The 88001-nt window shown below is 71.7% G+C and carries 81 protein-coding genes and 3 pseudogenes; 51 read left to right on the forward strand and 33 right to left on the reverse strand.

Annotation, left to right across the window (positions count from 1 at the left end):
* Window positions 1-118: 118 nt before the first annotated feature.
* Together ACIQVL_RS02600 and ACIQVL_RS02605 are read right to left on the reverse strand one after the other, a co-directional pair.
* Window positions 119-1708: an amidohydrolase gene (locus ACIQVL_RS02600; protein WP_403474063.1), complete on the reverse strand. Its 1590-nt coding sequence runs from the start codon at window positions 1706-1708 to the stop codon at window positions 119-121.
* A 29-nt stretch (window positions 1709-1737) separates the two neighbouring features.
* Window positions 1738-3189 carry an APC family permease gene (locus tag ACIQVL_RS02605; RefSeq protein ID WP_403474064.1) on the reverse strand — a complete coding sequence of 484 codons (1452 nt, stop codon included), beginning with the start codon at window positions 3187-3189 and terminating at the stop codon, window positions 1738-1740.
* 178 nt (window positions 3190-3367) lie between these two features.
* On the opposite strand from ACIQVL_RS02605, the gene ACIQVL_RS02610 reads away from it, so the two are divergent.
* From ACIQVL_RS02610 to ACIQVL_RS02620, 3 genes are all read left to right on the forward strand, one after another.
* On the forward strand, window positions 3368-3973 hold the full coding sequence (locus ACIQVL_RS02610) for a TetR/AcrR family transcriptional regulator (protein WP_403431000.1): 606 nt from the start codon (window positions 3368-3370) through the stop codon (window positions 3971-3973).
* 146 nt (window positions 3974-4119) lie between these two features.
* A complete protein-coding gene (locus ACIQVL_RS02615) occupies window positions 4120-4782 on the forward strand; it encodes a VanZ family protein (RefSeq protein WP_403474066.1) in 663 nt (220 codons plus the stop codon).
* 44 nt (window positions 4783-4826) lie between these two features.
* On the forward strand, window positions 4827-5960 hold the full coding sequence (locus tag ACIQVL_RS02620) for a sensor histidine kinase (protein WP_403474067.1): 1134 nt from the start codon (window positions 4827-4829) through the stop codon (window positions 5958-5960).
* Here the strand turns inward: ACIQVL_RS02620 and ACIQVL_RS02625 are convergent.
* On the reverse strand, window positions 5948-8941 hold the full coding sequence (locus ACIQVL_RS02625) for a bifunctional [glutamine synthetase] adenylyltransferase/[glutamine synthetase]-adenylyl-L-tyrosine phosphorylase (RefSeq protein ID WP_403474069.1): 2994 nt from the start codon (window positions 8939-8941) through the stop codon (window positions 5948-5950). The genes ACIQVL_RS02620 and ACIQVL_RS02625 overlap by 13 nt on opposite strands.
* A 126-nt stretch (window positions 8942-9067) precedes the next feature.
* On the opposite strand from ACIQVL_RS02625, the gene ACIQVL_RS02630 reads away from it, so the two are divergent.
* From ACIQVL_RS02630 to ACIQVL_RS02650, 5 genes are all read left to right on the forward strand, one after another.
* Complete coding sequence (locus ACIQVL_RS02630) at window positions 9068-9568, forward strand: pyridoxamine 5'-phosphate oxidase family protein (protein ID WP_403430990.1); 501 nt, start codon at window positions 9068-9070, stop codon at window positions 9566-9568.
* Window positions 9569-9759: 191 nt separating this feature from the next.
* Window positions 9760-10632: an alkaline phosphatase family protein gene (locus ACIQVL_RS02635; protein WP_403431433.1), complete on the forward strand. Its 873-nt coding sequence runs from the start codon at window positions 9760-9762 to the stop codon at window positions 10630-10632.
* Between the two features lies 1 nt (window position 10633).
* Window positions 10634-11908 carry an MFS transporter gene (locus tag ACIQVL_RS02640; protein WP_403474070.1) on the forward strand — a complete coding sequence of 425 codons (1275 nt, stop codon included), beginning with the start codon at window positions 10634-10636 and terminating at the stop codon, window positions 11906-11908.
* Window positions 11905-12924: a TolB family protein gene (locus ACIQVL_RS02645; protein ID WP_403474071.1), complete on the forward strand. Its 1020-nt coding sequence runs from the start codon at window positions 11905-11907 to the stop codon at window positions 12922-12924. The genes ACIQVL_RS02640 and ACIQVL_RS02645 overlap by 4 nt, the downstream gene beginning before the upstream one ends.
* A 94-nt stretch (window positions 12925-13018) precedes the next feature.
* The gene (locus ACIQVL_RS02650; RefSeq protein WP_403474072.1) at window positions 13019-14185 is read left to right on the forward strand and encodes a PP2C family protein-serine/threonine phosphatase; all 1167 of its coding nucleotides are present in this window, start codon (window positions 13019-13021) and stop codon (window positions 14183-14185) included.
* Between the two features lie 36 nt (window positions 14186-14221).
* Here the strand turns inward: ACIQVL_RS02650 and ACIQVL_RS02655 are convergent.
* Window positions 14222-14308: pseudogene (locus tag ACIQVL_RS02655) on the reverse strand (glutamine synthetase); the annotation flags it as partial.
* 797 nt (window positions 14309-15105) lie between these two features.
* Here ACIQVL_RS02655 and ACIQVL_RS02660 point away from each other — a divergent pair.
* Window positions 15106-16155 carry a Shedu anti-phage system protein SduA domain-containing protein gene (locus ACIQVL_RS02660; RefSeq protein WP_362600039.1) on the forward strand — a complete coding sequence of 350 codons (1050 nt, stop codon included), beginning with the start codon at window positions 15106-15108 and terminating at the stop codon, window positions 16153-16155.
* 99 nt (window positions 16156-16254) lie between these two features.
* The gene (locus tag ACIQVL_RS02665) at window positions 16255-17043 is read left to right on the forward strand and encodes an NUDIX domain-containing protein (RefSeq protein ID WP_362600038.1); all 789 of its coding nucleotides are present in this window, start codon (window positions 16255-16257) and stop codon (window positions 17041-17043) included.
* Here the strand turns inward: ACIQVL_RS02665 and ACIQVL_RS02670 are convergent.
* Window positions 17027-18034, reverse strand: coding sequence for an XRE family transcriptional regulator (locus ACIQVL_RS02670; protein ID WP_403474781.1), 1008 nt, complete (start codon window positions 18032-18034; stop codon window positions 17027-17029). The two genes, ACIQVL_RS02665 and ACIQVL_RS02670, sit on opposite strands and share 17 nt — an antisense overlap.
* Before the next feature lie 802 nt (window positions 18035-18836).
* Between ACIQVL_RS02670 and ACIQVL_RS02675 the strand changes: the two genes are divergently transcribed.
* The 15 genes from ACIQVL_RS02675 to ACIQVL_RS02745 all read left to right on the forward strand — a co-directional run bounded on the left by ACIQVL_RS02675 (window position 18837) and on the right by ACIQVL_RS02745 (window position 30000).
* On the forward strand, window positions 18837-19106 hold the full coding sequence (locus ACIQVL_RS02675) for a DUF6284 family protein (protein WP_403474074.1): 270 nt from the start codon (window positions 18837-18839) through the stop codon (window positions 19104-19106).
* Complete coding sequence (locus ACIQVL_RS02680) at window positions 19103-19369, forward strand: hypothetical protein (RefSeq protein WP_403474075.1); 267 nt, start codon at window positions 19103-19105, stop codon at window positions 19367-19369. The genes ACIQVL_RS02675 and ACIQVL_RS02680 overlap by 4 nt, the downstream gene beginning before the upstream one ends.
* Before the next feature lie 68 nt (window positions 19370-19437).
* The gene (locus tag ACIQVL_RS02685) at window positions 19438-20031 is read left to right on the forward strand and encodes a GGDEF domain-containing protein (protein ID WP_403474076.1); all 594 of its coding nucleotides are present in this window, start codon (window positions 19438-19440) and stop codon (window positions 20029-20031) included.
* On the forward strand, window positions 20028-20903 hold the full coding sequence (locus ACIQVL_RS02690; RefSeq protein WP_403474077.1) for a protein spdB: 876 nt from the start codon (window positions 20028-20030) through the stop codon (window positions 20901-20903). The genes ACIQVL_RS02685 and ACIQVL_RS02690 overlap by 4 nt, the downstream gene beginning before the upstream one ends.
* On the forward strand, window positions 20903-21250 hold the full coding sequence (locus tag ACIQVL_RS02695; protein WP_403474078.1) for an RRQRL motif-containing zinc-binding protein: 348 nt from the start codon (window positions 20903-20905) through the stop codon (window positions 21248-21250). Before ACIQVL_RS02690 ends, ACIQVL_RS02695 begins: the two co-directional genes overlap by 1 nt.
* A complete protein-coding gene (locus tag ACIQVL_RS02700) occupies window positions 21234-21611 on the forward strand; it encodes a DUF6251 family protein (protein WP_403474080.1) in 378 nt (125 codons plus the stop codon). The genes ACIQVL_RS02695 and ACIQVL_RS02700 overlap by 17 nt, the downstream gene beginning before the upstream one ends.
* An 86-nt stretch (window positions 21612-21697) precedes the next feature.
* On the forward strand, window positions 21698-21907 hold the full coding sequence (locus tag ACIQVL_RS02705) for a DUF6257 family protein (RefSeq protein WP_403474081.1): 210 nt from the start codon (window positions 21698-21700) through the stop codon (window positions 21905-21907).
* A gap of 90 nt (window positions 21908-21997) precedes the next feature.
* The gene (locus tag ACIQVL_RS02710) at window positions 21998-24073 is read left to right on the forward strand and encodes a cell division protein FtsK (RefSeq protein ID WP_403474082.1); all 2076 of its coding nucleotides are present in this window, start codon (window positions 21998-22000) and stop codon (window positions 24071-24073) included.
* A 196-nt stretch (window positions 24074-24269) separates the two neighbouring features.
* Window positions 24270-24494 (forward strand): hypothetical protein, encoded by a 225-nt coding sequence (locus ACIQVL_RS02715; protein WP_403474083.1) that lies wholly within the window; start codon window positions 24270-24272, stop codon window positions 24492-24494.
* Window positions 24485-24673 carry a hypothetical protein gene (locus ACIQVL_RS02720; RefSeq protein ID WP_362564555.1) on the forward strand — a complete coding sequence of 63 codons (189 nt, stop codon included), beginning with the start codon at window positions 24485-24487 and terminating at the stop codon, window positions 24671-24673. The genes ACIQVL_RS02715 and ACIQVL_RS02720 overlap by 10 nt, the downstream gene beginning before the upstream one ends.
* A 161-nt stretch (window positions 24674-24834) precedes the next feature.
* Entirely contained in the window at window positions 24835-25638 is an 804-nt protein-coding gene (locus ACIQVL_RS02725) for a hypothetical protein (RefSeq protein ID WP_403474084.1), read from the forward strand.
* Window positions 25635-26474: a bifunctional DNA primase/polymerase gene (locus ACIQVL_RS02730; protein WP_403474085.1), complete on the forward strand. Its 840-nt coding sequence runs from the start codon at window positions 25635-25637 to the stop codon at window positions 26472-26474. The genes ACIQVL_RS02725 and ACIQVL_RS02730 overlap by 4 nt, the downstream gene beginning before the upstream one ends.
* Before the next feature lie 2 nt (window positions 26475-26476).
* Window positions 26477-27952: an ATP-binding protein gene (locus ACIQVL_RS02735; protein WP_403474782.1), complete on the forward strand. Its 1476-nt coding sequence runs from the start codon at window positions 26477-26479 to the stop codon at window positions 27950-27952.
* Window positions 27953-28393: 441 nt separating this feature from the next.
* Complete coding sequence (locus tag ACIQVL_RS02740) at window positions 28394-28651, forward strand: helix-turn-helix domain-containing protein (RefSeq protein WP_351935319.1); 258 nt, start codon at window positions 28394-28396, stop codon at window positions 28649-28651.
* 80 nt (window positions 28652-28731) lie between these two features.
* Window positions 28732-30000 (forward strand): tyrosine-type recombinase/integrase, encoded by a 1269-nt coding sequence (locus tag ACIQVL_RS02745; RefSeq protein WP_403474087.1) that lies wholly within the window; start codon window positions 28732-28734, stop codon window positions 29998-30000.
* 74 nt (window positions 30001-30074) lie between these two features.
* Here ACIQVL_RS02745 and glnA read toward each other — a convergent pair whose 3' ends face one another.
* Complete coding sequence (glnA, locus tag ACIQVL_RS02750) at window positions 30075-31436, reverse strand: type I glutamate--ammonia ligase (protein ID WP_393807925.1); 1362 nt, start codon at window positions 31434-31436, stop codon at window positions 30075-30077.
* Window positions 31437-31785: 349 nt separating this feature from the next.
* Between glnA and ACIQVL_RS02755 the strand changes: the two genes are divergently transcribed.
* On the forward strand, window positions 31786-32991 hold the full coding sequence (locus tag ACIQVL_RS02755) for a globin domain-containing protein (RefSeq protein ID WP_403430981.1): 1206 nt from the start codon (window positions 31786-31788) through the stop codon (window positions 32989-32991).
* A gap of 108 nt (window positions 32992-33099) precedes the next feature.
* Here the strand turns inward: ACIQVL_RS02755 and ACIQVL_RS02760 are convergent, their stop codons facing one another.
* Window positions 33100-33624 (reverse strand): hypothetical protein, encoded by a 525-nt coding sequence (locus ACIQVL_RS02760; protein ID WP_181804886.1) that lies wholly within the window; start codon window positions 33622-33624, stop codon window positions 33100-33102.
* Between the two features lie 190 nt (window positions 33625-33814).
* Window positions 33815-34258, reverse strand: coding sequence for an Rrf2 family transcriptional regulator (locus tag ACIQVL_RS02765; RefSeq protein WP_403430978.1), 444 nt, complete (start codon window positions 34256-34258; stop codon window positions 33815-33817).
* A 169-nt stretch (window positions 34259-34427) separates the two neighbouring features.
* Here ACIQVL_RS02765 and ACIQVL_RS02770 point away from each other — a divergent pair, with 169 nt between their 5' ends.
* The 3 genes from ACIQVL_RS02770 to ACIQVL_RS02780 all read left to right on the forward strand — a co-directional run bounded on the left by ACIQVL_RS02770 (window position 34428) and on the right by ACIQVL_RS02780 (window position 37986).
* Window positions 34428-35099 carry a DUF3105 domain-containing protein gene (locus tag ACIQVL_RS02770; RefSeq protein WP_403430977.1) on the forward strand — a complete coding sequence of 224 codons (672 nt, stop codon included), beginning with the start codon at window positions 34428-34430 and terminating at the stop codon, window positions 35097-35099.
* Window position 35100: 1 nt separating this feature from the next.
* Window positions 35101-35736, forward strand: a complete 636-nt coding sequence (locus ACIQVL_RS02775) for a DUF305 domain-containing protein (RefSeq protein WP_403474088.1) — start codon at window positions 35101-35103, stop codon at window positions 35734-35736.
* Window positions 35737-36060: 324 nt separating this feature from the next.
* Entirely contained in the window at window positions 36061-37986 is a 1926-nt protein-coding gene (locus ACIQVL_RS02780; RefSeq protein ID WP_403431431.1) for a protease pro-enzyme activation domain-containing protein, read from the forward strand.
* 127 nt (window positions 37987-38113) lie between these two features.
* Here ACIQVL_RS02780 and ACIQVL_RS02785 read toward each other — a convergent pair whose 3' ends face one another.
* The 6 genes and pseudogenes from ACIQVL_RS02785 to ACIQVL_RS02810 form a co-directional block, all read right to left on the reverse strand.
* Window positions 38114-38857, reverse strand: a complete 744-nt coding sequence (locus ACIQVL_RS02785; protein ID WP_403474090.1) for a hypothetical protein — start codon at window positions 38855-38857, stop codon at window positions 38114-38116.
* Window positions 38858-38956: 99 nt separating this feature from the next.
* Window positions 38957-39585 (reverse strand): annotated as a pseudogene (locus ACIQVL_RS02790) (Uma2 family endonuclease).
* A gap of 187 nt (window positions 39586-39772) precedes the next feature.
* Window positions 39773-40996 (reverse strand): MFS transporter, encoded by a 1224-nt coding sequence (locus tag ACIQVL_RS02795; protein ID WP_403474091.1) that lies wholly within the window; start codon window positions 40994-40996, stop codon window positions 39773-39775.
* Window positions 40997-41144: 148 nt separating this feature from the next.
* Window positions 41145-42197: an endonuclease/exonuclease/phosphatase family protein gene (locus ACIQVL_RS02800; RefSeq protein ID WP_403430947.1), complete on the reverse strand. Its 1053-nt coding sequence runs from the start codon at window positions 42195-42197 to the stop codon at window positions 41145-41147.
* A 180-nt stretch (window positions 42198-42377) separates the two neighbouring features.
* A complete protein-coding gene (locus tag ACIQVL_RS02805; protein ID WP_403430945.1) occupies window positions 42378-43001 on the reverse strand; it encodes a TetR/AcrR family transcriptional regulator in 624 nt (207 codons plus the stop codon).
* 269 nt (window positions 43002-43270) lie between these two features.
* Window positions 43271-44869, reverse strand: coding sequence for an MFS transporter (locus ACIQVL_RS02810; RefSeq protein WP_403430942.1), 1599 nt, complete (start codon window positions 44867-44869; stop codon window positions 43271-43273).
* Between the two features lie 213 nt (window positions 44870-45082).
* Between ACIQVL_RS02810 and panB the strand changes: the two genes are divergently transcribed.
* Window positions 45083-45958 carry a 3-methyl-2-oxobutanoate hydroxymethyltransferase gene (panB, locus tag ACIQVL_RS02815; RefSeq protein WP_403430939.1) on the forward strand — a complete coding sequence of 292 codons (876 nt, stop codon included), beginning with the start codon at window positions 45083-45085 and terminating at the stop codon, window positions 45956-45958.
* Between the two features lie 273 nt (window positions 45959-46231).
* Here the strand turns inward: panB and ACIQVL_RS02820 are convergent, their stop codons facing one another.
* Window positions 46232-47575: an alpha/beta fold hydrolase gene (locus tag ACIQVL_RS02820; protein WP_403474092.1), complete on the reverse strand. Its 1344-nt coding sequence runs from the start codon at window positions 47573-47575 to the stop codon at window positions 46232-46234.
* Window positions 47576-47643: 68 nt separating this feature from the next.
* On the opposite strand from ACIQVL_RS02820, the gene ACIQVL_RS02825 reads away from it, so the two are divergent.
* The 3 genes from ACIQVL_RS02825 to ACIQVL_RS02835 all read left to right on the forward strand — a co-directional run bounded on the left by ACIQVL_RS02825 (window position 47644) and on the right by ACIQVL_RS02835 (window position 50282).
* Window positions 47644-48261: a TetR/AcrR family transcriptional regulator gene (locus ACIQVL_RS02825; RefSeq protein WP_403430934.1), complete on the forward strand. Its 618-nt coding sequence runs from the start codon at window positions 47644-47646 to the stop codon at window positions 48259-48261.
* Between the two features lie 192 nt (window positions 48262-48453).
* The gene (locus ACIQVL_RS02830; protein WP_403430931.1) at window positions 48454-49461 is read left to right on the forward strand and encodes an ATP-binding cassette domain-containing protein; all 1008 of its coding nucleotides are present in this window, start codon (window positions 48454-48456) and stop codon (window positions 49459-49461) included.
* A complete protein-coding gene (locus ACIQVL_RS02835; RefSeq protein ID WP_403474093.1) occupies window positions 49458-50282 on the forward strand; it encodes an ABC transporter permease in 825 nt (274 codons plus the stop codon). The genes ACIQVL_RS02830 and ACIQVL_RS02835 overlap by 4 nt, the downstream gene beginning before the upstream one ends.
* A gap of 16 nt (window positions 50283-50298) precedes the next feature.
* On the opposite strand, the gene ACIQVL_RS02840 is transcribed toward ACIQVL_RS02835, so the two are convergent.
* Window positions 50299-53574, reverse strand: coding sequence for a BTAD domain-containing putative transcriptional regulator (locus tag ACIQVL_RS02840; protein ID WP_403474094.1), 3276 nt, complete (start codon window positions 53572-53574; stop codon window positions 50299-50301).
* A gap of 35 nt (window positions 53575-53609) precedes the next feature.
* Complete coding sequence (locus ACIQVL_RS02845) at window positions 53610-54155, reverse strand: Uma2 family endonuclease (RefSeq protein ID WP_403430925.1); 546 nt, start codon at window positions 54153-54155, stop codon at window positions 53610-53612.
* A gap of 139 nt (window positions 54156-54294) precedes the next feature.
* Between ACIQVL_RS02845 and ACIQVL_RS02850 the strand changes: the two genes are divergently transcribed.
* Entirely contained in the window at window positions 54295-55095 is an 801-nt protein-coding gene (locus ACIQVL_RS02850; RefSeq protein WP_403474096.1) for a site-2 protease family protein, read from the forward strand.
* A gap of 12 nt (window positions 55096-55107) precedes the next feature.
* Here the strand turns inward: ACIQVL_RS02850 and ACIQVL_RS02855 are convergent, their stop codons facing one another.
* Both ACIQVL_RS02855 and map read right to left on the reverse strand, forming a co-directional pair.
* Complete coding sequence (locus tag ACIQVL_RS02855) at window positions 55108-55758, reverse strand: heme oxygenase (biliverdin-producing) (protein WP_403474097.1); 651 nt, start codon at window positions 55756-55758, stop codon at window positions 55108-55110.
* A 142-nt stretch (window positions 55759-55900) separates the two neighbouring features.
* Complete coding sequence (gene map / locus ACIQVL_RS02860) at window positions 55901-56758, reverse strand: type I methionyl aminopeptidase (RefSeq protein ID WP_403474098.1); 858 nt, start codon at window positions 56756-56758, stop codon at window positions 55901-55903.
* 58 nt (window positions 56759-56816) lie between these two features.
* Between map and ACIQVL_RS02865 the strand changes: the two genes are divergently transcribed.
* Entirely contained in the window at window positions 56817-57050 is a 234-nt protein-coding gene (locus ACIQVL_RS02865; protein WP_403474099.1) for a hypothetical protein, read from the forward strand.
* Here ACIQVL_RS02865 and ACIQVL_RS02870 read toward each other — a convergent pair whose 3' ends face one another.
* Together ACIQVL_RS02870 and ACIQVL_RS02875 are read right to left on the reverse strand one after the other, a co-directional pair.
* Window positions 57051-58340 carry an MFS transporter gene (locus ACIQVL_RS02870; RefSeq protein WP_403430915.1) on the reverse strand — a complete coding sequence of 430 codons (1290 nt, stop codon included), beginning with the start codon at window positions 58338-58340 and terminating at the stop codon, window positions 57051-57053. It abuts the gene before it with no gap.
* 229 nt (window positions 58341-58569) lie between these two features.
* Window positions 58570-59169, reverse strand: coding sequence for a hypothetical protein (locus ACIQVL_RS02875; RefSeq protein WP_403474100.1), 600 nt, complete (start codon window positions 59167-59169; stop codon window positions 58570-58572).
* A gap of 80 nt (window positions 59170-59249) precedes the next feature.
* On the opposite strand from ACIQVL_RS02875, the gene ACIQVL_RS02880 reads away from it, so the two are divergent.
* The 3 genes from ACIQVL_RS02880 to ACIQVL_RS02890 are packed head-to-tail and all read left to right on the forward strand — an operon-like array spanning window position 59250 to window position 61345.
* Window positions 59250-60329 (forward strand): exo-alpha-sialidase, encoded by a 1080-nt coding sequence (locus tag ACIQVL_RS02880; RefSeq protein ID WP_403474101.1) that lies wholly within the window; start codon window positions 59250-59252, stop codon window positions 60327-60329.
* A gap of 47 nt (window positions 60330-60376) precedes the next feature.
* Complete coding sequence (gene npdG, locus ACIQVL_RS02885) at window positions 60377-61102, forward strand: NADPH-dependent F420 reductase (protein ID WP_403430909.1); 726 nt, start codon at window positions 60377-60379, stop codon at window positions 61100-61102.
* 60 nt (window positions 61103-61162) lie between these two features.
* Window positions 61163-61345 (forward strand): hypothetical protein, encoded by a 183-nt coding sequence (locus tag ACIQVL_RS02890; protein ID WP_403430906.1) that lies wholly within the window; start codon window positions 61163-61165, stop codon window positions 61343-61345.
* On the opposite strand, the gene ACIQVL_RS02895 is transcribed toward ACIQVL_RS02890, so the two are convergent.
* Together ACIQVL_RS02895 and ACIQVL_RS02900 are read right to left on the reverse strand one after the other, a co-directional pair.
* On the reverse strand, window positions 61346-62017 hold the full coding sequence (locus tag ACIQVL_RS02895) for a PhzF family phenazine biosynthesis protein (RefSeq protein ID WP_403430903.1): 672 nt from the start codon (window positions 62015-62017) through the stop codon (window positions 61346-61348).
* A gap of 24 nt (window positions 62018-62041) precedes the next feature.
* Window positions 62042-62572 (reverse strand): HtaA domain-containing protein, encoded by a 531-nt coding sequence (locus tag ACIQVL_RS02900; protein WP_403474102.1) that lies wholly within the window; start codon window positions 62570-62572, stop codon window positions 62042-62044.
* A gap of 207 nt (window positions 62573-62779) precedes the next feature.
* On the opposite strand from ACIQVL_RS02900, the gene efeO reads away from it, so the two are divergent.
* From efeO to ACIQVL_RS02920, 4 genes are read left to right on the forward strand one after another with little or no spacing between them, the layout of a single operon-like run.
* Window positions 62780-63913, forward strand: coding sequence for an iron uptake system protein EfeO (efeO, locus tag ACIQVL_RS02905; RefSeq protein ID WP_403430897.1), 1134 nt, complete (start codon window positions 62780-62782; stop codon window positions 63911-63913).
* Window positions 63914-63922: 9 nt separating this feature from the next.
* Window positions 63923-65158 carry an iron uptake transporter deferrochelatase/peroxidase subunit gene (efeB, locus tag ACIQVL_RS02910; RefSeq protein WP_403430894.1) on the forward strand — a complete coding sequence of 412 codons (1236 nt, stop codon included), beginning with the start codon at window positions 63923-63925 and terminating at the stop codon, window positions 65156-65158.
* A gap of 3 nt (window positions 65159-65161) precedes the next feature.
* Entirely contained in the window at window positions 65162-66079 is a 918-nt protein-coding gene (gene efeU / locus ACIQVL_RS02915) for an iron uptake transporter permease EfeU (RefSeq protein WP_403430891.1), read from the forward strand.
* Between the two features lie 13 nt (window positions 66080-66092).
* Window positions 66093-67028, forward strand: a complete 936-nt coding sequence (locus ACIQVL_RS02920; protein ID WP_403474103.1) for a hypothetical protein — start codon at window positions 66093-66095, stop codon at window positions 67026-67028.
* A gap of 130 nt (window positions 67029-67158) precedes the next feature.
* Here the strand turns inward: ACIQVL_RS02920 and ACIQVL_RS02925 are convergent, their stop codons facing one another.
* From ACIQVL_RS02925 to ACIQVL_RS02940, 4 genes are all read right to left on the reverse strand, one after another.
* Window positions 67159-67893, reverse strand: a complete 735-nt coding sequence (locus ACIQVL_RS02925) for a bifunctional DNA primase/polymerase (RefSeq protein WP_403430886.1) — start codon at window positions 67891-67893, stop codon at window positions 67159-67161.
* A gap of 82 nt (window positions 67894-67975) precedes the next feature.
* The gene (locus ACIQVL_RS02930) at window positions 67976-68971 is read right to left on the reverse strand and encodes a small ribosomal subunit Rsm22 family protein (RefSeq protein WP_403430883.1); all 996 of its coding nucleotides are present in this window, start codon (window positions 68969-68971) and stop codon (window positions 67976-67978) included.
* Window positions 68968-70161, reverse strand: coding sequence for a serine hydrolase domain-containing protein (locus ACIQVL_RS02935; RefSeq protein WP_403430880.1), 1194 nt, complete (start codon window positions 70159-70161; stop codon window positions 68968-68970). The genes ACIQVL_RS02930 and ACIQVL_RS02935 overlap by 4 nt, the downstream gene beginning before the upstream one ends.
* Window positions 70101-71438: a multidrug effflux MFS transporter gene (locus tag ACIQVL_RS02940; protein WP_403474105.1), complete on the reverse strand. Its 1338-nt coding sequence runs from the start codon at window positions 71436-71438 to the stop codon at window positions 70101-70103. Before ACIQVL_RS02940 ends, ACIQVL_RS02935 begins: the two co-directional genes overlap by 61 nt.
* Before the next feature lie 123 nt (window positions 71439-71561).
* Between ACIQVL_RS02940 and ACIQVL_RS02945 the strand changes: the two genes are divergently transcribed.
* Entirely contained in the window at window positions 71562-72560 is a 999-nt protein-coding gene (locus ACIQVL_RS02945; protein ID WP_403430875.1) for a Gfo/Idh/MocA family protein, read from the forward strand.
* 139 nt (window positions 72561-72699) lie between these two features.
* Window positions 72700-73458, forward strand: coding sequence for an SDR family oxidoreductase (locus ACIQVL_RS02950; protein WP_403430872.1), 759 nt, complete (start codon window positions 72700-72702; stop codon window positions 73456-73458).
* 245 nt (window positions 73459-73703) lie between these two features.
* Here the strand turns inward: ACIQVL_RS02950 and ACIQVL_RS02955 are convergent, their stop codons facing one another.
* Complete coding sequence (locus tag ACIQVL_RS02955) at window positions 73704-74921, reverse strand: D-alanyl-D-alanine carboxypeptidase family protein (RefSeq protein ID WP_403474106.1); 1218 nt, start codon at window positions 74919-74921, stop codon at window positions 73704-73706.
* Between the two features lie 200 nt (window positions 74922-75121).
* On the opposite strand from ACIQVL_RS02955, the gene ACIQVL_RS02960 reads away from it, so the two are divergent.
* Window positions 75122-76600, forward strand: a complete 1479-nt coding sequence (locus tag ACIQVL_RS02960; RefSeq protein ID WP_403430867.1) for an ABC transporter permease — start codon at window positions 75122-75124, stop codon at window positions 76598-76600.
* Window positions 76601-76712: 112 nt separating this feature from the next.
* Window positions 76713-77501: an ABC transporter ATP-binding protein gene (locus tag ACIQVL_RS02965; RefSeq protein ID WP_403430865.1), complete on the forward strand. Its 789-nt coding sequence runs from the start codon at window positions 76713-76715 to the stop codon at window positions 77499-77501.
* A 28-nt stretch (window positions 77502-77529) separates the two neighbouring features.
* On the opposite strand, the gene ACIQVL_RS02970 is transcribed toward ACIQVL_RS02965, so the two are convergent.
* The gene (locus tag ACIQVL_RS02970; protein WP_403430862.1) at window positions 77530-78516 is read right to left on the reverse strand and encodes an aldo/keto reductase; all 987 of its coding nucleotides are present in this window, start codon (window positions 78514-78516) and stop codon (window positions 77530-77532) included.
* A 68-nt stretch (window positions 78517-78584) separates the two neighbouring features.
* Window positions 78585-78911: a nuclear transport factor 2 family protein gene (locus ACIQVL_RS02975; RefSeq protein ID WP_403430859.1), complete on the reverse strand. Its 327-nt coding sequence runs from the start codon at window positions 78909-78911 to the stop codon at window positions 78585-78587.
* 134 nt (window positions 78912-79045) lie between these two features.
* Between ACIQVL_RS02975 and ACIQVL_RS02980 the strand changes: the two genes are divergently transcribed.
* Window positions 79046-79591, forward strand: coding sequence for a DoxX family membrane protein (locus tag ACIQVL_RS02980; protein ID WP_403431429.1), 546 nt, complete (start codon window positions 79046-79048; stop codon window positions 79589-79591).
* Between the two features lie 289 nt (window positions 79592-79880).
* On the opposite strand, the gene ACIQVL_RS02985 is transcribed toward ACIQVL_RS02980, so the two are convergent.
* Entirely contained in the window at window positions 79881-80759 is an 879-nt protein-coding gene (locus ACIQVL_RS02985) for an alpha/beta fold hydrolase (RefSeq protein ID WP_403474107.1), read from the reverse strand.
* A gap of 112 nt (window positions 80760-80871) precedes the next feature.
* On the opposite strand from ACIQVL_RS02985, the gene ACIQVL_RS02990 reads away from it, so the two are divergent.
* Window positions 80872-82818, forward strand: a complete 1947-nt coding sequence (locus tag ACIQVL_RS02990; RefSeq protein ID WP_403430855.1) for a BTAD domain-containing putative transcriptional regulator — start codon at window positions 80872-80874, stop codon at window positions 82816-82818.
* Between the two features lie 139 nt (window positions 82819-82957).
* On the opposite strand, the gene ACIQVL_RS02995 is transcribed toward ACIQVL_RS02990, so the two are convergent.
* Both ACIQVL_RS02995 and ACIQVL_RS03000 read right to left on the reverse strand, forming a co-directional pair.
* Window positions 82958-83629 carry a LuxR C-terminal-related transcriptional regulator gene (locus ACIQVL_RS02995; protein WP_403430853.1) on the reverse strand — a complete coding sequence of 224 codons (672 nt, stop codon included), beginning with the start codon at window positions 83627-83629 and terminating at the stop codon, window positions 82958-82960.
* A 249-nt stretch (window positions 83630-83878) separates the two neighbouring features.
* A complete protein-coding gene (locus tag ACIQVL_RS03000; RefSeq protein WP_403474109.1) occupies window positions 83879-84457 on the reverse strand; it encodes a hypothetical protein in 579 nt (192 codons plus the stop codon).
* 375 nt (window positions 84458-84832) lie between these two features.
* On the opposite strand from ACIQVL_RS03000, the gene ACIQVL_RS03005 reads away from it, so the two are divergent.
* The 3 genes and pseudogenes from ACIQVL_RS03005 to ACIQVL_RS03015 form a co-directional block, all read left to right on the forward strand.
* Window positions 84833-86992 (forward strand): AAA family ATPase, encoded by a 2160-nt coding sequence (locus tag ACIQVL_RS03005; protein WP_403474110.1) that lies wholly within the window; start codon window positions 84833-84835, stop codon window positions 86990-86992.
* A complete protein-coding gene (locus tag ACIQVL_RS03010) occupies window positions 86989-87675 on the forward strand; it encodes a LuxR C-terminal-related transcriptional regulator (protein ID WP_403474111.1) in 687 nt (228 codons plus the stop codon). Before ACIQVL_RS03005 ends, ACIQVL_RS03010 begins: the two co-directional genes overlap by 4 nt.
* A gap of 63 nt (window positions 87676-87738) precedes the next feature.
* A pseudogene (locus tag ACIQVL_RS03015) lies at window positions 87739-88001 on the forward strand (hypothetical protein); the annotation flags it as partial.

Here is an 88001-nt window from a genome sequence, read left to right on the forward strand (position 1 = left end):
CCCCACCGCCCCCGCCCCAGAACAACCACCGCCCCAGAACAACCACCGCCCGCCTCCATCACCCGCCGCAACGACGCCCCACCACGACGACGGTAGACCGGCGGTGCCGAAGGCACGCTCAGGTCGCCGGGTGCCTAGCGTTCCCCCGGTGGACCACGTACCCCCCGGTCACCGTCAGCCGTACCGGTGATTCGGTCAGTTCGTCCGTCGGGGAGTGGACGGGGTCGAGGGCGAAGGCCGTGAGGTCGGCGCGGTGGCCCACGGCGATGCGGCCCGCTGTCTCCGTCTCCCCCGCGGCCCGCGCCGCATGGCTCGTGCAGCCTTCCAGGGCCTCCAGGCCGGTCAGCCCCGGGCCCGACGCGGCGCCGCGTGGGGCGCGGGCCGTTGCCAGGACGGCGCGGACGTCGTAGGGGGCGATGGGCCAGTCGGAGCCGAGGGCGACGGTCGCGCCCGCGTCGCGGAGGTCGCGCAGGCGCCAGGCGTGTGCGGCGCGGTCGGCGCCCAGGCGGCGCGACCACTCGTCGGTGCCGTCGGCCCGGGTGTACGCCGTGTGCGGCGGCTGCATCGACGCGGCCACCCCCAGCTCCGCGAACCGCGGGAGCAGCGCGTCCGGCGCCGTCTCGATGTGCTCGACACGGTGCCGTCCGGCGGCGCCGGGCCCGAGCCCCGCCACCACGTCCAGGACGTGCCGTACCGCCGCGTCCCCGATCGCGTGCGTGGCGGTGCGCACCCCGGCCGCGTGCAGGTGCCGTACGGCGGCGGCGTAGGCGTCCGGGTCGGGCCAGAACGCCGCCGTGCCCTGCCCGTGGCAGTCCGCGTGCTCAAGCCAGGCGGTGCCCCCTTCCACCGTGCCGTCCATGAAGAACTTCACCCCGTCGACCGTCCAGTGCCGGCCGCCCCGCCCCTGGGCCGCGACCAGTTCCGCCAGCCCGGCCTCGTCCACCCCCGGCATGCACCAGGGCGCGAAGCGCAGCCGCAGCGGCAGCACGGTCTCCTCGGCCACCGCCCCGACCAGCTCGGCGTCCCCCGCGTCCATGACGTGCGCCCCGGTCAGCCCGGTGGCCGCCATCGCGGCGAGCAGCTCGACCAGGCGGGCCCGGCGGGCCGCGTACGAGGGGCGGGGCATCACCCGCTCGACCAGCTGCATCGCCGCGTGCTCGACGAGGTGCCCGGTGGGGCGGCCGGAGGGGTCGCAGACGACCTCCGACCGCTGGGCGAAGGGCCGGGGGCCGGTGACGCCCGCCGCGGCCAGTGCCGCGCCACTGGCCAGGGCGGAGTGACCGTCGTAGAGGCGGAGGAAGGCGGGCGCGCCGCCGAGGAGGTCCTCGACGAGTGCGCGGTCGACGGGCCGGCCCTCGAACGCGTTGTGGTCGAGGCCGAACCCGATCAGCCAGCCCTCGGTCCGTTCGGCGCCGGCCAGCGCCGCCCGCAGGCCCGCCAGGTCGCGGACGCCCGACAGGTCGGCGCCGGTCGCCATGTCCAGGCCCCACACCGGGTGGCTGTGCGCGTCCACCAGGCCGGGCACCAGGTGCGCGCCGTCCAGCGCCACGACCTCGGTGCCGGGCCCCCGCCAGTCCCGTACGTCCCGCTCGTCGCCGACGGCGGCGATCACCCCGTCCCGCACGGCGACGGCGGTGGCGTGCGGCCGGGCGGGGTCGAGGGTGCGGACCTCGGCGCCGGTCAGGATCAGGTCGGGGCTGACGGTCATGGTGCGGTTAACTCCCTTGCTGGATATGGCTATTCGGTGGGCTCTGCGGCGAAGTCCGCGTACACCGCGGGCCGTTGACGGCGCAGCCACCACGCGAGGCCGAGGCCCGCGGCGAAGACGGCCGGGGCGATGACGATCAGCAGGGTGTTGACCGTGCTGGACGCCCCGGTGAACAGGTCGATGTGGGTGATGACGAGCCCTATGGCGGTGGCGAGGAGGACCGCGGCGACGGTCGGGGCCACCACGGTGCGCAGGGTGCCCTCCTCGTGCCGTACCCGCCGGAAGTAGCAGGGCACCGCGATCGCGGCGAGCAGCTGGAGCGCGAACAGGCCGATCATTCCGGGGGTGTTGACCCACAGCAGCAGCTGGTTGTAGGGGTCGGCGCCCGCCGCCCAGAAGGCGAGCACGACGAGGGAGCCGAGGACGGTCTGGGCGACACCGGCCAGGTACGGGGAGCGGTGCCGCGGGTGGATCCTGCCCAGCGACCTGGGCAGCACGCCCTCCTCGGCGAGGGCGAGGGCGTAGCGGTTGATCGCGTTGTGGAAGGCGAGGAGGGAGGCGATGATGCTGGTCACGATGAAGACGTGCATCAGGTCGGCCGCCCAGCCGCCCACGTAGGTGGTGATGGCGGTGAAGAAGAGCCCGCCGGGGTCCTTGGCGGCGGCCGCGATGACGTCCTGGTTGCCGAAGGCCTGGATGATGATCCAGACCATGAAGGCGTAGAAGAGGCCGAGGAACGCGACGGCCACGTAGGTGGCGCGCGGGACCGTGCGGTTCGGGTCGCGGGCCTCGCGGCGGTAGATGACGGTCGACTCGAAGCCGGTGAAGGCGGCGAAGGCGAAGGCCAGGACGACGGCGGTGCCGGAGACGAACACGTGGTGCGGGGCGAAGGAGGCGCCGGACAGGCCGTGCGCGCCGCCCTTCACCAGCACTCCGCCGGCGAGCAGGACGAGGATGCCGGTCTCGGCGACCAGCAGCACGCCGAGCAGTTTGGCGCCGAACTCGATGGAGCGGTAGCCGCCGTAGCCGATGAGGAGGAGCCCGGCGAGGGCGATCGGCAGCCAGGGGACGTCGCTGCCGAAGAGGGCGTTGGCGGTGTCCCGGCCTGCGCTGCCGAGCAGGCCGTAGACGCCGATCTCCATGCCGTTGTAGCCGACGAGGGCGAGCAGGGCCGCGCCGATGCCGACGGGGCGGCCGAGGCCGCGGGTGATGTAGGCGTAGAAGGCGCCGCCGCTTCTGACGTGCCGGCTCATGGTGGTGAAGCCGACGGCGAAGACGGCGAGGGTGATGCCGGCGATGAGGTAGCCGGCGGGGGCGCCGATGCCGCCGAGCAGGACGGCGAGGGGGGCGACGCCGGCCATCACGGTGAGCGGGGCGGCGGCGGAGATGACGAAGAAGGCGATGTCGGCGGTGCCGAGCGAGCCGGAGCGGAGCGTGGCCACGGCGGGTGGCGTGCTCTCCTCGCGAGCGGTGACGGACATGGGGAGGAGCCCTTCGAGCGCGACGGACGGGAGGGTTCCGGGCGTGCGGGATGACCGGCGCTACCAGGGCAGGAGCTGCCCCGGACCCGTAAATCTAAAGCCTTTCGGTTTTGGCAATGTAGCCTCCTCCTGGACATCCGGGAAGACCCGTTTCACACCTCCGGGGGAGAACACACGCATGGGACGGCCGCGCACCCCGCTCCTCGACCGGGAGCGGATCACCACGACCGCGCTGCAACTCGTCGACGAGCAGGGCGACTTCAGCGTCCCGCAGATCGCGAAGCGGCTCGGCACCCAGGCCGGTTCGCTGTATCACCACGTGGACGGCCGGGACGGCATCGTCGAGCTGCTGCGCGAACGGGTCGCGGCCGCGATCGACCCCGCGACCCTGGACCTGTCCCCCTGGGACACCGCGGTGGAGTCCTGGGCCCGCTCCTACCGGGCCGCGTTCGCCGCCCACCCGCGGGCGATCCCGCTCCTGATGACCTCGCCGGTGCGGGCGCCCCGGGTCCTGGCGCAGTACGAGCGCGCGGTCACGGTGCTGCTGACGGCGGGCTTCGCCGCGGCGGACGTGATGCCGCTGCTGATCGCCCTGGAGAACCTGGTGCTCGGCTCGGCGCTGGACCTGGCGGCCCCGGAGACGATGTGGGAGCTGACCGACCGGACCCCGACCCCGCACCTGGCGCAGGCCCTGGCGGCGGTGGGGGACGGCCGGGCGGACCGCGCCTTCGAGGTGGGCCTGACGGGCCTCATGAACCACGCCCGGAGCCTGCTCCCCCGCTGACCCCCTGCCGGCCGACCCCCAGCCCCCTCGCCGGCAGACTCCGTCAGCGGACCCCGTCAGCGGACGCCGTCAGCGGACGCCGTGTATCGCGGGCGTATCGAAAACCGCATACACGGCCGCAACCGCCCGCCCTCTTCCATGGAGGCGTGAACCGAAACGCAACCTTCCTCGGCCTGGCGGTCGTCGGCGTGGCGAGCGCCGCGTTCGCCCTGCGGCGGCCGCTCATGATGTCCGCCCCGAGGTGCATGGCCGGGCAGTGGCACGGCTGCTTCGACACCTTCAACGGGGTGGTGCTCATGACGCTGGTCACGCTGCCGGTGGCCGCGCTGGTGGCGTGGGCGCTGGCGTACCGTCGGCGGGCCGCGGGGGTCGCCTCGGCGTGGCGGACGTCGCTGGCCGAGGTGGGCATGGTGCACGGGACGGTGCCGTTCGTGTGGCTGACGATGATGCCGGGCGGGCCGGTCGGCTCCGCCCCGGCCCGGGTGAGCCTCGTACCACTGCGGGACCTCGTCACCATGGGGGCGCTCGGGATCGTCGGCAACCTGCTGGTCTTCGCCTCGCTGGGGTTCTTCGCCCCGATGCGGTTCGCGGCACTGGCGTCCGCGCCGCGGATCCTGGCGCTCGGGGCGGGCTGCTCGGTGCTGGTGGAGACCTCGCAGTACGTCTTTCGCCTGGACCGGGTGTCCTCCGTGGACGACGTCCTGGTCAACGCCGTCGGCGCCCTGCTGGCCGGGCTGGCGTCGCGCCCCTGGTGGCGTACGGCGGCCCCGTCGGACCGGCCGGGCCGCGCGCTGACGCCGACGGGCTGAGCCGCCTGCCGCCCGTGTCCCGTCCTGCCTACGCTGGGGACACCGTGAACAGACGCCCGAACCTCAGCGCCCGGCTGAAGCTCACCCTCAGCTACGCCGGATTCCTCGTCGTCGCCGGCGTTCTCCTGCTGGCCGTGATGTGGGTGTTCGTGCTGCGGTGGCTGCCGAACGAGGACGCCAGGTCCATCCAGAAGAGGTTCGGCGCCGTCATCATCATCGGGCCCAAACGCACCGACCTCCTGAACGGCTTCGCCCCCGCCGCGGCCACGGCGCTGGCCTTCCTCCTCGTCTTCGGCCTGCTGGGCGGCTGGATCCTCGCGGGCCGGATGCTGGCGCCCCTCACCCGGATCGCGGCCGCGGCCCGGATGGCGTCGAGCGGGTCGCTCTCGCACCGGATCCGCATGACGGGCCCCAGGGACGAGTTCCACGAACTCGCCGACGTGTTTGACACCATGCTCGAACGGCTGGAATCGCACGTCGGCGAACAGCAGCGGTTCGCCGCGAACGCCTCCCACGAGCTGCGCACCCCGCTGGCCGTCTCCCGCGCGCTCCTCGACGCCGCCCGCGCGGACCCCACGCAGGACCGGGGCGAGCTCATCGAACGCCTGCGCACCGTCAACACGCGGGCGATCGACCTCACCGAGGCCCTCCTGCTGCTCAGCCGGGCCGACGGCAGGAGCTTCCGCCGCGAGCCCGTCGACCTCTCCCTCCTCGCCGAGGAGGCCGCCGAGACGCTGCTCCCCCTCGCCGAGAAGCGCGGGATCGCGCTCGCCGTCACCGGCGAACCGGCACCCGCGGTCGGCTCCGCGGCGCTCCTCCTGCGGATGGTGACGAACCTCGTCCAGAACGCCGTCGTCCACAACCTCCCCGCCGGCGGCACCGTGACGGTCCGCACCGGACGGCAGCACGGCACGAGCGTGCTGCGGGTCGAGAACACGGGCCGCCGGCTGCCGCCGGAACTGGTGCCGACCCTCACCGAACCCTTCCAGCGCGGCACGGAGCGCGTCCGCACCGACGAGCACGCGGGCGTCGGCCTCGGGCTGGCCATCGTGCACAGCGTCGTCCGGGCGCACGACGGCACCCTCGACCTGGCGCCCCGCCCCGCCGGCGGCCTCAGCGTCACCGTCCGGCTCCCCGGCTCCGGCGGAGCGGCCGCCGAGCCGCGTCAGGCCCCGTAGAAAAGCTCCTCCACGACGGCCCGCGCCCTGCGCGTGGTACGCCGGTACGCGTCGAGCATGTCCCCGGCGTGCCCGTCCCCGTACCCCAGGTACCGCCCCACCGCGGCCAGCTCCCGGCTCTCGGTGGGGAAGGTGTCGCCGGCCCGCCCGCGCACCAGCATCACGGCGTTGCGCACCCGTGTCGCCAGTACCCAGGCCTCGTCGAGTATCGCGGCCTCCTCGGCCCCCAGCAGTTCCGCCGCGCACGCCGCGGCCAGCGCCTGCCGGGTCCGGGTGGTGCGCAGCCCCGGCTCGGCCCAGCCGTGCCGCAGCTGCAGCAGCTGCACGGTCCACTCGACGTCGGACAGCCCGCCCGGCCCGAGCTTGGTGTGCAGCTTCGGGTCGGCGCCGCGCGGCAGCCGCTCGGACTCCATCCGGGCCTTCAGCCGCCGGATCTCGCGCACCGCGTCCTCGCCGAGCCCCTCCGCCGGGTACCGCAGCGGGTCGACCAGCTCGATGAACCTGCGGCCCAGGTCCTCGTCCCCGGCGACCGGTTCGGCGCGCAGCAGGGCCTGCGACTCCCACACCAGCGACCAGCGGCGGTAGTACGCCTCGTAGGACTTGAGGGTGCGCACCAGCGGCCCGGACTTGCCCTCGGGGCGCAGGTCCGCGTCGACGAGCAGCGGCGGGTCGGCGCTGGGGATCTGCAGCAGCCGGCGCATCTCGGCGACGACCTTGTTGGCCGCGTCGGCGGCTTCGCGCTCGGCCACGCCCTCCTGCGGCTCGTGCACGAACAGGACGTCGGCGTCGGAGCCGTAGCCCAGCTCGTGGCCGCCGAACCGGCCCATGCCGATCATGACGAACCGGGTCGGCAGGATGTCCCCCCAGCCGTCCCGGACCACCGCGCGCAGGGTTCCCGCGAGCGTCGCGGCCGTCAGGTCGGAGACGGCGCCGCCGACCCGGTCGACGAGCGCGCCCTGGTCGGCCTCGACGGGCTTGGTGTCGGTGCCGTAGGAGTCCACGATGTCGGCGGCGGCCGTCCGGAACAGCTCGCGGCGGCGCACGCCACGGGCCGCCCGTACCCCGTCCTCGGCGTTGTCGGCGCGGCCGACGGCGGCGAGGATCTCCTGCTCCAGCTGGGCGCGGCCGCGCGGCACCAGGTTGTCCCCGTCGCCGTCGCCGAGCAGGGCCACCGCCTCCGGGGCGCGCATCAGCAGGTCGGGGGCGAGGCGGCCGGCGGACAGCACGCGGGCGAGGTTCTCGGCGGCGGCGCCCTCGTCCCTGAGCAGCCGCAGGTACCAGGGGGTCTTGCCGAGGGCGTCGGAGACCTTGCGGAAGTTGAGCAGGCCCGCGTCCGGGTCGGCGGAGTCGGCGAACCAGCCCAGCAGGACGGGCAGCAGGGTGCGCTGGATGGCGGCCTTGCGGGTGACACCGGAGGCGAGGGCCTCCAGGTGGCGCAGGGCGGCGGCGGGGTCGGCGTAGCCGAGCGCCTCCAGGCGTTCCCGGGCCGCCTCGGCGCTCAGCCTGGCTTCCACGGGGGCGAGCTGGGCGACGGCGTCGAGCAGCGGGCGGTAGAAGAGCTTCTCGTGCAGGCGCCGTACGACGCCGGTGTGCTGCTTCCACTCGCGGATCAGCTCGGTCACCGGTTCGGTGCGCAGGCCGAGCGAGCGGCCGAGGCGGCGCAGGTCGGCCTCGTCCTCGGGGACCAGGTGGGTGCGGCGCAGCCGGTAGAGCTGGATGCGGTGCTCCATGGAGCGCAGGAAGCGGTAGGCGTCGTCGAGCTGGACGGCGTCGGCGCGGCCCACGTAGCCGCCGGCGGCGAGGGCCTGGAGGGCGTCGAGGGTGGTGCCGGAGCGCAGCGTGGCGTCGGTGCGGCCGTGCACCAGCTGGAGGAGCTGGACGGCGAACTCGACGTCCCTGAGGCCGCCGGGGCCGAGCTTCAGTTCGCGGTCGACCTCGGCGGCCGGGATGTTCTCGACGACCCTGCGCCGCATCTTCTGCACGTCGGCCACGAAGTTGTCGCGCTCGGCGGCCTTCCAGACCATGGGTTCGAGCGCGGCGACGTACTCCTGCCCGAGGTCGGGTTCGCCGGCGACCGGGCGGGCCTTGAGCAGGGCCTGGAACTCCCAGGTCTTGGCCCAGCGCTGGTAGTAGGCGAGGTGGCTGCTGAGGGTGCGCACGAGGGGGCCGTTGCGGCCCTCGGGGCGGAGGTTGGCGTCGACGGGCCAGATCGACCCCTCCACGGTGGTCTCGGAGCAGATCCGCATCATGTGCGAGGCGAGCTTGGTGGCGGAGCGCAGCGCCTTGCTCTCGTCCGCGTGGTCGGCCGCCTCGCCGACGAAGATGACGTCGACGTCGGAGACGTAGTTCAGTTCGTGGCCGCCGCACTTGCCCATGGCGATCACCGCGAGCCGGCAGGCGGCGGCGTCCTCGGGCGCGGCGGCCTCGGCGAGGGCGAGGGCGGCGCGCAGGGTGGCGGTGGCCAGGTCGGCGAGCTCGGCGGCGGTCTGGGCGACGTCCGTCGTGCCGCACACGTCCCGGGCGGCGATGGACAGCAGGCAGCGCCGGTAGGCGACGCGCATGGCGACCGGGTCGGCGGCCCCGGCGAGCCCGCGTTCGAACTCCGCGACGCCGGGGTGCAGGTCGCGGGGCTCGTAGGTGACCAGGGCCTCCCAGTCGCGCGGGTGCCGGGCGAGGTGGTCGGCGAGGGCCGCGGAGGCGCCGAGGACGCCCAGCAGGCGGTCCCGCAGCGGCTTGGCCGCTATCAGGGTGTCGAGCAGCTCCCGGCGGGCGGTGGGCCCTGGCTGGGCCTCCAGGAGCCGTACCAGGCCGTGCAGGGCGAGGTCGGGGTCGGCGGTGGCGCCGAGGGCTTCGAGGAGCACCGGGTCGTCGCGTACGGCGGCCAGCTCGGGGCTGTCCAGCAGCCGTTCGGCGGCGGAGGCATCGGTGAAGCCGTGCCGCAGCAGTCGCGTGAAGGTACTGCTCCTGCGCCCCGGCGTCATGTGCGGCCTCCCCTTGGGATCACGATCATGCTGGCCAGACGAGCCTAACCGCAGACCCCGGCACCGGCGCCGATGAGTTTCGCGCGGAATCGTGGTCTGTACGGGCGGACGACCACGGGAGGCATCATGCGTGAACCCCAGGGCGAGCTGGACGCCCGCTACAGCAGCGAGGGCACCGCGGCCCGCGACTGGCCGGAGGCGGAGAAGGTCCTGACGGACTCCGAGCTGTTCTGGATCTCGACGGTACGCCCGGACGGGCGCCCGCACGTCACCCCGCTGCTCGCCGTGTGGCACGACGGCGCCCTGCACTTCAGCACCGGCCCCGGCGAGCGCAAGGCGGCCAACCTCGCCGGGAACCCGCACGTCGTCCTGACCACCGGCACCAACAGCTGGACCAGCGGGTACGACGTGACGGTCGAGGGCGAGGCGGTACGCGTGGCCGACGACGGCCGGCTGCGCGAGCTGGCGGCGGCCTGGGAGGCGAAGTACGGCCCGTTCTGGCACTACGAGGTGGACGGTGGCTGCTTCCGCCACGGCCCAGGGCGTGCGCTGGTCTTCGCGGTGCGGCCGCGCAGGGTCCTCGGCTTCGGCAAGGGCGAGCCGTTCAGCCAGACGAAGTGGGAGTAGTCCACCGAGTCACCGAGTCAGCGGGCAACGGGCAACGGGCCCAGTAGTTCATCCGGTCTTCACCTCTCTGGCCGGACGCGGTGGGAGCGGGGATTATTGGCGTGTGCATGCTCAGTCCGCACCGCCACCCGACCCCCTCCCTTCCCCCAGTACCGGAGGTTGATGTGTCCGGCAGTTCCGCACGTCCCGGGATGCTGCGCCGCGCCCGTACGGCGGTGGCGTCCGCCACCGCCTTCACCGCGGCCGCGGTCGGCCTGTGGACCGGGCTCGGCGGCGGCTCCGCGCACGCCGCGAGTGCCGTACCGACCCCCGACCACGTGATCGTCGTGGTCTTCGAGAACCACGCCTACAGCCAGGTCATCGGCTCCTCCAGCGCCCCGTACATCAACTCGCTGAAGTCCGGCGGCGCCAACCTGACCCAGATGTACGCCGAGACCCACCCGAGCCAGCCCAACTACTTCGCCCTGTTCTCCGGCTCCACCCAGGGCATCACGAGCGACAGCTGCTACACCCCCGGCTTCTCCTCGGCGGCGAACCTGGCCTCCGAGCAGCTGGCGGCCGGCCGCACCTGGGCCAGCTACAACGAGACCCTGCCCAGCCAGGGCTCGACCACGTGCAGCAGCGGCAACTACGCGCGCAAGCACAACCCGTGGTTCGGCTTCAGCAACGTCCCGACCTCGACCGCAAAAACGTTCGCTCAGTTCCCGACCGACTACTCCACCCTCCCCCAGCTGTCCTTCGTGGTCCCCAACCTGTGCAGCGACATGCACGACTGCTCGGTGGCCACCGGTGACACCTGGCTGAAGAACAACCTGGGTGCGTACGCCACCTGGGCGAAGACCCACAACAGCCTCCTCGTCGTCACCATGGACGAGGACAACCTGCTGTCCGGCAACCGCATCCCGACCGTCCTGTACGGCCAGCCGGTCGCCGCGGGCTCGTCCTCGTCCACCACGTACGACCACTACGACCTGCTGCGCACCCTGGAGGACAGCCAGGGCCTGAGCGCGCACGCGGGCAACGCGGCGTCCTCGTCCGACATCACCGGGATCTGGGCGTCCTGACGTGTACGTAGCGGACAGCCGCGCGAGCACTCCGGCGACGGCGTCCGTGGAAGGTACCGCCCGGCCCCCGCGGGCCGGGCGGTACCGCTCCACGATCGCGCCCACCGTCCTCGCCCTCGGCACGGTCAGCCTGGTCACGGACGTGTCCTCCGAGATGGTCACGGCGGTCCTCCCGCTGTACCTGGTGGCGGGCCTCGGCCTGTCCCCGCTGGGCTTCGGCCTGCTCGACGGCGTCTACAACGGCTTCTCGGCGGTCGTACGCCTGGTCGGCGGCCACCTGGCCGACCGCGGCGGCGGGCGCCACAAGTGGGTGGCGGGCGCCGGCTACGCCCTGTCGGCGCTCTGCAAGCCCCTGCTGCTGGTGGCGCACTCGTTGACGCCCATCGGCCTGATCCTGGCGGCCGACCGCACCGGCAAGGGCCTGCGCACGGCGCCCCGGGACGCCCTGATCTCGCTCTCCAGCACCCCGGAGACCCGGGGCCGCGCCTTCGGCGTGCACCGCGCCATGGACACCGCGGGCGCGCTGCTCGGCCCGCTGGCCGCGTTCCTGATCCTGCGCGCGACCGTGGACGGCTACGACGCGGTCTTCACGGTCAGCTTCTGCGTGGCGGTCCTGGGCGTGCTGATCCTGGTCCTGTTCGTACCGGGCGGCGGCCGCACCGAGACGGCCACGTCCGCCGCCCGTCCCACCCTGCGCGCGGCCCTCGGCCTGCTGTCCCACCGCGACCTGCGCCGCATCACCGTCTGCGCCCTGCTCCTCGGCCTGGCGACGGTCAGCGACTCCTTCGTCTACCTGCTGTTGCAGCACCGGCTCGGCGTCCCGGACCGCTGGTTCGCCCTGCTCCCCCTCGGCACGGCCGCCGCGTTCCTCCTGCTGGCCGTCCCGCTGGGCCGCCTGGCGGACCGCTGGGGCCGCTGGCGCGTCTTCCTGGCCGGCCACGGCGCCCTGCTCCTGGCCTACGCCCTGCTGCTCACGTCCTGGCACGGCACCGCCCTGCCCTACGCGGTGCTGGCCCTGCACGGCACGTTCTACGCGGCGACCGACGGCGTCCTGATGGCGGCCGCCTCCGACAGCGTCCCCGAGGCGCTGCGCTCGTCGGGCCTGGCGCTGGTCCAGACGGGCCAGGCGGGGGCGCGGTTCGTCTGCTCACTGGGGTTCGGGGCGGCGTGGACGCTGTGGGGCGACCGTACGGCGCTGAGCGTGTCGGCGGTGGCCCTTGTGGTGTGCGCGGTGTACGCCCTCACCCTCCGCCCCGTCCGGAAGGCCGCCGCATGACCCTGCGCTCCCGCCTCCTGATCCTCCTCTCGGCGCTCGCGGTCCTCGCGGCCGTGGCCCTCGCCTCCGTCCTGCACGCCTCCGCCCGCGCCGAGCGCCGCGACCACACCCAGGCCGGCGGCCCGCAGGTCACCCCGGGAACGGTGACCCTCACGGCCCCCGGTCACCTGGTCTTCCGCAACATGGCCTGGGGCCCGCACCGCGACGAGCTGACCACGGTCCCCGCCACCGCCCCCGCCGGCCCGCGCACCTCCTCCGGCGTGAAATGCCTCCGCTTCTACGCCGCCGCGGGCACCGGCGTCTGCCTCCAGGCGGTCCACGGCCCGGTCTCGGACACCTACCGCGCCCTGATCCTGGACGCCGACCTCAGGCAACGGGCCCACTACGACGTCCCGGGCATCCCGTCCCGCGCCCGCGTCTCCCCCACCGGGCACTACGCGGCCTGGACGGCGTTCGTGGGCGGCGACTCCTACGCGGGCACGGACTTCTCGACCCGCACGGCGATCGTCGACACCCGCACCGGCGCCCTGATCCCCTCCCTGGAGGCGTTCCGCATCGTCAGGGACGGTCGTCCCTACCGGTCGGCGGACGTCAACTTCTGGGGCGTGACGTTCGCGTCCGACGACCACACCTTCTACGCGACCCTCGCGACAAAGGGCTCCACCTACCTGGTCCGGGGCGACCTGCGCACCCGCACGCTCACCACCCTCCACCCGAACGTGGAATGCCCGTCCCTCTCCCCCGACGGCACCCGCATCGCCTACAAGAAGCGCGTGCCGGGCCTCCCGAAGGACGCGCCCTGGCACCTCTACGTCCTCGACCTCCGCACGATGCGCGAGACCCCGCTCGCCGAGACCCGCAGCGTCGACGACCAGGCGGTGTGGAAGGACGCGCACACCGTCGTCTACGCCCTGCCCGGCGACTACGGGGCGGACCTGTACGAGGCCCCGGCGGACGGGACGGGGAAAGCGCGGCGGATCAGCGTCTCGGCGGTGTCACCGGCGTACGTGGGCTGACCGCCGTCCGGATTCCGGAACAACGGGAATGGGGGACATGCGACCATGGGTTGGTGGTTGCAGGAACAGCAGTGGACGAACACCGGAGCACGACGTGAGCGCAGCCACGATCACGGCATCCGTGGTAGGCACCCTGCGGGCATGGCGCCGTTACGCGCCGGGACCGCTGCGCCTCGTGGGACCGCTGCTGCTGATCGTCACGATCCCGGTGGCGGACTGGTTCCTGCCGCCGGACATCCATCTCGCCCACCTCCTCGTCGTCGCCGTGGCGGTCACCGCCGTCGGCAGCGGGCCGCGCGCCACCGCCCTGATCGGGGCGCTGGCGGTCCTCTCCCTGGTCTGCGCCGGCCTGGAACGGCGGACTCTGACCACGGAGAGCGTCCTCGTCGAACTCGCCGCCCTGCTCGCCGTCTGCGCCTTCCTCGTCCTCTTCACCCGGCTGCGGGACCGCCGCGAGCGCGAACTCGTCCGGGCCCGCTCGGTGTCCGACGCGGCACAGCGGGTCGTCCTGCGGCCGTTGCCCAAGCAGGCCGGACCCGTCTCTCTCGCCTCGCACTACCGCAGCGCCGAGGCGGACGCGGCCATCGGCGGCGACCTGTACGCCGCCGCCCGCATCCCCGGCTGCACGCGGCTGCTCATCGGGGACGTCCGGGGCAAGGGGCTCCCCTCGATCAGCGACACGGCGATCGTGCTGGGCGCCTTCCGCGCCGCCGCACACCGCCGGATCCCGCTGCCCGAGCTGGTCGCCTACATCGAGGACGCCGTCCGGTGGGGGCTCGCGGAGTTCTCGGAACCGAACGAGGAGGCCGCCGAGCGCTTCGTGACCGCCGCCGTCATGGACATCCCGGACGACGAGCCCGTGGTGCACCTGATCAGCTGCGGGCACCCGCCGCCCCTCCTGCTGCGGGGGCGCAGCAGGTCCGCGCTGGCGCTGGCGGTCCCGGAGCCGTCGCCCCCGCTCGGCCTCGGCGTGTGGCCGGCCGGCGTGGACTGCTCGGAGCACGCCGGCGGCTGCTACGCACCGGCGACCTTCCCGTTCGAGTACGGCCACCGGCTGGTCCTGTACACGGACGGCGTCAGCGAGGCCCGGAACACGGACGGCGACTTCTACCCGCTCGCCGAGCGCGCCACGGCCTGGGCGGACCAGGCACCCGGCCCGCTCGTCGAGCAGCTCGCGTCAGACGTCCGCGCGTACACGGGCGGCCGCCTCGACGACGACCTGGCCATGATCGTCCTCCAGCGCGACCGCACGACGCCCTGACGATCCAAAAAGCCCCGCCCCGCGGCCGCCCGCGTCCTACAGCACCGGCAGGTTCTTCCGCAGCTCGAAGGCCGTGACCTCGCTGCGGTACTCCTCCCACTCCTGGCGCTTGTTGCGCAGGAAGTGACGCCGCCAGCGGGCGACTTGACTCGTTCGACGTCAACGTAGCGCTGACCTGCCGCCAAGCGGTGGTCGTTGGTCGTCGTTGGTTGCCTCTGGCCGCCCTTTGACGGCCCAGAGACGGCCCCACAGGTATGAAGGCTGAGCAGTCAGAACGCCGTTGCGCCCTATCGCGCAGCGGGCTCTCAGGTCACGATGGACCGTGACCGGACCCGGGTCCGTCGGCAGCAGTCACTCGGAGGGGGCAGAGTGCGAAACCCGAACACTATCCAGTACGAGTGCGCTGATTGCGGCGCAAAGACCAAGGTCAACACCCAGACTGGTCGTCTCTACTCCCACCAACCGCCAGGGAAGCTCGTCGCTTGCGCCGCCTCCGGAGACGTCGTGACCCCACCGACAGGCGGTACACCGCTCTTGCTTCCACCACTGAGAGCTGCCCAACAGCCCCCGGCACCCGAGCCATCACGACGCATCACCGACGGACCTTCAAGCAGCGTTCGGGCCGTGCCCGGAGGGCTGCCTGGTCTTGGCAAGCGGCGCTGACCCACCGGTCCAAACCTCACCCGAGACCAGTCGACCACTGGCGAGACAGGCCGCGGGTGCGTCCGAACCACGTGAGAACCGCAATCGGAATCCCCTGCAAAGGGACGCGACGGTAAACCACTTCCACGCGACTCGAAACAGTCACCCAATTCACTCACCTGTTCGAATAATTCTGCCACTCTGGCATCTGGCGCCCCCCAACCGTGCGTGCCAACATACCGACAGGCGATCACGCACCTCCGGGGGGGAGAGTCGAGATGTCAGAAGAAATCAGAGCGTGGAACCTGGCCCCAAACGAAGAGGAAGGGCACTTCGGCACCAAAAGCGCCACCATTAAAAACGGGCCCCGCGTATTCAAGCGGGCAACCATCGCAAAGTATGGAAACCCTAGCACCGGCGAGATCAGACAAGAGCGACTGAGCCTTGAATCATTTAACCGCATAGCCGGTTCGACCGAATTCGACTTTGAGAAGCCGAAAGATCGATGGTCTTGCGAAAATTCGGAGATTGAAGCACTGACCGCCTTCCTTTCCGGAGCATTCAGCATCGCCGGTCGATACCGGCTCATTGACGCAGCATCCGCATCCGCCACCATCCTCGAACTACTTGACAGTGGAGACCTGGATCCGGCAACACTCGGTCAAGGCCTAGCGGAACACGAAGACCTGGCATCGGTCGTGAGCGCACTGACAGCATCAGCATCCGGCCTGAACGCGGTGGAAGCGGCCGTCATCTCTCGGCGCAGGGGGATCTTGGCGAACCTTAAGGTGAAATCCTCCTCTCAGGAAACCACAGAGCGTGACATGCAAAGCGCTCTGGAAGGTCACACTTGGATCTTTGGCGGCCAATACGTCGGCATCGCCCACCGTCGGAATCTCACAATGCTCGATGAGTACGACATTCCCTTGGTCGAGGCTAGTGGCGCCCTCCACATCGTGGAACTTAAAGGCCCCAATATCAAGGACCTGATCAAGAGGCACAGAAATCATGCTGTAGTCGGAAATGACGTTCACTTGGCAGTCGGGCAACTGATGAACTACATCAAGCAGCTCGATCAACAAGGCGCCGCGATGGAACAAGCTTTTCGGAACGAACACGGAGTCGAGTACGACATGAGCCGACTGTGCGGCACTGTCGTGATCGGGCACTCGCACCACGTTCCCGAATACAACCGAAAGCAGATTGATCAAACAATTCGCACTTTCAACTCCCACCTTAGTCGGGTTCAAGTGCTCACCTACGAGGATCTGTTGGATCGCGCAGAAATGACCCTCAGATTCGAGGAAGAGTCCTTGATTCAGGAATAGGCGGTGCGCAGGGGTTGTACGCGATCGGGCGTGTGCGGCCACCAACATGGCCCGCCGCTACCCTTGGACACATCACAGGCTAAGGAGAGCGTTCCACGCATGGGACCGAAAACGACCAAGGTCTACGAGACGCTTCGCGAACGACTCGCCTCGGGGCAGTACGCGCCGGGCGACAAGTTTCCGTCCGAGCGTTCCTTGACGGAAGAACTCGGCATCGGCCGCACCGCCCTCCGGCAGGTGCTGGCCCGCCTGGTCGCCGAAGGCGCGCTGGAAGTGCGGGGCCGTAGTTCGTACCGCGTGCCGGGTGCGGTGAGCGTGAGCACTCCCGAAGGGCTCAAACCCTGGCAGATCCACGGTGAGCGCGACGTCTACGACAACCGATGGGTCAAGCTCCAGCTCTGGGACGTGGAGCCCCCCGGCGTAGAACGCTTCGAACACCATGTGGTCAAGCTCCAGCACGTGGCAATCACGGCCGTCGTTGACGAACAAGACCGTGTCCTCATGATGTGGCGCTACCGGTTCGTCCCCGGCCGGTTCGGGTGGGAGCTTCCCGGAGGCATCGTTGACGGGGGGGAGGCGCCGGCTGACGCCGCACTTCGGGAAGTCGTTGAAGAGACGGGGTGGCGACCGTCCTCAGTGGAACACGTCGTCACCTATCAACCCATGGTCGGCATGGTCGACTCTCCTCACGAGATCTTCGTAGCCCATGGAGCGGTGAAGGTGGGCGAGCCGACGGACCTGGAAGAGGCCGGGCACATCGAGTGGGTACCGCTGTCCGACATCCCCGGGCTCATGGCGCGGGGCGAGCTGCTCGGCTCCGGGACCTTGGTCGCGCTGCTGCATATCCTGGCGACCCGAAGCCGACAGGGCACTACAGCCGATCACTGAGCAGATCCACACGCCGGCGCTGCCGCACCGATCCGGTGCGGCTCGCCAGCAAGCGTGCCTGCCTGAGGTGGGTCTGCGCATCGTCGTACTCGGCTCGGGCGAGGTGGGCATGGGCCAAGTCCGTGTGCAGCCCGGCGCGCGCTCGCACAAACGTGGGGTCCATCCCCTCCAGCGCGTCATAGAGGCTGCCCACCGCTTCCGCATCTCCCAGCAGACCGAGCACGTTGCCGCGCCAGCGCGTCAGGTGCGAGCTGTTCAGAAAGATGCTCAGCATGTCCGGGTCACGGTCGCTGGAGCCGTCCGGGATGCAGCCTGACGCCCTGTCCAGCGCGAGCCGGCAGTCATCGACCATGCCCGCGTGAGCGCACAGTTCCGCCTCGGTGGCGTGGAGCCAGGCCCGGAGTCGCGGTGAGCCTGACTGCCCGAGGGACCGCTGAGCGTCCCGAACCAGTTCGACCCCGAGAGCAGGCCGACCAGCCTCACAGAGCACGAACGCCTGCTCTCCCATGGCGTGCGCCAGATACATGGGCGCCTCAGCATCGCGAGCGGCGCTCTTCGCTGTCTCGTAGTGGCGCCAGGCCCGTTCGACCGCCCCTGAGTCGATGGCCTGCCACGCCGCGAGGGTCGAAGCCCCCGCGAGCGCGAGCGCGACCGGCTGGCGCGCGCTCGGCAATACCGCGAAGTTCAGAGCGTCTTCGAGAGCCGCGAGGTGCCCAGTCATCTGGTCGATGAGTCCGGCTGCGCCCATCTGGCGATCCATAGACCTCAGAAGCTCGGTCTGAGCGTTGAACGCTTCGACCATCGACGTGCCCACGCTACTGGCGGCATCGATCCTGCTCAACAGGTCGTCGTAGCCGTCGGCTGTGGTCACCGCGGGAAACGTTGGTACACCCTTCAGTTCCGCGTCGGTCATCCCGAGAAGCTGTCGCAGCATGCCGGCGTACCGATCTGAGATCGTCCGCTTGCCGTTCTCCCACTCGGACACGTACACCCGCAAACTCGCGGTCGACGCGACGTCCGTGAGGTGCTGCCGGGCGTGCCGCTCGATCTCGCGAACCAATCGCTCCTGTGACCAGCCGCGCGCGACGCGCGCCTTCCGAAGTCCTGCACTCACAGGCCACCGCCCGGTGTCGGTCCCGATCTATACCTCTCCAGGGTGCCGCATATCGGCGCAGGTCAACAGGGGTTAACAGGCCGAATGTTAAGGGCTGTTGGCTACCGGCATCCCCACCCCGAGCGGTCTCCTGAAGTGGCACCGCGATGCGGGATCAACCCCGAAGTCGGCGAACCAGTTGACATCTGGTGCGCACCAGATGCAACCTACTGGTGCGCACCAGTAATCGGGATTGCGCCCGACCCGCGGTGTGCAAGCGACAACTCCAAAGCGTGATCCGCCACGAGAACGACGGCCGTGACAGCACCAGCCGAGGTGAGCGGAGACCAGTCGGTCATCTCCCGTCAGGGACACGTGCCGACTCAAAAGACCGGATCTGCCCAAGGGCACTGACGCCGCGCGAAGAGACCGAGACGCGATTCCTCGGGAGAGCGGGACTGAGGCACAGATCCATATCGCGAAGTACGGGCCGTCACCTCCCGCAAAAGGTGTCCGCGCGGCTCAGGACCGCGCATCCGACCTTCGCCGCACCGAACGGCGGCCGGTTGCCTCCGCTGCACGTCTCGTACGTGCAGCGCTGAGGGGAGCCGGATCACCCGACTTCAACGGCGCGCGCCCCCGGAGGTGCAACTCCGGGGGCGCTGTTCGGGCCGTTCCTGACTGGAAGGAACCAGACCCAATGAACCACATCGTGACTGTTCAGGACGCTGTTACCGCGTTCGCCGATTTCATGGAGCCGACGAACGCGGAACTGGACGCGATCGAGCTGGAGATGCCGCTGATCCTGGCGGACGTTGACCTGTTGGACGCGTACATCACCACCCTGGACCGTGCCCCGTCCGAGCTGGACGAGCGGCGCATCCGCCGGGCCCGCCGCCGCGCGGTGGCGGCCCGGTTGGAGCTGGCCAACCGCACCGTCACCGCGAGCCGGCCCGGCGGTGTGGCGTGAACGACGACACCCGCGAGTTCCTGGCTGCCGTCCTGGACGCCATCAACCTCCCCCACCCGGCCACCGTGGGCGACTCCGAAGCGTTCGGGCGGCTGCTGGAAGACCGCGCGTTGGACGCGGTCGTGGCCTTGACCGGTGCCCTGGGTGAACCGCCCAACGCCGACTGGGGGCTCGGCTGGCACACCAGCTACCTGCGCGAGCAGCTCGCCAAGAAGCCGGCGACCACCTACCGCCACTACGACGCGGCCGGCGGTGCAGGGTGAACGGCCTGGTGAACATGGCTTCGGCCGCTGGTCCGTTAGTGGCCGGCTGGGGTGTCCACAGTGTGTGGATGCGTCGCCGCCTCGCGTCGGCCCGGCACGACCCGCTGTCTGGCCTGTGGACGCGGGACGCGTTCGAGCACCGCGCAGGCCGGCTGCTGGCCCGGCACCCGCACGTCGCCGTGGTCCTGGTCGACCTGGACGGGTTCAAGGCTCTCAACGACACCCGCGGCCATGCGGCCGGTGACGCCGCGATCCGTGCCACGGCCGCAAGCCTGACCGACGCGCTCACCGGTCACCGGCGGGCGGTCGCGGGACGGCTGGGAGGCGACGAGTTCGCCGCCGCCGTGGTCCTGCCGGACCCGGTGGCGTTGCCGTGGCTGCTGCGCGCTCTGCACGACGAGATCACCGCGCCGCTCTGGCACGACGGTCGTGAGCTGCGGGTGGGTGCCTCGATCGGTGGCGTGCTCTCCAGCGACGCCCCGGCCGGCACCGGCCGTGAGCTGCCGGCGCTGCTGCGGTGGGCGGATGAGGCCATGTACACGGCCAAGCGGGGCGGTGGCGGCTGGCAGAACGCCGCGTTCGCGCCCCGCTGCACCACGACCGCCGGGAGGCGCACCGGACGCCCCGGCACCCACACCACACCGCGAAAGGAGGCGTCATGACGCGCCTGAACGCAAAGTCCCTGCTGACCGTGCTTCCTGCCGTCGCGATGACGGCCGTGTCCATGGTCCTCACGCTGGCCGTGGTCGTGATGTGGCTGGGTGAGTCGGTGCCCAAGGGCGTCGCGCTGGTCGTCGGGTTGGGCATCGACGGCGGTTGGCTGGCCACCCTCGCCTATGAGCGCCGGCTGGCCGCGCAGGGCGACCACAGCAACGCCGTGACCGGCGTCGGCTGGGGCTTCGGCGCCGTTGCCTCCGGGGTCCTGGTCACTCACGCTCTGCTCGCCGACGCGACGTCGCGGGGCGCGTGGCTGGCGGTGGCGTGGCTGCCGATCGCCGCGAAGGCACTGTGGCTGGTCCACGGGCTGTGGGAGCGCACCGCCCTCACCCCGGCGGCGCTGGACATGATCCGGGGCATTCAGCAGGACGCCCGCGACGACGCGGCCGTAGCCCGCGCCCGGCTCCGGGCGGAAGCATCCACGGAGGAGACGCGGCTGACGGCCGTGACCGAGGCGGGGGCGCGCGTCGCCCGCGTCCAGGCCAAGACCGCCGACACGCTCGCCGACGCGTGGTCGAAGCTGGAGACGGCCCGCAAGGGCGAGAGCACCGGACGGGCCCTGACCAGCGTGACGGGCCGCGTCACACCCGACGTCGCACCCTCGTGGGAGCTCCCGATGTGGGGGCCGTTCGAACCGGTTGCGGCGCTGGAGTCCGGTCCCGCGCTCACCGATGACGCCCTGGACGTCGTGGTCGACGCGATCCGGCTCAGTGAGCAGCCGCCGCTGTCGTACCGGGAGATGGCCACCCGCTTCCGCGCCGCCGGCCACTCCGCATCCGAGGTCCGTCTTCGGGCCGCTTGGAAGCGCGTCGCCTGATGGCCGCGCTGCCGGTCTACCGGTGGCACCTCGCACCGGACGGCTACGCCACCCGCCGCCAACTGCGGGCCCGCAACCTGCGCCCCGGCGGTCAGGACGTTGCAGCGCAGCTCGAACGCCCGCGCCGCCGACGCGGTCCGCTGGTCGCCTACCTGTACCGGGTCGACCTGGCCAAGCCGGTCCGGCCCATGACCCCGGCCCGGTGGGCGGCACTCGACAAAGCGAACGCCGCCCGCCGCCGCTGCCCCGCCTGCCGGCGTGATGCCGGCTACGTCATCCCTACTTCGCTCGGCACGTGCGCGCCGTGCGCCTTCCCCGAAGGGTCCCGCGATGGAATCGCTGCCTGACGTGCCCCGGGTCGTGCAACTCCCGGACGGCACCTACACCTACGCCAGCAACCTGCCCGCCCCGCCGCAGCAGCCGTACAGCGGGCCGCAGGTCATCCACCAGCACGTTCACCAGGCGCCGCCGGACCGCACGGTGCAGCGCATCGCGCTCGGCTCCGGGATCGGCGCCGGGACCGTGGCGGCCGGCGTCTACTTCGGCCCGCTGCTGGTCGGCGTTCTGACCGCCATCGCCGCGAACCTCGCCCTGATCGCGTTCCTCGCTGCTGTCTGCGTGTGGGGCGTGGTCACCGTCGTCCGCTCCGTGGGCGGCGCGGACGGTAAGCGCGCCGCCGACTCCGTCCGCCGTTCCCGTCGGCGCTGAGCTGACGGTTGCCTGCAGTCCCCGGGGGCTCAACCCGCCGGGGGCCGTGGGGAGCCGGACAGTCCGGCCCGGAACGGGAGACATCCGTGAGCAGCAACGAGACGCTCCGCTTCACCACCGGCGAAAAGGCCCGCATCGCCCTGCTGGTCGCCCGGATGGCCAAGCGCGGACTCGCCGACGACCGCCAGTCCGGCGGCCGTGTCGACCAGAGCGACCTACAGCGCAGGGTCGAGCGGATCGAGAACCAGGCCCGCAAGCGCGCCACACAGGCCCGCACCAGCAAGAACGGCAAGTAGCTACACCCCGGGGGCGGTCGTCCCGGCCAAGGAAACCGGCCGCCCCCGGGTCACCCACCACCCATTTCTGTGCAGCAGGGAGTTCCCAGAATGACGGACAGCACCATGGGCCCGCACCTGCGCCCCGTGCCCGCCACCGACGACGACATACCGGCCGCCCCCGTGCCGGTCGACAACCCGGCGTTGCCGGACCCGAAGGTCACGATCGAGAAGCGCAAGCCGGTCCTTGCCGGCTGGCTCACTAACCGGCGTGACTTCCTCGCCACCACCCGCCACGCTGGCGCGAACCTGGGCTACGCCGCGCTCTACCACGGCGTTCGCGTCCCGGTGTATGCAGGACGCCTCGCCCTCATGTCCCCGCGCGGCACCTGCCGGTTCATCGCGTCCACCAACCGCTGGGTGTGGGACCGCGAAGCCGCACCCCTGCGGGACTTCGCGGTCCGCACGGAGGACGTCGAGGAGTACATGCGCCTCGCGAGGCTGCGGGCGGGCCGTATCCGGCTGCGCGGCCTGGTCACCCTGGTCGCCGCCGTGTTCGGTCTCGGCTTCGCCCTGTACCTGTACGTCCTCGCCCCCGCGTTCCTGTACGCGTTCGCGGCCGGCGGGGTGCTGCTGCTCGGCATCGGCGGACAGCAGCCGGATTCCCCCGTGGTCGGTCCGGCGGTGCTGAAGACCGAGGTGCAGAAGCTCACCGGCTCGATCGTGCTGCGCGGGCTCGACTCGATCGGTAACCCGAAGATCTCCGCCGCCATCAAGAAGGGCGGCGACATGAACGGGCTGCGGTTCGTCTCGGAGATCGTGCGGGACGGGCCCGGATACCGCGCCGACCTGGACCTTCCCTACGGCATCACGCCCGAGGACATCATGGACGCGCGCAAGCCGCTCGCCTCCGGGCTGCGCCGCAAGGTCGGATGCGTGTGGCCGTCCCCCGACCCCGACCAGCACGAAGGACGGCTGGTGCTGTGGGTCGGTGACCGGCCGATGAACGAGACGACGAAGCCGGCGTGGCCGCTGCTGAAGGACGGCAGCGTCGACCTGTTCAAGCCCATCGTCTTCGGCAACGACCAGCGCATGCGCTGGGTCGAGGTGACGCTGATGTTCGTCTCGATCGTCATCGCGTCCGTGCCCCGCATGGGAAAGACCTTCCTGATGCGGCTGCTGCTGCTCATCGCCGCTCTCGACCCCCGCGCGGAGATCCACGCGTTCGACTTCAAGGGCACCGGCGACTTCGGCGCCCTGGAACCGATCTGCCACCGCTACCGCGCCGGCGACGACGAGGACGACATCGAATACGTCGTCCAGTGCCTGCGGGAACTGCGCGAGGAACTGCGACGGCGGGCAAAGGTCATCAAGTCCCTGCCCCGCACCCGGTGCCCTGAGTCCAAGGTCACCCCGGAGCTGGCCAACGACAAGAGCCTCAGGCTGCACCCCATCGTGGTGGCCGCCGATGAGTGCCAAGTACCGTTCGAGCACCACAAGTACGGTGCGGAGATCGAGGAGATCTGCACCGACATCACCAAGCGCGGGCCCGCTCTCGGCATCATCGGCATCTTCGGCACCCAGCGCCCGGACGCGAAGTCCCTGCCGCCGGGCATCAGCAACAACGCCGTGCTCCGGTTCTGCCTGAAGGTCATGGGCCACACCGCCAACGACATGGTGCTCGGCACCGGTGCATACAAGGCCGGTATCCGCGCGACCATGTTCTCCCGCTCCGACCGGGGCATCTGCTGGATGTCCGGCGAGGGCGACGACCCCCGCATCGTCGCGTCCGCGTTCGTGGACGCAGTCGGCGCCGAACGCGTCGTCGCCCGCGCCCGCAAGATGCGCGAGGACTACGGCAACGTCACCGGCCACGCCATCGGCAAGGGCCCCGAGAACACGAACACCGGCTCCGACATCCTCGCCGACACCCTGAACGTCATCGCCGCCGACGAGAAGGCCGTGTGGTGCGAGCGGATCGCCGCCCGCCTTACCGCCGCCGACCCCGACACCTACGCCGGATGGCAGGGCGAGAACGTCACCGCCGCACTCAAGCCCTGGGGCATCAAGCCGGGGCAGGTCTGGGGCACCACCGACGACGGCGAAGGCGCCAACCGGCGCGGCATCAAGCGCGCCGACATCACCGCCGCGATTACTCGCCGTAACGCCGATCGAGCGGTCGCCTGACCGAGCACCACTGCTAGACCTAGCAGCCGCGATTGCTAGGTCTAGCAGCCGTACTAGCGCCCCGCAGGGGGGCTGATCAGCTCACTAGCGTCTAGCGGCCCACCTGCGAAAACACCCCGAAACAGCCCTGGAAGGGATGTGAGCCCTGGTGGCTCTCGCTAGCTGTGCCCTGCTGCTCACCCTCGCTGGTTACGCAGTGTTATGTGCGGTCAAGCCGTTCGCGCCGTGCCGGAAGTGCTCCGGGACCGGCGTCCGGCAGGCCCGCCGCAAGGTCAAGCTCTGCCGGCGCTGCCACGGCCGCCGCTACCGGCTGCGCGCCGGCCGCCGACTGCTGAACACCGGCCGCGCCGTCCACCGCGACGGCACCCGCAGTGTCCGCCCTCGCCGCCTCACCGATCGGGAGTTCTCCGAATGGCCGTGACCGTCTCCCTCGTCCTGCTCTTCGGGCTGGTCCTGTTCTTCCTGCTGCGGAGCAACAGCCTCAGCGCCGGCGCCGCGTTCGTCGCCGTCATGTTCGGGTTCTTCCTCGCCTCCACCGGCGCCGCCGGACCCATCACCAACATGACCACCGCCGTCGTCCAGTCCATCCCCAACCCGTAACAGCACCAAGGGCGACCCCCTCTCGCCAAAGTCCGGGGTCGCCCTTGCCCAACCAGGACCCAACCAAGGAACTGGAGACCTCCAGCATGACCCAACCCACCCCCATCCGGCGAGCCTTACCACCCGCCCAGCCCGCTCCCGTTTTGGGAGCTCCCGGCGCGATGCGGTTCTACCTCACCACCCACAAGCGCCATTGGATCAAGCTCACCGACAAGGCGCTGTTCCTGAAGTCCGAGCACTTCGCCGCCGCCGCCAACCTCTACCCCGCCCGCGGGCCGTACGCGGTCGACTCCGGCGGGTTCACGGAACTCCAGCGTCACGGCGTCTGGACGCGGCCCCCGCGCCAGTACGTCAGCGACCTGCGCCGCATCTGGGAACACGTCGGCCCCTACGACTGGGCCGCCCCGCAGGACTGGATGTGCGAGGACGTCATCATCAACGGCGGCTGGGTCGACGGGAAGCACTTCGCCGGCACCCACCTCAGCGTGGAAGAACACCAGCGCCGCACCGTCGCCAACTTCCTCGAACTGCGCTCCCTCGCCCCCGACCTGCGGATCGCCCCCGTCATCCAGGGCAACAGCGTGCCCGCCTACGAGCGGTGCGTCGAACTGTACGAGCGGGCCGGCGTCGACCTGCGGGCCGAACCCGTCGTCGGCTTGGGGTCGGTGTGCCGGTTGCAGTCCACCCGCCAGGGCGCAGCGATCGTCACCGCGATGGCCGCCCACGGCTTCAACCTGCACGGCTTCGGCTTCAAAATCCTCGGTCTGGAGCGCGTCGGCCACCTGCTGGCTTCCGCCGATTCCGCCGCCTGGAGTGCCCATGCGCGTCGCCGGCCGGCGCTGCCGGGTCACACGCACAAGAACTGCGCGAACTGCATCGACTACGCCCTGAACTGGCGCGAGCGCGTGATCCGCGCCATCCCCACCCAGCAACAGCTGATGATCACCGACCAGGAGGCGGCATGAGCGAGCACCTGCGCACCGCCCTGGGTCTGGCGGCCGACGGTCTGCCGGTGCTGCCACTGCGTCGGGGGAAGCTTCCGTTCGGGAACTGCCCCGCCTGCGCCCGGAACGCGTGCGGCGGGCGGCCGAACATGAAGGCGGTGGGCACCTGCGAGTGCGGGGCGCCGTGCCACGCGTGGGCCGCCGCGACCACCGACCCTGACGTCATCGCCTCGCCCTCGTGGGCGTCGGCGTGGCAGCACGCGGCGACCGTGGCCTACCATCCCGGCGGCGCCGGCCTCACCGTGGTCGACCTGGACGACCCCGCCGCCATCGCATGGGCGCGCGCCACGCTGCCCGCCACCCGCACCGTGCCCACGACGCGCGGAGAGCACTGGATCTACCAGGGCACGATGCCGTCCGCCAACGCGGTCCGGGCCGGCGTCGACCTCAAGTCCCTTATGGGGTACGCCCGTTGGCTCGGAAACGGCACGGGTGTCGCGGCGCCTCTGCCGGACTCTGTGCGCGCTCTGGCAGTGAAGGAGCCGTCCGCTCCCCGCAGGGCGGCACAGAGCCTCACAGGGTCTCTGGGGGCCCGTGGGGGCGTGTGCCCGCACCGCACGCCCACCTATTTGGACCGTGGCGTGTCCATGGCTGTGCAGCGGATCACGGAGGCGCGCAGCGCGGTCCACGCGACGGTGTACCGGACGTTCCTCGCGGTGCTGTCGACGCACGGCCGGTGCGGCTGCCTCACCGACGCCCACGTCGGCCGGCTGTTCACCGCGGCGCAGGCCAAGGGCGAGTCCCCGAGGCACTGCACCGACGCGTGGACCAACGCCCTGACCACGTTGGGACTGTGACCGTGTCCGACGACGAGAAGGACCCCGCCCGCAAGGTCATCACCGACTACGCGCAGTCCCACTTCCGGTACTTCCGCACCGTGGACGGGACCGTGTACGCGCAGCGCACCGGCCACCCCGTGGCCCGCCCGATCCGCTCCCAGGGAACGACCGGCAGCCACCGGCAGGAACTCATGGTCGGCCTCTTCCGCGACGGGGTCGGCGTCTTCAACGGAACCGCCCTCAAGGAGGCGTTGGACTTGATCGAGGCACTCGCCCTCACCGAACAGGTACAGCCCACCCACATCCGCGTGGCCCCCGGTTTCGACGGGGCCACCTGGTTCGACCTCGGTCGCGACGACGGCCGGTCCGTGCGTATCCACCCCGCCGGATGGGACGTCCGCGTCCCCGACCCCGAAGAGGTGTGCTGGCGGCGCACGCAGCTCACCGGGGAGCTCCCGATGCCCGCCAAGGACACCGACGGGAAGGGCATCGACCTGCTGATGCGGCTGTGCAACTTCGCCGACGCCAGGACCGAGGCCCTGGCCATCGCGTGGCTCATCGGCTGCCTGGAGCCGTCCGCACCCGTCCCCGCCCCGTTCCTCACCGGCCCGCAGGGCGCCGGCAAGTCCACCGGCGGCCGGATGCTCGTACGGATCATCGAGGGCATGAGCGGCGACCTGCGCAGGGCGCCCAAGGACGAAGAGAACATGATCACAGCGGTCGCGGCCGGATGGATCACCGCCCTGGACAACCTCTCCCACCTGCCCCCGGACCTGTCCGACCTCATGTGCTGCATCATCACCGGAGCCGAGAGCATCAAGCGCGCGCTGTTCACCGACGGCGACGTCGTCCGCTCCCGCTACCGCCGGCCCATGCTGCTGACCGGCATCGACGTCGGTGTCATCCGCCCCGACCTCGCCGAACGACTCCTCACCCTGCGCCTGGAACGCCCCCGCGTGCGGCGCACCGAAGCGGAACTGTGGACGGAGTACGCCGACATCCTGCCCGTCGTCCTCGGCTCCCTGCTGGACCTGACCGTCAAGGTCCGCGCCGTACAGGCCGAGACCCCGACCGATCTGCGCATGGCCGACTTCGCCCACCTGTGCGCCCAACTCGACACCGCCACCGGCTTCGGAACGCTGGAGGCATACCGGGCCAGCCTGGACGACCTCAACGACGACGTGATCGAGGGCGATCTACTGGCACAGACAGTCCTCAAGCACGCCGCCGAACTCGCCCCGGGCGAAGAGGTCCGGATGACGTCGGCAGAGTGGCTGCATGCCCTGACCGCCCTCTACAGCGGCGAGGAATGCCGCCCCCTGCCCAAGGGCTGGCCCACCACCGGCAAGGTGCTCTCCGACCGGCTGAGGCGCATCCAACCCACCCTGGCCGCCCGGGGCGTCCTGGTCGACTGGGGCCGCACCCGCGCCGCCCGCTACATCGAACTCAGCCGCCAGGCCCCGCCCCCGCCGCCCGAGCAGCAGACCGCGTTCTGACCCCGCCGCACAGACGGACAAGCAAGAGGAGCACGCCCCGCCCGGGGTGCTCCTCTTGCTGTTCGGCGGCGGTGCCGCCCTGCACAGGTCGCGCCGCGAAGCGGCCCGTTCTTCAAGCCCTGAGCAGCACGTAAGACCTACAGACACTCCCCTTTCTTTTTCCTAAGTAGGGAAGATCTGCGTCACCCCGTCACCGCGGGCCTGACAGAGGGCCGCTGACCTGCGGCGACAGCGGGTGACGCAGACGGCGAATCCTGCGTCACCCCGCGTCACCGGCGTCACCCCGTGACAAGCGCACGTGTCATCGGTGACGCACCACCCGCCGCGCTGCGTCACCAAAACCCGCAGGTCAGAAGCCTGATTGACGCAGGTGACGCGATGACGCAGAAATCCCAGCTTCGGACAGGCGCCGCCACCCCAGCCAAGCGCACTTCCAACTCGATGGAGGACCCCGTGAGCGCGTCCGCCCCCGCCAGAGACGACCCCCGCGCCATCCTCCGGGGCGGTCTCCCAGACCGGTACCTCACCGCCGACGACATCGCCGAGATCTTCGAGGTGCCCAAGGAAACCGTCTACCAGTGGCGTAAGAAGCGCATCGGTCCGCCCGGCTTCCGCATAGGCAAGTACATCCGTTACGACCCCGCCGACGTACACGCGTACGTCACCAGCCGCAAAGACGCCGACCGCAACGCCGCCTAACCGAATAGCCACGCCAGACAGCAGGGAGAGCCGCTATCAGCAGCTCTCCCTGCTGCTTGCCGAGAAGGGACCGCCGCCGCATGGCAGGCCACATCCAGGACCGCTGGTTCAAAACCGAGACCGGCGCCAATGGCAAGGACGTTCGTATCAAGACCAGCCGCTACGGCGCAGGCATGCGCTATCGAGCCCGCTACGTCGGGCCGGACGGCACCGAGAAGTCCAAGAGCTTCCCCGACGGCAAAAAGCGGCTCGCCGAGCAGTGGCTCTCCGCCATTGAGGCAGACATGTCCCGCGGTCAGTACATCGATCCTGCCGCGGGCCGCGTGACGTTCGGCCAGTACGCCGACAAGTGGCTGAAGACGCAGACCACGGGCATGACGACACGAGCGTCGGTGGAGTCGGCGATTCGCGGCCACGCGATTCCGTACATCGGGCCCCGGCCGCTCGGTTCGTTCAAGCCGGAGCACATCAGGGACTGGCTGAGTGAACTGGAGCGGGCCGTACCCGCAACGTCGTATCGGCGCGTGATCTACAACAGTGTCTCGACCATCCTGAACGCGGCCGTTGACGACGGCCACCTCTCGAAGAACCCCTGCCACGCGCAATCCGTGCGACCGCCGGCCGCGGGAACTGGTCGTGTCATGCCATGGAGCGCGGAACGGGTTTTCGCCGTTCGCGGCGCACTGCCTGAGCGCTATCACGCGACCGTGGATCTCGGAGGCGGATGCGGACTCCGGCAAGGGGAGATCTTCGGATTGTCTGCCGACGCGATCGATTTCGACTCCGGGTGGCTGCACGTGGTGAATCAGGTACAGGCGACAAAACAGGGCATGGTGTTCGCCCCGCCGAAGCGCGAGAAGCTGCGGGACGTTCCCTTGCCGGACCGTGTGGCGCAGATCCTCAAGCTCCATATGGAGGCCTTCCCGCCGGTGGAGATCACCTTGCCGTGGCTTCGGGTAGGTGGAGCCCCCGTCACGCGACGGCTGCTGTTCACTCGACTCGACGGCGCGGGGGCCGTTCGTCGCTCGGACTTCAACGATCGCGCGTGGAAGCCCGCTCTGGCCGCTGCCGGCGTGATTCCACAGCCGAAGCCGCGCGAGCGCTACCAGGCCGCTCGCGAGCACGGCATGCACGCACTCAGGCACTTCTACGCCTCGGTTCTGCTGGACGCCGGCGAGAACATCAAGGCACTCAGCAACTACCTCGGACACAACGACCCGGGGTTCACCCTTCGGGTCTACACGCACCTGATGCCGAGCAGCGACGCGCGGGCCCGGAAGGCGGTGGACGGCCTGTACGCGGGGGCCGATCCTGCGTCGGACGGCCCACAGACGGCCCAGGAAGGCTGAGACGCCGTGGGGCCGACGGTTCGCAACCGTCGGCCCCACGGGCGAGCGAGCTAGGGAACTGCTCTGACCTGCGGCTACAGCACCGGCAGGTTCTTCCGCAGCTCGAACGCGGTGACCTCGCTGCGGTACTCCTCCCATTCCTGGCGCTTGTTGCGCAGGAAGAAGTCGAAGACGTGTTCGCCGAGGGTGTCGGCGACCAGGTCGCTGTTCTCCATGAGGGTGAGGGCCTCGCCGAGGTTCTGCGGGAGCGGTTCGATGCCCATGGCGCGGCGCTCGGAGTTGGAGAGGGCCCAGACGTCGTCCTCGGCGCCCGGCGGGAGCTCGTAGCCCTCCTCGATGCCCTTGAGGCCGGCGGCGAGGAGGACGGCGTAGGCCAGGTACGGGTTGGCGCCGGAGTCGATGGAGCGGACCTCGACGCGCGCCGAACCGGTCTTGCCGGGCTTGTACATCGGGACGCGGACCAGGGCGCTGCGGTTGTTGTGGCCCCAGCAGATGTAGGAGGGGGCCTCGCCGCCCGCGCCGGCCGTGCGCTCGGAGCCGCCCCAGATGCGCTTGTAGGAGTTCACCCACTGGTTGGTGACCGCGGAGATCTCGGCGGCGTGCTTCAGCAGGCCGGCGATGAAGGAGCGGCCGACCTTGGAGAGCTGGAACTCCGCGCCCGACTCGTAGAACGCGTTGCGGTCGCCCTCGAAGAGGGAGAGGTGGGTGTGCATGCCGGAGCCGGGGTGCTCGGAGAACGGCTTCGGCATGAAGGTCGCCTGGACGCCCTGCTCCAGCGCGACCTGCTTCATGACGAGGCGGAACGTCATGATGTTGTCGGCCGTGGAGAGCGCGTCCGCGTAGCGCAGGTCGATCTCCTGCTGGCCGGGGGCGCCCTCGTGGTGGGAGAACTCGACCGAGATGCCCATCGACTCCAGCATGGTGATCGCCTGGCGGCGGAAGTCCATGCCGACGTTGGTCGGGGTGTGGTCGAAGTAGCCCGAGTTGTCGGCCGGGGTGGGGCGGGAGCCGTCCAGCGGCCGGTCCTTCAGGAGGAAGAACTCGATCTCGGGGTGGGTGTAGAAGGTGAAGCCGAGGTCGGAGGTGCGGGCCAGGGCGCGCTTCAGGACGTACCGGGGGTCCGCGAAGGACGGGGAGCCGTCCGGCATGAGGATGTCGCAGAACATGCGGGCCGTGCCGGGGGTCTCCGCGCGCCACGGGAGGACCTGGAAGGTGGACGGGTCCGGCTTGGCGATCATGTCGGACTCGTAGACGCGGGCGAAGCCCTCGATGGCCGAGCCGTCGAAGCCGATGCCCTCGTCGAAGGCCTGTTCAAGCTCGGCCGGGGCCACGGCGACGGACTTGAGGAAGCCCAGCACGTCCGTGAACCACAGGCGTACGAACCGGATGTCGCGCTCCTCCAAGGTCCGGAGCACGAACTCCTGCTGCTTGTCCATCTTCCGCTTCCCCATCCTTGCTGGTCAGGCCGCCTGTCTTCCTGTCGCGCAGGAGGCGGTCGGGCACCTGAGCATCACACCACAACAGCATTTCACGCGCGTTGCGCACCTTGATCGCCCCGGCGACCTCGGTCTGAACGGCTCTCGTCCGGCAGGTGTCCTGCCCTGCCGCCCATCTTGCCTGCTCGGACCGACATCCGTAATGGCCGATTCGGTTTCCCGGGCGTCAGGCACGTCAGGCAGGTGACCGACACCACGACCCTTAAATTTGAATCTCAGATGCAAGTTTTACTAGCGTGCGGGACAACGAGCCGTTCGGCCGAGCCACGCCGAGCCACAAGGAGCCCCGATGCTGTCCGAGCCCTCCGCCGCCACCGTCCGCGCCACCCTCCCCGCGGTCGGCGCCGCCATCGGCGAGATCACCGAGCGTTTCTACGCCCGCCTCTTCGCCGCCCACCCCGGGCTGCTGAGGAACCTCTTCAACCGCGGCAACCAGGCCGCCGGCACCCAGCGGCAGGCCCTCGCCGGCTCCATCGCCGCGTTCGCCACACACCTGCTGGACCACCCGGACCAGCGACCCGACGCCCTGCTGGGCCGCATCGCCCACAAGCACGCCTCCCTGGGCGTCACGCCCGAGCAGTACGACGTCGTCCACGAGCACCTCTTCGCCGCCATCGCCGAGGTGCTCGGCGAGGCCGTCACCCCGGAGGTCGCGGCCGCCTGGGACGAGGTCTACTGGCTGATGGCGAACGCGCTCCTCGCGATCGAGAAGCGGCTGTACGAGGAGAGCGGCGGCCGCGGGGGGCTGCGGCCCTGGCAGGTCGTCGAGCGGGTGGCGGAGACCGCCGACGTGGTGACGTTCCGGGTACGGCCGGTGGACGGCGGCGCGGCGGTGCGCGGCTTCCGGGCCGGGCAGTACGTCTCCGTGGGCGTCACCCTCCCCGACGGCGCCCGCCAGATACGCCAGTACAGCCTGTCCGGCGCGCCGGACGAGTCGGTCCGCCAGTTCAGCGTCAAGCGCGTGCCCGGCGACCCGGACGGCACGACGCCCGACGGCGAGGTCTCGCATCACCTGCACGCGCGCGTGCGCGAGGGCGACCTGCTCGAACTGTCGGAGCCGTACGGCGACCTCGTCCTGGGCGACGCCACCGACCGGCCGCTCCTCCTCGCCTCCGCCGGCATCGGCGTCACCCCGATGGTGGCGATGCTCGCCGCGCTCGCCGCCGAGGGCCACCGCGCCCCGGTCACCGTCGTGCACGGCGACCGCTCCCCCGCCGACCACGCCCTGCGCGCCGACCACACCAGGTACGCCGGGAAGCTGCCCGACGCCGCCGTCCACCTCTTCTACGAGCGCGACGCCGAGCCGGGCACCCGCACCGGCCTGGTGGACCTCACCGACGTCGACGTCGCGCCCGGCACGCGCGCGTACCTGTGCGGCCCCCTCCCCTTCATGCGTGCGGTCCGCGCCCAGCTCCTCGCCAGGGGCGTGGCCCCGGCCGACATCCACTACGAGGTCTTCGGCCCGGACCTGTGGCTGGCGGCGGCCGCGGCCTGATCCCCGCGACAGGAACCGACAAGGGCCGACCACGCTCCCGAAGGAGCCGGCCGGCCCCGGCGTCGGACGGGCTGGCGGGCTGGCGGGCTGGCGGGCTGGCGGGCTGAATCAGCTCAGGCCGAGGTTCGACAGCGCGGTCGTCCAGTCCGTGACGATCGCGTCCTGGGCGTCGGCGAGGGTGACGGTGCCGGCGCAGACGGCCTTCTTGAGCTTGTTCTCGACGGTGTCCTTGTTGGCGGCGGTCTTGGTGCCGTACTCCGGCTCGGGCCAGAGGTTGAGCTCACTCTTGGGGGCGCCGCCGAGTTCGAGGGGGACGAAGTGGTCCTCCTCGTAGTCGGAGGTGCTGGTGTCCGTGTAGCCGTACTCGACGATCTGCTTCTTCTTCAGCGCGGTGGTGTAGGAACTGGACGGGCGGACGGTCGCGGTCCACCCGGAGACGCAGATGGTGGAGTCGATGGTGGACTGGGTGACGTCCGGGTTGAAGTCACCGGGCTGGCAGCTGGGGTCGGGGAGCGGGAGGTAGTCCTGGCTGCAGCTCTGCGCGTGCGCGGTGCCGGCGGCGACCGTGAGGCCGGCGGCGGCCAGGGCGAGGGAGGAGAGGGCGGTGACCAGGGAGCGGGATATTCGGGGCATGGTGGGGGATCTCCCGGAGCGGTGCCCGGCAGGGATTCCGGGCGGTCGTGAGCATGACAGCACCGGGATCATCTATGCGGGTAGAGCCCTTTGTAGGTCGCGGAGATCCCTTTGTTGAATGTTTGAACACGATGGGGCTTACGGAGGACAAGCCATGGCCCGCGCTTGGTTGCGGCCCCCTAGGGCCGGCCTAGACCGCCCCCGGCCCCTTGGAGATGCCGAGCAGCAACGTCCCCGTCGGCTCCGCCACCATGTCCGCCACCGTCACCGGGTCCAGCGCCGCGAAGAACGCCTCCTGGGCCCGGCGCAGGGCGCCCCGCAGACGGCAGCCGGAGTTGAGGGGGCACGGGGTGGCGCCCTCGCAGTCCACCACGTCGCCGTCGCCCTCGAAGGCACGCACCAGCGCCCCCACCGAAGCGGTGCGGCCCTTCCCGGTCAGCGTCAGCCCGCCACCCCGGCCGCGCCGGGCGTCGACGAGCCCCATGTGCTGCAGTTCGGCGACCACCTTCGCGGCGTGCGTGTACGGCACGTCCATGTCACCGGCGACCTCGCGGGTGGTCGGGGTGGAGTCGCCCGCGACGGCGAGCCGCATCAGGAGGCGCAGAGCCAGGTCGGTGGAGCGCAGCAGCCGCATACCGGTCAGGGTAGGTAATGCGCATTCGGCATTCAAATTATCGGTTTCCTGTCGGACCCCGGTCTTTACAGGACTTTCCTGTGCCCTGCCTACGGCCGGCCCCGTCTCCCCCATTACGATCAGCAGGCCCCACCCTCCACGTCCCTTTCCCCCAAGAAGGACACGGCCCATGGCTACCGCCAAGAAGAGCACCAACGCCGCCCGCAAGGCACGTATAGAGGAGATGCGGCGGGCCGAGCAGGCTCGTGAGCGGCGCAACCGGTTCCTGACGATCGGCGCGAGCGTCGTGGTCGTCGCCGGTCTCGTCGTCGGCGCCGTGGTGCTCGTCGACTCGCAGTCGGCCAAGAGCGACAGCGCGAGCGACGCGAAGGGCGGCTCCGGGGACTCCGGGCACTTCGTCACCGGCAGCGACGGCGTGCGCACCTGGACGGGCAAGCTGTCCCGGACCCACGTCACGGGGACCGTGAAGTACCCGATGCACCCGCCGGTCGGCGGCAACCACAACCCGGTGTGGCTGAACTGCAACGGCAACGTCTACACCAAGGCCGTGCAGGACGAGAACGCCGTGCACGCCCTGGAGCACGGCGCGGTCTGGGTGACGTACACCGACAAGGCGAGCAAGTCCGACGTGGACAAGCTGGCGGCGAAGGTGAAGGCGACGCCGTACTCGCTGATGAGCCCGTACACGAACCAGACCTCGCCGATCGAGCTGTCGGCGTGGGGGCACCAGCTGAGCGTGACGAGCGCGGACGACCCGAAGGTCGGCAAGTTCTTCGAGACGTACGTGCAGGGCAAGCAGACCCCGGAGCCGGGGGCCTCCTGCACCGGCGGGACGATGTGACGTGAGGAGGCACATCGGCTGGGTCGCCGGGGCGACCGCGGCGGTGCTCGTCGCGGCCGGCGCGATCACCTACGCGGTCGCCGAGGACGGCGACGGCGGTGGCGGCGCCCTGAAGGTGCCGAGCGCGGACGGGGCGGACGCGGGGTTCGCGCGGGACATGGCGGTCCATCACCAGCAGGCCGTGGAGATGTCGTACATCATCCGCGACCGCACGAAGAACACCGAAGTGCGGCGGCTCGCCTACGACATCGCGCAGACGCAGGCCAACCAGCGCGGCATGCTGCTGGGCTGGCTGACCCTGTGGGACCTGCCGAAGGTGTCGGCGAAGCCGCCGATGTCGTGGATGGGCATGGGCGACATGCCCGAGCGCGGGGACGGTTCGCTGATGCCGGGCATGGCGACCGACACCGAGCTGAAGAAGCTGGGCACCCTGAACGGCAAGCAGGCGGAGATCTTCTACCTCCAGCTGATGACGGACCACCACAAGGGCGGCATCCACATGGCCGAGGGGTGCGTGGCCAAGTGCACCGTCGCGGTGGAGAAGAGCCTCGCCCAGGGCATGGTGGACGCGCAGCAGTCGGAGCTGGCGACGATGAAGCAGATGCTGACGGAACGGGGCGCGAAGCCGCGCGACTGAACTCCCTTGCACAGTGGGCGATTTGTCGACTTAACGGCACCGCAAGCATTCAACAACAATCGCAACCGATCTGTAATGTTCTGCGCGCCGCCGAAACACGACCAAAAGCCCCTAATCAACGCCCACTTGGGACTTCCTTGGGATTCTCATTCCCCTGGCATGAACAGTTCACCGAAAGAGTGACGTCGACCGTGTGATCCATTCACGGGCCGTTCCGCCGCAGGCCTCCTGGTGATCACGGATGACCGACCACTCCATGCGTCGAACCGCATAGCAGGGGGCAGTATGAGATCCAACCGTGCCAAGGTGCGGGCCAGCGTGAGCATGGCAGCGACACTGCCGATGATCGCCGGCGCGCTCGCACTCGGCATACCCGCGGCGCACGCCGCGGACAGCCCGGCCCGTGACAGCCTGAAGGGCACCAAGCCCACCTGGGCCACGGCCAAGGCGGACAAGGGCGCCACCTCGAACAGCGCGCAGGTCAAGGCCCGGGTCTACCTGGCCGGCCAGGACGCCAAGGGCCTCGCGGCCTACGCGAAGGCGGTGTCCGACCCCAGCTCGCCGCTCTACGGCAAGTACCTCAGCGCCAAGCAGGTCCAGGCCCGCTACGGCGCCACCAAGGCCCAGGTGAAGGCCGTCAGGACCTGGCTGACCGCGGCCGGCCTGAAGGTCACCGAGGTCACGCCGCACTACATCGCCGTCTCCGGCGACGTGTCGGCCGCCGAGAAGGCGTTCGGCACCCAGCTGCACAACTACGCCAAGGGCTCCAAGACCTACCGCGCCCCGGCTTCCACCGCGACCGTGCCGGCCTCCGTCAGCGACGCCGTCCTGACCGTCACCGGCCTGGACAACGCGCCGCACAAGGCGACCCACGACGACACGCTGCCGCCCCCGGCCACCGTGTTCAAGAACTCCGGGCCGTTCTCGTCGTACTACGGCTCGAACACCGCGAGCACGCTGCCGGACGCGTACGGCACGAAGATCCCGTACGCCGTCCAGGGCTACACCGGCAAGCAGCTGCGGGCCGCCTACGGCGCCGGCAAGTACACCGGCAAGCACGTGCGCGTCGCGATCACCGACGCGTTCGCCTCGCCGACCATCGCCTTCGACGCCGGCACCTACGCCAAGGCGCACGGCGACGCGGCCTGGAAGACCAGCCAGCTGCACCAGGTGCTGCCCTCGAACTACACCAACACCGGTGCCGACGAGTGCGACGCCTCCGGCTGGTACGGCGAGGAGACCCTCGACGTCGAGGCCGTGCACGCGGTCGCGCCGGACGCCGACGTCACCTACGTGGGCGCCGCGTCCTGCATGGACAACGACCTCCTCGACGCCCTCAGCAAGGTGGTCGACAACCACCTGGCCGACATCGTCTCCAACTCCTGGGGCGACATCGAGGCGAACGAGACCCCGGACGTCGCGGCCGCCTACGACCAGGTCTTCCAGCTGGGCGCGGTGCAGGGCATCGGCTTCTACTTCTCCTCCGGCGACAACGGCGACGAGGTCGCCAACACCGGTACGAAGCAGGTCGACACCCCCGCCAACTCCGCCTGGGTGACCGCGGTCGGCGGTACGTCCCTCGCCGTCGGCAAGGGCGACAAGTACCTGTGGGAGACCGGCTGGGGCACCGAGAAGGCGTCGCTGTCCACCGACGGCAAGAGCTGGACCGGCTTCCCGGGCGCGTTCACCTCGGGCGCGGGCGGCGGCACCAGCAAGACGGTCGGTGAGCCGTACTACCAGAAGAACGTGGTCCCGAAGGCGCTGGCCACGGCCAACAGCGCCGGCGGCAACCGGGTGGTGCCGGACATCTCGGCGATCGCCGACCCCAACACCGGTTTCAAGGTCGGCCAGACGCAGACCCAGGCGGACGGCACCGAGGCGTACAGCGAGTACCGCATCGGCGGCACCTCGCTGGCCGCGCCGGTCATCGCCGCGGTCCAGGCCCTCGCCCAGGAGGCGCGCGGCGGCAAGGCGATCGGCTTCGCCAACCCGCTGATCTACTCCAAGTACGGCACCAAGGCCTACCACGACGTCACCGACAACCCGACCGGCTCCGGCCTCGCCGTCGCCCGCGTCGACTTCGCCAACGGCTACGACGCCACCAACGGCCTGCTGACCTCGGTCCGCAGCCTCGGCAAGGACAGCTCCCTGTCCGCGGTCAAGGGCTACGACGACGTCACCGGCGTCGGCACCCCGGCCAACGGCTACGTCGACTCGTACAAGCCGGCGAAGGCCCACCGCAAGCACTGATCCGCTGCGCGGCTCGGCCGACTGGGGGCGTGGGGTCCGAACGGGCCTCACGCCCCTTCGCGTCGACCGATCGGTACGGCGTGGACCGGGGCCCGGTCCGCGAGCCGCTCCGGTGTGGCCCGCGCGGTCAGGAGCGGGGCAGCTGGTCGTATGTACGGAACGTGTAGGTCGCGTCGTAGGCCATCAGGTTGCCGCTTGCCGCCGGCAGGCCGAGCCGACGGTTCACAGGCGCCGTCAGGGGTCCGCAGTCCTCCGCGGCGGGGGCCGTGAAGGTGTCGTCGTACGCCGAGAACCTGATCAGCGGTGGGTCCTGTGAGATCCACTCCGAAGGTCCCGACCGCTTCAGCTGGAAGTCGACCGGCGTGCTCGCCCCGACGGTGCATGCCTTCGGCAGCAGCGGGCTCAGCAGCCGGAAGCGCAGGCTGAGCCGGCCGGTGTAGAAGTCGGACCGGCCACCGTACTCCGGCCTGATCGCCAGTCGGCGCCGCCCGTGGTCATCCGCCGCGCGGCCGGTCAGTCCGCCCGGCACTGCGGTCGGCGTGCTGTGCATCGCGCCCCATACCTGCCCGGCGGTGCCGTCCGGCATCGGGCCCTCGGCATGCGTCATGGTGATCGGGGCGAGCGTCACGGTGACCCTGCCGATCGTCAGCAGCGGTGCCGCGGTGTGCACTTCACATCTCCAGCGGGCCGGATCGACCCCGGCGGGAAGCGCCGGGCAGTCACTGAAGTCGGTCGCAGCGGCATGCGGCCCGGCGTACGCGGGACTCGGCGCGTACACGCCCGCGAGACCTGCCAGGGCAGCGGCGCCGGCGAGGGCGACCGCGGTGCGACGGACGGGAGACCGGCGAGGGCCATCGGTGGTGTTCGTCATGATCAGCAGTCTGCCGACCATGACCGCCCGACCACTATCGGTGACTTCCCTGCCCCACCCCTGAGCCGACCCTGATGACTCGTCAGGGACATCGCCCCATCAGCCGAGACCGCCGTCCCGGCCGCCGGGGCGGGCCGCCTTGAGGATCTGGTCGACGTCGAGGGTGACATCGGCGCCGATCGAGTCGGGCAGCGTGGCGGTCTCGCCGGGCGAGTACGGGCGGTGGTGCTCGTACTGCTCCCCGTGGGATCCGTAAGCACGTGGACGCGCTGGTGCTTGCGGTCGACGATGACGTAGACCGGGACCTTGGCCTGGGCGTAGGCGACAGCCTTGGTCTTCAGGTCGTCCTTCCGGTTGCTGGAGGTGACCTCCAGGACGAGACGGAAGCAGACGGGGTCGTAAGCGTTGTTCTCAACGAGGTGGTCGTCGATGTCGGCGTCCACGAGCGCGAGGTCGGGGATGGCGTAGTCCTCGGCTCCGGTGGGCAGCCAGAGGGCGACGTTCTGGAGGACCTCGGCGTCGCCGTCGTGCAGCCCCGCCTCGATGAAGAGGCACATGAGGTCTGTCAGGACACAGGCGTGCGGGGCATCCCGCAACGGGGTCACGAGGAGGTGGCCTCCGATGATCTCGACCCGGTAGCCCGGATGCCGTTCCATGATCTCGTCGGCGATGGCCATGAGCGAGAAGGACCGGTCGCCGGAGGGCTGCTCGATGGCTTCGGCCGGCATCGTGCGTCTCCCGGGGCGGACGTCGAGAGCATCATCGTGGGCTGATCGGATCGCCGGTGTCCCGTCCGAACGGCTTCACCCGAAGGTGAACATCGCGCCCGAGCCTTGACGACCAGGTCCGGCAACACGTGGCGCACAGCAGTGTCCCGGCCAGGGCGCATCGGCGGCCTCGCCGGGACAAGGCCGGTCAGGAGGAGTGCACCGTCTCCACGGCCCCCGGGACGTGCGAGGCGACCACCCGTACGTGAGCCGGGGCCGGAACCGCCCGGCGGCGGTCCACCGCGTACGCCACGCTCGCGACGCCCAGGCCGAGGACGGCGAGGGCCGCGCCCGCCAGGGACGGGGAGGTGACGCCGAAGCCCGCGGCCAGGGCGACGCCGCCGATCCAGGCGCCGCCGGCGTTGGCGAGGTTGAAGGCGGCCTGGTTGGCGGAGGAGGCGAGGGAGGGGCCGGCGACCGCGCGTTCCATGACCATCAGCTGGAGGGGGGAGCCGGTGACGAAGGCCGCGATGCCCAGCAGGACGACGGCCAGGGCCGCGCTCCACTCCGTGCGCATCAGGACCGGGAAGAGGAGCAGTACCGCGACCATCGACACCAGGCCGCCGAAGAGCGTGCCGCGCATCGCGTGGTCGGCGAGGCGGCCGCCGACGAGGTTGCCGATGGTGGCGCCGACGCCGAAGAGGGCGAGGAGCAGGGTGACGTCCGAGTCGGCGTAACCGGCGGCGTCCGTCAGCATCGGGGTGATGTAGCTGTACGCGGAGAAGAGGGCGCCGAAGCCGACGACCGTGGTGGCGAGGGCCAGCCAGACCGGGAGGGAGCGCAGGGCGGAGAGTTCGCCGCGCAGGCCGGCGGTGGGGGCGGGGGCGTGCGTGGGGTGGATCAGGAAGAACACCGCGGCCATCGCCGCGACGCCGATCAGGCTCACGCCCAGGAAGGTCGCCCGCCAGCCGAGGTGCTGGCCCATGAGGGTGGCCACCGGGACGCCCGCGATGTTGGCGACGGTCAGGCCCATGAACATCAGGGAGACCGAGCGGGCCTTGCGCTCCGGTGCCACCAGGCCGGTGGCGACGACCGCGCCGACGCCGAAGAAGGCGCCGTGCGGGAGGCCGCTGAGGAAGCGGGCGGCGAGCAGGGAGTCGTAGCCGGGGGCGAGGGCCGAGAGCGCGTTGCCCGCGACGAACAGGGCCATCAGGGAGATCAGGACCCTGCGGCGGGGCAGGCGCGCGGTGAGGGCGGCCAGCAGCGGGGCGCCGATGACGACGCCGAGGGCGTACGCCGAGACCAGGTGGCCGGCGGCGGGGATCGAGATGTGGAGGTCGTCGGCGACGTCGGGCAGCAGGCCCATCATGACGAATTCGGTGGTGCCGAGACCAAAGGCGCCGACGGCCAGGGCAAGCAGGGCCAGAGGCATGAAGGGCTTTGCCTTTCGGGGAGCAGGGTTCCGTGCGTTCTAAGTTCAGCTACGGAACAAAGTGTCCCAGCCCCAGTATTCCGCCAGGTTACGGTGCGGTGTCCGATTGTCCTTACAAAGATCGCAGGATGGTGCTGACCAGGGGTTTTTACGATCCCGATGTGGTCAGGTTCACACGTGCCGCGATCGGGAGGTGGTCGCTGCCGGTCCTCGCGAGGGTCCACGAGCTCTCCGGCTCCACGCCCTTGACCATGATCTGGTCGATGCGGGCCATCGGGAACGCGGCCGGCCAGCTGAACCCGAAGCCGCTGCCCGCCGCACCCTGCGTGGAGCGCATCTGCGAGGTGACGCCGTTGAGGGAGCGGTCGTTCATCGTGCCGTTGAGGTCGCCGAGGAGGATCACCCGGGGCAGGGCCTCGTCGGCGATGGCCTCGCCCAGCGCGTCCGCGCTCGTGTCACGCTGCCGGGCGGTGAAGCCGGCGTTCAGCTTGACGCGCACGGACGGGAGATGGGCCACGTAGACGGCGACCGGGCCGTGCGGGGTGGCGGCCGTGGCGCGCATCGCCCGCGTCCAGCCGAGCTTGATGTCGACGGCCTTCACACCGGTCAGCCGGTACTTGCTCCACAGGCCGACGGTGCCCTCGACCGCGTGGTACTTGTACGTCGAGGCCAGCGCTTTCTCGTAGGTCGGTACGGCCGTCGCCGTCAGCTCCTCCAGGGCCAGCACGTCGGCGCCCGAGGAGGCGAGCCGGGCGGCCGTACCGGTCGGGTCGGGGTTGTCGGCGTTGACGTTGTGCGTGGCCACCATGAAGTCGCCGCCGGTGCCCTGCTTGTCGGTGAGCAGTCCGCCGAACATGTTCAGCCAGACGATCGCCGGGAGGAGCACCGCGATCAGCGCGGTCGCCGACCTGCGCAGGATGCCGACCAGGAGCAGGACCGGGATCAGCAGCCCCAGCCAGGGCAGGAAGGTCTCGGTGAGACTGCCGAGGTTGCCGACGGCGTTGGGGATGCGGGAGTGCAGCAGCATCACGCCGGCGAGGAGCAGCGCCACCGCGGCGGTGACGATGCCCCGGCGCCAGATGCGCGGATCGTTTCGCCAGCCCTTCAGCAGCCGTTCCAGCAGGCGTCGGAACCGGTCTCCCCGCCGCTCGGGTCCCGAGCCGCCGTTGTCCGTCTCCGTCATGTACGCCTGCTGCGCCATACCGCCTGCCTCACAACCTGCCGTGCACACCGTCGTCCCCCGGTTACGACCCTAGGGGATGATCGGCTCCTCTCCCGCCGCCACATGGCGGCCGTACGGAAGAGGATGACGAACGAGCCGAGGAGCGGGGTTCCGGTTACCGGCGGGTCGGCGGGGTCTGTGACGAAACGCGAACACTGGCTAGGACGACGGGACCGGGCCCAGGCCCGCCAGCACCTCGTCGACGATCTGCTCGGCCAGGCCCTCGGGGAGTTCCGCGTCCGGGCGCAGGATGGCCCTGAGCAGCATCGGTCCGGTGAACATGTCGTTGGCCAGGTCGACGTCGATGTCGGCGCGGAGTTCGCCGTTGCGCTGGCCCCGGCGCAGCACTTCCTTGCCCAGTTCACGCCGGGGGTTGACGACGTTGGTGTGGTAGGCGTTCCAGATGCGGGGGCTGCTCTTCATCTGGGCGTACACGTTGTGCAGGATGGCCGACGAACGGTTCATCAGGCCGCGCTGCCGCAGCGATTCGAGCAGCACGACGAGGTCGTCGCGCATGGAGGTGCCGGGGAGTTCGGGGTCGGGGGGCTCGGCGGCGCGCATGACGTCGACGAAGAGCTCCTCCTTGCCGTTCCAGCGGCGGTAGATGGTGGCCTTGCCGACGCCGGCGGTCCGGGCGATCCGCTCGATGGAGAGCTCGGCGAGCGGGACGCCGTCCTCCAGGAGCTTCATCACTCCTTCCAGGATGGCGAACTCCACCGCCTCGCTGCGGGGGCGGCCGCGGGCCGGAGTGATGGACCGCGGTCCGCTGTCGGCAAGCGTCACGTCGTACCGTCCTCTCAGTGCACTGGCTGCGGGAATTCTCCCGCAGCCGAAGCGTCCCCCCGTGGTTGCCACGAGGTCTTCCCCGTGGCTCCGGGTGTCCCCCGGTCTCCCCCGTGGTTCTTGCCGGTGCCGGCCGGTCCGTTCGGTCGTTCAGTACTTCTGTCGTTCAGTACTTCCAGTACTTCTGCCGTTCAGTGGTTCTGTCGTTCTGCCGTTCAGTCGTTCTGCCGTTCAGTCGTTCAGTGGTTCTGTCGTTCAGTCGTTCATGTTCACTCCGCCGCCACGACCAACTCCTGCTCCCGTTCGCCCTGCTGACCGGCCGGCGGCTTGCCCGGCAGGAAGAGGGTCACGACCACGGCGCCGATCAGCGCGACGCCCGCGCCGCACAGGGCGGTGGTGTGCATGGCGTGCAGGAAGGCGTCGTTGGCGGGGGTGACCAGGGCCTTGCCCTGTGCACCGAGCTTCGAGGCGACGCCGAGCGTGGCCTCGATGGACTCACCGGCCGTCTCGCGCAGCCCCGGCGGCAGCGCGCCGAGCTTGCCCTCGATGCCGTTGCGGTACGACGCCGACAGCACCGAGCCGAGCACGGCGATGCCGAGGGCGCCGCCGACCTGGCGGAAGGTGTTGCTGAGCGCGGAGGCGGAACCGGCCTTCTCACGCGGCAGCGCCTGCATGATGACGACCGAGGTCGGGGTCATGATGTGCGCCATGCCGGTGCCCATCAGGAAGAAGACGACCTCCAGGATCCAGATCGGCGTGTCGGCCTCGAAGGTGGCGAAGGCGCCGAGGGTGGCGGCGATCAGCACCAGGCCGCCCGCGGTGGTGGCCTTGTTGCCGAACCGGTCCACCACCAGCCGGGCCCGCGGCGCGAAGATCATCTGGGCGGCGGCCAGCGGGAGCAGCAGCAGACCGGACTGCAGCGGCGAGTAGCCGCGCACGCTCTGGGTGTAGAAGACGGAGAAGAAGGTCACGCCCATCAGCGCGAAGAAGACCAGCGCGATGGCGGCCATGGCGGCCGAGAAGACCTTGTTCTTGAAGTAGGTGACGTCCAGGGACGGGTGGTCGCTGCGCTTCTCGAAGATCACGAAGCCGGCGAGGACCGCGACGCCGGCGAAGATGGTCGCGAGCACCTTGGCGTCGGTGAAGTCGGCGAGTTCGCCGCCCTTGATGATGCCGTAGACCAGCAGGACCAGGCCGACGACGGAGAGCACCACGCCGACGGGGTCGAGGCGGCCGGGCCGCGGGTCGCGGGAGTCGGGGACCAGCCAGAACATCAGGGCGAGCGCGATGATCACGATCGGCACGTTGATCAGGAAGACCGAGCCCCACCAGAAGTGGTCGAGCAGCACACCGCCGGTGATCGGGCCGATCGCGATGGCGAGGCCGACGCCGCCGGCCCAGATGCCGATCGCCTTCGGCTGCTCCTGGCGCTCGAAGACGTTCATCAGGACGGCGAGGGTGGCGGGCATCACGAAGGCCGCGCCGAGGGCCATCAGGGCGCGGAAGGCGATCAGCTGGTCCGCGGTGCCGGACTCGGCGGCGAGGGCCGAGCCGACGCCGAAGACCACGAGGCCGCCGATGAGCACCTTCTTGCGGCCGAGACGGTCGCCGACGAGGCCGGCGGTGAAGAGCAGGCCGGCGAAGACGAGGGTGTAGGCGTTGATCGCCCACTCCAGCTGGCTCTGGGTGGCGCCGAGGCCGACCGGGGCCGGAGTGGAGATGGTCTTGACGGCGACGTTCAGGATCGAGTTGTCGAGCACCACGATCAGCAGGCTCAACATGAGCACGCCGAGGATCGCCCAGCGGCGCCGGTGCACCGCCTCGGGTATGCGCGAACCGGGTGGAGCGTGGTCGGCAGGAGTTGTCATGCGGACGAGCCTATGACCATTTCAATACGGCACCGTCTCGTATCTGAATTCCTTTACCCGGGCTTTATGGAACGCGACAGAGCGGCGCGGGGCGGACGGTGACCGACGGATCACACGGGGGTCCTCTGGCCGTCGGCGGCACGAAGTGCCACCATGAGAGGGATCCGGGGACACCGTAAGGGTGCCTCGAGATGACTTGAAGGAGCCGTTGTCATGACGCAGCTTTCGGCTGCCCAGACTGTGCAGAACAGCCCCTCCGACGGCAGCAAGGCGCTGTACGGGGGGAAGGGCACCCGCCGCATCACGGTTCGCGACATCGCCCTCGCCAAGGAACGCGGCGAGAAGTGGCCCATGCTCACCGCGTACGACGCGATGACCGCCTCCGTCTTCGACGAGTCCGGCATCCCGGTGCTCCTGGTCGGCGACTCGGCCGGCAACTGCCACCTGGGGTACGAGTCGACGGTCCCGGTGACCCTCGACGAGATGACGATGCTGTCGGCGGCCGTGGTCCGCGGCACCCAGCGCGCCCTGATCGTCGGCGACCTCCCCTTCGGTTCCTACCAGGAGGGCCCGGTGCAGGCGCTGCGCTCGGCGACCCGGCTGGTGAAGGAGGCCGGTGTCGGCGCGGTCAAGCTGGAGGGCGGCGAGCGTTCGCACGACCAGATCCGGCTGCTCGTCGAGTCCGGCATCCCCGTGATGGCGCACATCGGCCTGACCCCGCAGTCCGTCAACGCGATGGGCTACCGCGTGCAGGGCCGCGGCGAGGAGGCGGCCCAGCAGCTGCTGCGCGACGCCAAGTCGGTCCAGGACGCGGGCGCGTTCGCGGTCGTGCTCGAACTGGTCCCGGCGGAGATCGCCGCCGAGGTGACCCGGGTGCTGCACATCCCGACCGTCGGCATCGGCGCCGGTCCCGACACCGACGCACAGGTCCTGGTCTGGACGGACATGCTCGGCCTGACCTCGGGCCGGGTCCCGAAGTTCGTGAAGAAGTACGCGGACCTGCGCGAGGTCATGGGCAACGCGGCCAAGGCGTACGCGGAGGACGTCGTCGGCGGAACGTTCCCGCTGGAGGAGCACTCCGTCCACTAGGACCACCGGAGAACCCAGAGCCACTGCGGCAACACCAAGGACAGCCCGCCGATCTTCCCCCGTCGGCGGGCTGTCCCGCGTCCTGGCGGACTCCGCCGGACCCGGCACAGTGGACTCCGCCGGACCCGGCGCGCAGAGTTGCGGCCTGCAACACGTCGGGGCTTCTACCGGGTGACGGAGTCGGTGCGGGGCGCGGGTCCCCTCCGCGCGCCGGCACCGGACGGTTCCGGACGAGACCACGGGTCGGTGCATCAGGGCACCGCCGAAGCGTCTTCATTTGTGATCGCGGAGGAAGACAGGGATCTCGTCGCGGGTCGGGTAGTTCGGCAAGGGGGCCGGCTTGCCCTGAAGGAACGCGGTGATGACGGCGACGGCCCGGTCGTTGTTGTCGTCGAGGCCGTTCCACATGTGGTGTCCGACTCCGGGCATGTACTGCGTGCGCAGGACGGCGGGGTCATCGGCGAGGACGGTGGTCTCCCATTGACGGACCTGGGAGGAGCACTCGGCGATCATCAGCATCGCGGGGGTCCGGGAGCGCCTCAGTTGCGGGGCGATGGAGGGCGAGTCCTTGACCGTCTGCTGGATGCGGAGGCTGGCGGCGGGGCTGAAGGAGAAGTTCCGTACGGTGTCCTCGGCGGGGATGCGGTGCGCGTCGCGCGCGCAGTACGCGGATGCGGTGTCGCTGCCGAGGTCCGCGGCGGTGAAGGCGTTGACGCCTTCGGCCTGTCCGACCAGTCCGGTGCCGGGGCTGAGGAGGCCGAGCCGCATGAGGCCGAAGGCCACGGCGTACCGGGGGACGTGCGTCGAACGCGGTCCGGTCGGGCCCGGCGCGAGGCCGCGTGCGGATTGTCGGCCCTTGTGCCCGGCGATGCGTGCGGTGGGGCCGTCCATGGGGCCGGGCTCGGCGATGACCGCCCGGTGCAGGCGGGCGGCGACGCCCGGGTCGGCCAGGGCGCGGGTGAGCACGGCCCCGCCCGAGGAGAACCCGAGGATGTCGACCTTGCCCTTGTCCAGGCGGTCGACGAAGGCGGCGAGGTCGCGGACCGACCTGGAGACCGTGTACTGCCTCATGGGGAGGAGGTCGCTCCGTCCGCCACCGGCCTGTTCGTAGGCGTAGACGTCGTAGCCCTGGCGTGCCAGGAGCCGCAGGAACGTGTGGTCGAGCACCGAGATGCCGCGGACCGGTCCGCCGTTGAGGTACACGAGCGGGACGGGGTGCCGGGTGCCGGGGTTCGCGGGCGGGTAGTGGTACACCGCCACCCGGCTGCCGGTGGCCAGGCTCCAGTGCTGCGTGGCCACGAAGGGCAGGGCGGGCGGGTACCGCCGGGACGTCGGCACGGTCGGGACGCAGACCGTCGCCGTCAGCGCCGCCGCGACGATCACCGGCAGGAACGGCACGAGCCGCGCCGGCCGGCCGCCGTGCGCGCGGTGCCGGCCCCGCCACAGCCCGAGGACGGTCCCGGTCCCGAGGGTGGCCGACCACGCGGCGAGCCCCGAACCCGCCCCGTCCGTGACGGCGACCAGGGCGAGAAAGACGACGACCAGCGTCGCGACGGCGGCCAGGGCGAGGAGTAAGCGTCCGCTGAAGCGGACGAGGCGTATCGCGGACGTGGGCACGGCGGACCTCCGACAATTTCAGAACGCTGTTTCAAAACGACGTTATCAGAAGCGGTAGGCTGCTGACCGTGGGCAGGCCCAGAACGAACGACGAGGCCGTCGGAGACCGGCTCGTGGAGTGCGCGACCGAGCTGCTCGCCACCCGTCCGCGGGAGTCGGTCACGGTCCGCGCCGTGGCCGCCGCCGCCGAGGCGTCGACGACGGCGGTGTACTCCTTGTTCGGCGGCAAGGACGGGCTGATCGGCGCGGTGCGCGACAGAGCCGTCGCCGGCCTGTTCCAGGACCTGTCGGCGGTGCAGACCTCCGCGGACCCACTCACCGACCTCTACGCGCTGGCCGTCGCCTACCGTCGCTGGGGATGCGGACACAGCCACCTGTACACGGTGCTGTTCGGTGGTGTGCAGGCCTTCGACCCGTCGGGCGAGGCCGGTACCGGTGACCCGGTCCGTCCGCTCCTCGCGGCGATCGACCGCGCCCTGACGGCGTCCGTCCTCGCCGGCGACGCGACGGCGATCGCCCTGTCGATCTGGGGAACCCTGCACGGGCTCGTGACTCTCGAACTGGCCGGGGCCCTCGACGCCGCCACGGCCGAGGTCGCGTTCCGCTCGGCGGTGCACGCCACGCTGCGCGGCTGGACGACCCCGGAGGTGTTCCGCACTCTTCGCCGGGTCGAACCCGCCCGGTGACAGGAGCGGTCCGCCCGACGCCTCCATGCCGTCCGCCCGCGATGCCGTCCGCCCGCGATGCCGTCCGTCGCCGATAGCTCGCCGGGCACTCGGCGAGCTATCGATGGTTTATCGGTGGGCTATCGGCAGACTGTCGGTCGGTGTCGGCGGCCTGTCGGTGGTTTGTCGGTGGGGCCTGGCACCGTACTTCCCATGACGCGAATCGACAACAACGCCGTGTCCGTACGGGGGCTGGTGAAGCACTACGGCGACACCAAGGCACTCGACGGAGTTGATCTGGACGTCCGCCAGGGCACCGTGATGGGTGTGCTCGGGCCGAACGGGGCCGGCAAGACCACCCTGGTGCGGATCCTGTCCACGCTGCTGCAGCCCGACGCGGGAGAGGCGACCGTCGCCGGGTACGACGTGCTGCGCCAGCCCCGCCAGCTGCGCCGGGTGATCGGGCTGACCGGGCAGTACGCCTCCGTGGACGAGAAGCTGCCGGGCTGGGAGAACCTGTACATGATCGGGCGCCTCCTCGACCTGCCGAGGAAGGACGCGCGGGCTCGGGCCGACGAGCTGCTTGAGCGGTTCTCGCTGACCGAGGCAGCCAAGCGCCCGGCGAGCACCTACTCCGGTGGTATGCGCCGCCGCCTCGACCTCGCCGCCTCGATGATCGGGCACCCCCAGGTGCTGTTCCTGGACGAGCCCACCACCGGACTCGACCCGCGCACCCGCAACGAGGTGTGGCAGGAGGTAAAGGCCATGGTCGGCGACGGGGTGACCGTGCTGCTGACCACCCAGTACATGGAGGAGGCCGAGTACCTCGCCTCCGAGCTGACCGTCGTGGACCGCGGGAAGGTCATCGCCGGCGGCAAGGTGGAGGAGCTGAAGGCGAAGGTCGGCGGGCGGACCCTGCGGGTGCGGCCCGTGGACCCGCTGCAGGTCCGGCCGCTCGCCGCCATGATCGACGAGCTGGGCATCACCGGGCTCGCCGGTACCACCGTGGACGCGGAGAACGGCACGCTGCTGGTGCCGATCCTCAGCGACGAGCAGCTGACCGCCGTGGTCGGCGCCGTCACCGCCCGCGGTATCACCATCAGCTCCATCGTCACCGAACTGCCCAGCCTGGACGAGGTGTTCCTGTCCCTCACCGGCCACCGCGCCAGTGCCCCGCAGGACGCCAAGACCGCCGACGACCGTCAGGAGGTCGCCGTATGAGCGCCACGACCGCCACCGCCACCACCGCCACCGCCTCCGACGTCCGGATCCCGCTGCGCGGGCACCTCCGGCACACCGGGGCCCTGATCCGCCGCAACCTGCTGTGGATCCGGCAGGACCCCGAGTCGATGTTCGACGCCCTGCTGATGCCGGTCGTCTTCACGCTGCTGTTCGTGTACGTCTTCGGCGGCTCGATCGGGCAGGCGCTCGGCGGCGGCCAGGACGGCTACGTCCAGTACGTCATCCCGGGCATGATCGCGATGATGAGCATGACGCTCTCGCAGGGCGTCGGCACCGGGTTCAGCCAGGACTTCAACTCCGGTGTGATGGACCGGTTCCGGTCGCTGCCGATCGGGCGCGGCTCGGTGCTGTTCGCGAAGATCTCGGTGGAACTGGTGCGGATGCTGTTCGCGACCGCCGTGCTGATGATCGTCGCCGTGCTCGTCGGGTTCCACATCAACCACTGGGGCGGGCTGTTCGCCGCCGTGGGCCTGTCCGCGGTGTTCGCCTCCTCGATCATGTGGGTGTTCCTCACCCTGGGCGTGATCCTGAAGAACGCCCAGTCCGTGCAGGCCATGGGGTTCCTGGTGCTGTTCCCGCTGCAGTTCGGCTCGTCGATCTTCGCGCCGACGAAGTCGATGCCGGGCTGGCTGCAGGCCTTCACCGACTACAACCCGCTGTCCACGCTCGCCGACGCGGCGCGCGGACTGATGGTCGGCGGCCCGGTCGCCCACGACCTGTGGATCACGCTGGGCTGGTCGGTGGGGATCACGGCGATCGCGGCGCCGTACGCGATCTACAAGTTCCGGACGAAGAGCTGACGTTCGGCCGGACAGCTCAGAGCAGGGCGGTGGCCTCCGCGCGGGAGAGGCCACCGCCCTCGGCGTACGCGGCCTCGTAGGCGGTGTCGTCGGCGAGGGCGGCCCGGACGCGGACCTCGGAGCGGTCGCGTGCGGTGCGCTCCAGGCCGACCTGGAGGTGGCCGGGCGGCAGCAGGGCGTCGGCGGCGCCCAGACAGCGGGCGGCGTCCAGGGCGCGCACGCCCCCGTCGAGGCCGGCCAGGGCGACCGCGGCGACGGTCAGGCAGACGGACGGCAGATGCGGGGTGATGGCCTCGCTCAGCGGGTCGGCGGCGAGCCGCAGCGCGTCCCGCAGCTTGGCCAGGGCCGCCGCGTGCAGGTCGTCGAGCGCGTCCACCCAGGCCTCCTGGGTGAGGATCAGGGCGTCGAAGACGACGAAGTGGGAGATCTTGAACTCGCTGCGCAGCAGCCGGACCTGCTCGCGGGCCTCCGGGACGCGGCCGCTGATCAGGAGCCAGGTGGTGAGGAAGAGCCGGGCGGCGGGCATCGCCTCGTTGCTCAGGCTCTCGTTGTCGGCGATGACCTGGCGCAGCAGCCGTTCCCCGCGCTCGGTGTCGCCCGACTCGATCAGCACGCTGCCGAGGCGGGCGTTCAGCACGGCGGTCTGGGAGCGGGCGCCGAGCAGGCCGACCCGTTCGATGGCGGCCTCGTAGTCGACGGCCGCCGCCAGGTAGTCGCCCCTGCGCTCCCGGGCCTCGGCGCGCCCGGAGAAGGCCTCGGCGGTGCCCCAGTCGTCCCCGAGGCGCCGGAAGATCTCCAGTGCCTCGTCGGCGTCCCGGGCGGCGTCGCCCGCCCAGGCGGCGCGGTTGGCGAGCAGGTTGGCGCGCATGGCGAGGCTCCCGGCCAGTTCCCACTCGTAGCCGGGGGTCTCGCGGCAGGTGCGGACGCCGGCGTCGAGGATCTCGCGCAGCCGGTCCATGCCGCCGGTCAGTATCACGGCGAAGAACCAGAACATGCCCGGAGCCCGGCAGGTCTGCGGCATGCCGGGTTCGTAGACCTCGGTGACGGCGCGCAGCTTCGCCTGCGCCTCGGGCGTCTGCCAGACGTCCAACTCGGTGTCCATGCAGGCCATGTGGGCCAGGTGCAGGCCGCGCCGGGCCTCGGTGAGGAGCTCGCCGGTGTACGGCGGCGGGGTGTCGGTGCAGCGCTGCCACACCGGTTCGGCCCGGCGCAGCGGTGCCTCGAACGGGTCGGGTCCCAGAGCCATGACATCGGCGCACCAGGTGCGGGTCTCGATCCGCTGGTCGTGCATCTGCCAGTACCAGAACAGGGAGTGGAGCAGGCAGAGCGCCTCCTGCTCGTCCCGCAGGGCGATGGCGTGCCGCAGTGCGGTGCGCAGGTTCTCGTACTCCAGCTGGAGCCGGGCGATGGCGGCCCGCTGGCCGGCGCCGCGCAGCAACGGCTCGTTGGTGCGGGCGAGTTCACGGTAGTAGGTGAGGTGGGCGCGCTCGGCGGCGGCGCGCTCGCCGCTCTCGTCGAGGCGCTCACCGGCGTACTCGGAGACGGTCTCCAGAAGCCGGTAGCGCATCCCGCCGCCCGCGGCCTCCCCCGAAGGGGCCGCCACCACCAGGGACTTGTCGACCAGGGAGCCGAGCGCGTCGAGGGCGGCGGGGCCGCAGACGGCCTCGGCGGCGGCCAGGTCGCAGCCGCCCGCGAAGAGGGAGAGGCGGCCGAGGACGGCGCGTTCACCGGCGTCCAGCAGGTCCCAGGACCAGTCGACGACCGCGCGCAGGGTCTGCTGGCGGGGCAGCACCGTGCGGCTGCCGGAGGTGAGCAGCCGGAAGCGGTCGTCCAGCCGGTCGGCGATCTGGCGCGGGGTCAGCATCCGCAGCCGGGCCGCGGCCAGTTCGATGGCGAGGGGCAGCCCGTCCAGGCGGCGGCAGATCTCGGCGCAGGCCGCCGCGGTCCCGGCGTCGGCGTCGACCGTGAAACCGGGGCGGGCCGCGGCGCCCCGCTCGGCGAGCAGCCGCAGCGCCACCGGCTCGGGCAGCGGCTCCACCGGGCGCAGCAACTCCCCCGGTACGCCGAGGGGTTCGCGGCTGGTGGCGAGGATCGTCAGCTCCGGGCAGCGCTCCAGGAGCCGGGCCGCCAGGTCGGCCGCCGCGTCGACGACGTGCTCGCAGTTGTCGAGGACGAGCACCATCCGGCGCCGGGCGCAGTGTTCGACGAGCCGCTCGACGGGGTCGTCGTGCCGGTCGGCGGCGGCCCGCATGGTCTCGGCGCCGCCGCCGTACAGCACGGCCTGGCGGGCGCCGAGCGCGCTGAGCACGGCTTCGGGGACGTCGGCCGGGTCGTCGACGGGGGCCAGCTCGGCCAGCCAGACGCCGTCCCGGGCGGCGTACCGGACGGTCTCGGCGGCCTCCTGCGAGAGCCGGGTCTTGCCGGCCCCGCCGGGCCCGAGCAGGGTGACCAGCCGGGCGGCGGCGAGGTCGCCCCGGATGGCCTCGATGTCGGCCTCGCGCCCGACGAAGGAGGTGAGCCGGGCGCGCAGGTTGCCGGGCCGGGCCGGCGCGTCCGGCGCGGGTGCCGGGTCGAGGAGCTCCCCGTGCAGGCCCCGCAGCTCGGGGCCCGGGTCGGAGCCGAGGCGGTCGGCGAGGAGGTGGCGTACGTCGTCGTAGGCGGCCAGCGCCTCGGCGGTGCGGCCGGTGCTGTGCAGGGCGCGCAGGCGCAGGGCCTGGAGGGGTTCGTCGAGGGGGTGGGCGTCGCACAGGGCGGTCAGCTCGGGCAGGGACTGCTCGGCCTGGCCGAGGGCGAGGGCGGCGGTGTGCCGGGCGCGCAGGGCGTCCAGGCGGCGGACGTCGACGCGGGCCGCCTCGGCGGTGCGGTCGGGCAGGTCGGCGAGGGCCGGGCCGTGCCACAGGGCGAGGGCGTCGTCGAGGACGGTGGCCGCCTTGGCGGGGTCGCCGTCGGCGAGGGCGCGCAGGCCCTCGCCGGTGAGCCGCTCGAAGCGGTGCAGGTCGACGTCGTCGGGGGCGGCGGCGAGCCGGTAGCCGCCGTCGGTGGAGTCGACGGCGTCCGCGCCGAGCGCCCTGCGCAACCGGCCGACCAGGGCCTGGAGCGCGCCGCCGGCGTCGGCCGGCGGCTCGTCGCCCCAGACCTCGTCGACGAGCAGCCCGGCGGGCACCGCGCGGCCGGGCCGCAGCGCCAGCACGGTCAGCAGGGCACGCAGCCGTGCCCCGCCCACGGGGACGGCCGTGCCGTCGGGGCGGAGTGCCTGGGTGGTGCCGAGGATCGCGTAGCGCACGGGGTCCATTGTCCCTGGGGACGCCCGGACGCCGCCTGCGGGTTTCAGATGCGGACGAACTCGGAGGAGTCCAGGGTGAGGGTCCGGTCGGCGACGGGAATGGAGATCTGGTCGCCGAACACGCCGGACTCCTCGTGCTGGTACTCGCCGTCTTCGGGGCGGGTCAGCAGGGTCCACCGAGCGGAGAGCACATCGACGATCAGATAGGCCGGGATACCGCGCAGGGCATAGTGGCTCGGCTTCGTGTTGTAGTCGCGGTTCTTGCTCTCCGGTGAGACGACCTCGACCACGAAGGGCAGCAGCTCCTCGCTGATGTCGCTCCTGTCCGTCTGGACCAGGTCGAGCGGGATCGCCGTGGCATCCGGTTCGGGCTTGTAGCCCTCCCGGGGCGGAACGACAGAGAATTCACTCGTCGCGACCCAGCCCGGCAACCGCTGCTCGATCTGGTTCTCGATGCGCCGCTGCGTCGTCCTGTGCGCAAAGGTGACTGGTACCACAGTGAGCCCGTTCTCCGTCAGCCGGAGGCGCGCGCTGCGCGGGACCTCGATCCGGTCCTGGACCAGTTCGACCCATCCCTCTGCGATCGTCATGAGCACCTCCTCGTTCGACTCGATATCAGCGTAACGACTAACAGGAACCTCCGGCCGCCCGCAGGACGTTCTTCACCTGTCACCTGTACGGTCTACCCCGCACGCCACCTCCACCGACGCGCCCCGGGAGCCCCCCGCCATGACCGCCACCACCACCCGCCCCAGTGACCGGCGGATCAGTCCCGTGTTCGTCGGGATCCTCGCCGTCACCGCGGTCACCGGGTGGGCCACCTGGTCCGGGTTCGCCGAGCAGCCCGGGGTCGCCGTGTTCCTGTTCGTGACGGCGGCCTGGATCGTCTCGCTCTGCCTGCACGAGTACGCGCACGCGCGCACCGCCCTGCACGGCGGGGACATCACGGTGGGCGAGAAGGGCTACCTGACCCTGAACCCCCTGAAGTACACGCACGCCCTGCTGAGCATCGTGCTCCCGGTGCTGTTCGTGATCATGGGCGGGATCGGCCTGCCGGGCGGCGCGGTCTTCATCGAGCGCAGCCGGATCAGGGGCCGCTGGCGGCACAGCCTCATCTCCGCCGCCGGTCCGCTGACGAACGTCCTGTTCGCCGCCGTCTGCACCGCCCCCTTCTGGCTCGACGCCCTGGACGGCGTCCCGAGCGACTTCCGCTTCGCGCTCGCCTTCCTCGCCCTGCTCCAGGTCACGGCCGCGATCCTGAACTTCCTGCCGGTGCCGGGGCTCGACGGCTACGGCGTGATCGAGCCCTGGCTGTCGTACAACATCAAGCGCCAGGTGGAGCCGTTCGCCCCGTTCGGTCTGCTCTTCGTGTTCGCGCTGCTGTGGGTGCCGTCGATCAACAGCGCGTTCTTCGACGTGATCGACGCGCTGCTGCGTCACCTGGGCGTGGACGAGGACGCGCAGTACTGCGGGCAGAACCTGTACCGCTTCTGGCAGACGACGGACCCGTACTGCTCCAGCGTGGGGTAGTCCCCCGCGCCGTCACGCCGACAGCGGGAACTCCTCGCCCAGTTCCCGGAACATCGCCGTGTTGAGGGCGAAGGCCCGCTTGCACTCGGCGACGACGCGCTGCTTCTCCAGGTCGTCCGCGTCCACCGCGTCCAGCAGTTCGCGGTAACCCCGCTTGAAGGCGGCCGGGTTGGCGATGCCCTCGAAGACGTAGAACCGGACGCCGTCGCCCTTGCGCTCGAACCCCCAGGTCCGCTCGGCCCGGTCGCGGATGATCTGGCCGCCGGAGAGGTCGCCGAGGTAGCGGGTGTAGTGGTGGGCGACGTAACCGGCGGGCCACCGCTCGGCGCACTCCCGCACCCGCGCCGCGTACTCCTCCGTCGTGGGCAGCGCGGTGAGACCCGTCCGCCAGCCGGCCCCGCGCAGATGCGCCAGGTCCCGCTCCAGCGCCGCCAGCCGGTGCAGCTCCGGCCGCACGAACGGCCCGGCCACCGGGTCCGAGGCCAGCAGCCCGGCCGCGCCGCTCTCCAGCGCGTCGTACACGAACCACAGCTGCTCGGTGTAGCGGGCGTACGCCTCCACGCCGAGCCGGCCGCCCAGCAGGTCGCTCATGAACGTCGAGGTCTCCGCCGCCACGTGCTGCTCGTGGGACGCGGTGCGGATGAGTGTCGAGAAGGAGTCCATGGGCAACATCCTCTAAGGTAAGGCTTACCTAAGTCAATGTCCTTGCCGACACTTCGTCGGTAAAGTTACCGACACCATGTCGGTAAAAGCGTACCGGAAAAAGGCCCGCCCTCCGAGGGAGGGCGGGCCTGACGTCGGCGGCCTACGGCAGGGTCAGGATCTCCGCGCCGGTGTCCGTCACCACCAGCGTGTGCTCGAACTGCGCGGTCCGCCTGCGGTCCTTGGTGACGACGGTCCAGCCGTCGTCCCACATGTCGTACTCGTGCGTCCCAAGCGTCAGCATCGGCTCGATCGTGAAGGTCATCCCGGGCTGCATCACGGTCGTCGCGTGCGGGCTGTCGTAGTGCGGGATGATCAGCCCCGAGTGGAACGACGAGCTGATGCCGTGTCCGGTGAAGTCACGGACCACCCCGTAGCCGAAGCGCTTCGCGTACGACTCGATGACCCGGCCGATGATGTTGATCTGCCGGCCCGGCCGGACCGCCTTGATCGCCCGGTTCAGGGACTCCCGGGTCCGCTCGACAAGGAGCCGGCTCTCGTCGTCGACCTCTCCGACCAGGTAGGTGGCGTTGTTGTCGCCGTGCACCCCGCCGATGTACGCGGTCACGTCCAGGTTGACGATGTCACCGTCCTGGAGCACCGTCGAGTCCGGAATGCCGTGGCAGATGACCTCGTTGACGCTGGTGCACAGGGACTTGGGGAAGCCGCGGTAGCCGAGCGTGGACGGGTAGGCCCCGTGGTCGCACATGTACGCGTGCGCCACCCGGTCGAGTTCGTCCGTCGTGACACCCGGCGCGATGATCTTCGCGGCCTCCTCCATCGCCTGCGCGGCGACACGGCCGGCGATCCGCATCGCCTCGATGGTCTCCGGGGTCTGCACCTCGGGCCCGGTGTACGGGGTCGGCGCGGGTTTGCCGACGTACTCGGGGCGGCGGATGTTTCCGGGTACCGAACGGGTGGGAGAGAGCTCCCCTGGTACGAGCAGCGACTGGCCAGACATGCCAGCGAGTCTAACCAGCGGGCATGGGGGAACATGTGGATGGCGAAAGGAGCCGGTCATGGCCCTGTTCAAGAAGCGGACCGTCGCGAAGGCGGGCGAGTGGTACTACTGCCTGCAGCATCAGAAGGTCGAGGAGGGGCCCGAGTGCCCCGCCAAGGACCGGTTCGGCCCTTACGCCACCCGTGCGGAGGCCGAGCACGCGATGGACATGGCGCGGGAGCGCAACCTCCAGTGGGAGAACGACCCGCGGTGGCACGACGCGCCGGCGGGGGACTCCTCGGACGAGGGCTGATCAGGAAGGCCCGGTGGGCACGGCACCCGTCGCGGCTTCGGCGGTGCGCCGGGCGCGCAGACGTACGGCGTGTTCGTTCGTCTGCGCGTCGTAGGACATCAGGGCGGGCAGGCACAGGGCCAACAGGCCGACCGCGCCGGTGCAGAGCAGGCCGCCCGCGCCGACGGACGCCCGCACGCCGAGCCATCCGGCCATGCCGCCGGAGCGGACCTGGCCGAGGGTGGGACCCACGGAGTACGACAGCAGTTCGATCCCGGCGAGGCGGCCGCGCAGCTCGTCGGGGATCGTCTGGTTCCACATCGCGGCCCGGAAGATCCCGCTGACCATGTCGCAGCCGCCGGCGACGGCGAGGAGGAGGAGCACCAGCCATACGTTCGCCACGGCACCGGCGGCGGCGATCGCGAGGCCCCACAGCGCGGCCGACAGCACCACCATCCGCCCGTGCCTGCGCACCCGTGAGGTCCAGCCGCTGACCAGGCCCACGAGGAGGGAACCGGCCGGGATGCTCGCGTACATCAGGCCGAGCGACCAGTCCGCGTCCAGCTCGTCGGCGAGGAAGGGCAGCACGGCGAGCGGCATCGCCAGGAACATCGCCGCGAGGTCGACCGCGTAGGTGCCGAGGAGTTCCCTGCGGTGCCAGGCGTAGCGGGCGCCCTCGGCGATCGAGCGGAGGGAGGGCCTCGCGGCCTCGTGGGACGCCGGGGACGGCGCGATGCCGACGACCAGGGCGACGGAGACGACGAACGTCACGAGGTCGGCGCCGTACGCCCAGCCGAGGCCCGCGTACGCCACGACCAGGCCGGCGACGGCGGGGCCCGCGACGCCGCCGACCGTCCAGCGGAAGGAGTTGAGGGCCGCCGCGGCCGGGAGGTCGTCGTGGGCGACGATCCGCGGCAGCAGGGAGTCGAGGGCCGGGCGCTGGACCGAGACGAGCGCGGAGCCCAGGGCCGCGACCGCGTACAGCGGCCACACCGCCGGGTGCGGCAGCAGGGCGTTGACCAGCAGACCCGCGCTGAGCAGCCCCTGAGCGGCCTCGGTCCGGACGATCAGCTTGCGCTTGTCGAGGGCGTCGGCGAGAGCGCCGCCGTACAGGCCGAACACGATGAGCGGGAGCAGTTCGACGGCGCCGACGGCGCCTACGGCGGCGGCGGAACCGGTGAGGTCCTTGATCTGCACCGGGAGCGCGACGAACGTCAGGAAGCTCCCGAAGTTGCTGATCAGACCGGAGACCCACAGCCGCCGGAAGTCGACGGAGGCCCTCCAGGGGGCTAGGTCGGGGAGGAGGCTCACGGTGGGACATGTTGAACGGCTGGGCGCCTTGCCTCAACCGCTTTTCCGCCGGGTGCGGGCCGGTGGGGGCCGGTCGCGCAGTTCCCCGCGCCGCTGAAGGGGCGCTGCACCGACGCGCCCTGAAGGGGCGCGGGGAACTGCGCGAGCAACCACCGCGCGCCCGCAGCCGGCATCCATGGACGCAGGTCCCGCCTTGGTTCCCCACGCTTCCGTCGCAGCGGGCGGGACGTCACCACGGGGTCGGCGGTGGAGCCGTCACCGTCTCCGCCAGGCGGGCGAGGCGGTCGCGGAAGCGGCGGCGCCTCCGAGGGGAGGGGCCGTTCTCTCCGGTCGCCGCGCTGACCAGGTGCTGGACGGTGTCCAGGTCGAGTTCCGCGGCCTCGGGGACGGTGAGGGTCTCGTGGGCCATGGCGGTCAGCGCGTCGTCGGTGGTGGTGGAGAGGGTCAGGACCGTCGCGCCGGCCCGGCGGGCGGTGTGCACTCGCTCCAGGAGGGGTCCGGCGTCTCCCGGCGCCACCACGAGCAGCGTCTCGCCCCGGCGGGCCGCCTCGATACGGCCGGGGCCGACCGCGAGGTGCGCCGGGTCGGTGGGGCGGGCGTCGTGCCGTACGAGGGTCGGCGCCAGTTCCGGCGTACCGGACCACGCCGCCTCGTCGACGAGGTGCGCGGCGAGGTGCCACGGCTCGTACTCCGGCGTGCCGACCAGGAGCAGCCCGCCGCCGTGCGTCACCACCGAGCCCCGCAGCGCGCCCGCGAACCTCCGGGTCGCGGTCAACCACTCGGTCCCGGCAAGCACTTCACGCAACAACGCGACCCGTACTGCGTCCATGCCTCCGCATACTGCCGCAATCGGACACTCGTGACGTGGAGTTCACCCCGAATTCGCCCGACCCGGGGAGGAGGCGGCCCATGAGTGACGCAGAAGCAAGCATTCCCTTTCGCGCGGGCAAAGAGGGCTACGCCAGTTTCCGGATCCCGGCGGTGGTGGTCTCCCGGGCGGGCACCGTGCTCGCCTTCTGCGAGGGGAGAGTGAACTCCGCGGCCGACTACGGGCACATCGACGTGGTGCTGAAGAGGTCGGCGGACGGCGGCCGGACCTGGGGGCCGCTCCAGGTGGCGGCGAGCAACGGGACCGATCTCGCCGGGAACCCCGCTCCCGTCGTGCTCGACACCGGCCGCATCCTGCTGGTGCACGTGCGCAGCGCCGCCTCCGCCACCGAGGACGCCATCCTGCGCGGGCAGGTGTCCGACGCCGACGGGCGGCGGGTGTGGGTGCAGCACAGCGACGACGACGGGGTGACCTGGTCCGCGCCGGTGGAGATCACCCAGTCCGTGAAGAAGGCCGGGTGGCGGTGGTACGCCACCACGCCCGGGCACGCGATCCAGTTGCGTTCGGGACGGGTCGTCGTGGCCGCCAACCACACCCTGCCGCCCACCGGGACGGACAACGGCACCGAGGGCAGGTACAACAGCGGGCACTGCCTGCTCAGCGACGACCACGGGGCGACCTGGTACCTCGGCTACCTCGACGAGAACACCGACGGGTACATCAACGTCAACGAGACCACCGCCGCCGAACTGCCCGACGGGCGCGTCTACTTCAACACGCGCAACGATTCCCCGGCACCGGGGAACAGGGCCGACGCCCACTCGGCGGACGGCGGGCGCACCCTCGTGAAGCCCTTCCGGCCACAGGCCGGGCTGACCGCCCCGGTCTGCCAGGCGAGCGTGCTCCAACTCCGCGATCCCGACGTGCTGCTGTACTCCGGGCCGGGCGATCCGGCGGCCCGCGCCCTGATGACCGTCCGCGCCTCCGCCGACGGCGGTACCACCTGGCGGGCCGTGTACACGGTCGACGGGCTGCCCGCCGCCTACTCCGACCTGACCCGGATCGACGCGGCCACGGTCGGGCTGCTGTACGAGACGGGCGACTTCAGCGCGTACACGACGATCACGTTCCGCCGGGTGCCCGTGAACCGGCTCACCTGACCGGGCCTGGCCGGGTACGGCCGCCGGCCCGGACGTAGAGTCGGCCCATGACCTCTACCGACAGTGCACAGCAGCCGGCGGCCGACCGGGCTCCCGCCCCCGCCAAGGACCCCTGGGACCTGCCCGACGTCTCGGGTCTGGTGGTGGGTGTGCTCGGCGGCACCGGCCCGCAGGGCAAGGGCCTCGCCTACCGGCTGGCCCGCGCCGGCCAGAAGGTGATCATCGGTTCGCGGGCCGCCGAGCGCGCTCAGGCCGCCGCCGACGAGCTCGGGCACGGTGTCGAGGGCGCCGACAACGCCGAGTGCGCGCGCCGCAGCGACCTCGTGATCGTCGCCGTACCGTGGGACGGGCACGGCAAGACGCTGGAGTCGTTGCGCGGGGAGCTGGCCGGCAAGCTGGTCGTGGACTGCGTCAACCCGCTCGGCTTCGACAAGAAGGGCGCCTACGCGCTCAAGCCGGAGGAGGGCAGCGCGGCGGAGCAGGCCGCGGCGCTGCTGCCGGACTCGCGGGTCACGGCCGCCTTCCACCACCTCTCCGCGGTGCTGCTCCAGGATCCGGAGATCGAGGAGATCGACACCGACGTGATGGTGCTCGGCGAGGTGCGGGCCGACGTCGAGACCGTGCAGGCGCTGGCCGGGCGGATCCCGGGGATGCGCGGCGTCTTCGCGGGGCGGCTGCGCAACGCCCACCAGGTGGAGTCGCTGGTCGCGAACCTGATCTCGGTCAACCGCCGCTACAAGGCACACGCCGGGCTCCGGGTCACGGACGTCTGAGCGGATGGGGGACACTGGTGGCTGCCGGCAGTGTCCCCCCGTCATGAGAAAGCGACCCCTATGCCCCGCCTCGCCCTGTACGCCCTGGTCGTCTGCGTCCTCGCGGTCGTCGCCGCCGTCGTCTCCTTCGTCCAGGGCAGCTGGCTGATCGGCGTGGTCTGGGTGCTGCTGACGGGTCTGTCGTCCAACATGACCTGGTACTACCTGCGGCGCGGGCGCGCGGACAGGTCGGTCACCGGCTGATCACCGGCCGGGCCGCGGCTGCTTCTCCTCGCCCTCCAGCAGGACCCGCCCGCCGATCTCCACCCAGCCGTAGGGCTGCGGTGCGGTCAGGATCTGCGAACCCCGGCCCTGGGTGATGTTCAGGGCCCGGCCCAGCTGCGCGGTGAGCAGCAGCGCCGCCCCGCCGGTGGCCTCGTCCTCGTCGATGCCGTCGTTGCGGCCGGGGAAGGCGCGGGCGCGGACCCGCCCGGCCGACTCGTCCTCCCACGCCCAGGCGTAGATCCACTCCCCCGGCGCGGGCACCGGCAGCGCGTCGACCTCGGCGGCCCTGGCGTACTGGCGCAGGGTGCGCGGCGGGACCCACTCCGGGAGCGCCTCGATCCAGCTGAACTCCCCGTCCAGCCGGGCGCCGACCACGCCGGCCGGGGTGACCAGTTCGGGCACGTCCAGCAGCCACGCCGTGCCGACGCAGGGATGCCCGGCGAACGGCAGGCGCAGGGTGGGGGTGTAGATGTCGACGACCCCGCGCTCGGGGTCGTCGACGAACACGGTCTCGCTGAACCCGAGCTTCGCCGCCAGCGCCTGCCGGTCGTCCCGGCCGGGCAGCACGGAGCCGTCCCGGACGACCCCCAGTTCGTTGCCGTAGCCGCCGTTCGCCGCGCAGAAGACACGCAGCACGTCGTAATCAGTCACAGCGGCATTGAAGCACTCGCGGCCTCACCCCTCGGTACGGCGCCTGCGCATCGCGTACACGACGCCCGCGCCCGCGGCCGCGGTGACGGCGGCGGCCGCGCCGAGGGCGGTGGCCGGGAGGGCCGAGCCGGTGGCGGCGAGGGCGTCGCCCGTGCCGCCCGTGCCTCCTGTCGTCGAGGCCACGCCGCCGCTCGCCGCGCCGGTGGTGTCCGAGGCGGTGGCGGTCGGGGTGCCGGCGCCCTTCATGCCGACGCCGCCGAGGGCGAGGGAGGCGAAGGGCACCTGCGTGGACGTCGTGACCGTCCCGGTGCCCTTCGCCTTGCTGGTGACGTCCAGGTAGAGCGTGCCGGCCGGGCCGGAGATGCGGACGGTGGGGCGGCTGAAGGTGAGGTCCAGCCGGTAGGCGCCGTTCGCCTCCCGGTGGCCGACGAAGTTGCACCCCGCGAAGGACGCGGTGAACGCGCCGGTGTCGCCGCCGACGGCCCGCCCGCCGAGGTGTTCGAGGAGCGGTTGCTGTCGGAGGTCTACGACCAGGCGGTGGAGGTGTTTCCGCATCCGCGGACGGGAGCCGTCGTGGTCGCACCGAAGCGCACCGCTTGACCTTCCCTTTACCAACCCTTGGGGTTTGTTTTGAGTCACCGATATCAAGCCGTATCTGTGATCTTTCTGTGTCTGGTGAATCACCACCCGCCCGGGTATGAGTGAGGTAAGCCTCAGGTAAGTTAGGCCAGCCTCACCACACCATCCCAGCTTGGAGCCTGCATGCGTGCCGTCCGACTCACCGTCACCGCCGCCGCCACCGTGGCCGCCTTGACCGCCCTCTCGGCCTGCACGGCGAAGAGCGACGCCAAGGGCGACGACGCGATCCAGGTCACCGCCGCCGACGCCAAGTGCGAGACGTCGGCCAAGTCGGTTCCGGCCGGGCACGTCACGCTCGCCATCGAGAACACGGGGTCGAAGGCCACCGAGGTCGAGATCCTCTTCCCGGACGACCGGATCGTCTCGGAGAAGGAGAACATCGGTCCGGGGACCAAGTACACGCTGACCGCCGAGGTGAAGGCGGGATCGTACGAAATAGCCTGCCGGCCCGGGATGAAGGGGCACGGGGTGCGGCAGAAGCTGACCGTCACCGGCGGCACGGTCGCCAAGCGCGACCCGAAGCTGGACGCGGCCGTCGCCGCCTACCGCGAGTACGCCCAGGAGCAGGCCGACGCGACGATCCCGAAGGTGGAGACGTTCGTCAACGCCGTCAAGGCCGGGAACATCCAGGCCGCCAAGGACGCCTACGCCCCCTCCCGGGTCGGCTGGGAGACCACCGAGCCGATCGCCGAGTCGTTCGGGGACATCGACCCCAAGACCGACACGCGCGTCAACGACCTGGAGAAGGGCCAGAAGTGGACCGGCTGGCACGCGCTGGAGAAGGCGCTGTGGGTGGACAAGAAGGCCGGCGCCGAGCAGCAGGCCCTCGCCGATGAGCTGCTCACCGACCTGAAGGACTGGCAGAAGCGGGTCGGCAAGGCCGAGATCACCCCGACCTCCATGGCCAACGGCGCCAAGGAGCTCCTCGACGAGGTCGCCACCGGCAAGATCACCGGCGAGGAGGACCGCTACTCGCACACCGACCTGAGCGACTTCAAGGCCAACGTCGACGGCGCGCAGAAGGCGTACGAGCTGCTCAAGCCGGTCGCGCAGAAGAACGACGCGGCACTCACCACGGAACTGGACAAGCAGTTCGCCGCGCTGGACACGCTGCTCGACAAGTACCGCACGACCGCCACCTCGGACGGTTTCGTGTCGTACGACAAGGTCACCAAGGCCCAGCAGAAGGAGCTCTCCGACGCGGTCAACGCCCTCGCGGAGCCGCTGTCCAAGCTCGCCGCGACCGTGGTCAAGTAGGGGCGGGCCATGACTGACACAGCGAATCCGTCGCGTCGGGCGGTCATCGGCTGGGGCGGGGCCGGGCTCGCGCTCGGCGCCGCCGTGGCCGGGGGCGCGGTGGCCGCGGCCGAGTCCGGCGGCGGCGACACCGAACCCACCACCACGGCCGTCGCGTTCCACGGCGCCCACCAGGCCGGTATCGCCACCCCCGTCCAGGACCGGCTGCACTTCGCCGCGTTCGACGTGAAGACCGACGACCGGGCCGAGTTCGTGCAGCTGCTGAAGGACTGGACGGCCGCGGCCCGGCGGATGACCGCGGGCAGCGCCGTCGGCGAGGGCGCGTACGGCGGGCTCGCCGAGGCGCCCCCGGACGACACCGGCGAGGCCCTCGGGCTCAAGCCGTCCCGGCTGACGCTGACGATCGGCTTCGGGCCGTCCTTCTTCGAGAGGTTCGGGCTCGGCGGACAGCGGCCCGCCGCGCTCGTCGACCTGCCGAAGTTCCCCGGGGACAACCTCGACTCGTCCCGTACCGGGGGTGATCTCTGCATCCAGGCCTGTGCCGACGATCCGCAGGTCGCCGTGCACGCCATCCGCAACCTCGCCCGGATCGGCTTCGGCAAGGTCGCCGTCCGCTGGTCCCAGCTCGGCTTCGGGAAGACCTCGTCCACGACCCCGGACGCCCAGACCCCCCGCAACCTCATGGGGTTCAAGGACGGCACCCGCAACATCGCGGGGACCGAGACCGACCGGCTGAAGAAGTTCGTATGGGCGGGTGACGGGGACGGATCCGACTGGATGACCGGTGGGTCGTATCTCGTCGCCCGGCGCATCCGCATGAACATCGAGACCTGGGACCGGACCTCGCTCCAGGAGCAGGAGGACGTCTTCGGGCGGGACAAGGGCGAGGGCGCTCCGGTCGGCAAGGCCAAGGAGCACGACGAGCCGTTCCTGAAAGCCATGAAGCCCGACGCCCATGTGCGCCTCGCGCACCCCGACTCCAACGGCGGGATCACCATCCTGCGCCGGGGCTATTCGTTCACGGACGGCACCGACGGTCTCGGGCGGCTCGACGCCGGGCTGTTCTTCCTGGCCTACATGCGTGACGTGCGCAAGGGGTTCATCCCGCTGCAGCGCAAGCTGTCGGCGTCCGACGCGCTCAACGAGTACATCCAGCACGTGGGTTCGGCGGTCTTCGCGGTCCCGCCCGGCGTCCGGGACAAGGACGACTGGTGGGGCCGGACGCTGTTCTCCGAAGGGGCGTGAGCCGTGTTCTCCAACTACCTGATCGGGCTGCGGGAAGGCCTCGAGGCCTCGCTCGTCGTCTGCATCCTCATCGCCTACCTGGTCAAGACCGGGCGCACGGACGCCCTGAAGCCGATCTGGACCGGCATCGCGGTGGCGGTGCTGATCGCCATGGGCTTCGGGTGCGCGCTCGAATTCGGTTCCCAGGAGCTGACGTTCCAGGCACAGGAGGCGCTCGGCGGGTCCCTGTCCATCGTCGCGGTGGGCCTGGTGACCTGGATGGTGTTCTGGATGCGCCGCACCGCCCGGCATCTCAGGGCGGAGCTGCACGGCAGGCTGGACGCGGCTCTCGCGATGGGGACCGGCGCGCTCGTCGCCACCGCCTTCCTCGCCGTCGGCCGGGAGGGCCTCGAGACCGCGCTGTTCGTGTGGGCCTCCGTGCACGCGGCGAGCGACGGCACCCCGCGCCCGCTGATCGGCGTGGCGCTGGGCCTGGCCACCGCGGTGTTCCTGGGCTGGCTGTTCTACCGGGGCGCGCTGCGTATCAACCTGGCCAAGTTCTTCACCTGGACCGGCGGCATGCTGGTCGTGGTCGCGGCGGGCGTGCTCGCGTACGGCTTCCACGACCTCCAGGAGGCCGACTGGATCCCGGGCCTGACCAGCCAGGCCTTCGACATCAGCGGCACCGTCCCGCCGGACAGCTGGTACGGCACGCTGCTGAAGGGCGTGTTCAACTTCCAGCCGGACCCGACCGTGCTCCAGGTCACGGTGTGGCTGCTGTACCTGGTCCCGACACTCGCACTCTTCTTCGCCCCGGTAGGGTTCGGCTCCGGGAAGGGGAAGGTGAAGGCACCTGATGACGCACCTGAGGACGCAGCTGAGGACGCATCTGACGAACAGGGATCGCGCCCCTCGACGGCTCCGCAGACTCCGCCGGCGTGATCGGAACGCGCTCATGGCGGTCTCGCTGACCGCCCTGTCGCTGACGGCGAGCGGTTGCGTGGTGGTGCACGGGGAGCGCGAGGTGCTCCCCAGCACCACCCGCGCCGAGGCCGCCAAGGCGCTCCGGCAGTTCACGGACGCCTACAACAAGGCCGACAAGGCCTACGACGGCTCCCTGGACGCGGACTACACGACCGGCGCCCTCGCCGACATCGACTCCGCGCGCCTGAAGGCCGGGCACGCCAACAGCCCGGCCGGCAACTCCGCCCACTCGGCGCTGCAGTTCGACGACGTCACGTACACCATCCCGAAGAAGGCCGGCTGGCCGCGCTGGTTCGTCGCCGACGCGCACGGCAACAAGGGCGGCGACGAACGCTGGCTGCTGGTCTTCACCCGCAACAGCCTCTCCCAGCCGTTCCAGGTGGCGTACCTGACGCTGGTCGCGCCGGACGCCGTACCGAAGTTCACCACCGACAAGGACGGCTGGGCCGAGGACGTGCCGGCGAACAGCGCCCAACTCGCCGTCTCCCCGGGCGACCTGAGCCGGGGTTACGCCACGTACCTGAAGAGCGGCGGCACCGCCTTCGCGGACGGCGTGCACACGAGCGGCTGGCGCACCGACCGCAAGAAGTCCACCAAGCCGGGCCTGGCCACCCAGTACATCGACGAGCCGCTCACCGAGGGCGACTACGCGCCGCTCGCCCTGCGCACCGCCGACGGCGGGGCGGCGGTGTTCTTCACCACCCGCTACTACGCCAAGGAGACGGCGGCCGCGGGCACCTCCGTGCCGACCCCGAACCTCAGCGTCAAGGCCCTCACCAAGGGCGAGATCAAGCAGTCCCTGACCATGCAGTTCGTCTCCAACCAGGTCGCACTCGACCCGGCGGGCACCGGAAAGATCTCGATCCTCGGCCGCATCCAGGGCCTGACCTCCGCACAGGGCTCCTGAACAACGCCCCCCGGAATCAGCGCCCCGCCAGGGGCGCGGGGCTGTATCAATGTGCGGCTCCGCCGCGTGGGCGCGACCAGCCCCCACGGCGCCGCAGCCGACCGACGACCCGGCGCTTCCCACGGTGCGCCTACCAGACCGCGCCCACCTGATCGGCCTCCTCGCCCGCATAGCGGCCGCAGGCGTCCGTGAGGATCTCCAGCAGGCTCAGCGGGTCGGGGAGCGCGTGCTCGGGGCCGCGTACCCAGTGCACCCGCCGGTCGCCGTCGCCGCCGGGCAGCCTGGCGGGCGGAACGAGGACGTAGGAGCCCCGGCAGTGCCAGCGCAGCCCCGGGTGCTCGTCCATGGTCTCGGGGCGGCAGTCCAGCTCGCAGGGCCACCACTCGTCCTCGTCCTCGGGGGTGCCGCGGGTGAGGGTGAAGAAGAGCAGGCGGCCGTCGTCGCTCTCGGCGACCGGGCCGACCTCGACGCCGCCCGCGAGCAGCCGCTCCAGCGCCTCCTGCCCGGCCTCCAGGGGCACGTCCAGGACGTCGTGGGTCATGCCGGTCGCGGTGATGAAGTTGGCCTGCGGCTGGTGCCGGGCCCAGCGCTCGATCTGGGCCCGGTCGGTGGTGGACTGCGTCTGCCACGCGAACGACACCGGGTGCCGGGCCGGGGTGGGACAGCCGACGCGGTCGCAGGAGCAGCCGTAGCCGGGGGCGGGGTGCGCGGCGGGGGCCAGCGGGAGGCCCGCCTCGGCGGCGGCGAGCAGCAGCGCCGCGCGGCCCGGGTCGTCGGTGGTGGCCGCCTGCTTCGGGCGGCGGCCGCGGAGCCACTGGGAGAGTCTGCCCTGCCGGCCGCTCGGGCCGCCGAACGTCGCGCTCATCTATCGCCTCGCCTCGCTGTGGTCCGGCCCAGGATGCCTTATGGTCCCGTCTGGGTGCGAAGCGGGGGGTACGCGAGATGTGTCACCCGGGCGGCCACGGGTCGCCCCAGTCCGCGTCCCGGGCCGCCCTGTACAGGTCGCCGTGGCGCTTGGTGACCGTCGTCCGGCGCAGCTGTTCGTCGGTCTCGCACAGGTCGAGCAGGACCTGTCCCTTGCGGATCTGGGGGCGGCGTACCACCCGGGCCGGTGCCGGGGCGGGCGGGAAGCGGGTGGCGGCCACGTAGCTGAACTTCTCGTCCTCGTAGGGCAGCGAGCCGCCCTTGACCTGGCGGTGCAGGGAGGAGCGGCTGACCCGGGCGGAGAAGTGGCACCAGTCCGTGCCGGGGGTGATCGGGCAGGCGGCGCTGTGCGGGCAGGGGGCGGCGACGTGGAGGCCGGCGGTGATCAGGCGGTCACGGGCCTCGATGATCCGGGCGTAGCCGGCGGGGGTGCCGGCCTCGACGATGACGACGGCCTGCGCGGCGGCCGCGGCGGCGTCGACGAGGGCGGCGCGGCCGGCCTCGTCGAGCTCGTTGAGGACGTACGAGACCGTGACGAGATCAGTGCTCTCGATGGTGAGCGCCGCTCCGATCCGGGCGCGCTGCCACTTGGCGTCCCGCAGTGCCGGGTTCGCCGCGGCGATCTCCCGGCCGAGGGCCAGCGCCGGCTCGGCCCAGTCGAGGACCGTCACCGGCCGCGCGCCCGCCCAGGTGTCGGTCACCGCCCAGGTCGCCGCGCCCGTCCCGCCGCCGACGTCCACATGGCTTGCCGGTGCCCACCCCTCCGGTACCGCGTCGGCGAACGCCGCGAGCGCGGACCGTACCGCCTCGAAGGTCGCCGGCATCCGGTACGCCGCGTACGCCGCCACGTCCGCCCGGTCCCGCAGGATCGGCGCGTCGGTCGGGGTGGCCCCGCGGTAGGTGGCGATCAGCCGCTCGACGGCCGAGGCGGCCTGCTTCGGGGGCAGGCCGTCGAGCAGGTCGGCGAGCGCGGCGCGGAGCCGGTCGGCCGGTGGGACGGGCCGGGTGGGGTGGTTCACCCGGCGATTGTATGGACAGCCCTGGCCAGGCGGGTCGCCGCGGCCGCCCGGGGTGCGCTGTCGCCGGGGCGGCGGCGCGGGTGCACGGTGTTGGCCAGCAGGACGAGGAACGTGTCCGTCGCCCGGTCCAGGACCAGGCTGGTCCCGGTGAACCCGGTGTGGCCCGCCGCACCCTGTCCCGCCAGTTCGCCCATGAACCACGGCTGGTCCACCAGGAAGCCCAGTCCCGGCGGGGCCAGCAGCAGGTCCACGAAGTCGGGGCCGAGGATCCGCGCCGGGCCGTAGGCGCCGCCCGCGAGCAGGGCCCGGCAGAAGGTCGCCAGGTCCCGGCCGGTGGAGAAGAGGCCGGCGTGCCCGGCCACCCCGCCCAGCGCCCAGGCGTTCTCGTCGTGCACGACGCCCCGCAGCATCCCGCGGTCCGCCTTGGCCCAGGGCCGCCGCTGGTCCTCGGTGGCCGCCGCCCCGGGGCAGGGTCCGAAGTCGGTGGCGGTCATGCCGAGCGGCCGGGTGATGCCGTCGCGGACCAGGACGTCGAGGGGGCGGCCGGTGATCCGCTCCAGGACGTGCTGGAGGAGGAGCGGATTCAGGTCGGAGTAGCGGTAGGCGCCGGGCGCGCTGGTCGGGGCCTCCGCGCGGAGCAGGTCGAGGCGGGCCGTGTCGTCGGGGCAGTCGTAGAGCGGGAGTTCGGGGCGCAGGCCCGAGGTGTGGGTGAGGAGCTGGCGGACGGTGATGCCGTGGCCGGCGGCCCCGTGGAAGTCGGGGAGGTAGGCGCCGACGCGGGCGTCGATGCCGAGGGTGCCGCGCTCCAGTTGCTGCACGGCGGCGACCGCGGTGAACAGTTTGGTGAGGGAGGCGACGTCGAAGGGGGTGTCGACGGTCGCCGGGACCCGGGCGGCGGGCAGCAGTTCGACACCGGCGTCGGTCGCGGGGTCGTACGCGGACCAGCGCACGGCCCAGCCGGAGGCCTCCTGTACGGCGATCACGGGTCCGCGTCCGGCGACCACGACGGCCCCGGCCGCCCAGGGCCGCTCACCGGTGGTGAGGTCGTGCACTTCGCGGACTAGGTGCCTGAGTTCCGCGGGGTCGAGACCGGCCCGTTCCGGTGTCTCGACGCGCAGTCTCGGTACGCTCAGCTCCCTGCTCCCTCCGTCCTCGCACGGGTGTTCCCACGTGCTGCCCAGGGACGGCACATTCCCACGAAGCAGGCCAGTGCCACCAGTGCCCCCGCCAGTTGGACGATCGCCATGGGCACGGCGGTTCTCTCCCCGGCGATCCCGACCAGCGGCGAGGCGACCGCGCCGACGAGGAACGAGGAGGTCCCGAGCAGCGCGGACGCGGACCCGGCCGCGTGCCGGGTGCGCAGCAGGGCGAGGGACTGGGCGTTGGGCAGGGTGAAGCCCATCGCGGACATCAGGACGAAGAGGGCGGCGGCGACCGGGGCGAGCCCGACCGGGCCGAGGGCGCCGGCCGACATCAGCAGCAGGGCGGTCGCCGCGAGCACGGTGACGACCAGGCCCGCGCCCAGCACCTTGTCCAGGCTGACCCGGCCGACCAGCACCTTCCCGTTGACCTGCCCGGCGATCACCAGCCCGACCGAGTTGAGGCCGAAGAGGAGGGAGAAGGTCTGCGGGGACGCGCCGTAGATCTCCTGGATGACGTACGGGGACGCGGCTATGTAGGCGAAGAGGGCCGCGAAGGCGAAGCCGCCCGCGAGCATGTAGCCGGTGAAGGGCAGGTCGGCGAGGAGGCTCCGCATCGCGCGGACGGCGGCGGCCGCTCCCCCGGCGTGCCGGTCGGCCGGCGGCAGGGTCTCCGGGAGCCGCACCCAGACCAGTACGGCGATCAGCGTCCCGACGACCGTGAGGACGACGAAGACGCCCCGCCAGTCCGTCACCCGCAGGATCTGCCCGCCGATCAGCGGGGCGACCACCGGGGCGACCCCGGAGACCAGCATCAGGGTGGAGAAGAAGCGGGCCATGGCGACCCCGTCGTAGAGATCGCGTACGACGGCCCGCGCGATGACGATCCCGGCCGCGCCCGCGAGGCCCTGGGCGAGGCGGAAGGCGACCAGTGTCTCCACGTCCGGCGCGACGGCGCACAGGGCGGTGGCGACGACGTAGACGGCGAGGCCGGCCAGCAGCGGGCGGCGACGCCCCCAGCGGTCGCTCATCGGGCCGACCACCAGCTGGCCGAGGGCCATGCCGGCGAGGCAGGCGGTGAGGGTGAGCTGGACGGTCGCGGCGGGGGCGCCGAGGGAGCGGGTGACCTCCGGCAGGGACGGGAGGTACATGTCCATGGCCAGCGGGGGCGTCGCGGTGAGCCCGCCGAGCAGCAGCACGAGGAGGAGGCCGGCGCGGCGGGTGGCAGCGCCGGCGGGGGCCGGGCCGGAGCCGCCGGCGAGGCCGCGCGGTGCGGGTACGGCGGTGTCCTGGGCGTCCGGTGTCGGCGGCGCCGGCTGCTCGGGCATGTGTCCCCCGTCTTCGTGGGTCTCGCGGTCCGGTCGGTTGTTGCTGGACCCCCTCGGCCCCCGCATATGCTCTCAGCTCGTACAGACTGCCGGGAAACACGTGAGCGAGGACGGGCGGCCGGGATGGGTGAGCAGAGCGTGCGGTGGGGCATCCTGGCGACGGGCGGGATCGCGGCCGCGTTCGCGGCGGACCTGGTGGATCTGCCGGACGCGGAGATCGCGGCGGTGGCCTCGCGGTCGGCGGAGTCGGCCGAGGCGTTCGCCGAGCGGTTCGGGATCGGCCGGGCGTACGGGGACTGGGAGTCGCTGGCCCGGGACGAGGACATCGATGTCGTGTACGTCGCCACTCCGCACTCGGCGCACCGGGCGGCAGCCGGGCTGTGCCTGGAGGCGGGGCGGAACGTGCTGTGCGAGAAGGCGTTCACGGTCAACGGGCGTGAGGCCGGGGAACTCGTCGCGCTGGCGAAGGAGCACGACCGCTTCCTGATGGAGGCGATGTGGACGTACTGCAACCCGCTGGTGCGACGGCTGACGGCGCTGGTCGCGGACGGGGCGATCGGCGAGGTGCGGACCGTGCAGGCGGACTTCGGCCTGGAGGGCCCGTTCCCGCCGGCCCACCGGCTGCGGGACCCGGCGCTGGGCGGGGGTGCGCTGCTGGACCTGGGCGTGTACCCGGTGTCGTTCGCGCACCTGCTGCTCGGCGAGCCGGACGGGATGTCGGCGCGAGCGGTGCTCTCGGACGAGGGCGTCGATCTCCAGACGGGTGCACTGCTCTCCTGGGAGAGCGGCGCTCTCGCCATGGTGCACTGCTCCATCGTCGGCGGCACCGGCACCAGCGCCTCGATCACCGGCTCGCAGGGCCGGATCGACATCCCGGACGGCTTCTTCCACCCCGAGCGCTTCGTGCTGCACCGCGACGGCCGCGACCCGCAGGAGTTCGCCATGAACCCGGCCGACGGCCCCCGCAACACCCTCCGCCACGAGGCCCGCGAGGTCATGCGCGCCCTGCGCGCCGGCGAGAAGGAATCCCCCCTCGTCCCCCTCGACGGCACCCTCGCGGTCATGCGCACCCTGGACACCCTCAGGGAACAGATCGGCGTCCGCTACCCGGGCGAGGCGTAAAGCCCCCCTGAACGCGCCCGTTCACTGAACGCGCCCCGAAGGGGCGCGGGGAACTGCGCGACCAGCCCCCACCCCGCCGCACCCGACCGACGACCCGAATAACGCGGCCCTCCCGGCGGAGCGCCTACGCTGCGGCCCCATGGATGACAGGCAATCGAAGATCGCCGTGGTGACCGGAGCCGGCTCCGGCGTCGGCCGCGCCGTGGCCACGGAACTGCTGCGCACCGGCTGGTCGGTGGCGCTCGCCGGACGGCGCGCCGCGCGGCTGGAGGAGACGGCGGCGCTGGTGCCCGAGGGCGCCTCCGTCGCCGTACGGACCGACGTCTCGCAACCCGACGACGTGGCCGGGCTGTTCGCGGCGGCCGTGGACCGGTTCGGACGGGTGGACCTGCTGTTCAACAACGCGGGGACGTTCGGGCCGGGCGGGGTGGCCGTGGAGGACCTGCCCTACGAGGCGTGGCGGCACGTGGTGGACACCAACCTCAACGGGGCGTTCCTGTGCGCGCAGGCGGCGTTCCGGCAGATGAAGGAACAGCAGCCGCAGGGCGGGCGGATCATCAACAACGGATCCATCTCCGCGCACACGCCCCGCCCGCACTCCGCCGCCTACACCGCGACCAAGCACGCGCTGACGGGGCTGACCAAGTCCCTGTCCCTGGACGGGCGGCCGTACGGCATCGCGGTCGGGCAGATCGACATCGGCAACGCGGCGACCGACATGACGGCCCGGATGGAGACCGGCGCGCTGCAGGCGAACGGGGTGATCGCCCCGGAACCCGTGATGGACGTGGCGGACGTGGCGCGGACCGTGCGGCACATGGCCGAGCTGCCGCTGGCGGCGAACGTGCAGTTCGCGACGGTGCTGGCGACGGCGATGCCGTACGTGGGCCGGGGCTGAACCGCCGTTCAGTCGGACAATCCACAACCTGCACAAGCGGAATGTCTACGTCCGCGGTATTGCGGCCGGTAACGGGCCTATGCTCAACTCTCCTCCACCAGAACTTCACAGTTGGTGCTCTGGCATTCCGTAGACCGCCGGCCACACCGAGGGGGGAGGCGGCAGCCGTTCCACCGGACCGGGTGGGGGTGGGCCCGCGTGGACCGCGGGTACGCACCGGTGGGTGGAGCGGCTGCCGCGTGACGTCAGCCCGCCGTCGGACCGGCCGGGCCTGCCGGACCTGCCTCTGTGTCACCCGAGTCGGGGCCGGCCGCGGCACCGGCCGCCCGTCGGCGCCGGCGCAGCGCCCACGCCCCGGCGCCCAGCAGCCCGAGCGTCACCGCCCCGCCCTCCGCGACCCGCCACGGCGACGGTCCGGACGACCCCGAACCGGCGGCAGCCCCCGTCCCGGCCGCCCCCGCGGCCCCCTTGCCCTTCGCCGACGGACTCGCGCTCGCCCCGCCCTCGCTCAGCGGAGCGACCAGCGCGCCCACGGGCTGCGCCGAGCTCCCCTTCCCGAAGCCCCAGTCGAGCAGCGCGGCGGTCTGCTCGTACACGGCGTTGGTGGCGGGGTCCGGGTGCATCACGGTGACCAGCAGGGTGCGGCCGCCCCGGGTGGCACCGCCGGTGAAGGTGTTGCCGGCGTGGCTGGTGTAGCCGTTCTTGACGCCGAACAGGCCCTGGTAGACGCCGAGCCCCCAGGCGCCGGTGAGCAGGCGGTCGGTGTTCTGGATCTGGAAGGTCTTCTTGCCGCCCGCCGGGAAGTTCGCGGTCCGCGTGCCGCAGTAGCCGCGGAAGTCGTCGTCCTTCAGCCCGTGCCGGGCGAAGAGGGTCAGGTCGTACGCCGACGACAGCTGGCCGGGGTGGTCGAAGCCGTCGGGGCTGATCACGTGGGTGTCGAAGGCCTGCAGGTCGGCCGCCCTGGCCTGCATCTCGGCGACGGTCTTCGCGATCCCGCCGTTCATGTGGGCGAGGACGTGCACGGCGTCGTTGCCGGAGCGCAGGAAGACGCCCTGCCACAGCTGCTCGACGGTGTAGGTGAGGCCGGGCTTGATGCCGACCAGGCTGGAGCCGGACGGGACGTCGGAGATGTCGGAGTCCTTGACCTTGTACCGCTCGGTCCGCTCGAACTTCTTCAGCACGGTGTCCGCGAACAGCATCTTCAGGGTGGAGGCGGGTGCCAGCCGCCGGTGCGCGTTGTACGAGGCGAGCACCTCACCGCTGTCGCAGTCGGCGAGCAGCCAGGCGCGGGCGGTGATCTTCTTCGGCAGGCCGGTGGCACCGCTCACCTGTATGCCCCCGTCGGCCAGACGCCCGCCGCCTATGACGGTGGCGGCGGAGGCAGGGGCCGCAGCGGACACGGGAAGGGCGGCGGCCGTCAGTCCGAGGACGGCCCGACGGGTCAGCCGAGAGGAATCGCGCACCCCGGGACCGTACACCGCGTCGAACAGGGCTTTGCCCGGTGGACCCCCTCCCCGGCATATGAATTTGCTGTCTTATGAAAGTTTGCTAAGACATCCCGGTTTCTCAGCTCTGACACATCTTTTACCCAGGGCTGCTCAAAGGTTCCTCCCTAGCTTGAGCTCGCGTCCACAGCGGGCGCCAAGAACCTTCGAGGAACGGGATGTTTGGCATCTATCTCAAGCGCGAGCTGGGCCGCAGAAAGAAGGCGGCCCTGGTCATCGCTCTGGGTCTGGCGCTCGGTATCGCGCTGGTCATCACGGTCAACTCGGTGTCGGCCGGCATGACCCAGGCGCAGGACAAGGTCCTCAAGTCGCTGTACGGCCTGGGGACCGACATGACGGTCACCAAGGCCCGTACGGCCCCGACCTCGGGCAGCTCCGGCGGTCCGAACTTCAAGTTCGACGCCAAGTCCAGCAGCAGCTCCACGCAGAGTTCGGACCGGGTGCAGACCCAGGGCGGTCAGGCCCTGAAGTCGTCCCTGGTCACCAAGGTCGCCGGCCAGACGGGCGTGGAGAGCGCGGTCGGAGCGCTCTCCCTGAACGTCACCAAGGTCGACGGCTCCTTCACCCAGGGCAAGGCGAAGTCCTCCACCAGCAGCGGCAGCAGCAGCACCAGCGGCGGCCAGGGGCAGCCGGGCGGCGGAAGCAGCAGCAGCTCGGGCGGCGCGCCGCAGGTCCAGGGCGGCGGCGCCAACTTCAACGTCAACAGCTACTCCGTGGCCGGCGTCGACGTGGCCCACCAGGGCCTCGGCCCGCTGTCCACCATGAAGGTCACCTCGGGCAAGACCTTCACCACCGCGCAGACCAGCGCCAAGGTCGCGGTGGTCAGCAAGTCGTACGCCAAGGAGAAGAAGTACAAGGTCGGCTCGACCTTCAAGATCTCCAGCACCAAGTTCACCGTCATCGGGATCGCGACCCCGGACAGCAGCGAGTCCGACACCGACGTCTTCGTCCCGCTGAAGGTCGCGCAGACCCTCGGCGACGCGAAGAACCAGGTCACCACGATCTACGTCAAGGCGACCGACTCCAAGCAGATCTCCACCGTGAAGAAGGAGATCACCGCCAACATCTCGGGTACGACGGTCACCACCTCCGCCGACCTGGCGTCCACCGTCTCCGGCTCCCTCTCCACCGCCTCCAGCCTGGCGACCAGCGTCGGCAAGTGGCTGTCCATCGCGGTCCTCGCGGCGGCCTTCCTGGTGGCGGCCCTGCTGACCTCCTCCGCGGTGTCCCGCCGGGTGCGCGAGTTCGGCACCCTGAAGGCGCTCGGCTGGCCGTCGCGCAACGTCACCCGTCAGGTGGTCGGCGAGTCCATCGTGAACGGCCTGATCGGCGGCGCCCTCGGCATCGCCCTCGGCGTCGGCGCGGCCTACGCGGTCACCGCGATCAGCCCGAAGCTCACCGCCCAGCTGGGCAGCTCCGGCAGCGGTGGCGGCATGGGCGGCGGCCCGGGCGGCGGCGGCCCCGGCCAGCAGGCCTCGCAGAACACCCTGGAGATCGCGCTGTCCGCGCCCGTCTCCCTCACCACCATCGCCCTCGCGGTCGGCCTCGCGGTCACCGGCGGTCTGATCGCCGGCGCGATGGGCGGCTGGCGTGCCTCCCGGATGCGCCCGGCCGACGCCCTGCGCAGCGTCTCGTAACCCCCCGCCCCCTCTGAGCCGGGGCGCCGCCTCCACTCCCCCCGGGACGCGGCGCCCCCACCCCCTTACGCCTCTTACGCCTCTTACGGCAGAGCACCCAGTGGAGAACCCCATGTACAGACTCACCGGAGTCACCAAGCGCTACACGCGGGGCAAGGACACGGTCGAGGCGCTGCGCGGCGTCGACCTGACCATCGAGGACGGCGACCAGCTCGTCATCCAGGGCCCGACCGGCGGCGGCAAGTCGACCCTGCTCCAGATGATCGGCGGCCTGGACCGCCCGACCGAGGGCAGCGTCCTGCTGGACGACGTCGACCTCGCCAAGGTCAGCGAGACCAAGCTCACCCGGCTGCGCGCCGAGAAGATCGGCATCATCTTCCAGGCGTTCAACCTGATCCCGACGCTCACCGCCCAGGAGAACGTCGAGACCGCCCTCGTACCGCTCGGCATCAGGCCGGCCGAGCGCCGGGAGCGCGCGGCGGAGGCGCTGCGCTCGGTGGGCCTCGGCGAGCGCCTCGGGCACGCCCCCTCCGAGCTCTCCGGCGGCCAGCAGCAGCGTGTCGCGATCGCCCGCGCGCTGGTGAAGAAGCCCAGGGTGCTGCTCGCCGACGAGCCGACCGGCAACCTCGACGAGGGCACCCGCGACGACATCATGGCCCTCCTCGAAGGCCTGTGGCACGAGTACGGGCTGACCTTCATCATGGTCACCCACGACTCCTCCATCGCCCGCCGCGCCCCGCGGCTGGCCACCATCAAGGCCGGCCAGATCACCCTCACCGAGCAGGGCGGCGGACAGCGGTACGCGCAGCAGGCGGCCGGGTACGCGGGTCAGCCGCAGCAGGCGGCCCACGGCCGGCAGCCGTACGTGCAGCAGCAGTACGGCGGCGGCCAGGACTACTGACCGCCGTCGCTGAGCGGCGCGGGGCCGCTCACCGCCCGAGCAGCCGGTCGATCTCGGCCAGTTGCCCGGCGGTGAGCGGCCCCTTCGCGATCGCGCCGGCGTTCTGCTCGGCCTGGGCGGCGGACCGGAAGCCGGGAATCGGGACCGTGCGCGGGCTGCGGGCCCAGATCCAGCCGAGGGCGCCCTGGGCGAGGGTCCGCCCGTCGCTGGTGAGGAGGGAGCGCAGGGCCTCGATCCGCTCGACCCACGCGGGATCGGCCCCGTCGCCGTCCCCGAACCCGGGCAGCCAGGCCGGCGGCCTGCTGCGGATGTCGCCTGCCGCGGCCCCCGCCCGCCGCCCGCCCAGCAACCCCATGGCGAGCGGGCTGCGGTTGACGGCGGCGAGGTCGAACTTCTCCGCCGTGTCCAGGAGTTGCGGCGCGTCCTGGAGCACGTTCAGGGTGTGCTGCACGGCCGTGCAGTGCGGCCCCTCGGCGAAGACGGCGGCGCGGGCCGGGTCGTCGGTGCTCCACCCGTAGGCCCGGATCAGCCCTTCGCCGACCAACTCCTCGCAAACGTCCCGGAGTTCGGCGGCGCGGGCCGGGTCGGCGTCGGAGAGGTGGAGCTGGTAGAGGTCGACGTGGTCGGTGCCGAGGCGGCGCAGGGAGGCGGTCAGGGCCCGGCGGACGTAGGCCGGGGAGTCGTCGTGGCCGGTGAGGGTACGGGTCTCCTCGTCGAAGACGTTGCCCCACTTGGTGGCGACGACGACCTCGTCCCGGCGCCTGCCCAGAGCGCGGCCGAGGACGCGCTCGCTGTGTCCTGCGCCGTAGGTGTCGGCGGTGTCGAAGAAGGTGACGCCGAGGTCGAGGGCGCGGTGGACCGCCCGTACCGACTCCTCGTCGTCGACCCTGCCCCAGCCGAGCGGCTGCCCGGTGGCGTCCTGCCACTCGCCGCCGATGGCCCAGCAGCCGAAGCCGAGCGCGCTGACCCGGATGCCGGAACGGCCCAGGGTCCTGGTGGTGCTGTCGGTTTCCATGCACGGGACGGTAGGAGTTGGAGCGCACCCGAGGACAAGCGTTTTCCCGGTATGTTTCCGCGCCTGTGCTACGCCTGCCCGGTCTCGAAGCGGGAGATGCGGCCGTCGTCCTCGATCGTGAAGTCCCAGCGGGTGACCATCTCGCCCCAGGTGTCGTTGCGGTAGTGGGCGAGCAGGGAGCGGCCGCCGTTGGACTCGTTGTCGACGTCGATGTGGCCGTTGGAGGAGAAGATCTCCCGGTCGATCCAGTCGTCGAGGTTCCGGTCGGAGCCGTCGTCCGCCATGGTCGCGTCCGGGGTGAGGAGTCCCACCAGGCGCTCGCGGTCGCTGGCGTTGACGGCGGTGACGAAGGCGCGGACCGCCGGGTCGCGGAGCTTGGCTGTCTTGATCGTCATGTCAGTCAGCGTCACACCGGTCCCGGCGGCCCGCCACCCGCCCGCCACCCGAACGGCCGCGCGGACGGGCCGCGCGGGTGTGCCGGGTGCGACGGTGGAGACCCGTGATCCGCATGCCGCCGATGGGAGCCGCCGTGACCTGCTACGACCGACGTGACGTGGGCCTGCTGCTGCTCCGGCTGGGTACCGGCGGGGTGCTGGCCGCGCACGGCGCGCAGAAGCTGTTCGGCTGGTTCGGCGGGGGCGGCATCGAGGGCACCGGCCGGTTCATGGAGTCGGTCGGGTACGCGCCGGGGAGACAGAGCGCGCTGGCGGCGGGGCTCGCCGAGGCGGGCGGCGGAACGCTGCTGGGGCTGGGCCTCGCGACCCCGGCGGCGGGAGCCGCGGCGGCCGGGGCGATGGCGGGCGCGACCGCCCTGCACCGGCCGAACGGCTTCTTCGCCGCGGAGGGCGGCTACGAGTACGCCGCGACCCTGGGTCTGGCCGCAGCGGGCCTGGCCGTCGCGGGCCCCGGCCGGCTCTCCCTGGACCACGCGTTCGGGCACGCCCTCGACCGGGGCTGGATGGTCCCGGCGGCGCTGGGCGTGACGGCTGCGGTGACGGCGACGGTGATCGGCGCCCGGAACCGACGGGTGCGGCGGGCGAAGGAGGGGGAGCAGGAGGCGCTGTTCGAGGAGTAGCTGTCGGGGGAGTTCCTGTTGAGGAGTTCCTGTCGGAGAGTTGCTGCCGAGGAGTTGCTGTCGCGGAGCAGAGGAGTAGCGGCGGGGTGGGGCGGGCTACGGGCCATGACGGAACAGCGGACACCGCCCTGCGATGATCGGGGCGACCGGCCAGAACCCCCGCAAGGGCGTCACCCACACCTGTTGTCCGGGGTCACCTCAGCATTCGGGCCGGTCAGAGCCGATCACGGCCGTCCAGGTAGCGCTCGCCGACCGACGTGGCCCAGCCGGCGAGTCGGGAGCAGGAGGCTCAGCGGGCCAGCAGGCCCTGGATCGCCGCCGCGATCTCGTCGGGTGCCTCTTCGGCCATGAAGTGCCCGGCGCGGGTCAGCCGGTGGTCCAGGTCCGGCGCCCATGCCTTCCACACCCCGGCAGCGTCGTAGCCCAGCTGCGCGCCCCAGTCCTGCTGAACGACCGTCACGGGCATGGCCAGCTGCGACCCGGCGTCCAGGTCCGCCTGGTCGTGCACGACGTCGATGTCGGCCGAGGCCCGGTAGTCCGCGACGATCGACGTCACCGCCGCGGCGCTCGCGCGCAGGTATTCGGCACGCACATCCCCGGGCATGGCGGTCGGGTCGTTGGCCCAGGCGTCGAGGAACGAGCCGAAGAACGCGTCCGCGCTGCCTGCGATCATCGCCTCCGGCAGGCCCGGCGGCTGCGCCATCAGGAAGAGGTGGTAGCCGACCGCCGCCGAGGCGCCATGCAGGACGTTCCACATGTCGAGCGTCGGCACGATGTCGAGGATGCCCAGGTGCGTGATGGTCTCAGGGTGGTCCAACCCCGCCCGGAAGGCGACCAGGGCGCCTCGGTCGTGGCCGACGAGGGCGAAGTGCTCGTGTCCGAGCGCCGCCGCCAGGGTCACGACATCGGCGGCCATGGTGCGCTTGGCGTACACATCGGGACCGGTGGCCGCCGGCTTGTCGCTGGCGCCGTAGCCCCGCAGGTCAGGACAGATCACCGTGTGCTCGTCGGCGAGCCGCTCGGCGACGTGTCGCCACATCAGGTGGGTCTGGGGAAAACCGTGCAACAGCACGACCGGGCTGCCACTGCCACCGACAGCTGCAGCCAGCTCCACACCGTCCGCACCGGGCAGGCGGACGTGATCGAAGCCGGTAATGGTGAGCGTCATGAGGGACCACCCTGTCGGGTCGGGGACTTGACCCGATCAGCTTGGGCGACGGCGATCAGCAGCCGATCAGTACGGTTGGGCGCGGCCGGCCCCTGGCGCGGAGGATGGGGGCATGCGAATCGACGTGCTCGGTGCGGTGCGGGCCCTCCGCGACGACGGCAGCCCGGTTGACCTGGGCGGACCCCGCCATCGCGAGGTACTCGGCCGGCTCGTCGCCGCCGAGGCACGGATGGTCACCACCGACACCCTCGTCGATGACCTGTGGACCGATCCGCCGGCCCGCGCCGTGGGTGCTTTGCGTACGTTCGTCGCCGCGCTGCGCCGCGCCCTCGAACCCGACCGGCCGCCCCGCAGTCCGCCGCGCGTAATCGTCACCGAGGGTCCCGGCTACGCGCTGCGCCTGCCGCGCGTAGCCGTGGACGTCCATCGGTTCCAGGACACCCTGGCCCGAGCCCGCCGCAGCCCCGACGCGGTCGCCGACCTCGGCGCGGCACTCGCGACCTGGCGCGGACCCGCCTACGCCGATGTGACCGGCTCCGCATGGGCGCAGCGCGAGCGGACCCGACTGGAGGAACTGAGGTTGGAGGGGGTGGAACTGCGCGCCCGCATCCTCCTCGACTCCGGGGAAGGGGCCGACCTCGTCGCCGAACTGGGTGCCCATGCCGCCGAACACCCGTGGCGCGAGCCGGCCTGGGAGCTGCATGCCCGCGCGCTGTACCGCGCGGGCCGCCAGGCCGACGCACTTGCCGTCCTCCGCCGCGCCCGCGCGATGCTCGTCGACCGACTCGGACTCGACCCCAGTACCGACCTTCAGCGCCTGGAGACGGACATCCTCAACGGGGCCGCGCCCCCACAAGGAGCACGGACCGCGTGGACCGGCCACGGTGCCCGGCTCGGCCCGCGCACCACCATGGATCTGGCCCGCACCCTCGCGCTGGCGGGTGGTGACGCCCTCGTCCACTCCCGACGCGACCGCCTCGCCGCCATCCAGGCGGTGGAACGCACGGGAGACCTCTCGCTGACCGCCCGGACCATCGGCGCCTACGACGTGCCCGCCCTCTGGAGCCGTGCCGACGACCCCGAGCAGTCCCGCGCCGTCGTCGCGGCTGCCGAGCGCACGCTCACCGGGCTCGGCCCGGACGGCCCCGCCGACCTGCGCGCCCGCCTCCTGGCCACGGTCGCCGTCGAGAGCCGCAGCGCCGATCTGTCCGGGGCCGAGCTGAAGCACGCCCAGCAGGCGGCGCGACAGGCAGAGGAGTTGGCACGGCACCTGGCCGATCCCGCCCTGCTCGCCTTCGCCCTCAACGGGGTGTTCCTGCAGTCCTTCACCCGCCCCGGGCTCGCGGCGGCACGGGACAGGACCGGCGCCGAGATCCTCGACCTGGCCACCCGGCACGAGCTGCCGAACTTCGCCGTACTCGGCCGACTCGTCCGCCTGCAATCCGCCTCGGCCCTCGGCGACCTCGACGCCGCGACCTCGCACGCCAATGCAGCCGACCAGCTCGCCGCCACCACCGAGGCACCCCTCGTCCCCGTCCTCACCGGGTGGTTCAGGGCCCGGGCCACAGCCGCCCGCAGCGCCGAGCCTGGCGGACCGGCCGCCGCCACGGCAGCAGCGCACTACCGCTATGCCGAGGACGCCCTCCGGACGGCCGGAATGCCGGGACTGCACCGCGGCCTGTTCCCGCTCGCCCTCCTTGGACTGCGCCTGCTGCACGACCGGCCGGCGCCCATCGACCCGCACCTCGACTGGGGCCCGTACAGGCCCTGGACGCGACCCCTCGTGCTGCTCGCCCAGGACCGGGACGAGGAGGCCCGCACCGCTCTCGGTGCGGTGCCCGAACCACCGCGTGACCACATGCAGGAGGCCATGTGGTGCCTGACCGCCCGCGCCGCCGTACGCCTCGGCGAGCGCGGAATCGCCGCACACTCTGCGGCTGCCCTGCGTGATGCCCGTGCAGAACACGCCGGCGCCGCTGGCGGAATGCTGACCCTGGGCCCGGTGGCGCGGTACCTGGCAGAGGCGGAGGCATGCGCCGGAGCAGGCGGTAGGCGGTAGGCGACGGTCTTGGGTGACTGAACTTCCGGACTCACCGGAGATGTTCGGGCGGCATCTGGCGGGGGTGACGGAGCGCTCGCCGGGGCGGCCGGCCGGGTCGTAGGCGCACGGCGTCGAGGGTGCGGGTCCGGGCGTTCGTTCAGAAGATCCCCGTCCGGATCGCGTACGCCACCGCCTGGGTCCGGTTCCTGACCCGCAGTCGCTTCACGGTCTCGTGGATGATGCCCTTGATGGTGCGTTCCGAGTAGCTCATCTTGTCGGCTATCTCGACCGTGCTCATGCCCTCGGAGAGCATGCGGAGCACCTCGATCTCCCGGACCAGGAGGCCGTCCCTGCGGGACAGGTCGGTGAGGGTCTGCTGCCGTTGCCGGTCGCCCAGTTCGGCGATCAGGTGGGCCACCAGGTCCTCGGGCATCCGGCAGCGTCCGGCGCCCGCCTCGACGACGGTGTCGACCAGCCGGTCGAGGTCCAGGTCGTCCCGGTACAGGAAGCTGGTCAGTCCGTACTCGACGGCCGGCGAGAGCTGCCGCTCGGTGATGCGGTCGGCGATCATCACGACCGGGACGGGGGTGCCGGGGATGCGGGCGGCGTCCTGGCGCATGACCCTGATCCAGTCGTCGTCCACGGCGTTCAGCAGGAGGACGGACACGTGCGCGTCGGGCAGCCCCTGCGCGGTGAGGAGTCGCACGCGTGCACTCGACTCCAGGTAGGCGCCGACGGCGCGTTCCAGGATCGCGTCGCTCGCCCGCACCACGGCAGAGACCGGAGCGCTCAGCGCGTCATCCGTTCCATCCGCTTGGTTCTCAGCCACGGTTCAGCACCCTATGGCGCCGACGGGCCACCGGCTTACGTCAAATGACCCAATGCAATTTCCGCCCCTGTGTGCCGATTTGACGCCCGTGGCGCCTTTCGGAACCCGGAACACAGGACGCGGGTACGGGCCGGGCCGGCCCCTTCGTCCGGCGTGTGAGTCCGTTCGCACACGAGGCGCACATGTGTCGGCCGTCGAGCGGAGACATATGTGCCGGCGGACCGGGAACGAGTGCCGGGGCCGGGTGTTCTAGACTCCGGCCCCGGCCTGAGGTGTCTCGGGGCCGTCCGGGGAGGACAGGGTGTAGAAGACCGCCCGGCCCTGCTTGGTGCGCCGGGCCCGGTTTCTGGCGACCAGGTTCTCCAGCGTCGTGCGGATCACCGTCGTCTTGATGGTGCGGCCGGGCTGAGCGGCCCTGATCGCCTCGGCGACGTCGGTCGCGGACCGCGGCTCCCGCTGCCCGGCGAGGTAGGCGAGGACGGCCTCGACCAGGCTCGGCCGCGGCTCCGCGGGGCCCTGCTTCGGGACGGCACGGCGGTTCGGCGCGGGCTCGGTCCGCTGGTGGGGCACGACGGCGTCGGTGTCGGCGTCGGCCGTTGCGGAGCCGGCCGCGGGGGCGGAGCCGGGTGCGGGGACGGGGGCCTGCGGGGTGAGCGCCTGCTGCAGCCGCTCCAGCACCGCCCGGTTCTCCCGTACCGCGCGCAACTGCTCTTCCAGGGCGGCGATCTCGGTGGCGAGGCGGTCCTGTTCCTGGGCGTTGACTTCGAGGTCCCGCGCGATCCGCGCGCTGTACTCGGACGCCAGCTCGGTGCCGGGTGACTCGGACATACGCTCGGGCCTCTCCTAGATGTGCTCCGCGCGGGGACGCCGATGTGCTCCGCGCGGTGAACAGCGTACGCACACGAGACGTCCCACGGGCATGACGCGGGCCGCAGGTGTCCCAACCGGCGGCGGTGGCCCGTTCGATGACATCGACGACCGCATCGGGCCGTGACACATGGCCGGCGCCCGGACCGCTTCGCCGCGCCCACCGCACGAGGCCGTCACGCGTGCCGTACGGCGGGACGGCCCGGTCGCCCTTACGGACGTACGCGCCTGCCCGTCCGCCGATGTGACGCACGCCACTGCGGCAGGTCCGAACTTTCGGTGCCGGTCCCCCATCCAGTCCCTGAGCCCGCCCCGACCACGATGGGAAACCGCCGCATGCCCTCCCTCACGCCTCCGGCCGCGGAAGGCGGCGACCACCTCACCGGTCCCGGCCGGCTCGTCGGGCGTTCGGCGGAACTGGCGCTTCTCGGCGGGTTCTTCGGTTCCGCCGCCGCGCGGGGCCGGGCGCTGGTGCTGACCGGTGAGGCGGGGGTGGGGAAGTCCGCCCTCCTCGACGCGGCGGCGCGGCGGGCTCAGGAGGGCGGGTTCCAGGTGCTGCGGGTGGTGGGCTCGCAGTTCGAGGCGGACGTCGGCTTCGCCGCGCTGGACCAGCTTCTGCGGCCGCTGGCGGCGGAGATCGCCGAACTGGTCCCGTGGCAGGCGGAGACGCTGCGGGCGGTGCGCGGGGGGCCGGACGGGCGGCCGGCCCAACTCCTCGCCGTCGCGGGCTCGGTGCAGGTCCTGCTGTCCCGGAAGGCCGCGCGCGGCGGGCCGGTGGCGATCGTGATCGACGACGTGGCATGGCTCGACCGGCCCAGCGCCATCGTGCTGGGGACCGTCGCCCGTCACGTCCACGGCGCGCCGGTGGCGCTGCTCGGGGCGTCCCGGACCGGTGACGAGTCCTGTCTGAGCGGTTCCGGGACACCGGCGCACGAGGTCGGTCCGCTGGACGAGGCGGCCGCGCACGAACTGCTGGCCGGCCGGTACCCGGCGATGGCGCCCCGGGTGCGGCAGCGGCTGGTCGCGGAGGCGGCCGGCAACCCGCTGGCCCTGCTGGAGCTGCCGGCCGCCCTGGACGAGGCGCAGCGCCAGGAACGCGGGCCGTTACCGGCCGTGCTGCCGCTGCCCGAACGGCTGAACAAGGTCTTCGCCGTCCGGGTCGAGGCCCTGCCGGAACCCACCCGCGAGCTGCTCCTGCTCGCCGTGCTCGACGGCTCGGGCGGGCTGCACATCCTGCAACGGGCCCTGGGCGGCGACGTGCTGGCCGAGCTGGGCCCGGCCGAACAGGCGGGCCTGGTGCGGGTCGATTCGGCCACCGGCCGGCTGGTCTTCCGGCACCCGCTGACCCGGTCGGCGGTGCTGGAGCTGTCGACGGCCGCGGAGCGGCGGCGCGGACACCTGGCGCTGGCCCGGGAGTTCCCGGAGGGTTCCGAGCACCGGGCCCGGCACCTGGCCGGCGCCGCGGTCGGCCCGGACGACGAGGTGGCCGCCCTGCTGCACGAGGTGGCCTACCGCACGCTGCGCCGCGGCGACGCCGCCGGTGCCGTCACCACCCTGCTGCGCGCCTCCGACCTGAGCGGCACCGGCGCGGCCCGGGGGCGGCTGCTGGCCGAGGCGGCCTGCCTGGGCGCCAACATCACCGGGGACCTCCGCAACGTGCCCGCGCTGCTCGACAACGCCCTGCTCGCGGACCCGGTGGGCAGCGGTTCGCTCGCCGCCGCGACCGCCGCCGCCAGCCGGCTCGTCAACGGCGAGGGCGACGTGGACACCGCCCACCGGCTGCTGGCAGGCGCGATCCGGGACCACGCCGGGCCGCGCGGTGCCGACGACGACATCCTGCACGAGGCGCTGCTCACCCTGCTCACGGTGTGCTTCCACAGCGGCCGGCCCGAGCTGTGGAAGGTCTTCGACGCCGAGGTGGCCGAGGTCCAGGTGCGCTTCCCCGACCACCTGCTGTGCGTGCTGCGTACGGCCTTCGGCGACCCCGCGTACGCGGCGCCGGCCGTCCTGGAGCTCCTCGACGGCCTGGTCGCGGAGCTGCACCGGGAGACCGACCCGCGGCGCATCGTCCGTACGGCGGTCGCCGCCGCGTATGTCGACCGGCTGCCCGGCTGCCGCAGCGCGCTGCGCCGGGTCGCCGAGGACGGCCGGGACGGCGGCGCGGTCACCATGGCCATCGAGGCCTTCTTCCTGCTGGCCAACGACGCCTACTTCAGCGGCCAGTGGGGCGACCTGCCGGAGCTCACCGAGGAGGGCCTGCGCTGGTGCGCCCGGTACGACTACCGTCTGACGGCGGGGCCGGGCCGTTTCCTGCGGGGGCTGCTGGCGGCCGCCCAGGGCGACACCGCGACCGCCCGGAGGACCGCCGACCGGCTGGTGGCCTGGGGGAACCCGCGCGGGCTCGGACTGCTCCGGGTGTACGCGGCGCACATCCGGGCGCTGTCCGCGCTCGGCGAGGCGGACTTCGAGAGCGCCTACGCCATCTGCGGTCGGTGATCACCCCTGGTGAGATCCCGGCCCACCTGCCGCACGCCCTGTGGCTGTTCCTGGACTTCGCCGAGGCCGCGGCCCGCACCGGCCGGCACGCCGAGGCGGCCGCACACGTGGCGGCGGTGCGCGGGACCCGGATCCCCGCCGTCTCACCGCGGCTGGCGATGATGACCGACGCAGCCGAGGCCATCGCCACCCCGGACGCCATCGACCACGAGCTGTTCCGGCGGGCCGTCGACACCCCCGACGCGGAACGCTGGCCCTTCGAGTGGGCGCGGATCCGGCTGGCCTACGGCGAGCGGCTGCGCCGGGCGAGGGCGGGTGCCGAGGCCCGGGGTCATCTGGACGCCGCGCTCGGCACGTTCCGGCGGCTCGGGGCCGGGCCGTGGAGCGCGCGGGCCGCCAACGAGCTGCGGGCCAGCGGCATTCCCGTCGGCGTCCCGGCCGGTGCCGCGGCCTCCGGCGCCGGCCGGCCCGCACCGCTGACCCCGCAGGAGCTGCAGGTCGCGCGGCTGGCCGCCACGGGACTCACCAACAAGCAGATCGGCGCCCGGCTCTTCCTGTCCCCGCGCACGGTGGCGGGACACCTGAGCAACGCCTTCCCGAAGCTGAACGTCACCTCCCGCGCGGGGCTGCGCGACGCGCTCACCGGCCTGACCCCGGAGCGGGCCCCGGAGCGGACCGCGTGAACCGCCCGTGAATCCGGCCGTGGTCCCGCCGTGGTCCCGCCGTGATCCGGCCGCGAACCGCCCATGAGCCGTCAGGACGCCGACCCGATGCGGCCCGACCTCTCCCGGCCTGCCACTTCCGGACCGGTCCTCGCCCGGCCTGCCACCTCCGGACCGGTCCTCGCCCGGCCTGCCACCTCCGGACCGGTCCTCGCCCGGCCTGCCACCTCCGGACCGGCCCTCTACCGGCCGGCCACCTCCGGACCGGCCCTCTACCGGCCGGCCACCTCCGGACCGGCCCTCTACCGGCCGGCCACCTCCGGACCGGCCCTCTACCGGCCGGCCAC

The sequence above is a fragment of the Streptomyces sp. NPDC090499 genome, from assembly GCF_044769305.1.
In the GTDB taxonomy this organism is placed as follows: domain Bacteria; phylum Actinomycetota; class Actinomycetes; order Streptomycetales; family Streptomycetaceae; genus Streptomyces.

Excerpts from the sequence above, each read along its gene's own strand:
- ACIQVL_RS02920 (WP_403474103.1), top strand. The coding sequence starts at position 66,093 with ATGGCGGTCTCGCTGACCGCCCTGTCGCTGACGGCGAGCGGTTGCGTG.
- ACIQVL_RS02635 (WP_403431433.1), top strand. The coding sequence starts at position 9,760 with ATGCTGCGCCGCGCCCGTACGGCGGTGGCGTCCGCCACCGCCTTCACC.
- ACIQVL_RS02780 (WP_403431431.1), top strand. The coding sequence starts at position 36,061 with ATGGCAGCGACACTGCCGATGATCGCCGGCGCGCTCGCACTCGGCATA.
- ACIQVL_RS02835 (WP_403474093.1), top strand. The coding sequence starts at position 49,458 with ATGAGCGCCACGACCGCCACCGCCACCACCGCCACCGCCTCCGACGTC.
- map (WP_403474098.1), bottom strand. The coding sequence starts at position 56,758 with ATGTCTGGCCAGTCGCTGCTCGTACCAGGGGAGCTCTCTCCCACCCGT.
- ACIQVL_RS02965 (WP_403430865.1), top strand. The coding sequence starts at position 76,713 with ATGTACAGACTCACCGGAGTCACCAAGCGCTACACGCGGGGCAAGGAC.
- ACIQVL_RS02625 (WP_403474069.1), bottom strand. The coding sequence starts at position 8,941 with ATGACGCCGGGGCGCAGGAGCAGTACCTTCACGCGACTGCTGCGGCAC.
- ACIQVL_RS02890 (WP_403430906.1), top strand. The coding sequence starts at position 61,163 with ATGCCCCGCCTCGCCCTGTACGCCCTGGTCGTCTGCGTCCTCGCGGTC.
- ACIQVL_RS02900 (WP_403474102.1), bottom strand. The coding sequence starts at position 62,572 with ATGCGGAAACACCTCCACCGCCTGGTCGTAGACCTCCGACAGCAACCG.
- ACIQVL_RS02970 (WP_403430862.1), bottom strand. The coding sequence starts at position 78,516 with ATGGAAACCGACAGCACCACCAGGACCCTGGGCCGTTCCGGCATCCGG.
- ACIQVL_RS02610 (WP_403431000.1), top strand. The coding sequence starts at position 3,368 with ATGGGACGGCCGCGCACCCCGCTCCTCGACCGGGAGCGGATCACCACG.
- ACIQVL_RS02785 (WP_403474090.1), bottom strand. The coding sequence starts at position 38,857 with ATGACGAACACCACCGATGGCCCTCGCCGGTCTCCCGTCCGTCGCACC.
- ACIQVL_RS02760 (WP_181804886.1), bottom strand. The coding sequence starts at position 33,624 with ATGCCCCGAATATCCCGCTCCCTGGTCACCGCCCTCTCCTCCCTCGCC.
- ACIQVL_RS02795 (WP_403474091.1), bottom strand. The coding sequence starts at position 40,996 with ATGCCTCTGGCCCTGCTTGCCCTGGCCGTCGGCGCCTTTGGTCTCGGC.
- ACIQVL_RS02770 (WP_403430977.1), top strand. The coding sequence starts at position 34,428 with ATGGCTACCGCCAAGAAGAGCACCAACGCCGCCCGCAAGGCACGTATA.
- ACIQVL_RS02630 (WP_403430990.1), top strand. The coding sequence starts at position 9,068 with ATGCGTGAACCCCAGGGCGAGCTGGACGCCCGCTACAGCAGCGAGGGC.
- ACIQVL_RS02720 (WP_362564555.1), top strand. The coding sequence starts at position 24,485 with ATGGCCGTGACCGTCTCCCTCGTCCTGCTCTTCGGGCTGGTCCTGTTC.
- ACIQVL_RS02845 (WP_403430925.1), bottom strand. The coding sequence starts at position 54,155 with ATGACGATCGCAGAGGGATGGGTCGAACTGGTCCAGGACCGGATCGAG.
- ACIQVL_RS02990 (WP_403430855.1), top strand. The coding sequence starts at position 80,872 with ATGCGAATCGACGTGCTCGGTGCGGTGCGGGCCCTCCGCGACGACGGC.
- ACIQVL_RS02840 (WP_403474094.1), bottom strand. The coding sequence starts at position 53,574 with ATGGACCCCGTGCGCTACGCGATCCTCGGCACCACCCAGGCACTCCGC.
- efeB (WP_403430894.1), top strand. The coding sequence starts at position 63,923 with ATGACTGACACAGCGAATCCGTCGCGTCGGGCGGTCATCGGCTGGGGC.
- ACIQVL_RS02665 (WP_362600038.1), top strand. The coding sequence starts at position 16,255 with ATGGGACCGAAAACGACCAAGGTCTACGAGACGCTTCGCGAACGACTC.
- ACIQVL_RS02830 (WP_403430931.1), top strand. The coding sequence starts at position 48,454 with ATGACGCGAATCGACAACAACGCCGTGTCCGTACGGGGGCTGGTGAAG.
- ACIQVL_RS03005 (WP_403474110.1), top strand. The coding sequence starts at position 84,833 with ATGCCCTCCCTCACGCCTCCGGCCGCGGAAGGCGGCGACCACCTCACC.
- ACIQVL_RS02940 (WP_403474105.1), bottom strand. The coding sequence starts at position 71,438 with ATGCCCGAGCAGCCGGCGCCGCCGACACCGGACGCCCAGGACACCGCC.
- ACIQVL_RS02875 (WP_403474100.1), bottom strand. The coding sequence starts at position 59,169 with ATGGACGCAGTACGGGTCGCGTTGTTGCGTGAAGTGCTTGCCGGGACC.
- ACIQVL_RS02695 (WP_403474078.1), top strand. The coding sequence starts at position 20,903 with ATGGCCGCGCTGCCGGTCTACCGGTGGCACCTCGCACCGGACGGCTAC.
- glnA (WP_393807925.1), bottom strand. The coding sequence starts at position 31,436 with ATGGACAAGCAGCAGGAGTTCGTGCTCCGGACCTTGGAGGAGCGCGAC.
- ACIQVL_RS02730 (WP_403474085.1), top strand. The coding sequence starts at position 25,635 with ATGAGCGAGCACCTGCGCACCGCCCTGGGTCTGGCGGCCGACGGTCTG.
- ACIQVL_RS03000 (WP_403474109.1), bottom strand. The coding sequence starts at position 84,457 with ATGTCCGAGTCACCCGGCACCGAGCTGGCGTCCGAGTACAGCGCGCGG.
- ACIQVL_RS02645 (WP_403474071.1), top strand. The coding sequence starts at position 11,905 with ATGACCCTGCGCTCCCGCCTCCTGATCCTCCTCTCGGCGCTCGCGGTC.
- ACIQVL_RS02800 (WP_403430947.1), bottom strand. The coding sequence starts at position 42,197 with ATGGCGCAGCAGGCGTACATGACGGAGACGGACAACGGCGGCTCGGGA.
- ACIQVL_RS02985 (WP_403474107.1), bottom strand. The coding sequence starts at position 80,759 with ATGACGCTCACCATTACCGGCTTCGATCACGTCCGCCTGCCCGGTGCG.
- panB (WP_403430939.1), top strand. The coding sequence starts at position 45,083 with ATGACGCAGCTTTCGGCTGCCCAGACTGTGCAGAACAGCCCCTCCGAC.
- ACIQVL_RS02725 (WP_403474084.1), top strand. The coding sequence starts at position 24,835 with ATGCGGTTCTACCTCACCACCCACAAGCGCCATTGGATCAAGCTCACC.
- ACIQVL_RS02710 (WP_403474082.1), top strand. The coding sequence starts at position 21,998 with ATGACGGACAGCACCATGGGCCCGCACCTGCGCCCCGTGCCCGCCACC.
- ACIQVL_RS02850 (WP_403474096.1), top strand. The coding sequence starts at position 54,295 with ATGACCGCCACCACCACCCGCCCCAGTGACCGGCGGATCAGTCCCGTG.
- ACIQVL_RS02810 (WP_403430942.1), bottom strand. The coding sequence starts at position 44,869 with ATGACAACTCCTGCCGACCACGCTCCACCCGGTTCGCGCATACCCGAG.
- ACIQVL_RS02945 (WP_403430875.1), top strand. The coding sequence starts at position 71,562 with ATGGGTGAGCAGAGCGTGCGGTGGGGCATCCTGGCGACGGGCGGGATC.
- ACIQVL_RS02855 (WP_403474097.1), bottom strand. The coding sequence starts at position 55,758 with ATGGACTCCTTCTCGACACTCATCCGCACCGCGTCCCACGAGCAGCAC.
- ACIQVL_RS02745 (WP_403474087.1), top strand. The coding sequence starts at position 28,732 with ATGGCAGGCCACATCCAGGACCGCTGGTTCAAAACCGAGACCGGCGCC.
- ACIQVL_RS02960 (WP_403430867.1), top strand. The coding sequence starts at position 75,122 with ATGTTTGGCATCTATCTCAAGCGCGAGCTGGGCCGCAGAAAGAAGGCG.
- ACIQVL_RS02765 (WP_403430978.1), bottom strand. The coding sequence starts at position 34,258 with ATGCGGCTGCTGCGCTCCACCGACCTGGCTCTGCGCCTCCTGATGCGG.
- efeO (WP_403430897.1), top strand. The coding sequence starts at position 62,780 with ATGCGTGCCGTCCGACTCACCGTCACCGCCGCCGCCACCGTGGCCGCC.
- ACIQVL_RS02690 (WP_403474077.1), top strand. The coding sequence starts at position 20,028 with ATGACGCGCCTGAACGCAAAGTCCCTGCTGACCGTGCTTCCTGCCGTC.
- ACIQVL_RS02880 (WP_403474101.1), top strand. The coding sequence starts at position 59,250 with ATGAGTGACGCAGAAGCAAGCATTCCCTTTCGCGCGGGCAAAGAGGGC.
- ACIQVL_RS02950 (WP_403430872.1), top strand. The coding sequence starts at position 72,700 with ATGGATGACAGGCAATCGAAGATCGCCGTGGTGACCGGAGCCGGCTCC.
- ACIQVL_RS02600 (WP_403474063.1), bottom strand. The coding sequence starts at position 1,708 with ATGACCGTCAGCCCCGACCTGATCCTGACCGGCGCCGAGGTCCGCACC.
- ACIQVL_RS02925 (WP_403430886.1), bottom strand. The coding sequence starts at position 67,893 with ATGAGCGCGACGTTCGGCGGCCCGAGCGGCCGGCAGGGCAGACTCTCC.
- ACIQVL_RS02865 (WP_403474099.1), top strand. The coding sequence starts at position 56,817 with ATGGCCCTGTTCAAGAAGCGGACCGTCGCGAAGGCGGGCGAGTGGTAC.
- ACIQVL_RS02975 (WP_403430859.1), bottom strand. The coding sequence starts at position 78,911 with ATGACGATCAAGACAGCCAAGCTCCGCGACCCGGCGGTCCGCGCCTTC.
- ACIQVL_RS02605 (WP_403474064.1), bottom strand. The coding sequence starts at position 3,189 with ATGTCCGTCACCGCTCGCGAGGAGAGCACGCCACCCGCCGTGGCCACG.
- ACIQVL_RS02660 (WP_362600039.1), top strand. The coding sequence starts at position 15,106 with ATGTCAGAAGAAATCAGAGCGTGGAACCTGGCCCCAAACGAAGAGGAA.
- npdG (WP_403430909.1), top strand. The coding sequence starts at position 60,377 with ATGACCTCTACCGACAGTGCACAGCAGCCGGCGGCCGACCGGGCTCCC.
- ACIQVL_RS02755 (WP_403430981.1), top strand. The coding sequence starts at position 31,786 with ATGCTGTCCGAGCCCTCCGCCGCCACCGTCCGCGCCACCCTCCCCGCG.
- ACIQVL_RS02740 (WP_351935319.1), top strand. The coding sequence starts at position 28,394 with ATGGAGGACCCCGTGAGCGCGTCCGCCCCCGCCAGAGACGACCCCCGC.
- ACIQVL_RS02675 (WP_403474074.1), top strand. The coding sequence starts at position 18,837 with ATGAACCACATCGTGACTGTTCAGGACGCTGTTACCGCGTTCGCCGAT.
- ACIQVL_RS02685 (WP_403474076.1), top strand. The coding sequence starts at position 19,438 with ATGCGTCGCCGCCTCGCGTCGGCCCGGCACGACCCGCTGTCTGGCCTG.
- ACIQVL_RS02700 (WP_403474080.1), top strand. The coding sequence starts at position 21,234 with ATGGAATCGCTGCCTGACGTGCCCCGGGTCGTGCAACTCCCGGACGGC.